This window comes from Mycobacterium sp. 134, assembly GCF_048282715.1.
Classification (GTDB): Bacteria; Actinomycetota; Actinomycetes; order Mycobacteriales; family Mycobacteriaceae; genus Mycobacterium; species Mycobacterium septicum.
Genome location: NZ_JBLVUN010000008.1, coordinates 6,527,856 through 6,641,099, shown reverse-complemented (window position 1 = coordinate 6,641,099; position 113,244 = coordinate 6,527,856). Strand labels below are relative to the sequence as shown.

The window sequence follows — 113,244 nt, the reverse complement described above, 5'->3', positions numbered from 1 at the left end:
AGAAATGACACGCATCAACGATTTCCCCCACGACACGGCCAAAATTCTGCCAGTCCACGTCGGTAGCCTGACCACTATGCCCAACGCGGCGGACAGGGCCGACGTCTTCGTCAAGCGCAATACGTCGGCGCCGCCCGGGTTCTTCGAGGCGGAGGCGGCCGGACTCAGATGGCTGGCCGTAGCCGGTGGCGTGCCGTGCGTCACCGTAATCGATTACAACACAACGTCATTGACCTTGCGGCGGCTGCGGCCGACGGGGCCTACGGCCGATGCCGCGTGGATGTTCGGCCAGCGATTGGCCCATACTCACGATGCCGGGGCCCCGGCGTTCGGTTCCGGGCCAGACGGCCACGACGGGGACGGGTTCTTCGGACCGATGTCGCAGCCATTGTCAATGTCGTTGGCTCGCAACGGTTCGTGGGGAGTTTTCTACGCCGATGACCGCTTGGTTCCGATGACGCGGCTGGCTGCACCCAGGCTCACCGCCGCGGGGCAGGACGCGATCGCGGAGGTGACCGATCTCTGCCGCGACGGTGCGTTCGATGACGACGACGTGCCGGCCAGGCTGCACGGTGACCTCTGGAGCGGCAACGTGATGTGGACCGGTGACGGTGCCGTGCTGATCGACCCCGCCGCGCACGGCGGCCATCGTGAAACGGATCTTGCGATGTTGGCGCTGTTCGGTTTCCCGTTCCTGGATGAGGTGCTGGCCGGATACCAGACGGTGCGGCGATTGCGCGATGGATGGCGGGATCGGATCGACCTGCATCAGCTCTATCCGTTGCTCGCGCATGTGGTGCTGTTCGGCGGGGGGTATGCGGGTCAGGTCGAGTCGGCGGCGCGACGCGTCCTGGAGAACAGGAGAAAACTGGGTTGAAGCTGTGTCCCTGCCGGATCGTATCGGTTGACACATCCGCCGCTCACTGACAACGGCAAGCAGGCTCGCAATGCCGCACAGCAACTCCGTGTCGACGGGGATTCCGATGAGGCTGCGGTAACTGGCGGACGCGTCAATATGTCGAAGCCCAGTACAGCTCCGATAAAGGTACTCCTTCAAAGTTTGCGGCGGATGCAAAATTGAAGACGAAAATTCTTTCCAGCAATTAGGTGAGGAAGGTCACATTAGTGTTAAGTTGCCTGAGATCAACCTGAGAAGGCGGCCGAAAGGACTGGTCAGATGGCAGTCAAACACCGTAGGCAGCGGCGGCGCGTCAAGAGGGTTGCGACCCTCGGTGCGGCAACCGCAACAGTCACCGCGCTTACGGTTGGTATTGCTCCACCGCCGGCCCAGGCCGCCGCGGTCCAGCGCGACCTCCGGCTGCAATCCGGGGTCCAGATCTTCCCGCCGCCCGACCAGATCCCGGACCTCACCGGCGGCTTCGGGACCCAGGTCTACAACCAGTTCCAGACGGTCGGCGCGCAGCTCGAAACGGCGTTCGTCAACAAATTCAACCTCCTCGCGCTCCTGCAGGCGGCCGGAATCGATCCGACCGCCGCTGTCGAGGGTCCGCTCAATGACGCGCTGGGTGGCGCGCTCGGCGGTGCACTGGGCGGGCTACCGATTGGCGACCTGGCCGATGCCCTCGGAATCGACCTCGACGACCCGCTGTCGTCGGCCGGTATCAACCTGATCACCACCGGTGGGCCGTTCACGCTGCTGCGACTGCTCGGTGTCGACCTCGGGTGGGTGCCCTCTTTCCCGAACTCGGTGGCCGACGAGATCAACGGCACCGACTACCTCGACATCAGTCTCGAGTCTCTCTTCACAGCAATCGGCCTGCCCACGAGTGGCATCGCCTTCGACACCTTGAAAGCCACCTTCAAGCTCCTCACCGGCGTGGATCTGCCGGCCCTCAGCTCGAATGTCGCCGATGTGCGGATCCCCATCGTGGCGGGCTGGGGATTCGGTGCGTTCGCGGCAGGCGCGGCGTATCAGCAGGTGGTCGACGACCTGCCGAATCAGCCGGGCGGGGCCAACTACACCGGCACCAACCCGCTTCTGGGTAGTTTCACGATCATGCCGATGCTCCTGATCGACAACCCCGGCCGGGCCAACGGCGGCATCCTGGCCCGTGCCTACCCGTTGTTCAGGCTGTTGGGCATCGACACCGTGACCCCCGATACCCAGGTGCAGAGCAGCGGGACCAGCATCATCGGCGGCGTGCCCGTGCTCGGTGACGTGCCGTTGTTCGGGCTGACTCTGGGTGGTGCCAACCTGATCCCGATCAAGATCGATGCGACGGCCGAGTATCTCCCGCTCTCGGACTTCGCCGCCTGGCCCAACCCGTTCACCATGGCGAACAACGTTGCGGCAGGACTGTTCCCGACCTACATCCTGCGAAACCAGTCGCTGGACACGCTCGGCACGGTGCTGGTCGACCAGATCGTGACGCAGCTCGGTGCGGACATCACCGACTACCTGGCCGATCCCGGGGACGATCCTCAGCTGGGCCCCAAGCTCAACATCTACGTCACCATCCCGGCCCAGAGCCTGCCGCTGCTCGAGCCGACGTACCTCGCCGTTGATGTCGTCAATCTGCTGACCGGGGCCAATCTCAACAACCCGATCGGCACAGCGCTCAGCCCCGTGCTCACCAGCCTGGTGAACCTCGGCTACACCGATGTGTACTACAACGAGCAGACCGGTGTGTACGACCGCACACTCGACGAGGCCGATATCCCAACGGCTTTCGGCACACTTCCGGCCGATGTCGACTGGGCGCAGGTCCCGGGGCATCTGGTCAACAACCTCGTGACGGGCATTCAGAAGGCGATCAGTGACGGCCTGATCAACCAGAACCCCGTGCCGAGTCCGATACAGCAGCTGCTCGGCCTGCTCGGGGTGGGTAATTCGCTGACGACCGGCGGAACGGGACTGAACCTCAACAACGTTGGGCCACAGGGTCTTGCGAAGACGAGCTTCGAGCCGCAGGGCATCACGCAAACCGACGTCGGTTCGGACACTGTCAATCTGAAATCTGTCGTGGACGAACCTGCTGTGGGCGAGATCAAGGTGAACCTGGACAACAACACCAAGAAGCTCACGACCGCGGCCGACGATGCCCGCCAGGAGGTCGAGAAGTCGGTCAAGGAGTCCGGCGCGCGTGCGAAGGACTCGGCCGAGAAGGCGCGTGAGCGGACGGCGAAGGCGGTCAAGGACGCACAGGAGAGGGTGAACAAGGTCGCCGAAGACGGTCGCAAGCAGATCAAGTCCGCGGCCGAGGGTATCCAGAAGGGCGCCGAGAAGGCGGTCAACGAGGTGAAGGACAACGTCAAGAAGGCCGGCGACTCGGTGAAGCCCGCCAAGAAGACCGAGAAGAAGGACGCCGCCTGAGCAACCGGCCGGTCGCCGGAATCTACGATTGACCGGTGACTTCGGCAAGGCGTGGGCGCGGCAGGCCCGCCGGACCTGGCGTCGACGCCGAGCAGCGGCGCTCGGATCTGCTCGACGCCGCCGAACGTGCGATCCGCACCAACGGGCCCGATGTCGGGATCGCCGAGGTGGCCAAAGAGGCCGGCTTCGTGCGCTCGGCGGTCTATGCGGTGTTCCCGAATCGGGCCGCCATCCTGTCCGCGCTCGGCGAACGTCAGGCCCGTCGGCTACTGATCGAGATCACCAGGCGTGCCGCCGGTTCGGCCGACCTGCGCCAGCGTATGTCGCTGTTCTTCGACGTCATCTGCGGCTGGATGCAGGACGATCCGAACCTGTACCGGGCCCTGAGCATGCATGCCGCCGGCGGCCACGAGATGCCGGGAATCTTCGACGAACTCGCCGCCGCGGTCGAGGCGATGCTCACCGCGTCGATGGCGGCCGGCGGTGCCGATACCGCCGCCGCGGCGCCGTGGGCCCGGGCCATCGTCGGGTCGGCCATGGTCAGCGCGCAATGGTGGCTACGAGACTCGTCGATGCCCCGGGCCGAGCTCGTCGAGCACCTGACCACGTTGTGCTGGGACGGCGGTTCGGCCCTGCCGTTCAGTCCCTTCGACGTCTCGGCTATTGACAGCGGCCAGCCATAAAAGACACGATGTCTTTTATGGCTGCTCCCGCCTCGCCCCAGATTGACGGTCCCTCGCGCTATTGGGAGGACGTCACCGGCGAATACGACCTGACGCTGACCGAGATCACCGGCACGATCCCGCAGGGACTGACCGGAACGCTCTACCGCAACGGGTCGGGCCGCTGGAACATCGGCGCGTCACGGGTGGACAGCCTGTTCGACGCCGACGGCATGGTGGTGGCCTTCGCGATCGACGGCAACGGAGTGCGGTTCAAGAACCGGTTCGTCCGCACCGAGCACTACCTGACCACCACGGCGGCGGGCCGGATGGTGAAACGCGGATTCGCCTACCAACGTCCGGGAGGCATGCGGGCCAACGCACTTCGGCTGCCCGCCAACACCGCCAATACCAACGTGATGATCGGCCAGGACCAATTGCTCGCACTGTGGGAGGGCGGGCGTCCACACGGCATGGACCTCGACACCCTCAACACCATCGGGATGTGCAGCCTCGACGGCGTACTCAAGGGTCCGGTCGGTGCGTACTCGGCGCACCACACCTACGACGCGACGACGGACTCGCGCGTGAACTTCGGGTTCGAGCCCTACTTTCCCCGTCTCGATCTGCGTCACATCCGCAGTGCGCCGAGTCGAGACGAAAAGATCAGGCGCTTGCGGGAACTCGCCGGTGAGGCGATTCCCCGGGTCCGGTTGCGCCTGTACGAAACCGATAGCCGGGGCGCCACCCGGTATCTGCGGGCAGTACCGCTGCCTGGCATGGGGCTCCTCCATGACATGGCATTGACCCCGCGCTATGCCGTCTTCATGATGTCCCCGCTACGGATCAACCCGTGGGCGCTGCTGGGGCGGCAGAGCTATTGGGACGCCATGCAGTTCAAGCAGAACGAACCCTCGTACTTCATCCTCGCCCCGCGCGACGGCGGAAGAGTCCGGGTCATCGAGACCGACCCGTTCTATATGTGGCACTACGCCAACGCCTACGAGGACGGCTCCGACGTGGTGGTGGAATTGCCGCGCTTCGCGCCCGAAACCTTCGGTGGGATGCAGGCCTGGGCGTCCGACAGCCGGTCGGACATGGCCCGGATGTATGCCGACCTGGCCCCCGAGAAGGCGCCGGATGCGGTTCGGCTCACCCGGTTCCGCATCACGGCCGACGACCGGGTCCTGGTTGAACCACTGGCCCAGATGGGTTGTGAATTCCCGCAGATAGACCAGCGCCGGTCGACTCAGCCGCACACGGTGACCTACGTGACCGCACCCGGTGACGGGGAGGGCGGCGGGGAGGGGATCGGTCGCTTCGACCATGCCGACGGCAGCGTGCAGAACTACTGCCCGCCCGGCCACAAACTGGTCGAACCGATCTTCGTGCCGCGTCCGGGCAGCGACGCCGAGGACGACGGATGGGTGCTGACGGTGGGCTACGACGAGACCCAACACCGCAGCCGGCTGATGGTGTTCGATGCTCCGCGTGTGGATGCCGGGCCGATCGCCGAGGCGTGGCTACCGTTCCATCTGCCGATGAGCTACCACGGTGCCTTCACCGACCGGGTGGCCAGGTTCTAGAACGGCTAGTTGGGTGCCAATGCGCTTTCGGCCAGGTGGGCCATCACCGGTGACAGCAGTTGCGCGTACTCGGCGGTGATGTGGTTGTCGTCGCGGAAGACCAGGGTGTTGCCGATGATCACCGGGCAGCGTTGATCGGTGCAGAAGTACTGGTCCAGGCGCGCGTACTGCCCACCGCCGGCCTGCACCGCTGCAGTCTCGGCGGCAATCCCCTTGTCGTTCACGGCGATCGCACGGTCGGGCGCGCACGCTGAGGCGTCGTCCATGTGTGCCGACAGGCACGTCGGGACCGTCGTGTGCGGGTCGGGTACGGGGCCGAGCACAAGGACCCGCGCTCCGGTCCCGCGCAACTGCGACACCAGTCGGGTCAACCCGTCCAGCCAGGCCTGGTCGTAGCTGACGAACCCGAAATCGGCGCCGTAGCGGCGGACCATGTCGAGCACGATCAGCGCGGGACGCTCCTTGGCGACCCGGGTCAGCACGTCGGCCCGCCACTGCTTGCATTCGGTGAACTCGCGTCCGAGATAGGGGCTGAGGATCGGGAGCTTCATCGGTGGGCAGGTGACTTTCGCGAAGGTATCCAACCGCCAATGCGATTGCTGTGCGGCGGTTTCCAGGGCCGGCTGCCACATCCCCGCATGGGAATCGCCGATCAGGGCGACTTTGGTGGCCGAGTTGATGTCCCCGGACGTGCAGTCGGGCACGGCGACCGCCATCCAGGACAGGACACAGCCGTTGACGAACGCCTCGGGTTTGGTGATGTTGCCCAGTGGCGGTGACAGATTCGACGGAACCGCCCCAAGGTCAGCCGAGGCGGCGACCGCCGCCTCCACCTGCTGCTCGGGAGTCAACGACGGAGCAGCTACGCGGGCAGGTCCGATCGCGGCGACGGGAACCGCTGCCGGACCAGATGCCGTCGGCACCGGGCGTACCGCCAGCAGCACCAGCCCCGCACAGACGGCCACTCCGGTGGCTGTCGCGCCGACGGCAAGGCTGCGCCACGACGATCCGCGCAGGGCCGCGGCGAACCGGGCCGGGTTCTCGACGAGGTGCAGCGTGAGGATCGCCAGGCCCAGCGACAGCACCATCATCGCCAGCCGGCCGGCCAACCCCAGGCCGTGGCCGAACAGCGCGGGCGCCAACAGCAGCACCGGCCAGTGCCACAGGTACCACGAATACGACAACCGGCCGATGCCACGCATCACCGGCTTCGACAGCAGCCGTCCCACACCCAGATCGGGTATCGCACAACCCGCCCCGATCACCAGCGCGGTGCCCATCACCGGGAGCACTGCTGCCGACCCGGGGTACGGCGTGGCCGTGCCGAGCTGCGTGCAGGTCGCCAGGATCAGTGCCAGACCACCCCAGCCGACCAGCGCCGCACAGACCGGCGGCAGGCTGCGCCAGTGCGCCGCGGTCAACGCGACCAGACCGCCGGCGGCCAGCTCCCAGGCACGGGTCGGCAGAGAGAAGAACGCCCAGGGCGGCATCGTCTGGGTCCACCAGAGCGACACCATCAGCGAGGCGGCCGCCACCACCGCCAACACGCATGCGTACGGGACGGCCGAACGGGTGCCTCGGCCGCTGCGGGTCAGCAGCCAGGCAGTGCCTAGGATCAGCGCCGGCCACAACAGATAGAACTGTTCCTCGACGCCGAGCGACCAGTAGTGCTGCAGCGGAGACGCCGCCGTCTCGGCTGCGAGATAGTCGGTTCCCTCCGCCGCGAAGCGGTAGTTCCCGACGTACAGCGCACTGGCGATCGCGTCGGCCAGCACCGAGCGGGCCTGCAGCGGGGGGAGCAGGAGAGTGGCCGCCATCGATGTCGCGACCAGGACCAGAGCGGCGGCCGGGAGCAGGCGCCGGGCGCGTCCGGCATAGAACCGCGCCATCCGCACCGTCCCGGTGCCCGAGGCCTCGCGCCACAGCAGCCCGGTGATCAGGAATCCCGACACGACGAAGAACACGTCGACGCCGATGAACCCGCCGCCGAATCCGGGCACCCCGGCGTGAAACAGCACCACGGCGAGTACCGCGACTGCCCGCAGCCCTTCGATGTCGGGGCGAAACTGCTTGTTCGGCAGGGCTTTCCGCCCGCTCGCGGTGCTGCCGCGGCGGGCTGTGGGCTCCGCAAGGGTGGTCACTCTGTTCACTCGAGTAACGATCGTCGCACGGCTGGCGGCGTTGACCCCGGATTTGCGGCGCCTGTTGCTAGCCTCATGCCGATGGGACGATCGCGCATTGCGGCACTGGCAGTGCTGTGCGGCCTGCTTTCGGGCTGCTGCGCTCCGACTCAAACCACGTCAGCTCCCGCGGTGTCGCAGGCACCGGCATCGCAAACGACGTCGGCGGCAGCGGACGGCACGTGCGACCTGGGTGGCCTTCCGCCGGAGGCGGACAAGACCGTAGGGCTGATCCAGTCCGGTGGGCCGTTTCCGTACCCGCGCAACGACGGCGTCGTCTTCGGAAATTACGAAGGCCGGTTACCCAAGCATGAGCGCGGCTACTACCACGAGTACACAGTGCCGACGCCCGGCAACAAACACCGCGGCAAGCGGCGCATCGTCACCGGCGGAGCACCGCAGAACGACCCGCCCGAGTACTACTACACCGGTGACCACTACGAGTCCTTCTGCCTGATCGGAGGCATGTGAAGACGTATCGGATCGATGGGGCCAAGGTGGCATCCAAGGCGGACTTCTTCACCGAGATCGGCCGTGCGGTCAACGGCGACGGCGGTTACTTCGGCTCGAATCTGGATGCGCTGGCCGATTGCCTGCGCGGTGGCTTCGGCACGCCGGACAACCGCAAGTTCCGGTTCGTCATGACGTCCTACCGAAAAATCAAAGAGGCGCTTGGGCAAGACACCTGGAGCACCGTGCTGTCGATCTTCGCCACCGAAGGCGTCGACCTATGGCTGGAGAACTGACGGTGAAGCGGGCCAGCAAACTCGACGTATAGCGGCTTACGCGCGTCCCACGGGGGCAACACCGCCTTGGCCGCGGGTTGGCAACAACGTTCTGCGGCAACGGTGTTGACCATGGAGACGCAACCTGCGGAAAGTGGTTACGCTGGCGTTCTGTGTGCCATCTGGCGCGGGATATCAGGCGAGAACTGGCAGGAGCAACGCGCGCGTGACCGAGGAGCTGTCGACCGGGAAGGCATGGCTGATGGCCCGCACCGAGGGATCCGCACGCTTGTGGCAAACGCAAACCGCGGACATGGCGGCCGCGCTTCCGTACTTTCGAGCGACGATGACCCACTTTGTCGCGCTCCACGGCGGGATCTTCTCGACGAGGCAACCCGCCTGCGACGGTTTCACGGCCACCTTCGATCGCGCCTCTGACGCGGTGTCCTGTGCGCTGTACCTGCAGTTGACGCCGTTGGATCCGTTTGACCTGTGTATCGGCGTGCACACCGCACGCACCGGTACGAAGCGTTTGCGCGACATCGCCCACGGGGGACAGACGTTGATCTCGGGCACCACGGCGTCAGCGGTTGCCGGTGATCTCCCCGCGGGTGCGACACTGAAATACCTTGGCCGGCAACGCATGGGCGACACCGAACCCCAGGAACGACTTCTGCAGCTGTGTCACCCGGGATTGCGTAAATACCTGCAGCCCTTGCGGATGCCGAATGCTGTTCTCGCCGAGATCCTGGTGAACTAGCGGCCGCTCAGTTGAAGGCGAGCCAACTGGGCAGTGCCCGCTCGCGCGAATCGCACAGCACCTGACGGGTATCGCAGTTCCCGCGGGGCGACCCCGCGCCGCTCCACATGCCGCCGGAATCGCGGCGCAACACGATCGCCGACGAGCCGCCGCCGTCGAGCAGCAGGGCGTTGTCCGCGCCCAGGCCGCGGAACAGGTCCTGGATGTTGTCCGGTGTGTAGCTGCCGCCCTGGAACACGAACAGCTGATCGGCGGCCCGGTTGTAGCCCACAGCGGTGCGCGCCGCGCTGGGGCCCGGGTCGTTGAGCTGACCGGTGTCACCTGGGGCGAGCAACCCGATTCCGGCCACCGCCACGAACCGCGCGTTCTGATCCAGCAGCCGCTGGATCACCGGGGAGGCCGAGTCGTAGTCGTCGGGTCCCTTGGGCATCACCACATACGGGGCGCCGCCCATCGGCAGGATCATGGTGGCCAGCGCCGCCCAGCGTTCGTCGCCGCCGGACAGGCCCTGCTTGCCGGCATACGCCAGCGTGCCGGTGACCGCGGTGTTGGCCCGGCCCTGCCCGCGGGTGTTGTCCACGTACGCGCCCAGCGGGGACGAGCACTTGGTGTCGCGCCACGATCCGCCCTGCTGCCCGCGCACGTCGAAGAAGTTGGCATTGACGGCAATGGTCGGCTGCCCCAGCACCTGCCACGCGGCGAGGGGCGCATAGGTTTCCGACGCCTGCCAGAGCCCTTCGCTGGTTCTTGCGCCGGGGGTGCGCTCGCAACGGGACTGATAGCCCTGATGGCTGTCGACCAGCAGGCGCGGGTTGAGCCGGCTGGAGGCGTTCTTCATGGCCATCAGGTGGCCGCCGTTGTTCAGCGTGTAGGCGCGGCCGTCGGCGGACAGGAACGGCGCGGCGAACTGGCCGCCGAAGTTGTAGACGAGGTAGGCGCCCTTGGTGTTGGCGATCGCGCCGAGCAGCAGTGCCCGGGCGTCCTCGGCGCGCGCGACGGGGGAGCCGGTGGTGGCTAGGGCCGCACAGACGGCAACGGCGGACGCAGTGGCGACCGCACGCTTGAGGAGTTTTGCCAGGCCTGGCACGAAGTACACAATAACCACACAGGAAACTCTGTCAACATGCGTAACAGCCTGGTCACGGTTGGGTCAAGGGGCTATCGCGTCTGGTTGATCGGAGTTAGCTGGTTCGGCGGCCTGAGGCTTGCGCATCACCGCCGGCCGCAAATGCGCGGGCAGCGCACGCAGGCCTGCCGCGCACAGCGCGGTCACGGCAATCGCACCCGCGGTGGTCGCCAATGCCGGGGCCGTCGGGAATGCACCCTCCAGCAGCATCGCCAGGCCGAAGACCACGAACAGCGCCGCCGCACCCAGCTGGATCACGCGCTCGGGCAGGTGCTTGCCGGCGATCGCCCCCACCACGATGGCGAGTGCGTCCGCGGCCACCATGCCGATGGTGGAACCGATCCACACACCCACCCAGTCGTTGTCGGCGGCGAGCGTGATGGTGGCGAGCATCGTCTTGTCGCCGAGTTCGGCGAGCAGGAAGGCCGAGGTGACGGTGAAGAACGCCGGGGCGGTCGAACGCTGGGCACGAGTCGCCTCATCGTCGGACAGCTTGTCGCCACGAAGGGTCCACAGCCCGAAGAACACGAACGCCACCCCGGCCAGGATGCCGAGCAGGTGCGTCGGCAGCGCTGCGCCCAGGTAGTGGCCGACCGCGACGGAGATCAGGTGAACTGCGGTGGTGGCAGCGGTGATACCGACGAGCACCACCCACCAGCGGTAGCGCAGCGCAAAGGTCATCGCCATCAGCTGCGACTTGTCGCCGAGCTCGGCGACGAAGATGACAGCGAAGCTCAAGAGCAGAGCAGCGAGCACTCAACAACTCCTCGGTCGTTGGCTGCCGTTGGGGGCCGAATCAAATGCCTCCGGCCGGCAACCCAATGGTCTACGGCCGAAGGTCTCGCCCACCGGCCGTGACCGGTTCGGATAACCGGGCCGTTTCTGCATCGCTGCGCGGCCAGTATGTCGAATATCCGATTGGGGGCTACTCCCCTTCGCTGTCACCACCATACGCACCCCGGACGGGACGGCGCAAACCGTCCCGTCCGAAAGTGCTTATTCGACAATAAGTTTGGGGATCAACACGAGAAAGTTCGGGTGCCCTGACAATGTCGGTTCAGTTACCCGCATATTCGGCGAGGTGTTGCCCCGTCAGCGTGGTGCGCTCGGCGACCAGATCTGCCGGGGTGCCCTCGAAGACGACGCGACCGCCGTCGTGCCCGGCGCCCGGTCCCAGGTCGATGATCCAGTCGGCGTGCGCCATCACCGCCTGGTGATGCTCGATCACGATCACCGACTTGCCCGAATCCACCAGCCGGTCCAGCAGTCCGAGCAACTGCTCGACGTCGGCCAGGTGCAGGCCTGTGGTCGGCTCGTCGAGGATCAACGTATCGGCCTTGTCAGCCCCGGTGTCGCCGAGGCGCGCGGCGAGCTTGAGTCGTTGCCGCTCGCCACCGGACAGCGTGGTCAGCGGCTGCCCGAGCGTCAGGTAACCCAGGCCGACATCGGCCATCCGCGACAGGATTTTCTGTGCGGCAGGTACTTTCGCTTCGACTTCGCCGAAGTACCGCTCGGCTTCACTGACGGGCATGGCCAGGACCTCGGCGATGTTGCGTCCGCCGAGGGTGTACTGCAGCACCGATGCGCCGAACCGCTTGCCCTCACACTCCTCGCACGTGGTCTCGACGGTGGCCATCACCCCGAGGTCGGTGTAGATCACCCCGGCCCCGTTGCACGCAGGACAGGCGCCCTCCGAGTTCGAGCTGAACAGTGCCGGTTTGACGTCGTTGGCCTTCGCGAATGCCTTACGGATCGGGTCGAGCAGCCCGGTGTAGGTGGCCGGGTTGCTGCGGCGTGAGCCGCGGATCGGGCTCTGGTCGACCACCACCACGCCGTCCCGGCCGGCCACCGAGCCGTCGATCAACGAACTCTTGCCCGAGCCCGCGACACCGGTGATCACCACCAGCGCGCCCAATGGGATGTCGACGTCCACATCGCGCAGATTGTGGGTGTCGGCCCCGCGGATCTCCATGGCGCCGTTGGTTTTCCGCACCGAATCCTTCAGCCCGGCGCGGTAACCCAGGTGATGGCCTGTGACGGTGTCGCTGGCCCGCAGGTCCGCAACGCTGCCCTGGAAGACCACCTCGCCCCCCGCTGATCCCGCGCCCGGACCCAGGTCCACGACATGGTCGGCGATCGAGATCGTCTCGGGCTTGTGCTCGACCACCAGCACCGTGTTGCCCTTGTCCCGCAGGGCCAGCAGCAGGTCGTTCATCCGGGCGATGTCGTGCGGGTGCAGGCCGATGGTCGGCTCGTCGAACACGTAGGTGACATCGGTGAGGGACGACCCCAGATGGCGGATCATCTTGACGCGCTGGGCCTCTCCGCCGGACAGGGTGCCCGCCGGGCGGTCCAGTGACAGATAGCCCAACCCGATCTCGACGAACGAATCCAGCGTGTGCTGCAACGCCGTCAGCAGCGGAGTCACGGACTTGGCCGCGGACTTCTTCGCGAGGCTGCCCAGCCAGGTGGCCAGATCGGTGATCTGCATCGCGCACAGCTCGGCGATGTTGACGCCCTCGATCTTCACCGAGCGTGCGATCTCCGACAGCCGGGTGCCGTCGCACTCCGGGCAGGTGGTGAACGTGACCGCACGTTCGACGAACGCCCGGATGTGCGGCTGCATGGCCTCGACGTCCTTGGACAGGAACGACTTCTGGATCTGCGGGATCAGCCCGAGGTAGGTCAGGTTGACCCCGTCGACCTTGAGCTTGGTCGCCTCCTTGTGCAGCAGCGCGTCGAGTTCCTTCTTGGTGAACTTGTTGATCGGCTTGTCCGGATCGAAGAAGCCGCAACCCCGGAAGATCCGGCCGTACCAGCCGTCCATACTGTAGCCGGGGATGGTGAGCGCACCCTCGTTGAGCGATTTGGTGTCGTCGTACAGCGCGCTCAGGTCGATGTCGTTGACCGCGCCACGTCCCTCACAGCGCGGGCACATGCCGCCGACGATGTTGAAGTCGCGACGCTCCTTGACGGTGCGCCCACCCTTCTCCAGCGTCACCGCACCCGCCCCGCTGATCGAGGCCACGTTGAACGAAAAGGCTTGCGGCGAACCGATATGTGGAGTGCCGAGCCGGCTGAACAGGATGCGCAGCATCGCGCCGGTATCGGTGGCGGTGCCGACCGTGGAGCGCGGGTCGGCACCCATCCGCTGCTGGTCGACGATGATCGCGGTGGTCAGCCCGTCGAGTACGTCGACCTCGGGGCGCGCCAGGTTCGGCATGAAACCCTGGACGAAGGCGCTGTAGGTCTCGTTGATCAGCCGCTGGGACTCCGCGGCGATCGTGTCGAACACCAGCGAGCTCTTGCCCGACCCCGAGACGCCCGTGAACACCGTCAACCGGCGCTTGGGCAACTCGATGTCGACGTCCTTGAGGTTGTTCTCCCGGGCGCCGGTGACCCGGATCAGATCGTGGCTGTCGGCGGGGTGGGCCGTGGCGGTGCTCATCGGTTAGGGCAACTCCTGGATTCGGATCATGGTTCCGGCGGGGTCACGGACGGCGCAGTCGCGCACGCCGTAGGGCTGGTCGGTCGGTTCCTGGACGATCTCGGTGTCGGTGGCCTGCAGTTTCTCGAACGTGGCGTCCAGATCCTTGGTGGCCAGCACGATGATCGAGTACGTGCCCTTGGCCATCATCTCGGCGATCAGGCGGCGCTCGTCGTCGGTGATCCCCGGATCGGCGGCCGGCGGATGCAACACGATGGAGGTGTCGGGCTGGCCGACCGGCCCGACGGTGATCCAGCGCATCGTGCCGCCGCCGACGTCGAGGCGGACCTCGAAGCCGAGGACGTCGCGGTAGAAGGCCAGGGAGGCTTCCGGGTCCTCGTGCGGCAGGAAGGTGTTGTGAATTCGGATGTCTGAGATGCTCATGACTTAGACGCTAGGTGGAGGTCCACCGCGGCCGCTTCTCGATTCCTGATCGGTTTGGTGACGTGCTTCTCCATGCACGACGGCAGGCCGTCGGTCACCTCGGCGGTCTGCTCGCGGTACCGACTGGGCGGGATGCCGACGAGTTCGGTGAACCGGGTGCTGAACGTGCCTAGAGACGAGCAGCCGACGGCGAAGCAGACCTCCGTGACGGACATGTCGCCGCGGCGCAGCAGCGCCATCGCGCGCTCGATCCGACGGGTCATCAGATACGAATACGGTGACTCGCCATAAGCGATCTTGAACTGCCTGCTGAGGTGTCCGGCGGACATGTTGACCCCGCGGGCAAGTGCCTCGACGTTCAGCGGCTGCGCGTACTCGCGGTCGATACGGTCCCGGACCCGGCGCAGCAGCTTGAGATCGCCTAGCTGTCGGTCGGCCACAACGGCGATCGTACGTCTAAGGCGCCAGCCGATACACCGCGCCGGCGTAGTCATCGGTGATGTACACGGCGCCGTCCGGGCCGGCGACCGCGGCCACCGGACGGCCCCAACGAGTGCCGTCATCGGCCTGGAAACCGGAGACCAAGGTCTGCTGCGGTCCCAATGTTCCGTTGTGCCAACCGAAGAGCGACACCTCGGGGGCCTGCGGCGACTCCCGGTTCCACGAGCCGTGCACCCCGACCAGTGCGCCGGGACCATGGCCGGCAAGCTCGGCGAAGCTCATCCCCAGCGGAGCCGAATGCGCGCCCAATGTCTGCTCGACCGGTGCCAGCGCCGCACAATCCATCTTGTCGCCGTCGGCGTTGGTCTCCATGTCCCGGATGAACCCGGTCGGTGGTGCGCCGTCGGGATTGCAGTACGGCCAACCCAATTCGCGCCCCGGAGTCAGCTTGGCCACCGTCTCCGGCGGGTGGTCGTCCACATAGTCCTGGCGCACCCGGCCCTGCGGATCGGGCACGTTGTCGCGGTTGTTCACCGCCGTCCACAGCGCGCCGTCCGGCGCGAGGGCCAGGCCCGTGCCGTTGCGCACCCCGGTGGCGAACGGCGCCGCCGGCCCACCACCGGGCGGCACCCGCATGATGGTGGCTCGAGGCGGGGTGGCGGTGCGGTCCTCGGCCGAGGTATTGCCGGTCGACCCGATCGAAAAGTACACCGCACCATCGGATCCCACGACAACACTCTTGAGTGCGTGGGAATAGGCGCCCCGCAGTTCGGGGCTCTTGGCGTCGGGCAGGTCACCCGCGATGGTGCGGCGATTGACGGCCCGGCCGTCGACGTAGTCGTAGGCGTCGATGCGGTTGCTCTCGGCGACATACAGGGTCGGCCCGGCGAAGAAGAGTCCGTGTGGCTGTTCCAGTCCGTCGAGCAGGGTGCGCTGGTCAGGGCGCACTGTGAGCACCTGCCCGGTGGCCGGCACCGACACCAGCAACGCGCCATCAGGGGCGAAGGCGGCCATCCTGGCCTTGGGTACGCGGGCAATCACCTCGATGGTCCAGCCGGCGGGGATCAGTGCCTGGCGCGGTTCGTCGAGTGGCGCCTGGGCGAGTTCCGCGGGGACGTGCAGGGGCGCAGAGGCCAGCCCGGCGGGCGGTTGCCCGGCGCTCGACGGCGACGGCGTGGGTTCGGGGTTCGTCCCACACGCGGCCAGCGCGGCCGCGGTGATCAGTGCGATCGCGCTACGCGCCGCCCAAACCCGCATTCATCTCCCAGACCAGGATCTCGGCTTCGGTGTCGGCTGTGACCCGTCCGCCCGAATCGGTGAGCCGGGCGGCGTCACCCTCGGCCAGCGGCCCGGATCCCTCCAGCGTGACCGACCCGCGTGCGACGAACACGTGGACGTAGCGCGCCTGCGGGAGCTCGACCGAGTCGCCTGGCTGCAGGCGGGCGCCGTACAGCGTGGCATCGCGGTTGTGCAGGGTGACGGCCGCGTCGACGGCACCGGAGGCGATCGGCGTCAACGTAGTGGCCAGCTCTATCTCCTGCTGCTGATAGCCCGGCGTCACCCCGGCGGTGTCGGGGAGCACCCACATCTGCACGAAATGCACGGGCTCACTGGAAGACCCGTTCTTCTCGGAATGCTGCACACCCGTGCCGGCCGACATCCGCTGGGCCAGGCCCGGGTAGATCACCCCGGAGTTGCCCATCGAATCCTTGTGCGCCAACTGGCCCGACAGCACCCACGTGACGATCTCCATGTCCCGGTGCGGGTGGGTGTCAAAGCCGGCGCCGGGCGCGACGATGTCGTCGTTGTTCACCAGCAGCAGCCCGTGGTGGGTGTTGGCCGGGTCGTAGTAGTCGGCGAATGAGAACGAGTGCCGCGACTGCAGCCAATCGGTCGTGCTCGCACCGCGGTCGTCCGCGCGTCGGATGTCGACTCTGGACGTCCCGGAAGCCATGCCGTCAGCCTACCGACGGCCTCAGCTGACCAACCGGTGGATCGGGTAGGGCAGGGGCTTAGTGTGTTGGGCGTGGAACTCAACGGAGCAAGCGCCATCGTCACCGGTGGCGCATCAGGTATCGGCGCGGCGACTGCCCGCCAGTTGGCTGCCAAGGGAGCCCGCGTCGTCGTGGCTGACCTGCAGGCGGATAAGGGCGAGGCCCTCGCCCACGAGATCGGCGGTGTGTTCGTCACCGTCGACGTCACCAACACCGACCAGATCCTCGACGCGGTCAACACCGCCGTCGACCTCGGTCCGCTGCGGGCCCTGGTGAACTCGGCCGGTATCGGCTGGGCCCAGCGCACCATCGGCAAGGACGGCGAGTTCGAGTCGGCGCACAACCTGGACGTCTACAAGAAGGTCCTGGCGATCAACCTGGTCGGCACCTTCGACTGCATCCGGCTGGCCGCCACCGCGATGAGCCGCAACGAATTCACCGACACCGGTGAGCGCGGCGCGATCGTCAACATGACCAGCGTCGCGGCCTTCGACGGCCAGATCGGCCAGGCGGCCTACTCGTCGTCCAAGGGCGGCGTGGTCGGCCTGACCCTGCCCGTCGCCCGCGACCTGTCCGCCGCGGGCATCCGGGTGAACACCGTGGCCCCCGGCCTGATCGACACCCCGATCTACGGCGAGGGCGAGGCCTCCGAGGCCTTCAAGGCCAAGCTGGGTGAATCGGTGCTGTTCCCGCACCGCCTCGGCAAGCCGGACGAGCTGGCCTCCATGGTCGTCGAGCTGCTGACCAACTCGTACATGAACGCCGAGGTGGTCCGCGTCGACGGCGGTATCCGGATGCCACCCAAGTAACTCTCGCGAACAGACTCGAAAGTCCCCCGGAGCGCACGTTCCGGGGGACTTTTGCGTCTGCCCGGCGTGGCTGGCGATGATCGTCAGGTGGTCGACACCTGGTGGGGCAACACGCTGCTGGGCCTCGGCGCCGCCCTGGTGCTGAGCTGGCTCGTGCTCGTCGTCGCCCTGCTCGTCGTGCGGCCGCGCGGAAACCTGCTCAGTGAGGCGCTGCGGATACTTCCGGACCTGTTGCGGCTGATCCCACGGCTGGCCGCGGACAAATCGTTGCCCGTCGGCGTGCGCATCCGGCTGGCGCTGCTGGTGGTCTATCTGGCGCTGCCCATCGATCTGATCCCCGATTTCATCCCTGTGCTCGGCTACGCCGACGACGCCATCATCGTCACCGTGGTGCTCCGCAGCGTCGTCCACCACGCCGGCCTGGACGCAGTCCGGGCGCACTGGCCGGGCACCGACGACGGGTTCGATGCCCTGGCGCGGCTGACCGGGCTCAACCACTGAACAGACGCAAAACCCCCTTTCGACGCTGAAAGGGGGTTTTGGGTCTGGTGCGGAGACTGTTACCAGTCCGACTCGTCGAACTTGATGACGCCGCGAATGTTGTTGCCGTCCAGCATGTCCTGGTAGCCCTGGTTGATGTCCTCGAGCTTGTAGGTCCGCGTGATCATGTCGTCGATGTTCAGCAGGCCCGACTTGTACAGCGCAGTCAGCCGGGGCGTCTCGACGTGCGAGTTGCCGCCGCCGAAGATGTTGCCCTTCAACGTCTTCTGCAACATGGTGAACAGGAACAGGTTGAGCTTGACGTCGGCGTCCATCATGGAGCCCATGCCCGTCACCACGCAGGTGCCGGTCTTGGCGGTGAGGATCATCGCCTCTTCGATGTACTCGCCCTTCATCTCGCCCACGGCGATGATGACCTTGTCCGCCATCAGACCCCAGGTGGTGTCGATGACCGGCGCGATGGCCTCGGCCATCGAGGCGTAGACGTGCGTGGCGCCGAACTTGATGGCCTGCTCGCGCTTCCATTCGTTCGGGTCGATCGCGATGACGTGCTTGGCGCCTGAGATGACCGCGCCCTGCAGGGCGCTCATGCCGATACCGCCGACGCCGACGACGATGACGGTCTCGCCGGGCTTGACGTCGGCGACGTTGGTGGCCGAACCGAAGCCGGTCGGCACCGCGCAGCCCATGATGGCCGCGGTCTCGAACGGGATGTCCTTGTCGATCTTGACGACGGAATCCTTGTGGACGGTCATGTACGGCGCGAAGGTGCCGAGCAGGTTCATCGGCGACACCTCGCGACCGCCGGCGGTGATGCGGTTGGTGCCATCGGCGATGGCCTTACCGCCGAGCAGAACCGCGCCGCGGTCGCACAGCGAGCGGAAGCCCTTCAGACACGGCGGGCATGCACCACAGGCCGGGATGAAGGCGAGGATGACATGGTCGCCCTCCTCGATCCCGGTGACGTTCTTGCCGACCTTGGTGACGACGCCGGCGCCCTCATGGCCGCCGAGTGCGGGCAGCGCCATCGGAGTGGCACCGGTGGTCAGGTGGTAGTCCGAGTGGCACATACCCGCGGCGTGCATCTGGATCTGTACTTCGTCGGCGACGGGGTCGCCGAGGTCGATCTCGTCGACCTGGAATGGCGAGTTGAGTTCCCACAGCAGGGCGCCTTTGGTCTTCATGAGAGGCGATAATAGAACAGGTTGCAATACTGTTTAGTAACTGGCCGTTGACCTGCTGATATTCAAGCTTGATTTCGTCGTCATCTGACGTCTTGGCGGTGTTTGCGATGATTCGCCGCCCCGCCGGCTGTCTACCTCGACATGACCCAAATCAACGCAAGCATCGTCCCGAATCTGTGGTTCGACCGGGAGGCCGAGCAGGCCGCCCAGCACTACATCGCCGCGTTCGGCGGCAACGGCCGCATCGTCAACACCGTCGCCTCGCATCCCGATTCGCCGTCCCCGCAGGACGTGCCGGTGGTGGTCGAGTTCGAACTGTCCGGACAGCGCTTCGTCGGCATCAACGGCGGCCCGCAGTTCACCTTCACCGAGGCCGTCTCCCTGGAAGTGCGCGTCACCGGCCAGGAGCAGCTCGACCAGATCTGGGCCGCGCTGGTCGAGGGTGGCGAGGAATTGCCCTGCGGCTGGCTCAAGGACAAGTACGGGCTGGCCTGGCAGATCACCCCGACCGAGTACTACGACCTGCTGGCAAAGGGGGATTCCGAGGCCGATGCCCGGTTGATGTCCGCGGTGCTGAGCACTGTCGGCAAGTTCGACATCGCCAAACTCGAAGCGGCGTACAAATCGGCTTAGCGCCAGTCGCGCAGCAAAGTGTATGGCGCCATATATTGCGATGTGGTAGTTGTATGTCGCATGTGTAGCAAACCATGCTGCCGCATCGACCGGGTTGGCCGCCCATGAAGCTGTCGGAACTCTACGCGTTGCGTCCCGGGGTGGCCCCGCTCAACGAGCGGACCTGCCTGCTCACGGTGCGCGACGCCGGGCTGCTCACCGTGACCTCCGGGCAGATGGAGATCGCCGATCCGATCAACTTCGGGTCGGGGTTTGTCACCTCTGTCGGCGCCGGGGCGCATCCAGTGCGGTTGACGCTGGCCGATGTGTCCGAACGACTCGACGGCAGCCACCTGCGGGTCGCATATCTGAGCGTATGTGTGCGCGACGAGCCACCCGTCAGTGTCGAAAGCGTGGTGCCCGACGGAAAACCCGCCCCGGAGCCAGGCAAGTCGTATGTGGTCCCGGTGGACTGCGCGAGTGTGGGGGTGGCCGACGCCGCAGAGGCCAGGCGGATCAACGACCTGCCGTACGAGGAAACCTCAGGCTGGTTCGACAGCGAGGTCTGGGCTGACCGGCGCTACGAAACGACTGAGGATCACGTTGTGTCCCACACTGTTCCGTTGTTCGGTGTCGGCGCGGGCCAGAATTACCTGATCTGTCCATCCGGCTGGGGCGATGGAACCTACACCGTGTTCGCCACCCGCGACGCCGGCGGTCAACTGTGCGGTATTCACGTCGACTTCGAGGTGGTCTACGACCGCACCGCCGACTATGACGCCGTGTAGCTGCCCGGGGTCAGAGTGCGGCGGGCAGCCCGAACTTCTCGAACAGGGACAGCTCCATGAACGCCACCACATGCGAGATGCCTTCGGGGCCTACCTCGAGGACATGCAACTGGAACGCCTCGTGCCGGCCCGTCTCGCGGTTGAGCATGTACATCGCCGCCGCGGGCTGGCCGTTGGCGCTCGTCGCGATGAACCGCATGTCCCCGGGTTCCTCGGCCGGGCACTTGTACCGGGACAGGTCGCCGATGGCCTGCGGCCCTTGGTACCAGCTGTCGAACGGCGGCATCTCCCAGACGGCCTCGGCCGTGAACAGCTCGACCAGCTTGTCGATGTCGTAGGCCTCGAAGGCCGCCATGTAGTTGCGCAGCAGGTTCTGGGCGTGCGGGGAGTCCGGCGGGTCGATCGCATCGTCCTGGCTGGGGCCCACCGCGTCGAGTTGAGCCCTGGCCCGCTGCAACAGGCTGTTGACGGCCGCCGTGGAAGTGCCGATTGCCCCGGCGACTTCCGCGGCCTTCCACTGCAGCACCTCGCGCATCACCAGCACCGCGCGTTGCCGCGGTGACAGATGCTGCAGCGCTGCCACGAACGCGAGCCGCACCGAATCGCGGGTCCCGACGATGGTGCTGGGATCCGCCGGGTCGTCGGTGGAATCCGGCAGGGGCTGCAGCCAGGGGATCTCGTGGTGCTCGGAGATCTCGTCGGTGGGCGACGAACTCGGGTTGCCCAACCCCGACGGCAGCGGACGGCGTTGCCTGCCCTCGAGCGCCGTCAGGCAGGTGTTGGTGGCGATGCGGTACAACCAGGTGCGCACCGAGGATTTGCCCTCGAAACCCCCGTAGGCCTTCCAGGCGCGCAGGTAGGTTTCCTGCACCAGATCCTCGGCATCGTGCAGCGAGCCCGTCATCCGGTAGCAGTGCGCCAGCAGCTCACGCCGGTAGCGCTGGGCGTCGGCCAGGAACGCATCGGCCGGGCTGTCATCGTCAAGGCGGTGAGCGAGGACCGTCACATTCGCGAGCTTACGCAGCACCCCCGACAACTTCGATCGAATACGCTCGCCAGGGTGACCAGCACCCGCAGTGAACAGACCTTCGACGGCGTCGGCGGGGTCCGCATCGTCTACGACGTATGGACGCCCGACGTCGCGCCGCGAGGCGTCATCGTCCTCTCCCACGGCCTGGGCGAACACGCCGGGCGGTACCACCACGTCGCGCAGCGGTTCGGGCAGGCGGGTCTGGTCGTCTACGCCCTGGACCACCGCGGTCACGGCCGCTCCGGCGGCAAGCGGGTGTACCTGCGCGACATGTCCGAGTACGTCGGCGACTTCCACACGCTGGTCGGCATCGCGACCGCCGAGTACCCGCAGCTCCCGCGCCTCGTGCTGGGGCACAGCATGGGCGGCGGGATCGTGTTCAGCTACGGCGTCGAATACCCCGACGAATACACCGCGATGGTGCTGTCCGGGCCGGCCGTGGCAGCGCAGGCATCGGTGTCGTCGGCGCTGGCGGCCGTGGCCAAGGTGCTCGGCAAGATCGCCCCCGGGCTGCCCGTGGAGAATCTCGACGCCGACGCGGTGTCCCGCGACCCCGAGGTGGTGGCGGCCTACAAGGCCGACCCGTTGGTGTGGCACGGCAAGGTCCCCGCGGGCATTGCCCGGGCGCTGATCATCGTGGGCGAGACCATGCCGCAGCGGGCTTCGGCCCTCACCGCGCCGCTGCTGGTGGTGCACGGCGAGAAGGACCGCCTGGTGCCCGTCGAGGGCAGTCACCGCCTCGTCGAATGTGTGGCCTCCCAGGACGTCCACCTCAAGGTGTACCCGGGTCTGTTCCACGAGGTGTTCAACGAGCCCGAGAAGGAGCTTGTCCTCGACGACGTGACGACCTGGATCGAGACGCACCTGTGAGAAAGCTTGCGGTGGCACTGCTTTCGGTGCTGCTGGTGACCGGCTGCGGTTCGGGGACCTCGACGGAGGCTCGGCAACCGGCATGGACCGACACCGACGTCACGTTCGACGCCGACGGTCTCACCATCCACGGCACCTATCGGCACCGGGACACCGCGGGCCCGGCCGCGCTGCTGATCTCCGAGAGCGGACCCACCGACCGCAACGGTGACAACAAGGTCGTCGGCCCGATAGGCAACATGCGTCAGCTCGCGGAAACGTTGTCGGACAAGGGCGTCGCAAGCCTGCGCTACGACAAGGTCGGTACCGGCGCCACCAAGCTCGGCCCGTACGAGAAGAAGCCCACCGAGGTGGTCAGCGGTGTCTACACCAGCGGGGCGGCCGCCGCACTGCGCTTCCTGGCAGGCCGGCCCGACACCGATACCGCCGAGCTGTCGATCTACGCGGTGGGCGAAGGCGCCATCCACGCGATGACCCTGGCCGGTGCCGGTGATCCGAAGGTTCACTCGCTGGCGCTGTTTCAGCCGCTGTCCGGCCGGTACCTGGACATCATCACCAACCGGGTGCGCTCCGGCGCCACGCCCGAGGTGCTGACCGCCTGGCTGGGCGCCGTCGACGAGATCCGCACCAAGGGCACCGTGCCCGCCAACCTTCCCGAGGGCCTGAGCGCGATCGTCAACAAGGACAACCTCAACGCCATCATCGAGGCCGACAAGATCGACCCGCTGCAGCTGGCAGCCGCGCTGCCCGACGGCATGCCGGTGCTGCTCACCTGCTCGGACTCGGATTCCCAGGCCAGCTGTGAGATCGAGCGTCCGCTTATCGACGCGCTCAAGCACACCGCGCTCACGCTCGTCGAGCTCAAGGGCGTCAACCACGTGCTGCGCGACGATCCCACCGACAGCATCGCCAACTACGGCAAGCCCGGACCGTTGTCACCGCAGGTGGTGGACGCGGTGGGAGGCTTCGTCGGCAAGTGATGTCACAGTGGGTTTCTAGGATCGCGCCATGACCGACGACAAGATGCTGGCGCGGATCGCCGCACTGCTGCGTCAGGCCGAGGGCACCGACAATCTGCACGAGGCCGAGGCGTTCATGGCCGCCGCCCAGCGGCTGGCCACCGCCACCGCCATCGACCTGGCGCTGGCCCGCGCGCATTCGGCCGAGCGGACCAAGGCGCAGATGCCGGTGCAGCGCACCATCACCATCGGCGAGGCCGGCACCAAGGGGCTGCGCACCTACGTGCAGCTGTTCGTGGTGATCGGCATGGCCAACGATGTGAAATGCGATGTCGCGTCCAACTCGACGTTCGTCTACGCGTACGGGTTCGCCGAGGACATCGACGCCACCCATGCGCTCTACACCAGCCTGGTGCTACAGATGGTGAAGGCGTCGGAGAGCTACATCGCCTCGGGCGCGCACCGCCCGACCCCGACCATCACCGCCCGGCTCAACTTCCAGCTGGCCTTCGGAGCCCGGATCGGGCAACGGCTCTCGGAAGCCAAAGAGGAGGCCCAGCGCGAGGCCGATGAGGCCGACCGGCCCGGCACCGCTATCGCTTTGCGAGACAAGGATATCGAGCTGCGCAGCTTCTACCGGGAAACCTCGCAGGCCCGTGGCACCTGGCGTGCTGCCAGCGCGTCGGCCGGGTATTCGTCGGCCGCGCGCCGGGCCGGGGACCGCGCCGGCCGCCGTGCCCGACTCGGGGCGAACCAGGAGATATCCGGCGCACGCGGCGCCCTGGAGCAGTGAGCGCGCGCGACGGCCAGCGGGCCCGCGTCTATGCCGCGGAGCAGTTCGTGCGGACCATGTTCGACCGTGCGGCACAACATAGTTCGCGGGCGATCGACTTCTTCGGCACCTCCCTCACCTTGCCGCCCGAGGCGAAATTCGGCTCGGTGGACTCGGTGCAGCGCTACGTCGACGACGTGGTCGCCCGGGTCGGTGCCGATCCGGTCGCCGTGCGTCGCCGCCGGGGCGTGGCCGCGGCGCACTACGAGCTGATCGACGGCACGGCAGTCATCGCCGTGCCCGAGCGCGACACCTGGGCCCTGCGAGAGTTGGTGGTATTGCACGAACTTGCCCACCACCTGAGCCATGCGGATCCGCCGCACGGCCCGGATTTCGTCGCCGCCCATATCGAGCTGTGCACGGCGATCATGGGGCCGGAGGTCGGCCTGGTCCTGCGCATGGTCTACGCCAAAGAAGGTGTGGTCTGAGCCCGAGTACGCGATCATTGCCATATTGACGGGCTAGAAGGATTGGCGAATGGCCGGCCAGGTCTCTGAGATGGCCGACCGGTGTCAATCGTGCGCCAGCGACCTGCGGCCGCGGGCGCGATTCTGCGACATGTGCGGGACGCCGGTCGGCGCGCGCCCGGAGGCCAGCGAATACAAACAGGTCACCGTGCTCTTCGCTGACGTCGTCGGGTCGATGAGACTCGCCGCCGCAGTCGATACCGAGCGCCTTCGCGAAATCATGAACGATCTGTTCAACCGGGCCGCGGCCGTGGTGCAGCGCTATGGCGGGACCGTGGACAAATTCACCGGCGACGGCCTGATGGCACTGTTCGGTGCGCCGGCCGCGCTGGAGGATCACGCCCTACGGGCCTGCATCGCGGCCCTGGAGATCCAGGCGGCAACCACGGCGCTCGCCGCCGACGTCGCCCGCCGCGACGGGGTCGCCCTGAATCTGCGGGTGGGGCTGAACTCCGGTGACGTCATCGCCGGGGCGATCGGCTCGGGCGGGTACACCGCCGTCGGTCACCCCGTCGGCCTGGCCCAGCGCATGGAATCGGCCGCCCCCGCAGGCGGGGTCATGTGTTCACTGTCCACCGCGCGACTGGTCGAGTCCGCCGCGCGGCTCGGACCCACCGACTACGTCACGGTCAAGGGCTTCGACGAGCCGGTGGCGGCGCGGCAGCTGTATTCGGTGGAAACCGGCAGCGGCGTGCTGGGCCGAGGCGACGGCGTCCTGCTGGGCCGTGCGGCGGAACTGAATCGCCTGCAGGAGGCCTTTGACTCCGGGGATGGCGAGTTCGTCGGTCTGATCGGTGAGCCGGGCCTGGGTAAGAGCCGGCTGGTCAGCGATTTCGCCGCGGCCGCTGAACGGCAGGGTGTCCGGGTCGTGGTGGCCAGGGGCGAGGCGCACGCCGCCGTGCTGGCCTTCCGGATGCTGTCGCTGTTGCTGCACGGCATGTTCGGGGTGGACGGGTTGGGCCCTGCCGCCGCACGCGAGCGCGTCATCGCCCAATTCGGCGGACGCCTGCCGGCGGAGTCGCCGGATGCGAGCGTGCTGTTCGAGGCCATGGGTCTCAGTGACGCGCAGGCGCCCGATCTGCATGTCGCCATCGAGGGTCGACGACGCCGACTGGTCGAACTCATGGCCACCGCGGTTCGAGTCGCCGCAGTCCCGACGGTCTTCGTCCTCGAGGATGTGCACTGGATCGACGCGCCCAGCGACGAGGTCCTCGCAGATTTCGTTGTCGCGATCGGCGATGTGGCGACGGCGACGGTCGTCGCCACCTATCGGCCGGAGTATCACGGAGCGCTGCACCGGGATCCGTCCGCGACCATCAGGCTGCAGCCGCTGACGGCGTCCGTCACAGCCTGTCTGGTCGGCAACCTTCTCGGCGACGATCCGTCACTGACCGGGCTGGCCGCCCGCATCGCCGGTGTGGCCGTCGGGAACCCGTACTTCGTCGAAGAGATCGTCCGCGATCTCGCTGGGCGGGGTGTGTTGGCCGGTAGTCGCGGGAACTATCGGATGACCAGCAATCTCGACCGCATCTTCGTCCCGGCGACGGTTCAGGCCGCCCTGGCGGCACGTATCGACCGGTTGTCGGCACACGCCAAGCAGGCCCTCAACGCGGCTGCGGTGATCGGCGCGGACTTCGACACCGACACCCTGAGTGTGCTGCGGCCGGACCTCGAGGCGGACGGACTGCCCGAGCTGGTCTCCGCGGAACTGATCGATCAGACGGAATTCTTTCCCCGACAACGGTATTGCTTTCATCATCCGCTGGTTCGCACGGTGGCCTACGAGTCGCAGCTCAACCGCGACCGGGCGCACGCCCACGGTCGTCTCGCGGCTGCCATCGAGCGGCGTGATCCCGCGGCCGCCGATGAGAATGCCGCGTTGATCGCCGCCCACTTCGAGGCGGCCGGTGAACTCACCGCCGCCTACCGGTGGCATATGCGTGCGGGGCAGTGGATCCGGCTGCGGGACATTTCCGCGGCGCGTGAGCAGTGGGAACATGCCCAGCGCATCGCCGACGAGCTGCCCCCGGAGCAGGCCGGGGTGGCCGACATGCAGGTGGCATCTCGTGCACTGCTGGTGTCGACCTCGCTGTACGTGGGCAACGACGTCGACACGGCGTCGCGGTACCGCGAATTCCGTGATCTCGCGACGCGAACCGACAACGCGAGATCGCTCGCCATCGGAACCGCCGGGCAGCTGTGGTCGATCACGGTCAACGAGGAGAACCTCCGTGAGGCCGCAGTGCTCGCCTCGGAGCTGCACCGGATGGCCGAGGACGCCCAGTGGGATGCCGAGGCCACCGGCATCGTGGTGAACGCGGTCGCCTTCGCAAAGCTGGCCAACTGTGAACTCGACTCGGGACTGCAGGCCATCGACCTGCTCCACGTGGACCGGACGCCACCCACCGAACTCGCTCCCGCGCAGGCGCTGCGCGGTGTCATGGAGTTGTGCCTGGGCCGGCCGGAACAGGGACGACGCCATCTGCGCGAAGGTATCGAGCTGGCTCGGGCGGATCGGCCGATGACGTTCACCCACACTGTGCTGTACGCGGGAGCTGCGGTGGCGCTCGGTCTGTGCCACGCGGACGAGTTCACGGACGCTCTCGACGGGGCGGCACGCGCCGCTGACGCGCTCGGCGACAGCAGCGGCGTCGTCTGCACCCTGTGGGCTCGCGGCACCGCCATGCTTCGCGCGGGGCGCGAGCCGAGTACCGAGGCGATTGATGCGCTGCGGCAAGCGCTTTCGTATATCGACGAGCACAGATCGATGACGTTCATCAGGCCCACCATCATCGCCGACCTCGCCGTCGACGCGGCCCGCAAGGGAGACCGGGAACAAGCGCTCACCGATCTGCGTGCGGGTTTCGCGAGGTATGCCGACAACGGCTCCAGGTTCCTCCTGGGATGCCTGGGGGAGACCCTCGTCGAGATCCTGGTTGCATCCGGATCCGAGAGCGAGCGGGCCGAGGCCCGGCGAGTTGTCGAGCGATGGCAAGAGCTGCGGCCCGGTATCCCGGCGCTCGACCTGTGGTGGTTGCACTCACGGGCCTTGCTGGCCCGGGCTGAAGGGGACGGGCCGGGTTATGCCGAATCGTCCGCGCAGTACCTGACATCGTGCGAAAAGCTCGACGCCCGTGGCAGACTCGACGCCGCCCAGAGGATGACGTAACGGTGGCGACGATCCTGGCCTACACCTCGCCGGCGCTCGGTCACCTGCTGCCGATGAGTGCGTTGCTGGTCGAACTGGCACGTCGAGGGCACACCGTGCACGTGCGCACCCTCTCCGCCGGAGTGGAAACGGCGCGGCGCCTCGGATTCGTCGCCGAATCGATAGACCCGCGGATCGAGACGATCGAGATCGACGACTGGCAGGCCACCAATCCGCGGGAAGCGCTGAAGATCGGGGTTGCCGCATTCGGTCAGCGCGCCGAGTACGAGATCAACGATCTCGCCGGCGCGGTGCGGCAGGCGGAACCGGACGCACTGCTCATCGACGTGAACTGTTGGGGCGCTCAATCGTTGGCCGATTCGGCGACCGTCCCGTGGGCGAGTTTCGCGCCCTACACCGTGCCGTTGCGGGCCGACGGGGTGCCGCCGTTCGGGTTGGGTTTGCCGCCCCGAACCGGGCCGTTGGGCTGGATCCGCGACGCCGCCGTCCGCGCTGCCGTGGTCGGTCCTCTCGAGAAGATCATGCTGCCGCCGATCAACCGGGTCCGCGCGAAGGTGGGTGTTTCGCAGGTGGATTCGATGGACCAGTTCCTGCGCCGGGCACCACTGATACTGCTGGCGAGCGGCAAGCCGTTCCAATATCCCGCCACCGAATGGGGCGATGCCGTCCAGATGATCGGGCCCTGTGTGCTCGACCGGGATGGCGACGTCGCGCCGGACTGGCTGGGCGCGATCGATCGGCCGGTCGTCCTGGTGACGACGTCGTCGGAGAAACAGGCCGATGCCGATCTGGTGGCAGTCGCCGTGCAGGCATTGGCTCACGAGCCGGTACACGTGGTGGCGACGATGCCGGCCGGGCGGCCGCCGGGCATCGAGTCGACGGCCGATGCGACCGTGTGCGAATTCGTTCCACATGCGCTCGTGCTGGACCGTGCGATATGTGCCGTGACGCACGGGGGGATGGGCGCGACCCAGAAGGCATTGGCCCGTGGCATCCCGGTCTGCGTGGTGCCCTACGGGCGGGACCAGCTGGAGGTGGCCCGGAGGGTGCAGGTGGCGCGGTGCGGGACCAGGCTTCCCGCCCGGCGGCTCACGCCGGACAGACTGCGCGACAAGGTGCGCGAGGCGATGCGGATGACAGAGGGGGCGCGTCGGGTGGCCGCCGGATTCGCCGCGACCGGCGGGGTGTCGCACGGCGCCGACCTCGTGGAGCGGCGGCTGCTCGGCCGGACCCGATGACGCTAGCCTGGCGCACATGACCGAACCCCGCGATGTCGACCTCATGTTCAACGAGGTGCTGCGCACCGAGGACGAGGCGCTGGCCGCGGCGCGCCAATCCGCGCACGACGCCGACATGCCCGCCATCGAGGTGTCAGCCCAACACGGCAAGCTGTTGTCGCTGCTGGCCACGATCTCCGGGGCGCGACGCGTGCTCGAGATCGGCACGCTCGCCGGATACAGCACCATCAACCTGGCCCGCGGCGTCGGTCCCGAGGGCAGCGTCGTCACGCTCGAATACGAGCCCCGTCACGCCGAGGTCGCTCAGGCCAATCTGGAGCGGGCCGGTGTCGCCGACCGTGTCGAGGTGATCGTCGGTGCCGCACTCGACACGCTGCCCCGGTTGGCCGAGCGCGGTGACGTGTTCGACCTCGCCTTCATCGATGCCGACAAGGAGAACAACGTCGGTTACGTCGAGTGGGCGATCAAACTGGGCCGGCCGGGATCGATCATCGTGGTGGACAACATCACCCGGTCCGGGCGGGTGCTCGAACCGGCGGCCGACGACCATCAGGCCCGTGCCGTGCGCGACATGCTGGAGATGATGGGCAGCCATCCGCGACTGGACACGGCGGCCATTCAAACCGTGGGCACCAAGGGCTGGGACGGTTTCGCCGTCGCGCTCGTCAGGTAGGCGGGCCGGCCAAGCATCGCGAGCGACCGCAAAGGTACGCAATTCACGGCGTGTCTACGTACAGACACGGTCGCTCGCGGGGCTCAGGTAATTCGCTAGGCGAGACTGTCCTGCGGCTCGCGCTGGACCGGCTTGGGCCAGGGCTCCGGCTTGGGCCGCTGACGCACCATCTGCGGCCACCAGAACCACTTGCCGAGCAGCGCGGCGATCGAGGGCGTCATGAAGGCGCGGATCACCAGGGTGTCGAACAGCAGACCCAGGCCGATCGTCGTGCCGACCTGACCGATCACGGCGAGCTCGCTGACCGCCATCGACATCATGGTGAACGCGAACACCAGACCCGCGGCCGTCACCACCGAACCACTGCCGCCCATCGCGCGGATGATGCCGGTGTTCAGGCCCGCGTGTATCTCCTCTTTGAGCCGGGAGACCAGCAGCAGGTTGTAGTCCGCACCCACCGCCAACAGAATGATGACCGACATGGCCAGCACCATCCAGTGCAGTTCCAGCCCGATCAGGTGCTGCCAGATGAGCACCGACAGGCCGAATGCGCTGCCCAGTGAGATCACCACGGTGCCGACGATGACCGCGGCGGCCACCATGCTGCGCGTGATGATCAACATGATGATGAAAATCAGGCAGAGCGAGGCGATTCCGGCGATCAGCAGGTCGTAGTTGGCGCCTTCCTGCATGTCCTTGAAGGTGGCCGCGGTACCGCCGAGGTAGATCTTGGAACCCTCCAGCGGGGTGCCCTTGATCGCTTCCTTGGCGGCCAGCTTGATGGCGTCGATGTGCTTGACGCCCTCGGGGCTCATCGGATCGCCTTCGTGGCTGATGATGAACCGCACCGCGTGCCCGTCCGGGGACAGGAACATCTTCATGCCGCGCTTGAAGTCCGGATTCTCGAAGGTCTCCGGCGGCAGATAGAACGAGTCGTCGTTCTTGGCGGCGTCGAAGGCCTGACCCATGGCGGTGGAGTTGTCCTGCATGGCCGCCATCTGATCCTGCAAGCCGCCGTTGGTGGCCTGCATGGTCAGCATCATGGTCTTCATCGTCTTCATGGTCGTGATCATCGGCTGCATGTTCGCGATCATCACCGGTATGAGGGCGTTCATCTTGTCCATGTCGGGGACGATCTGCTCGAAATCGGCTGTCATGGTGTCGACGCCGTCAAGGGTGTCGAACACCGAGCGCATCGCCCAGCACATCGGGATGTCGTAGCAGTGCGGTTCCCAATAGAGGTAGTTGCGGATCGGCCGGAAGAAATCGTCGAAATCCGAGATGTGGTCGCGGAGTTCCTTGATGTCGGCGACCATGCCGTGCATCTTGCCGACCATGCTGTTCATGACCGTCTTCATCTGCTCCATGAGCGCGATCATCTTGGTCATCGTGTCGACCGTGACCTGCATTTCATCGGCCTGCTTGAGCATGTCGTCCATGCGGTCCTGCATGTACTTCTGATTCATGGTCTGGGTCGTGCCCTGCATGCTGATGTTGAACGGGATCGAGGTGTGCTCGATCGGCGTTCCCTGCGGCCGCGTGATCGCCTGGACCCGAGAAATGCCGGGCACCTGGAAGATTCGCTTGGCGACCCGCTCGATCACCAGGAAGTCCGCCGAGTTGCGCAGATCGTGGTCGCTCTCGATCAGCAGCAGTTCGGGGTTCATCCGGGCCGGGGAGAAGTGCCGGTCGGCCGCGGCGTACCCGCTGTTGGCCGGCAGATCCGCGGGCATGTAGTCGCGGTCGTTGTAGTTGGTCCGGTAGCCGGGCAGGGTCAGCAGGCCGACCATCGAGATCGCGATGGTGGCGATCAGGATCGGTCCGGGCCAACGCACCACGGCCGCACCGATTTTGCGCCAGCCGCGGGTCCGTGAGGCCCGCTTGGGCTCCAGCGTCTTGCCGAACTTGGTGGCCACCGTGATGATGGCCGGACCCACGGTCAGTGAGGTGAGCACCACCACGGTCATGCCGATGGCCAGCGGGATACCCAGTGTCTGGAAGTAGGGCAGGTTGGTGAAGTGCAGGCACAGCGTGGCGCCGGCGATGGTCAGGCCCGAGCCCAGCACCACGTGCGCGGTGCTGTGGAACATCGTGTAGTAGGACTGTTCCCGGTCCTCGCCGACGCTTCGGGCCTCTTGATATCGGCCTATCAGGAAGATCGCGTAGTCGGTGGACGCGGCGATGGCCAGGGTCACCAACAGGTTGGTGGCGAAGGTCGAGAGCCCGATGATGTTGTAGTAGCCCAGGAACGCGATCACGCCTCGGGCCGCGGTCAGTGACAGCACCACCATGACCAGGGTGAGGATCACCGTGACGATGGACCGGTAGACCATCAGCAGCATGATGATGATGACGGTGAAGGTCAGCGCTTCGATCATCCGCATGCTGCGGTCACCGGCGATGTTCTGATCCGCCGACAGTGCGGCCGGGCCGGTCACATAGGCCTTGACCCCGTCGGGCGCCTTCACGCTGTCGACGATCTGCTGAGTTGCTTCCACCGACTCGTTGGCCAGCGCCTCGCCCTGGTTACCGGCGGTGTAGACCTGCACGTAGGCCGACTTGCCGTCGGAGCTCTGGGCGCCGGAGGCGGTCAGCGGATCGCCCCAGAAGTCCTGGACGTGCTCGATGTGCTTGGTGTCGGCCTTGAGCTTGGCGACGATCTGGTCGTAGTACTTGTGAGATTCCTCGCCGAGGGGCTGCTCGCCCTCGAGCACGACCATCACCGAGCTGTTGGACTTGAACTCCTGGAACACCTCGCCGACGCGCTTCATGGCGATCATCGACTGCGCATCGTCCGGTGTCATCGACACCGAGCGCATCTTGCCGACCTCTTCGAGCTGAGGAACGACCACGTTGAGCAGGGCGATTACGGCGATCCAGCCGATGATGAGCGGCACCGACAGTCGGCGGATCCACTTGGCGATCCCGCCGTGGTTGTTGTGCTTCGGTGCGGAGGCGACCGGGATCGAGTCGGTCGGGGTGTCGTAATTGCTCATGCAGATTTCACCAAGCAGAAGGTCTGGGCGTTCACGCCGTTGGAGGTTCTCTCGTCCTTGAGTTCGTCATCGACGGTGATGCGGCAGCTGATCGAGCTGCCGTCGCCCTGGGCCACGATGTTGGGGAACACCGACGGGGCGGTGGACTCCAGCCGCAGCGTCCACGGCAGGGAGACCCCGTCGATGCGCTGGGGCTGGGCGTCGAGATCGAGGTAGTTCACGTCGGCGGTCGCACCGGGCTCGCCGTAGATCTCGTAGACCACGACCTTGGGATCGAAGGGCTTGGTGTCATCGACCTTGGCGCTGGAGATACCGGAGCCGTCGCCCGAGCCGAAGAACGTGCGGACCCGCATCACCGTGAATCCGCCGACCAACACCACCGCGGCGATGATCAACGGGATCCAGAACCGTCTCAACAGCTTCATTTTCGCTGGTCGGCCTTTCGGAGGTCAGGTACGCGGTGACGTACCGGCTAGCTGCGCAGCTCCATTGCCACTTCGTGATCATGTCGGCGTCGGCGGATTCCCGCCAACACCTTTCTACGTCGACATCCCCACCCGAATCGTCCCGGAAGGGACTGACCGACATCTCCGAGATCAGCCGGCTGCCCGGCCCGCTCATGACGGTGATGTCGGCGACGAGCCGACGCTGCTCATCCAATGGGATGAAGGGTAATACGCCCTCCACACTCCACAGGGTGGCCCGGTCGGCGTCGAACCCGGCCTGGGTGAGCGCCGCGGGCCAGTTTCCGCTGATGTCAGCGGGGACGCCCCGTACGGCCGCCGTGGGGGTGGTGTCGGCCAGAGCCTCGGTCTTGACCTCGAGGATCGCCGGGTTGTCGACCACGTACACGGAGGTGCCGACGGGCCAGGGCAGCTGATAGGGACGCGGGTCCAGATCGGAGGCCAGGAAAACCACCTGCTCGACGCCGGATTCGGCGGCTGTCATGAGATAGGTGTCGAGGAGATCTGCCAGCGGCGCCACGCATGAGCTCGGCATCAGTACTCCTCCCCGCAGCTTTCCTTGCCGGATGTAAAGTGAAACCTATACAGTCGGCTAACTTCAATCAAGTTAGTTCGTTTAATTGACGGTGTGATCTAGCACCCTTGGGTACGCTCAGCGCGACGAAGGGACAGGTGTGGCGAAGGCTGTGGCGCCGCGTGGTTTTGCGCGCGAGCGGGTGCTGGAAGCGGCGCTGAGCCTGTTCGCGGAGCACGGCGTCAACGGCACGTCGCTGCAGATGATCGCCGACCGCCTCGGCGTCAGCAAGGCTGCCGTCTACTACCAGTTCCACTCGAAGGACGAGATCGTGCTGGCGGTCATCCAGCCGGTCTTCGACGACATGATGCGGCTGGTCCGGATCGCCGAGGCGATGTCCACGCCGGAGGCCCGGCGGGAGGCCGCCGTCAGTGGGATGGTGGAGATGGCCGTGCGGCACCGCCGGGTGACCGCGGTGTTCCACGGCGACCCGGTCATCGACGGCCTGGTGCACAGTCGCGACGAACTCCAGGACACGATCGAGCGGCTCACCGGGATCCTGCTGGGCCCCGACCCTGACGCCGCCGACCGGATCTGCATGTCGGTGCTCGCCGCCGGTGTCTACGGCAGTGCCACCGACCCCGCGCTCAACGACGTCACCGACGAGGAACTGCACCGCGTGCTGCTGGACTGCGCGCAGCGGCTGCTGCGCGCGCCGGCCACGCCCGTCGTCTCCGGCTGAGCCCGCGACTAACCCCGCAGCGCCGACGCGAAGATCGCCGGCAGCTTGCCCCAGCCCGGTGCCGCCGCGAAGTCCAGCAGCAGTCGGCCCGTCGTCGCCGCGGTGCGGTTGTTGACGAACCACGGCGGCTTCGGCGACAACGACCACTCGCCGCCGAACACCGATCGCGGCGCGGGCCGGAACGGGCCGCGGACCACGGTGCGTTCCGGTCGGTCGAGCAGAAAAGCGTTGTGCACCACGCCGGTTCCGCTCTGGATGTCGTTGCGCTTGTGGCCGGGGAAGGCTCCCCAGGTGGCGGTCGGGGTCAGATACCCCACGCCGGTCCAGGCGTTGATCGCGATGGTGCCGTAGCGCAGCCGCTCGATGAGGTGGTCGAACTTCTCGCCGAGGCCCGCGATGGTGCTCGGGTGGGCGATGATGTTCACCCCGAGGGTGCCGACGAACTCGTCGTTGGCGATGCGCACGGCCTCTTCGGCGAACTGGTCGTCCGGGACGTCGAGGTCGATCACACCGAGCACCGGTCCGAAGTATTCGGTGCGCAACAACGCTTCCCGGTCATCCGGGTCGACCACCAGGACCCGGGCACCCCTCGAGCCCAAGTGCTGTGCGTCCGGATACGACGTGTCCGCGCCGGCCACCCTGACGTCGGAGCCGGGGTAGTAGGCGGCCCGCGCCGGAGCGTCGTTGACGGCCTTGCGGATGGCGGCGACGAACTCGTCGCGCTGCGCCCAGCGCTTGGGCAGCACCACCACCTGCGCTGCCACGCAGTTGTAGCCGTTGTTGTGCAGTCGTTGCGTGGCAACGTGATTGGCCTGGAACTCGATGTCGGCCTTGTTCCAGGTGCCGGGCAGCACGAGCGTCGGCGACACCCCGCCGAGCTCGGCGGTCATCTCCTTGTCGAGAACCGGCTCGTCGGCGGCCTTGCGCCGGGCACCCTCGTCGCCGGTACCGAACACGATGGCGTCGTAGGTCAGCGCGCTACCGGTCATGTGCACGTGGTCGACGAGCTTGTGGCGCACCAGATATGTGCCTGCCTCGGCTCCACCGGTCAGGATGCGCACCGCGCCGATGGCGATGAACGGGGCCAAAACCTTGGTCAGCACCGGCAACAGGGGATCGGTGATCGGATTGAGCTTGAGGGCCACGACGCGGTTGTTGGCGTACAGCTCGTAGATGGTGTCCAGCGGGGCGATCGAGAAGATGTTGCCCGCGCCCAGGACCGCGCCGACGCCGTTGGTGCGGGACGGGTCGCGTTGGGCCAGACCGGCCGACCGAATCGCCTCGGCCTTCTCGATGCCGGGCTGCAGCCACACCTCGGCGCTGAACCCGGACAGCAGCAGCTGGTCGAAGGTGTTGAGCGGCAGGGCCTTTACCGTGGTCCGGCCACCCGGGGCGTAGCCGAATCCGGCGCCGTCGAGCGGGCTGCGGCCCGCCTCGAGCTTGGTCAGGCTCTCCGACAGTGCGGCCAGCCCGGCTGCCAGTGAGTACGGACCGGATATCCATTCCTCGCCGACCAGCGGTGAGGCGGGGTCGAGTTGTTTGATCCCGACGGCAGCGTCCACCCACTCGGCGCCGTGTCGCGCGGTGAGCGCGCGTACCTCGTCGAGTAAGCCGCGCCGGGCCGCCAATGACAGGGAAGCCCAGGTCTTTTCACCCTCGACGAGTTCCTCGAGGGCCTCGTCGATCTGCGTTTCGGTCATGTCAGCTCGCGCTCTTGTCGAATTGCACCAATGCGTCGTGGTGATTGTGGGCATACGGTGCGGGGCCGTCACCCACCTCCCGTTTGGCCACGATGGCAGCGTACTGCTCGAACGGAGTGGTCCGGTCCCATTTCGCCCTGGCCTCGGCGGGGGTGTAGGTGACGGTGTTCTTGGCCGGGACGCCCAGCAGGGTGGGGCCGACGATCGCCGTGGTGTGCGGCGTGGTGAGGTCCAGGATCGCCAGTTCCAGACGCGGATTGGCGGCGATCAGCCGCAGCGCCGGGCGCACCACCGCGCGTGCCGCGACGTCGGCGAACCGGCGCTGCGGGATACCGCCCAGCAGGCGCATCCACCGGGGCATGGTGGCGATGATGGCAGCGCGCATCGGGACGTTGATCGCCTTGCGCAGCCAGCGCGGCATCCGCTCGGGCAGGATGTGATAGCCCAGGTCGACGAGGTAATCCATCATGCGCTGGGCCACCTCGGAGCCGACCAGATCCGGCCGGAAGCTCTCGAAGTACGCGCGGATGCCCTCGCGGGTGCGCGGCACGTCGTCGGGGTTGATGGTCTGGAACTCCGCGGCCCGCGCGCATTCCTCCCAGTACCGGCTCTCCTCGGCCGGCGACAGTTTGCCGGGGCCGAACATCTCGTAGCTGTAGAGGATCGAGTGCCAGGCGGTCAGGTGGATCCACAGCTGCGAGTGCGGATCGTTGGCGTCGAACGGGCGCTTGGTGATCGGTTCGGTGCCGACGGCCTTGGAGTGGATCTTGACCAGGATCTCGGACGCATCGAGCACCGCTTCGGCGTCGCCGAAGGCCACCAGGGCGAAGTACTGCATGGTCCGGTCGTAACGCAGCCGAGTGCGGGCATAGACCTGCCCGGTGGCGTCGACGGCGGCAGCCAGGAACGGGTCGAGGTGCTCGATGGTCACCGCCCGGGAGAAGCCGATCAGCAGCGAGGTGGGGTAGCTCCACACCTTCCAGGTGACCGAACCCGGACCGAAGAAGCCGTAGTCCTCGGCGGGTGCCAAAGGCTCGGCGACTGCCGGTAGACCTGCCGCTTTGCGAACTGCGATCAGCGCGTCCATCTGCGTCGTTCCCTTCGAAATCTAGTGGTACATGACGTACCAGTTGAGGGAATGGTACGTCACGTACCACTAAATTGGCTAGGGTGTGTTCGTGGACAGCGGCACAACCGGGCGATGGGCGGGTCAGCGGGAACGCCGGCGGGTCGAGTTCGTCGACGCCGCCCTGGCCGCGATCGCCGAACACGGTCCGCAGACCTCGACCGAGCAGATCGCCGCGCACGTCGGGGTCACCCGCACCAAGCTCTACCGGCACTTCGCCGGCGCCGCCGACCTGCAGCGGGCGATCGCGCAGCGCGCCGCCGAGATGCTCAACACCGAACTCGCGCCGCTGTGGACACCGCACGGTTCGATGGCCCAGATCATCGAGGCCAGCGTCGGCGCCCACGTGGGGTTCCTCGTCGAGCACCGCAACCTGTACCGCTACCTGGCCCGGTGCTCGCTCGGTGAGGACGGCTCGGCGCCCGACGCCATCGCCGACATCAGGCTGACCATCGGTACCCAGCTCGGCGCGCTGTTCACGGTGTACCTCAACGCTTTTGGTGTGGACACCGATCCGCAGCCGCTGGCGTTCGCCATCGTCGGGCTGGTCGAATCGACGACCGGCCGGTGGCTGGATCAGCCCGGCTCGACCGGGCAGGACCGGCTGGTGGCCGATCTGGTCCGGTGGATCTGGCTGCTGGTCGACGACACCCTGCGGGCCGGCGGGGTGTACGTGGACAGCGCGGAGCCGCTACCCACACCCGATGTGATCGCCGCGCAGGCCGAGATCTACCGGAACCCGGATCGCGTCGGCGCCGCCTGACTAGGGCGCGAGATCGGCGACAGCTTGTGCGGCCGACGTGACGCGGTCCAATCGCAACGCGGTCTCGCCGGCGTACAGCGCGGCCCGGTCCGCCCAGTGCGCAGGCATGTCTGCGGTGAGTGTGATCGGGGTGAGGAACGGCAGCGCCTGGTGTTGAAGGTGCAGCAGCGCGCCGTCGCCGCGGTCGGGAATCCGGGAAAGCGGCGCGCTGAACTCGTTGATCGCCGCCGGCAGCCGGCGTGCGCTCCCGTCGGGGCGGCACCAGCGCCGCGTCATGGCGTTCGGGAGAACCCGATGCCGTGCCGGCCAGGACAGGCCGAACACCGTCGTCTCGATCGTGTAGTCCGCGTCGATGATTCGCTGCCGGTACACGGGATGGGCACCGGACTCGTGGGTGAGCAGGAACCGCGTGCCCGCCACCGCACCCGCGGCGCCGGCATCGAGAGCTGCGCGGGTATCGGCTGCCGTGGCGATGCCACCCGCGGCGAAGACCGGACGGGAACCCGCCAGTGCCAATGCCTTCGGCAAGAAATCGGACTGCGCCACGGTGCCGACCAGATGTCCTCCGGCCTCACGGCCCTGTGCGATCAATCCGTCGGCTCCGTAGGCCAGCGCCTCGGCGGCCTGCTCTTCGGTGCCGACCATGACCATGACGAATATGCCCTCGCCTGAGAGTCGCTGGATCAACTCCCGATCGATCGCGAACGCCATCACCGCGAAGTCGATGCCCGATTCCAGGCAGATCTCGACATGACGGCGACGGATGAACGGCATCAACAGGTTGACCGCGACCGCACGGCCGGGCGCCCGGTCGCGCACTGTCGCGATGGCCGACTTGAGCTGACCGGGCGGCAGGAGCCCCAACGTGCCCAGTCCGCCCGCCGCTGACACCGCTGCGGCCAGCGGCGCTCCCGCGATGCCGCCGCCCATGCCCGCCTGGACCACCGGTACATCGAGTTTCAGCCGATCTGCGATGTCCATTCCGTGATTCTGCGTCACCAGCGACAGATCTCGGCGCCCGAACCGGAGTCGACGGCGCGGAACGCGAGCAGATGCCGCTGCCACCACGGCAGCGGCGCTGCGAGGACGGGATCCTTCGTCGCGTCGTTGACCACATGCGGCGGTCCGCCGTGCAGGTAGGCGATACGGACGCCGGTGATCCCCGCGTCCTTCCACAGCAGCACGGTGCGCCGCAGCTCGAGCCAGGGGATGCGCACCGGAGGATCCTCGTTCATCCAGCGGGTCTGCCGGCTCAGGGCTGTCATGTCGCCCGGCTGCTCGGGCAACTCCAGGCCGACCACGGTGACGGTGTCGCGCTGGTAGTCGGCCAGCTCGAGGGCGGTGACGCCCGGCAGCAGATGGTTGGTGGTGCCCTCCTCGGTGTGCAGGTTGCTGAACATCGAGAAGTTCGCGACGGTCTTGAGCCCCACATACGTCGTCACCCCGTTGGCGAGTGCCAGCAGCGGGGCGACGAGCAGCACCAGGGGACGTAGCTGCCAGTTCGGGGTGCGCACGCCGTCCGACTCCGCAGCGCGATAGCCACGCAGCAGCGCGACCATGAACGGGATCACGGCGACGGCCCACGTGAGTACGAGCAGGGTGTGCCACGGCAGGCCGATCGGGCCGGCCGGCGAATCGGCCGAACTCGACACCGCGCTCAGCAGCACGTGAGCCGCGAAGCCCGCGAGCGCGACTCGGCGCAGCACGGTGGTTCGGGGTGCCAGGGTCGTGAACACCTCGGTCGGGACCAACAGCACGTACACCGCGAAGACGACGGTGGCGAAGTCGTAGAACGAGGCCGACGCCAGGATCGAATGGAACCCCACACCGAGAAGCAGGCCCCAGAAGCGCAGCCGCGGCACTGCCAGCAATGTGAGAATGGCGGCCTCGATCACCACCGCGACGACGGCGACGAACTGTCCGACGGCCGGACCCGGTACCACCCCATCGAAGCCGTTGAGCCAGATGAGCTGGCCGAACAAGTCGCTGCCGCAGGAGGTTTCCGGGGCGAAGTAGGCGGTGTTCAACTTGTCGAACACCGTGAACAGGTAGACCGCCAGCAACACGAAGCCGACCGGGCTGCGCGCGGCATCCAGCCAGCGCTGGACGAAACTGTCCGGCGCACCCGGCCGGTTCCGGACGGCCGGCGCCCACCCGGCGGCGGTGCCGAGCGCGACGGCGACCAGCAGGCTCAGCACCAGATGGTTCGACGCCGCGGGCAGGTTCAGAACGGCCACCGTGGCGCCGGCCGCGACGGCCAGGGCGGCGGCGGCCACCGAGCCGGGAAGCAGCAGGGCGGGCAGGCCGGCCAGCAACACCGGCACCACCGCAAGCGGCTGGCTGTCGGAGTAGTGGAAGACCAACGCCATCGCGAACAGCGTTGCGAACCAGCCGAGTTGCTGCCGCGCGCCGGTGGGGTCGTCCGTTCGGGCGTTGCTGCGCCGGCGCATTGAGAAGACTGTACTTGCCGGCCGTCCGGGGCGGTCGGCAGCCGCCGCCACCAGGCCGGATGCGGCGTAACCTGAAAAGTGATGGATGGGTGCGGTAGGGCCCAAACGCCTTGCCGTGTAACGGAAAGGACAAGAAAATGAGTACAGTCCATTCATCAATCGACCTACACCCGGACATCATGGCCCTGAGGGCGGGCTATGACCGTGTCGCAGAGTCGATGGCCGCGCAGGTCACCTTCGGCCTGACGTTGCTGACGGCGATGTATGTCGCGCTGTCTCCCTGGATCGTCGGCTTCGACGCCTTCAACAGGCTGACGGTCAACGATCTGATCGTCGGAGGGGCGATCGCGTTCCTGTCAATGTGTTTCAGCTTCGCGCTGGACCGCGCGCACGGCATGACCTGGACACTGCCGATCTTCGGTGTGTGGCTGATCGTCTCGCCGTGGGTGTTCGTCAGTGGACCGACCGCCGGCATGATCTGGTCGCACGTGATCAGCGGTGCGCTCGTGATGGTGCTCGGCTTCAACGCGATGTACTTCGGAATGCGGGTGCGCAATTCTGAAGCGCGGCACGCCTAACCGGCCGACGGGCCGCTAGGCGCAGCTGGTAGGCCAGCCGGACCCCGGCTGGGAGGGGAGCCTGCGCGCCAGGGCCGACCCGCGTATCGAAGGATGCGTCAATTTGCGCCCCGGTGCGGGTTTTGCACCATATCCTGGGCAATCGCAGGACTTCCATGACGGCGATGGCGGGTACGAACTGCTGAGATGAAGCTGGCGGGGCGGGAAGACGAACTGGCGGTGATCCGTCGCTCCCTTGGTGGGCCGGGAACCCATCACGGTGTGGTGATCGTCGGCAGTGCCGGCGTCGGCAAGACCCGGTTGGCGCGGGAGGCCCTCAGCCATGCCGCGGCGTCCGGGCACCGGACGAATTGGTTCGTCGGAACCGAATCCGCACGCGCCATTCCCCTCGGAGCATTCACCGGGTCGATCAGCCAGGGCATGTGTGATCCGCTGCCGGACGTGCGGCGCGTGATCGATTCCTTCGTCGCCCAGCAGCGCATGGGCAAGGTCGTCATCGGCATCGACGACGCCCACCTGCTCGACCCGCTGTCCGCACACGTCGTACACCAGTTGGCGCAAACGCAGGGGGTGCGTCTCGTCGTCACGGCGCGTTCCGGCGGCCCGGAGCCCGACGCGGTGACCGCCCTGTGGAAGGACAGCCTGCTCGACCGGATCGACCTGGAGCCGCTGTCCGCCGCCGCGGCCGCCACCCTGATCGAATCGGCGGTCGCCGGCCCGGTCGACAGCCGCAGCACGCGCCGGTTCTGGAAACTCACCGGGGGCAACGCGCTGTACCTGTTGCAGTTGGTGAAGGACCAGATCGCCGCCGGGCGGATGCGCAAATCCGCCGGGGTGTGGATGTGGGACGGCGATGTGGCCGTATCCCAGAGCATCACCGATATGGTCGGGCGCCGGTTGGGCGAACTCGAACCCGGTATGGCGCTGGTGCTCGACACGCTCTCCCAGTGCGAACCGCTGAGCGTCGACGTCCTGGGCGACCTTGTCGACCAGGCCGATCTGGAGGCCGCCGAGCAGATGCATCTGGTCAGGGTCGAACGGGCCGGACGTGGTCTGGTAGCCACCCTTGCGCATCCGCTGTACGGCGAATTGCGAAGGGCCACCGCCGGTGAGATGCACCTGTCGAGAATCCGGGGAAGGCTCGCGCGGCGGCTGGAGTCCGAGCCAGACGGGGATATGCGCGCGACGGTGCGCCGGGCACTGCTTGCGCTGCACTCCGACCTGCCCCCGGATCCGGAGCTTTATCTGACTGCCGCGCGGTGCGCCGCGGTCCTGCTCGATCCCGATGCCGCGAACCGATTCGCCGCTGCCGCAGGGGAATGCGGTGCACCAGAGGCTGCACCGATGCGGGCCATGACCCTGCTCCTGCTGAGCCGGGGTGACGAGGCCGAGGCCGTCTTGCGGGAGATCAGCGCCGACGGCGCGCCGAACAGCCACCATTGGGCGACGGTGCGGGCGGCCAACCTGGCCTGGATGCTCAGCAGGCCGCTCGACGCCCGCACGATCTTGGAAAAGCTCTCCGGCGCAGCGGAATCCGATGAACAGCGGATGGAGCGCCTGGCCATCCAGGCCTGTGTCGACGCGGTGCTCGGCCACTGCTCGAGTGCCGAGGAAAATGCCAGGACCGCCCTGGATTCCGGTGGGCTGCCCGATTTTCACGCGATGATGGCCTCGATCGCTTTGGTGATGGCCTTCGGTGCACTGGGACATGTCGACGACATCAACACCGTCGCCGAGCAGGCCATCGAAAGGGCCAACACCTCTTTCGAATCCTCGCCCATGAGATTCTGGTTCGGCGCCGTCCACGGTCGCGCCTGCCGGCTGACCGGCCGCATCGACGACGTGACGGCGATGGCGGCCCGGCTGGACGATTCGGCGCGCGACGTCCCCGGTCTGGTTTACGCCAACCTCGCTCATATGCTCGGCCACGCCGAACTGGTCCGGGCGGATCTGTCCACCGCCGTAAAACATTTGCACGAGGCCTATGCCGGTGCCCAAACCCATGAAATAACAACCGGTTTGCGTATGGCCAGCTGTTTCGCGCTGGCCGAGGCGTACGCCAAGCTCGGCCATGCGGCGGAGGCAACCGAAGCTCTGGCGGGGGTCGGGCAGCCGGTGCCCGAGGACTACGTGTTCATGGGTACCGCGATGTCGGTGGCCACCGGGTGGACGCTGGCTGCCGGTGGCTCGCTGACCGATGCCATCGATGTGGTGCGCGAAGCGCGCCGGGATGCGGCGCGGCGTGACCAGCCGACACACGAACTGCTGTGCCTGCAGACGGCCGCACAGTGGGGCGACACCGCCGGCTCGGCGCGCGCACGGGAACTCGCGGACACGCTGAAACTGCCGCTGGCCGAGACGGTCGCCCGCCACACCGAGGCGCTGGCGGCCGACGACGGAGCGGGATTGCTCGCCGCCGCAGACGGTTACCGTGCCATCGGTGACCGGGCCACCGCCACCGACGCCACCGCGCAGGCCGCGGTCGCGTTCGGTCGCCATGGTCAGGGCAAGCGCAGTGCCTACGCGGCTGCCGTCGCACAGGAGAGCGCCGACGAATGCGGCGGGCTGTGCACCCCGGCGCTGCGTAATCCTGCCGGTCAGCCGCTGACCGGCAGGCAGCGTGAGATCGTCGAACTGGTCGTCGCCGGTCTGAGCAACAAGCAGATCGCCGAGCGTCTGGTGATGTCGGTGCGCAGCGTCGAAGGGCACCTCTACCGGGCCTGTCAGCGGGTGGGCGCGAGCTCACGCGAGCAGCTCGCCGCCATCATCCGTCGCGGCCCGAAGGGGGTCGGATGACGTGCCGGCGCAGCACGTCGGCAGCCTCCGTCTGGTAGGCGTGCTCGGCCCAGGCCAGCGCAGTCGAGCCGAACCGCCGGTCGATGAGGGTCGTGTCGGCCCCGGCATCGAGGAGACGCTGGATCAGCTCGAGGTCACCGGCCCAGGCTGCCTGGTGCAGGGCTGTGGCGCCCTCGGCGTCCAACGCGTTCGGGTCGTCCGGGAACACCGGAGTGACCACATCCACTCCGGATACGTCGATTCCGTGCCGGCCGAGCAGATCGAGCCGGCCGGTGAACCCGTGCTCGGCAGCCCAGCCGACCTGGCGCCGCCACATCTCGTCGCGGGATTCCATCGCCTCACCGAGGCGCAGCTCCCACGGGCTCGGCCCGGCGTCGGCCAGGCCGTGTGCGAACAGCAGTTCCAGGTGTGAATCGTCTGCGCGAAACATCCGGTTGTACAGCGTCTGCTGGTCGGCCGGATGCGCGCCTCTCGTCAACAGCAACGAGGCCAGTTCGGGTGCGAACGGATGCCGGGGCTGACGCCGCGGGCCCTGCTCACCCTCGCCGAAGACTCCGGTCAGCACCGTGAAGGGCGTCGACAGCCCGCACCAGAGGTAGCCGGCATTCGGGTCGGCGCCGGCGTCGAGCAGCAGGTTCGCGGCCGCGGTGACCTCGTCGGCGGTGCGGCCCAACGGAACTCGCGAATAGCACAGGTACATCAGCGGAACCCAGCCGAACGGCCCGCCAGCCGCGTTCGCCAGTGCCGGCCTGCTCGTCAGCTGACGGGCCAGCGCCGCGGGATCCGCGGCCGACGCGGCGGCCCAGATGTGGCGGTCGACCACGTCGGGTTCGGCGCCGAGCAGAGTTGCTGCGGCGTCCCAGCGCGGCGGTGCATCGGTTTCGTTGTAGCGCAACGATGCCCAGGAGCAGAACCGGTCCGCGGCATCCAGGGCGTCCTCGTCGAGGGCGCCGGGATCGACGCTGAGTTCGGCCGCGTCGCGGAGGTAGTGCACGAGCCTGGGCCAGCTGCTGAAACCGTAGTCGCGTGCGACGGCGAACTGGGCCTGATGCAGTGGGGTGCGATCGGCGCGCTGCAGCTTACGGGCTTCCGCGCGCAGATGGTCGATCGAAGGGTTGCTCGGCAGACGGCTGGCCATGACGGCCTCCTCTCACACGCCCGCGTCCGCAATCGGGCTGAGAAGAGGTCGGTCACAAGGCAACTCAGTGTGCAGGGAGGCTTGGCCCCTTCGAGCGGACGTCGGGCGTTCCTGCACGCCCGACGTCACGCTACCACTGGTTTTAGTTGCAGACAGCGCCGACGGCGGCGGACTGGACCAGCTTGGTGTACTTGGCCAGCACGCCGGTCTTGTAGCGCGGGGGCAGTGGTTCGAAACCGACCTTCCGGGCCTCGAACTCGGCCTCGTCGACGAGGACGTCCAGCGTTCCGTTCGCCACGTCGAGGCGGATCCGGTCACCGTCGTTCACGAACGCGATCGGCCCGCCGTCCACGGCCTCCGGGGCGATGTGCCCGACGCACAGACCTGTCGTCCCGCCCGAGAACCGGCCGTCCGTCATCAGCAGGACGTCCTTGCCCAGTCCGGCACCCTTGATGGCGCCGGTGATGGCCAGCATCTCGCGCATGCCCGGGCCGCCCTTGGGGCCCTCGTAGCGGATGACCACGACGTCGCCGTGGGTGATGGTGCCGTCCTCCAGCGCATCCAGGGCGGCCCGTTCGCGCTCGAAAACCCTTGCGGTGCCCTCGAACACGTCGGATTCGAAGCCTGCCGACTTCACCACGGCACCCTCGGGAGCCAACGTGCCGTGCAGGATCGTGATCCCGCCGGTCGGGTGGATCGGGTTGTTCATCGCCCGCAGCACCTTGCCGTCCGGGTCGGGTGGCGCGATGTGAGCGAGGTTCTCGGCCATGGTCTTGCCGGTGACGGTAAGGCAATCACCGTGCAGCAGACCGGCGTCCAGCAGGGCACGCATCACCACCGGCACGCCGCCGATCTCGTCGACGTCCTTCATCACGTGGCGACCGAAAGGCTTCACGTCGGCCAGGTGCGGGACCTTGGCCCCGATGCGGGTGAAGTCGGCCAGCGTCAGCTCGACCTCGGCCTCGCGCGCGATCGCCAGCAGGTGCAGCACCGCGTTGGTGGACCCGCCGAACGCCATCACGACGGCGATGGCGTTCTCGAAGGCTTCCTTGGTGAGGATGTCGCGCGCGGTGATGCCGCGGCGCAGCATCTCGACGACCGCCTCGCCGGACTTGCGGGCGTACTCGCCGCGCCGCTTGTCCACGGCCACCGGCGACGCGCTGCCCGGCAGCGACATGCCCAGTGCCTCGGCGGCCGACGCCATGGTGTTGGCGGTGTACATGCCGCCGCAGGCGCCCTCACCCGGACAGATCGCGCGCTCGATGATGTCGACGTCCTCCCGCGACATCAGCCCGCGCACGCACGCCCCGACCGCCTCGAAGGCGTCGATGATGGTGACTTCCTTCTCGGTGCCGTCGGTCAGCTTGGCGACGCCCGGCATGATCGAACCGTTGTAGAAGAAGACGCTCGCCAGGTCCAGCCGGGCCGCCGCCATCAGCATGCCCGGGATCGACTTGTCGCAACCGGCAAGCAGCACGGTGCCGTCCAGGCGCTCGGCCTGCACCACGGTCTCGACGCTGTCGGCGATCACCTCGCGGGAGACCAGCGAGAAGTGCATACCTTCATGGCCCATCGAGATGCCGTCGGACACCGAGATGGTGCCGAACTCCAGCGGGTAGCCGCCGGCCTCGTGCACACCGCTCTTGACGTCCTGGGCGAGCCGCTGCAGCGACATGTTGCACGGCGTGATCTCGTTCCACGACGACCCGACGCCGATCTGCGGCTTGACCCAGTCGTCGTCACCCATCCCTACCGCGCGGAGCATTCCGCGGGCTGCGGTCTTCTCCAGGCCGTCGGTGACGTCGCGGCTGCGGGGCTTGATATCGGGCTGGTCGGCAGACATGCAGGTAAGTATGCCCCTCGGTTAGTTAGCCGCCCAAATTCTTTCTCATACCCAAGGGGGGTATCGGTCAGCCGGTCCACTCCGTGGCCTTCGTCGTGAGGTCGAGCCCCATCAGGAACCCCACGACGGTGCACACGATCGACAGCACGGGCCACACCCACAGCCAGCGGCGGGTGAAGAACACCATGACGATGCTTCCGATCAGCCCGGCGGCCAGCCCGCCGCCGATCCACCCGAATGTCGTCGGATAGACCCGGTCGTCATAGGGGGTCGGGCCGCAGGTCGCGTGGCAGGTGTCGGTCGACATCGCGAAGAACAGCGACAGCCACGCTGCTGCGGCGGCGCCGAGCACCGCCGCGATCCACAGCGCGATCGTGAGGACGACGCTGATCACCGTGGCCGTGGTGCCGACGGTCGACCGCGGGGGATAGGCCGTCGGCACGCCATACGGACCAGGCCAGGGAGGCTGTGACATCGCGTCGAGCGTATCGGCCCCCGTGGCGGCCCGGTCGCACCATTTCGCCCGGCCAAATTAGATATGCATACCCCGGTGGGGTACCCGTATACTGGAGCCATGGACGCGGCTGACAACTCGGGTGCACATGGCTACTCGGCGCAGAAGGAGAACTACGCCAAACGGCTGCGCCGGATCGAGGGCCAGGTCCGGGGTATCGCCAAGATGATCGACGAGGACAAGTACTGCATCGACGTCCTCACCCAGATCAGTGCCGTCAACAGTGCGCTGCAGTCCGTTGCGCTCGGCCTGCTCGACGAGCACCTGGGCCATTGCGTGACGCAGGCCGTCTCCGAAGGCGGGGATCAGGCCGAGGCCAAGCTGGCCGAGGCGTCAGCCGCCATCGCCCGCCTGGTCCGCTCCTAGTCGCCCAGCGCCTGCTCGATCCGCTCGACCTTCGCGGTGAGCTGCCCGGTGTAGCCGGGACGGATGTCGGCCTTCAGCACCAGGCTGACCCTGGGGGAGACCGCCGCCACAACGTCCACCGCCTGCTTCACCACCGCCATCACCTCGTCCCATTCACCCTCGATGTTGGTGAACATGGCGTTGGTCTCGTTGGGCAGGCCCGAAGCCCGCACCACCCGCACCGCTTCGGCCACCGCGGCGCCGACACTTCCGGTTTCATCCCCGCCCGTCGGGCTGATGCTGAACGCGACAATCACGGAATCAATTGTGCGCCAGGGCCGGGGCAACTAGTGCTTGCTGAACACCGTCGGGCGCACCGCCAGGATCACCCGGTCGGGGGCGTCCGGCGGTACCTCGCTGAGTGACCCGCTGTACCGGTCGTTGAGCGACAGGAAGAACGCAGCGGTGGGGTCCGGCACGATCTCATCCACCACGCCGCGCACCTCCAGGTAGCGGTACGGGTTGTCCGGATCGTGGATCGACATCGCCACCTCGGGATGCGCCGTCACGTTGCGGTACTTCTGGCGTTTGGTGGTGTGGGTGAACCGCAGATGCGTGCCATCCCACTCGAACCACATCGGATTCACCTGCACGGTGCCGTCGGGTCGGGTGGTGGCCAGGTGGCCGAACAACGGCCGCGTCAACAGATCCTCGTAGCCATCGGGCACTGCAACCATTACGCATCCTCTCGGGTCGGCAACCACGCACGGCAACGTTATGGCATTACCGTGGCATTCCAGCATGACCTCCAGCGTCACCGGCGAATCGCTCTCCGCCCACGTCAACCCGTGGACACCGCGCGTTGCCACGCAACTCGCCGTGCTCGCGGCGGCGGCGTTCGTCTACGTCACCGCCGAGATCCTCCCGGTCGGTGCATTGCCGGCGATCGCCACGGATCTTCGGGTCAGTGAGGGCCTGGTCGCCACCCTGATGGCCAGCTACGCCCTGGTCGCCGCGCTCACCACGGTCGCGCTGGTGCGGCTGACGGCACGCTGGCCGCGACGCCGGACCCTGGTGGCGACGCTGGTGTGCCTGACGGTCTCCCAGGTGATCTCGGCGCTCGCGCCGAACTTCGCGGTGCTGGCCGGCGGCCGGGTGCTGTGCGCGCTGGCCCACGGGCTGATGTGGTCGGTGATCGCGCCCATCGGAGCCCGGCTGGTCCCGGCCAGCCACGCCGGCAGGGCCACCGCCGCGGTCTATGTGGGCACGGGCCTGGCCCTGGTGGTGGGCAATCCGCTCGCCGCGGCACTCAGTGAGGTGTGGGGCTGGCGGCCTGCCGTTGCGGTCATCGCCGTGGCCGCGGCCGTGGTGGCGCTGGCCGCCTGGACGATGCTGCCGCCGCTCGTGCCGGCGTCCGGTGCCGCCCCGGCCGCCGGGGTGCCGCGCGGGCACCGGCACAATCGCCGCCTGTTCACCCTGTCGGCGCTGACGCTGATCGGTGTCACCGGGCACTTCATCGCCTACACCTTCATCGTGGTGATCATCCGGGACGTGGTCGGGATACACGGCCCCCACCTGGCCTGGCTGCTGGCCGCGTACGGGATCGCCGGTCTGGGCGGGATGGCCGCAATGGCCCGTCCGCTGGACCTCTGGCCCAAGGCCTCCGTGCTGGGTTGCCTGGCGGTTCTGGCGGCGGCGCTGCTGGTCCTGTCGGTGCTGGCCGTCGAATCGTGGTCCGGACGGGCTGCGGTGGCGCTCGGCGCGGTGGCGGTGGTGCTCTGGGGCGCGGCGTCCACCGCGTTGCCGCCGATGCTGCAGGCCTCGGCGATGCGTACCTCCCCGGAAGACCCCGACGGCGCCTCCGGCCGGTACGTCGCGGCCTTCCAGGTCGGGATCATGGGCGGTGCGTTGATCGGTGGCGCCATCTACGACCACGGTGGTGCCGCCCCCACCGTCGGCACCGCCGCGGCGCTGATCATTGTCGCGATGGGCGGTGTCGCGCTGTCCCGGGGCGTATTCACGGTTTCCTGCGCCTCCGCCGAGAAGTAACGCGAGCACGCTCACAGTCGATAAACACCGCAGTTCAGCGCCGTGGAATCGGTCGCTGTCGGGGAACAACGGCTTCTCACGGCAGTAGCTGGTCACTGCGTTGTGAGACACTGGATCGAGTTGTGCTGTCTGGAGGTTACTCATGCCGAAATCGGCAAAACGTGCACTGATCACCGCATTCATCGCCGCCGGAGTGGTCGGTGGAATGGTGCTCAGCCCATCCGCCTACGCAGACCCCGAGGCGCCGCCGGCACCCGTCGATCCTGCGGTCCCGGGCCCCCCGCCGGGCGCGTACATCCCCCCGCTGCCGGCCGACCCGGCGGCTCCGGCCGCCGCTGCGGTCCCGGGCGCTCCTACCGCACCGGCGCCCATCATCAACTACGGCTCCCCGACCATCCCGTTCACGGAGGGCGACGCGCCCGGGCAGAGCTCTCAGCCGTTCACCGGTGAGGCGCCGTTCCTGCCGCCGTCGTTCAACCCGGTCAACGGGTCGATGGTCGGTGTCGCCAAGCCCATCTACATCAACTTCCAGCGGCCGATCGCCAACCGGCAGATGGCCCAGGACGCCATCCGGATCACCTCGAACCCGCCGGTGGCGGGCCGCTTCTACTGGGTCACCGACACGCAGCTGCGTTGGCGCCCGCAGGACTTCTGGCCGTCCAACACCGTGGTGAACATCGACGCGGCCGGCACCAAGTCGAGCTTCCGGGTCGGCGACTACCTCGTGGCGACGGTCGACGACAAGTCCCACCAGATGGAGATCCTGCGCAACGGGAAGCTGGAGAAGACCTTCCCGGTGTCGATGGGCAAGCCCGACGGCAAGCATGAGACCAAGAACGGCACCTACTACGTGCTGGAGAAGTTCCCCGACATCATCATGGATTCCTCCACCTACGGCGTGCCGGTGGACTCCAAGGAGGGCTACAAGCTCAAGGTGCAGGACGCCGTCCGCATCGACAACAGCGGTGTCTTCGTCCACAGCGCCCCGTGGTCGGTCGCGCAGCAGGGCAGGAGCAACAGCAGTCACGGCTGCATCAACCTGAGCCCGGAGAACGCCAAGTGGTTCTACGACAACTTCGGCAGCGGCGACCCGGTGGTCATCAAGAACACCGGTGGCGGCTGGTACAACACGCCTGACGGCGCGTCCGACTGGCAGATGTTCTAGACGAACGTCGATACAACAAGACCCCTGCCCTCGGGCAGGGGTCTTGTTGTATGTGCGGCTAGTTCCAGATCCGGACCCGCTGGGCCGGCTCCAGATACAGCTCATCGGAATCAGCCACCTCGAACTCCTCGTAGAACGAGTCGATGTTGCGGATGACGCCGTTGCAGCGGAACTCCGGCGGCGAGTGAGGATCCACCGCCAGGCGCCGGATCGCCTCGGCGTCACGGGATTTGGTCCGCCACACCTGTGCCCAGCCGAAGTAGACACGCTGCACGCCGGTCAGCCCGTCGATCACCGGGGCTTCCTGGCCCTTCAGTGACAGCTGATAGGCCAGCAGCGCGATGGACAGCCCGCCGAGGTCGCCGATGTTCTCCCCGACGGTGAACGCGCCGTTCACGTGGTGCGAGCCGTCCAGCCCGCGCGGGCTGAACTGTTCGTACTGATCGATCAAAGCCTTTGTGCGGACCCCGAATTCAGCCCTGTCGGCATCGGTCCACCAGTCGACCAGGTTGCCGTCACCGTCGTACTTGGCGCCCTGGTCGTCGAAACCGTGGCCGATCTCGTGCCCGATCACCGCGCCGATACCGCCATAGTTGGCCGCGTCGTCGGCATCGGCGTCGAAGAACGGCGGCTGCAGAATGGCTGCGGGGAAGACGATTTCGTTCATGCCCGGGTTGTAGTAGGCATTGACCGTCTGCGGTGTCATGAACCATTCGTCGCGGTCCACCGGCCCGCCCAGCTTGGCCAGCTCGCGGTCGGAGTTCACGACGTGGCCCCGGCGGTAGTTGCCGTACAGGTCGTCACGCTCGACCACCAACGCCGAGTAGTCCCGCCAGCGGGCCGGATAGCCGATCTTCGGGGTGAACTTGTCGAGCTTCACCAGCGCCTTGGCCCGGGTCTCCGGCGTCATCCAGTCCAGCTCGTTGATGCTGACCCGGTACGCCTCGCGCAGGTTGGCCACCAACTCGTCCATCCGGGCCTTGGCCTCGGGTGGGAAGTACTGCTGGACGTAGAGCTTGCCGAGGGCATCACCCATCAGGCCCTCGACCAGGGAGACGCCGCGCTTCCAGCGGTCGCGGTTCTGCTCGGTGCCGCTGAGGGTGCGGCCGTAGAAGTCGAAGTTCTCGGCCACCAGCTCTTCGGTCAGCAGCCCGGCGCGCGAATGGATGACGCGCCAGCGGGTCCAGGCCTTCCAGTCCTCCAGGTCTTCGCTCGCCCACAGCGCGGCGAACGCCGTCACGAAGTCGGGCTGACGCAGCACCAACTCGGAGACCTTCTCCGGGGTGGTGCCGAGCGCGCCGAGCCAGCCGGTCCAGTCGAATCCGGGGGCATCGCCGGACAGGTCGGCGAACTTGCGCAGGTTGTAGGTCAGGTCGGCGTCGCGGCGCTTGACCACGTCCCAGTGCGCGGCGGCCAACTTGGATTCCAGCGCCACGATGCGGGCCGCCGTCTGGCTCTGCTCTCCGCCGTAGACCAGCGTGAACATGCGGGCGATGTGCGCCGGGTAAGCGGCCAGGATCTCGGCGTGCTGCTCGTCGCGATAGTAGGACTCGTCGGGCAGCCCGAGGCCGGACTGGCTCATGTGCAACAGGTAGCGCGTCGAATCCTTGGAATCGGTGTCCACGTACACACCGGCCCCGCCGGATACCCCGGTGCGCTCCAGGCCACCCAGCACCGAGGCCAGCGCATCGCTGTCGGCAGCGCCGTCGATCAGGGCGAGCTCGGCCAGCAGCGGGGCCAGGCCACGCGAGGCGATGGTCTGCTCGTCCATGAAGCTGGCGTACAGATCGCCGATGCGCTGCTCATCGGTGCCGGCCGCGGAATCAGAGGAGGCCGCTGCTCCATCCGATGTCGCCGCCGAAGCTGCTCCGACGATCAGATCGCGGATCTGCTCCTCGGCACGGTCGTGCAGCAGCCGGAAGGCGCCGTCGGTGGCGCGGTCGGCGGGAATCTCGTAGTCGGTCAACCATCGGCCATTGACGTGGCCGAAGAGGTCGTCTTGCGGGCGGGCCTGCGGGTCGACATGGCTCAGGTCGATACCCGACTTGATCGCTTCTACCGTCACCCCGACATTCTTCCAGAAGGCCGCGGGTGCGCTGGGTGAGTTTCGCTGCCGGTACCCTCACGGCCATGCCCGAGGCGCCAAGCAAGGACAGCACCGACGACCACTCCGGCGGTGTCATCACCGGCTTCGGCTTCGCATCGGCGGTCGCGGGCCTGATCGCGGTCGTCGCTGTGGTCCTGGCCACCATGGTGTGGTCCGCCCACCGCAGCGAGTCCGACGAGCGCGCGTACCAGACCCGGGTGCTGCGGACCGCCGCCGACTGGGCCAATGTCCTGATCAACATCAACAAGGACTCGGTCGAGGCCGGTATGCAGAAGCTGCGCGAGGGCACCGTGGGCCAGCTCAATTCGGACTTCGACGCCGCCGTGGCGCCCTACCGCGATCTGGTGCAGCGGCTGCAGGCCCGAACCTCCGGCCAGATCGACTCGGTGGCCATCGAATCGCTGTACCACCCGCCGCCAGGCCCGGACGGCCGCCCGGTGCCCGCACCGAAGACGGACCTGGCCGGAATGGTCTCGCGCACCGACACAGTGCTGGTGGTGGCCACCTCGGTCAGCGAGAACGCGGGCAGCGACAAGCCCCAGACCGTGCGCTGGACGCTTCGGTTGGACGTCTCCGACGTCGACGGCACCCTGATGGTCTCGCGGTTGGAGCCGATCCGATGAGAAACCGGTTGCGCGTCCTGGCTTTCGACATCGCCGCCCCACTGGCCGCGATCGCGGCGGTGCTGTACATCGGCCTGGCGCTGTCCTGGCCGCTGTGGTGGGTCTCGCTGTCCTCGGTGCTGTGCCTGCTGATCGTGCAGGCCGTCATCGTCAACATCGTGCTGGCCCGTCGCGACGGCGTCACGCTGGGCACCGACGACGATGCGCCCGGGCTGCGGCTCGCGGTGGCCGCCGTGGCCGCTGCCGCCCTGGTGGCCGCGGTGACGGTGGGTTACCTGCGGTGGACCGTGCCCGACCGGACCTTCAACAACGACCGTGACGAGGTGGTGCGGATCGCCAGCAGCGTCTCGGAGGCCACCGCCACGTTCAGTCCGCAGAGCCCGACCGCCTCGATCGACCGCGCCACCGGGATGATGTCGCCGAAGCAGGCCGAGCAGTTCAAGAACGAATTCGCCAACGTGGCAAAGGAATTGGCCAGTAAGAACGTCTCGGCCACCGCCGCCACCATCTCGGCCGGGGTGGAGGCGCTTGGCCCGCAGGTGGCCAGCGTGGCCGTGGTCCTGCGCGGAACTCAGAGTGCGCCGGGCAAACCGACGGACAATGCGGTGATGGCTCTGCGGGTGGCCCTCAGCAAGACCGACGGCCGCTGGCTCGTCGACAACGTCACCCCGCTGCACTCGCGCTAGGCGAAGCGGACGCCGTCAGGCGAAGCGGGCGTACTCGACCTTCAGGCAGAGGTCCTGGATGACCGTGAGGCCGGCCGCCGCGCCGTCGCGCGCGACCTGCTCGTCGCGCAACCCCAGTTGCAGCCACAACGTCTTGGCTCCGACCGCGATGGTGTCGGCGAGCACGTGCGGCAGTTCTTCGTGGCGACGGAACACGTCGACGAGATCCGGTACCTCTGGAAGCGCGGCCAGGCTGGGGTAGACGGGGGTGCCGTCGACCTCGGTGATGGTCGGGTTCACCAGGTACAGCGTGTAGCCGGTGGCCGCCTTCAGATACGTCCAGACCTCGTGGCTGGCCCGCGCCGGGTTGGCCGAGGCGCCGACGATGGCGACCGACCGGGTCTCCCGCAGGACGCGTTGCACCGTCGCGGCCGACTGAGACGTCATGGAGGACCGGGAGAATCCGGGCTACTTGGCGGAACGCTGTGCGGAGAGCTTGGCGAACCGGTCCGAGAGCCGTTGCATGCGCAGCAGCAGTGAGGCCGGCGGGCTGGTGGTGCCCTCCAGGTAGTCGGCGAAGGACTCGTTGGACACCCCGACGCGCGAAGCGAATTCGGGCGCCTGCAGCTCGGACCGGCGCAGCATGGCCTGGATCTGGCGAGCCACCTCCGCGCGCTCGGTGGCCTCCAGGTGCTCACGGGTGCGCACCAGGACCTCCGACAACGCCTTGGACACCCCGTAGGGGCGGGCGGTCTGCAGGACTTCCTCGACCTGGCGGGCGGTGCGGCCGTAGGGATCACGCTTGATCGCAGCGACGATGCGCTGCCAGACCGCCATGTCGTCGGTCTCCAATGCCGCGCGAATGGCGGCGGTCGGCCAGTACTCGACCGGCCGGTCGTCGAATGCGGGTTGGCGCTGCGGCGGTGCGGCCTTCGCCGGACGTGATTGTCGCGGCTGCGCCGGCTGCTGCGTGCGCTGTACCGGTGTGCGTGGTGTTTGCGTGCCCTGCCCCTGTGTGCGCTGTGCCTTGGTGTCCTGCACGGGAGCGCGTTGCTCCTGTTTCCGTTGTACCTGGGCGGGCGCGTTCTGGGGGCGTTGTGCGGAACTGCGTTCCGCGGAAGTGCGCGGCGTCGTGGTCCGCGGGGTGGCGGCGCGCGGTGCGGCAGCCGTACGTTGCGCGGTGGTGGCGCGCTGGGTCGCGGTCCGTTGGGCCGAGGTGCGTTGCGCCTGGGGCGCTTGGGTGCGCTGACTCGGAGGACGTCGCGGAGACGATTGAACCGGCTGAACCTCGTCGCGGCGCGCCATCCGCGCATCCCTCGATTCCCGGACGTCGGGGGCCAACGTCACTTCGCCTCCTCCAGCATTGCTACCGCAACTGACAGGCAGCGCTGCCTGACCTTCTCCCATTCGGCAGCTGCATCCGGGTCCGACATCACGAAGTCGTGTTCATCGGAGGGCTGCGGGTCGGCCAGCCGCCGCACCAGCTGCGTGGCCACCCATCTGCTCTTCGGGTTCTGCCCACAGTAATACCGGTCCATGCCCGACAACACCAGAGCTGCAGTCTCGGTTTCTACCGACTCGACAAGATCAGCAAACTCTTCATAGTCCTTGGTGCTGTTCCGGCACATGATCAGATAACTTTTGAGCCGAAGAGTTTCGGCGCCGGTCGGGATCTGCAGCCGATCACCGGTCGGCAGTTGAACATTCGTGGTCTCCACCGGACCCAGGCGTTCCATGGGAGTGCGCTGTGTGTCGGCCTCGGTCTCCAGGGCGTCCACGGCTACCGAGAGTCTGCCGCGCCACATCGTCACCGGGTGCACTCCCGGGCAGCGCTTCGGGCCACCGGGCCGCCGCGCCGCCAACAGGGAGGAAGGCTTGCTGCAGCCACTGAAAGCCAGTGGGTCGGTGACGATGATCGTTTGCGGGGCAAGGGTTTTCATTCGTGCGGCAGTGCGCACCATCATGCGCAGGTCAGATCCGCTCGGACCCATTGCGGAGATGTCGTCGGGGATGATCACCAGATCGTTGACTTCGACCTTCGGCAAAGGCTTTTCGAAATCGACCTCGGGCAGCAGCCGGTCCAGCCAGTGCGGCAACCACCAGTTCCACTCGTCGAACATGGCCATCAGGGCGGGCACCAGGATCAGCCGGACCACGGTCGCGTCGACCGCGATGGCCACCGCGCACGCCACACCGAGCTGGGCCACCAGCGGCATGCCGGCAAAAGCGAACCCGATGAACACCGCGATCATGATCAGCGCGGCGCTGGTGATGGTGCGCGCGCTCGTACTGACGCCGTAGGCGACCGCGTCGCGGGTGCTGTTGGTCTGCAGGAACCGCTCCCGAATCCGGGTGAGCAAAAAGATCTCGTAGTCCATCGACAGGCCGAAGGTCATCGCCAGGACGAGCGGCGGAACGGTGCTGTCGAGCGAGCTGATCTTCTCGAATCCCAGCCCCTCGAACCAGCCCCACTGGAAGACCACCACCAGGCTGCCGTATGCCGCAGCCACCGACAGCACGGTCATCAGGACACCCTTGAGTGCCAGGAACACCGATCGGATCGACACCAGCAGCATCACGAAGGCGATCAACGCGACGAACAGGAACACCAGCGGCTGGGTGCTGGACACCCGATCGTCGAAGTCCTTGATCAGCGCGGTCGGGCCACCCACGTCGACCCGTGCGTTCGATCCCGCGGCCTGGGGCAGTTTGTCCCGCATCCAGTCGATGGACTCGCGCGCGGCAAGGTCCTCGGGGTCCACCGACAGCACGGCCGACAGCAGCGCGCTGGTGTTGTTGTCGGCGAACACCGGCGGCTGCACGGTCTGCACGTTGGGTGCCCGGGTTATCTCCTGGCGTACCGCGTCGATCGTGGCGGTGCCCTTGGCGCCGTCGGCGTTGCCGTCGGGGAAGGTCACCAGCACTCGCACCGGGCCCAGCGCTCCGGGGCCCAGCGCGTCGGCGGCGGCGTTGACCCCGCCGCGGATTTCATGGGTGGGCTCGAACTGGCGCTGCATGCTGTTGCCGAGCACCATGCCGAACGCCGGTGCCGCCAGGATCAGCAACAGGATCGTCGCGGCGACGGCCGAGGCCCACGGCCGTCGCATCACCGCGCCGGTCCACCGGGTCCAGAACCGCGACTGGGTCGCCTCGGCGCGGCGGGACCAGTGCAGGTACGACGAGCGTTTGGCCGCCGCCTTGCCGAACGTCGCCAGCACGGCCGGGGTCATCGTGGTGGAGGTCAGCACGGCGACCGCGACGGCCAGGATCGCGCCCGTGGCCATCGACACCAGCACCGGGGTGTTGATGATGTAGATGCCGGTGACCGATGCGATGACGGTGAGGCCCGACAGCGCCACCGCCAGGCCGGAGGTGGCCATCGCGGCGTCGACCGCATCGGCCGGGTCACGGCCGGCGCGCAGCTCCTCGCGGTAGCGCATCAGGATGAACAGGGAGTAGTCGATGGCCAGGGCGATACCGAACATCGACACCGTCGACGTCACGAACACGCTCATCTGCGTGTACATCGACAGCAGATAGACCAGGCCCATGGTCACCACGACCGTGCAGATGCCGAGCACCAGCGGCAGCGCCGCGGCGGCCAGCGATCCGAACACCGCCAGCAGCACGATCAACACGATCGGCAGGTTCCACTTCTCGGCCGCGGCGATGTCGTGCTTGGTGGCCTGGGTCGCGGCCGCACCGAGTGCGCCCTGACCGATGACGTAGAACTTGACCTTGCCGTTCTCGCTCTCGCCGGGCTCTTCGCCGTGTACACCGACCTTCTGGCGCAGCTGTTTGGCCACATCGACCGCGCCGGTGTTGTTGAAGTCCAGTTGCAGCGTGATGACGTACGGCCGGTCAGGCTGCGGGGCCGGCTGTTGGGGATTCGGCACGATCTTGACGCTGGGCACCTCGCCCGCGATCTTCTCCAGCCACACCACCGCGGCGTTCATGTCCTGGAACGAGGCGTCGGCGCGGGGCGCCGCGATGAGGGCAAGCGGGGACGCGCCCTGGTCCGGGAAATGTTCCTCGAGTTGCCGCTGGACGTGGAGCGACTGCGAACCTTCGACGTCGAACCCGCCGCCGGTCAGATTGGACGACTGGTTGATCGCGAGGTAGATCGAGGGCACCAGAAGCAGCAACCAAGTCGCGAACACCGCCCAGCGGAATCTGCGCAGATAGCTGCTCAAGCGCATCATGAACTGCTGGATGCGACTTCCCCGCTTTCTCCCCCCAACCTGGCTGGGCGTGTCCTGGCTCGTACCAGCGAGAGCGTACCTCTACCGGTGTAATGTGGCCCGCTCTCTTCCGGTTCTGAGATCGCCCTGAGACTTCTCACAGCTGATATCCGTAGCGTTGTGCGCACGCCGCTGACCCGTTGGTGCTAACAGAAGCGCCCGGTCCGGCGACATAGCCAAGGACGACCCCGGCTGACGTGTGCGCCGGGGCCCACGCTGAAGGAGTACTCCATGCAACCGACCAACGGTGGATTGCGCCGCAGTCTGGCTGCCGCCCTCGCGGTGACCGGCGCCGGCGGCGCCATGGTGGCCGCGCTCATGGTCCCGTCCGCTACGGCTGCGACCGATCCGTGCGCCGCGAGCGAGGTCGCCCGCACCGCGGGCGGCGTTGCCACCAATATCGGCAACTATCTGGACACGCATCCACAGACCAACCAGGCCCTGACCACGATCAGTCAGCAGCAGGGCGGAGCGCAGTCGATCGCGGCCCTCAAGACCTACTTCGATGCCAACCCTCAGGCCGCCAAGGACATCCAGCAGTTGCAGCAGCCCCTGGCCAGCCTGGGCACGCGCTGCAAGTTGCCGGTCACCCTGCCGCAGCTGATGGGGCTGGTGCAGGCCACCCAATCACAGGGCGGGACTGCTGCCAGTGGTTTGCCGGCCGGGGTGCCCTCGGCACAGAACGTCGGGGTGCCCAGTGTCGCGGTGCCCGGGCAATCCTCGCGCCCGTCGTCGGTGACAGCGGGCTCCGGTCCGCTTCCTGGCCCCGCCACGGCTTCGACGCGCTAGGTCTGGCGCCGTCGCGTCGCTGTGGGCGGCGCCGCTGAACTGCAGGTTCACCGACCGGCGAGCCGGTTTGCGCGCAAGGCAGGAAAGTCCTCAAGGATTCTGCTTAGCTTTCTTGAGCCGATAACCGATTGGGGTTACGGCCTACCCCATCCGATGAAGGAGCTTGACCATGTTGCTCTCGGCCCGAAATGCGCGGCGCGTGGTAGCTGGCGTGGCCGGCACCGGCGCTGTAGCCGGTGCGATGCTGTTCGGCGCCATCCCGTCGGCGCTTGCCGACGACCCGGCGAACAACCCCCCCAACTGCAGCGCAGCCGATCTGGCCGGCGTGGCTTCGGGCGTCTCGGCATCGACCTCGGCGTACCTGTTCACCCATCCCGATGTGAACAACTTCTTCACCAGCCTGGAAGGTCTGCCGCGTGAAGAGGTCCGCACCAAGGTGCACGACTACCTGGAAGCGAACCCGCAGACGAAGGCGGAGCTGACCGGTATCCGCCAGCCGCTGGTAGACCTGAAGAACCGCTGCGGCGAAGCTCCGGCTCCTTCCATCCCCTAACCGAGTGCGGGTGGAAGCAACCCCCGCCAGCGGCGAAGGACACGTGACGCCCGAGAGCGTGAACCGCACGGTGCTGATGGTCGACGACGACCCGGATGTGCGTACTTCGGTTGCCCGCGGATTGCGGCATTCGGGGTTCGACGTCCGGGTCGCGGCGTCCGGCAAGGAAGCACTGCGCCTGTTGTCGAACGAGTCGCACGACGCGCTCGTTCTCGACGTTCAGATGCCGGAACTCGACGGCGTCGCAGTGGTCACCGCCTTGCGGGCTTTGGGAAATGAGATCCCGATCTGCGTGCTCTCGGCCCGCGACACGGTCAACGACCGCATCGCGGGACTGGAAGCCGGCGCGGACGATTACCTGACGAAACCGTTCGACCTCGGCGAGCTCGTGGCACGGCTCAACGCGTTGTTGCGCCGGGCCAGCCATGCCGACCGGCCGTCGGACACCATGACCGTCGGGGCGCTGACCATCGACACCGCCCGCCGGCTGGTGTTCGTCGGCGGCGACCGGGTCGACCTGACCAAGCGGGAATTCGACCTGCTGGCCGTGTTGGCCGAGAACACCGGCGTGGTGTTGTCCCGGCAGCGGCTGCTCGAGCTGGTCTGGGGATATGACTTCGACGTGGACACCAACGTGGCCGACGTCTTCATCTCGTATCTGCGGCGCAAGCTCGAGCGGCCCGATGTGCCGCGCGTCATCCACACCGTCCGGGGCATCGGGTACGTGCTGCGGGAAGATGCGTGAGGGCCGCGTGACGGATGCCGTGAGGAACAGGCAGTAGGTGCGGATCTTCGGCTTCATCCGCTCCGCGTCATTGCGCACCAGGGTCGCCGTGGCCTCGGCACTGGCGGCGGCCGCGGTGGTCGCGGTGTTCACGATCCTCACCTCGGTGGCGCTGGCCAACAACGACTCCGCTCAGCTGGACCGCAGGCTCGACTCGATCGTCGACGCCAGCATCAGCCCCGAGCATCTGCAGGATCCCACTCGCGGGGTGCTGACCACCGGCCGGTCGCGGTCGACCGGGCAGGTGGTGTTCCAGCGGGGCTTCCAGTTGCCGGCGCTGCCGCCGGGCACCGAGACCGTCGAGGTCAACGGGGTCGACTACCGGGTGCGCACCGTCCACGTGGACCAGCACGGCGGGGTGCTGATGTCGATCGGCATCCGAGCGGACAGTATTTTGTTGAGTCCCAACAGAATTCCGCTCTACACCGGATTCGGTGTGGCCACCGTTCTGGTGGCCGGGGGACTGGGCTGGCTGTTGGCCGGGCCGGCCATCCGGCCGCTGCGCAAGCTCACCGAGCAGACCTCGAAACTGGACAGCGGCACCGAGGCGATGCCGAAGGTGCGCGGAGTGCGGGAGGCCGAGGACCTGTCGGAGGCCATGGCGGGCATGCTCACCCGCTTGGCCGCCGCACAGCGCGCCACCACCAATTCCCTTCAGGCCGCACAGGATTTCGCCGCCAATGCCGCGCACGAACTGCGCACCCCGCTGACCGCGATGCGCGCCGATCTGGACACGTTGCGGATCCACAACCTGCCGGAATCAGAACGCGACGAAGTGGTCGCCGACCTGTCCCGGGCCCAGCGCCGGGTGGAGGCCATCATCACCGCCCTGGGCCAACTGGCCTCGGGAGAACTGGCCCAGGCCGAGGACCGCGAACTGATCGACATCGCCGATCTGCTCGACCGGGTGGTCAGGGAGAACGCCCGGGGCAGCGAGCATGTCCGGATCGACGTGCAGGTCGCCGACGACGTCGGCCCGGTGCTGGGCTGGCCGGGTGGGCTGCGCATCGCCGTGGACAACCTGGTGCGCAACGCCATCGTCCACGGTGAGGCCACCCGGATCGTGGTGACCGCCCACCGCAGCGATGAGCACCTGGTCATCACCGTCGACGACAACGGGCGCGGACTACCGGTGGAGGAGCACCAGACCGTTCTTGGCCGGTTCCGCCGGGGCAGCACCGCGCTGGCGGGTGGCTCCGGACTGGGCCTGGCCCTGGTGGCACAGCAGGCTGTGTTGCACGGTGGCGAGATCACGTTGTCCGACGGGCCGCTCGGCGGTCTGCGCGCCGTTTTGACGCTTGCGGCGCCGGTATCGCCCTCCGGTGAAGGGGCTCAGGCGGATTGACGATGCCGCACGGCCGCCAGCACCCCGCGCCAGCCCAACAGCAGCAGCGCGGTCACCAGCGAGGCGACGACGATGAAGCTGACCGCGACGCCTGCCGAGGTGAATTTGCGCAGCACCATGCCGATCACGACGGTGCTGACCCACACCACGAGGCCGGTGGGCGCCAACGATGTCGGGCGCTGCCAGCCGCGCGAGAGCAACCAGCCCACCACCGTCCCGGTCAGAAACGGCCACGCGGTCTCGGCGACCCCGGCCACCGTCAGACCCTCGGCGTGGCTGCGCCGTCCGATGGTGCAGAACACGACCACGCAGATCAGGTCGGCCAGGAACGCCGCGCCGCTAGCTCGTCGCATATGTCATCACATCCAGTACCAGTGGGCTGACGTCGGTTTGGTCGCGCTCGGCGAAGCCCGGTTGCCGTGCGGCCGGCTTGCCGTCGAAGAGCGCATCGGCGGCGGCCAGCGAGGTGAGCCGCGAATCGAGCCGGAACGATTTGAAGGTAAATGGTAAGCCATTGGACGCCAAAGGATCCGGCCCGTCCATCACATGGAAGTGCAGGTGCGGTGCATCGGAGTTGCCGGAGTTGCCCAAGGCGCCGATGACCTGCCCGGCGCTGAGCTTGTCTCCGGGTTTGACCTTGAGGCTGTTCGGTTGCAGGTGCGCGTAGAAGGCGTAGTTGCCGTCGCCGATGTCCTGCACGATGTGGTTGCCGCCGTACTGCGCAAGGGTGAGGCCGTTCGGCGTGACACCCGGGACCTGCTCGTTCAGTCCATCGAGCACCGCCACCACCGGGCCGTCGGCCACCGCGTGGATCTCAGAGCCGAAGTAGGGGTAGCTCGCGACCTTGGCCCGGTCCCCGGAGAACAGCCGCCCGTCGGCGCCCAGCTGCACGTAGTCGATGGCGAATCGTTCTGCGGCCCAGACCTTTCCGTTGATCGGATTCAGTGCCATGCGGTGCGGCGTCATATCGCAGCAGCTGTTGGCGTCCACCCAGTTGTCCCCGGTCAGCGGCGGGGTGATGGACACCGGCTTGCGGGTCTGCACCGCCACCGGCGCCACCGGCTCGGTCAAGGTGGGCGGGACCAATGGCGGCATCGGTTTGGCCACGGTGATCCCGAGTTCGTGGGTGAGCTCGGTGGGCACCTGCGTCGGATCGTCGGCGACGACGTCCAGCCACACGTACGCGCTCTGCCCGGGGCCGAGCGTGTTGGTCGGCACAGCGGAATTGCCCACGGCCCTGGTCCAGTACTTGAGGCTGTCCCCGGACAAGGTGAGCAACTTGCGGTCGGCCGTCGTGGCGCTCAGCGAGTTGAGCGTGACGGCGCTGGGCGAGGTGTTGGTCAGCATCAGCTCGTAGGCCAGGTGGGTGCGGCCATCGGTGGCAGCCACCGGGACCGGTTCTGCCAGAACCGATCCCACCACCGGCGTGACCACCGGCGGCGGGGTGGTGGTCGTGGGGGACTCGGACTGCGGACTCTGCGCCGACGAACACCCGGCCAAGGTCAGCGCGAGCACTGCGATCGGGTACCGGATTCGCATCGACGTCTCCTAGGGCTTTCGGGATTCAGGATTCAGGATTCGGGGAGGCAGGACCGTCTGTGTCCGCCGTGCCGGCTGCGTGTTCGTCCGGGTCGAGGTCCTTCTCGGTGCGGAACATGAAGAAGAACACCACCCACCCGATCGAGGAGATGAAGATCCAGCTGACCAGGCGGTAGATGAGCATGGCCGAGATCGCCGATGCCAGCGTCATTCCGGAGGAGACCAGCCCGGGTACCAGCACGGCCTCCACCACCAGCAGACCGCCCGGCATCAACGGGATCGACCCCACCGCGCGGGCCGCGGCGTAGGCGACGGTGACCCCGGCCAGCGACGGGTGACCGCCGGCGGCGTAGCAGGCGAACGCCAGGCAGGCCACGTCGGCGACCCAGTTGAACATCGACCAGCTGAACGCCACCGCGAGGTCCCGCCGGCCCAGACTGACCGACTCCAGCTGCCGCAGGATCTCGCGCCACTTGGCCAGCCCGGCGTCTGTGGGCTTGCCGCGCAACGAGTTGACCCACGCCAGCACCTTGGCCCCGATGCCGTCGATCAGCTCCGGTCTGGTGGCGACGGCCTGCGCCAGCAGGATGATCGCCAGGAACGCGCCGAGGGAGAAGATCAGTGACAGCGGGTTCTTGCTGGCCCCGAGCAGAAGGGCGCCGCCGAGACCCAGCAGCGCCAGGCCCACGATCTGCAGCACCCCCGACATCACCAGCTGCCACGAGGCCACCAGCGGGGACGCACCCCAGATGCGTTGTTGGCGGTACACGAACGTCGCCGAGAGCACGGGGCCACCGGGCATGGTGGTCGACAGTGCGTTGCCGGCGTAGAACGCGGCCTCCGAACGCCACTGTCTGACAGGCACTCCCGCCGAGCGCAGCAGTGTCCGTTGGATCTGGGCGAAACTGTGCATCGAGGCCATCGCGGCGCCCACCGCGGCCAGCACCCACCATCCGTTCGCGGTCAGCAGGCTGCGCCACGCCTTGGCCAATTGATCCCAGACCAGCGTCACCTCGACGGCCAGCACCGTCACCGCGAGTGCGATGACCGCCCACCGCACCCACCAGTACCTGCCGCGCGTGGAGCCGACCCTGTCCCGGGTTGTGTCGGCCGGCGCGTCCTGTGACACGCCCTACAGGGTAACCGCGCAGGTCGTGTCGACATCGCCGGTTGCTGGGCGCGCCGCATTACGCTACCGAGATGGCACTGGATCCTGTTGCTGATGAGGCCGTCACGCCGTTCGTCCGCAAGGTTGCGGCCTGGTCGTGGCGGCTCTTGGTCATTCTGGCGGCCGTGGTGGCACTGCTGTGGCTGATCAAGCACCTTGAGGTGATCGTGGTGCCGGTGGCCCTGGCCACCATGGTCGCGGCGTTGCTGCTGCCCGCCGTCGATTTCATGGACCGCCGCGGCGCCCCGCGTGGCGCCGCCGTGGCCCTGGTGTTGCTCGCCAGTTTCGCGGTGGTGGGCGGCATCTTGAGTTTCGTCATCTCCCAATTCATCGAGGGTGCGCCGCAACTCGTGGAGCAGGTGACCCGAAGCATCGACGGGCTGCGCAACTGGCTGATCAACGGGCCGCTGCAGCTGAGCAAGGAGCAGATCGACCAGGCCGGCAACACCGCGATCGAGGCGCTGCAACGAAATCAGGAGAAGCTCACCACCGGGGCGTTGTCCACCGCGGGCACCCTCACCGAACTGCTCACCGGCGCGCTTCTGGTGCTGTTCACGCTGATCTTCCTGCTACAGGGTGGGCGCAGCATCTTCGGGTTCGTCACCAAGGTGTTCCCGACGCACGTGCGTGACCGGGTCCGCGACGCCGGGCGAGCCGGCTTCCACTCGCTGGGTGGCTACATGCGGGCGACGTTCCTGGTCGCCCTGGTCGATGCCGTGGGCATCGGTACCGGCTTGGCGATCATGGGTATCCCGTTGGCGCTGCCGCTGGCCTCGCTGGTGTTCATGGGCGCCTTCATCCCGCTGGTCGGTGCGGTCGTCGCCGGATTCCTGGCGGTGGTGGTGGCGCTGCTGGCCAAGGGGTTCGTCTACGCCCTGATCACGCTCGGGCTGATCATCGCGGTGCAGCAACTGGAGGGGCACGTGCTGCAGCCGCTGGTGATGGGCCGCGCGGTGTCGATTCACCCGCTGGCGGTCGTGCTGGCCATCGCGGGCGGCGGTGTCCTGGCCGGGATCGTCGGCGCTCTGCTCGCCGTTCCCACAGTGGCGTTCATCAACAGCGCGACCCGGGTCCTGCTGGCCGACGATCCCGCGGCCGAGGAGGCCCGGCAGGAGGAATCGGACGACGTGCTCATCCAAGCCCCTGCCGACGATCTGTCGTCGGACGATCCCGACCGCTAGCCCAGGATCAGAGCCGGCCTTCGCGGCGCAGTAGATCCTGCGCACTCACCCCGCCGCCCCGACGAGGAGGCTCGTCGTCGCGGGGGTTGAACTTCTGGGTCGACGGGTCCTGATCACGCTGGCGCGGATTCGGCGCCTGCCCCGGCCCCTGGTTCGGCCGTTGCGCGCTGAACGCGGTCGTCGGCGCACTCTCGCCACCACCGGCGGGCGGACGCTGCTGCGGTTGCGGCATGGCGCGGGTGGCATCGGCCGACGGACGCGGCGGCGGTGCCGCGGGCGGGGGCGGGGTGCCGTTGGCGGGGCCGCCCTGGGCCGGGCCGCCGCGCAGAGCACCCAGCCACGACTCGATCTCACGATCTTCACGCTGCGGGGGTGATGCCGGGCCGCCCGCGGGCCGCCCGGTGGGCTGCGGCGCGCGTTCCGTGCCGGCGTTGGTGTTGCCGGTCGCGGTGTTGACCGTGTTGACCGCCGTGTTCACCGCGTTGCGCACGGCGTTACGGGCCATGGCGAACCGCGTGGTGGCCGGCTCTTGCTGGGCACTCGGAAGCTGCTGCTGGGCCGGTGGCTGCGGCGGCGTGATCCGCGCGGTGCCGGCAGCCGAGGGCGCATTGGTCCGCGGCATCTGCGGGCGTCTGGGCTCGGCCGCAGGATGCGTCGGATCGTGCGGGCGCGGCGCGGGCAGGGCGCCGACGCCTGCCAGGGCGCGGGGGTCCTCTGCGGACTCCTGGCCCATCGGGCGCTTGCGCTCGTCGGGCAGTTCGGTCTCACCGAGGCCCAGCTTCTCCTGGATGCGTTTCATCCAGTGCGGAGCCCACCAGCAATCGTCGCCGAGCAGTTTCATGATGGCCGGCACCAGGAACATGCGGATCACCGTGGCGTCGAGCAGCAGGGCGATGAGCAGACCGAACGCCAGGTACTTCATCATCACCAGGTCGGAGAAGGCGAACGCGCCTGCCACCACCGCCAGGACCAGGGCGGCACCGGTGATGAGGCGACCGGTGGTCGCGGTACCGATGCGGATGGCCTCGGCGGTCGACATCCCGCGTTCTCGGGCCTCCACCATGCGCGAGACCAGGAACACCTCGTAGTCGGTGGACAGACCCCAGATCACCGCGATGATCAGCCCGATCATCGGTGCCATCAGCGGCTGTGGTGTGTAGTTCAACAGTCCTGAGCCGTGGCCGTCGACAAACATCCAGGTCAGGATGCCCATCGTCGAGCCGAGGGTCAGGGCGCTCATCAACGCGGCCTTGACCGGCAGCACGATCGAGCCGAAGGCCAGGAACATCAGCACCGTGGTGGTGATGACCAGGATCGTCACCATCAGCGGGAGCCGGGAGAACAGACTGTGGATCGAGTCCTGCTCCAGGGCCGGGGTGCCGCCGACGAACACCTCGATGCCGTGCGGGGGCTGCAGGGCCCGTAGGTCCGCTATGTTCTGCGCCGCGTCGCCGCGGTTGACCAGCCCGTTCTGGATGACCCGGACCGACTTGTCCTTGGACCCGCTGTCGGTGGCCGCGCGCTCCTTCCACATGGCGTCCGGGTTGTTGTCCGGATCGGTGAAGCCCTTCACGTTCAGCGCCTTGGCGCGCATATCAGCGATCTGGGCATCGGTGATCGGCTCACCGTCTTCGCGCTTCATCACCAGGGTGATCTGCTCGGTGCGGAATCCGGGGAAGAGCTTGTCGAACTGCTCCTGGGACTGGCGCACGGCGTTGTCCGGCGGCAGGTACTTCTCGCTGATACCTGCGAGTGTGAGCGAGCCGATCGGGAGGACCAGCAGCGTCATGATGACCAGGATCGGTGTGGCGAAGGCGATGGGTCGCTTCATCACGATGTTGACCAGCCGGCCCCAGAAGCCCTGCTCGACTTCTTCGCGGGTCTTGGTCTTCTGGGTCTTTTCGGCGAACCAGTCGATGATCCGCCGCGAGAACGGCCAGTTGGCCAGGAACGGCACCTTCAGCAGTGTGGTGACGCCGAGCGCGTCCACCCGGGGTCCCAGGATGGCCAAGACGGCGGGCAGCACCGTGATGGACAGGAAGGCCGCCAACATGACCGAGGCGATGATCGCGTAGGTGATCGACTTCAGGAACCCGAGCGGGATCAGCAGCAGCGGCAACGAGGACGCCACGATGATCACCGCGGAGAATGCCACGGTCCGCCCCGAGGTCATCACCGATCTTCGTACCGCGGCCTCGGTGTCATAGCCTTCGGCGAGTTCCTCTCGGAACCGGCTCACGATGAACAGGCCGTAGTCGATCGCGATACCGAAACCCATCATCGTCACGACCGGCTGGGCGAAGAAGTGCACAGGCCCGAACTCGGCGGTGAACCGCAGAATGCCCAACGCTCCGCCGATGGTCAGGCCACCGATGATCGCGGGCAGCGCGGCGGCGACCGCACCGCCGAACACGAAGAACAGCACGACGGCCACCAGCGGCACGATCGCGAGCTCGGCGCGTTTCTGGTCGGTGCCGATGGTCCCGGTCAGCTCACTGGCCAGCGGGTTGAGGCCGGCCAGCTTGATGTCGCCACCGTTGACCTGCTGCAGATCGGGCTCGACGGCCTGGTAGTTCTTGAGGATCGCGTCGTCGTCATCACCCTTGAGGGGAACGCTGATGAACGTGTGACGCTGGTCCTCGGTCTTCATCGCGGCGAGCGAGGCGACGTCAGGCGCCTTCAGCCAGCCGACCCAGGCCTGAACCTGATCCGGGTGGTCCTTGACCACCTGGTCGAGTTCCCCGGTGACCTTCTTCTGCCACGCCTTGTCGGTGACCAACTTGTCATCCGGCGGCGTCAGGATGGCGACGACATGGCTGGTGCGGTCGCGGCCGTAGACCTCGTCGCCCAACAGGGACGCCTGGACCGACTGGCTGCCCTCGTCGTAGAAACCACTCTGCGTGACGTGCTCTCCGAGACTGGCGCCGTAGACGCCGCCACCTAGGCACAGCGCCACCATGACACCGATGACGATGTACCTGAACTGGTACACCGTTCGACCCCACCAGGCGAACACTTAGGCTCCTAACGCTTTGTTACTTCGCTCTAAAACTTTTGGTGACCCGCGCTTGTACTGGACGAAGGTCTTCAGTTGTCACACACGTGCGGTCAGTAGCGATGACAGCGGCCGGAACGGCTGCAGCCATGCTCCCTGCTCGGGCAGCGAGTCCAGTCCGATCCGTGGCAGCGGTTCCCGGAACACACCAGGAATGTCCTCCAGATCGACAAACTCCAAGGTATCCGACGCTAACGCCCAGCTCGCATGTTCGCGAAATCCGAGCACCTGCACCGGGGTGCCCTCACGGGCGATTTCTTCCAGCGGCTGGCGGAACGCTTGTCCGTCGGCCGAGGCCACGAGGACCGCTGCCAGCCCTTCCCTGCGACGCAGCGCGATGTGCTCGAGCATGTCGCTGTCGACATCGCTGTCATCGTCGATCTTCGGCTTGGCGAAGACGGCGAAACCCACGTTACGCAACGCTTCCACCCACGGCCGTACTACATCGGCACTACCTGGGGCGATGTTGGTGAACACCGTGGCCTCGGGCTCCAGGGAAACGTCCGCATCGTCACCGGATTCGGCGGCCAGATCGGAGGTGTATCCCAGCAGCCAGCGGCCCAGCGCGTCGAACCGTGGACGGTGCGCGGCGGTCGGGCGGCCGCCGAGGATCGCACCCAGTCCCATGTCCAGGTTGGGGGCGTCCCAGACGAGCAGCACCCGCCGGGAGGGAGCAGTGACCGAGGTCTCCGACTCCGCCTCGGATCGGGCCTCTGCCTGCGCGGTCTCGTCTCGCATGTCTTCGGTCACACTCATGGCTGTTTCTCCCAGACCAACTCGGTGACGTCGGGGCCGGCCAGCGCTTTGCGCTCGTACTTGGTGACCGGGCGCTCGACCGATATGGGCAATCCCCCGCAAGCGGGAGGGGCCCCCAGCTCCGTGATGTCGACCCGGCGCAACCGCGGCTCGGTGTCTCCGACCTCGGCGATGTGCTCGGCATACCCGGTGTGGTCGGTGGCCGCATGCAGAATTCCGCCGGGCCGCAGCCGGTCGGCGATCAGGGCAACCGTGGCCGGCTGCAGCAGGCGGCGCTTGTGGTGGCGGGCCTTGGGCCAGGGATCCGGGAAGAACACCCGTACGCCGGTCAGGGTCTCGCTCCCGAACATGTGCTCCAGCACGTCGACGCCGTCGCCGCGGATCATGCGGATGTTGGTGACGGGGGATCCGGTCTGTGTGGTGCGGTCGATCGCGCTGAGCAGTTGGGCCAGGCCCTTGCGGTAGACCTCGACCGCGATGACGTCGAGGTCGGGTTCGGCCTGGGCCATGGCCAGTGTGGAGGTGCCGGTGCCCGAGCCGATCTCCAGGATCAGCGGGGCCGAGCGGCCGAACCAGACGTCGGTGTCGAGGTCGACGACGGGTGTCGAGACCTCGTCACGGGCCTGCATTCCGAGCTCGGGCCACAGCCGGTCCCAGGTCTGTTGCTGGGCCGGCGACAGCGTCGAGCGCCGGGTGCGAAAGCTGGTCACCCGGGGAAAACGGTGCGGCTGGGCGGGCGGCACGTCGGCCGCCTCGTCTGCCGGCGCCTGCCCATCGATGTCGGACCTGGACGGGTGCATCCGTCCATGGTCTCTTATCTCCGGCGATGTGCCCGCATCGTGGTAGAGATTGATACCCAACAGTTGCCTCCTACTGTTAAGGCTTAAACCTCTGTTCGCACGTGCCCGCGGGCCGTGTCACGATTTTTCGTGGGCGCAGGGGTAGGCCCGTCACCACGCAGGGAAGGCTGCCAGATTTTCGCAGACGAGCTCACACGCTTTGCCGACCGTGACGGCGATGCGCGGTTGGCGGAGATCAGTGCACGGGTGTCGGCTCCCGTCAGTGTCCGTGTGTGTGGGCGTCGCGGCGTCGGCGTGAGCACGGTGGCCTCCGCCTTGGAAAGCTCGGGCATCGAGATCACCGAGTCAGGTGATGTCACGGTGCTGGTGATCGCCGAGGTGCTCAAACCCGAGGACGAGGCACTGCTCGCCGAGCTGGCGCGGGAAGGCACGCCGGCGATCGTGGTGCTCAACAAGGCCGATCTGGCCGGGTCCGGGCCCGGTGGACCGGTCGCCACCGCGCACCGCAGGGCCTTGCGCCTGCAGAAGCCGGCCGGAGTGCAGGTGGTGCCGATGGTGGCGCTGCTGGCTTTGGCGTCCACCCGGGCACTTCCTCCGCACCTGGTCGACGCGCTGTGGTTGCTTGCCGGTGAGCCCGCCGACCTGACCTCGGCCGATGCTTTCGTCGCCGGTTCACATCGAGTGCAGCGCGCGGTGCGCACGGAGCTGCTGGAACGTCTGGACCGGTTCGGGATCGCCCACACCACCTTGGCGATGAGCCGTGGCGTGCAGCTCGAGGCGGTGCCGGGGTTGTTGCGTCGGCTCAGTGAGGTCGACCGGGTGGTGGCGGCGATCGGTGCGGCGGCTGCCCCGGTCCGGTACCGGCGGGTGCGGTGGGCCCTGGCCGAGCTACGTGCGGTGGGCGGCCCGGCGGTGGGACGTTTCCTTTCCGCCGATGACACGGTGATCGCGGTGATGGCCGCGGCGGTCGACGTGGTCGAGGCCGAAGGACTGACCGTCGATCCCGGCGACGATCGCAACGCCCATCTCTGCCGCGCCCGGCGCTGGCGGCATTACCGCGACGGCCCGGTCAATGCCCTGCATCGCAGTTGCGGTGACGCGATCGTGCGGGGGTCGCTGCGACTGCTGGGCGCGGCGGGCAGCCGAGGATGACCGACGTGGATACGGCCCGAGACCCGGTAGCGGCGCACACGCGCGAAGCGAGAATCGCCGACGCCGATGCCGTGGTGGCCGCGATCGACCCGGGCCTGAACTCGCCGGGGGTGGAAACCCGCGACGCGGTGCTGGTCGCCGGGCCGTGGCTGGCCGGATCGACGAGTGTGATGGCGGCGTTGCGGGAGCGGATGCCCCAGACCACCTTTGTGGAATCCACCGAATTGGTGGCGGGCGAGGCGCCGGCAGCCGTGGTGTTCGTGGTTTCGGCGGCCGCCCCGTTGACTGAATCAGATTGTGCCCTGGTCGATTTGGCGTCGCGGTACACCGACCTGGTGATCGGTGTGGTGTCCAAGATCGATGCTCACCGCGACTGGCGCGACGTGCGCGACGCCGATGCGGAGATTCTGAGCGAGCGCGACGCGCGCTACGCGCGCATGCCCTGGGTGGGGGTGGCGGCCGCGCCCGATCTCGGCGAGCCGCAGCTCGACGAGCTTGTCGAACTGCTCACCGGTCAGCTGGCCGATCCCGACGTCGACCGACGGAACAGGTTGCGCGCCTGGGAAACTCGACTGGAAGCGGTCATCCTCCGATATGAGGCCGACGGGTCCGGCGCCGACCGTCAGGCCCGGGTGGACGTGTTGCGGGAGCGTCGCGCCGAGGTGGCCCGGGCCCGCAGGCTGACCCGCACCGAGCGCAGCATCGCATTGCGTAGTCAGCTGCAGCAGGCCCGGGTCCAACTGGGCTATTTCGCCCGCAACCGGTGCAATTCGGTGCGCACCGAACTGCAGGAGGACGTCGCGGGCATGAGCCGGCGCCGGATCGAGACGTTCGAGGAGTACGCCCGGCAGCGCGCCCACGAGGTCGTCGGCGACGTCGACGAAGGCGTCACCGCACACCTGCGCGGCGTCGCGGCAGAACTTGAGCTGCCCGCGCTCGAGTTGTCGGCTCCGCCGCGAGTGCCCGATCTGCCGTCACCGTCACTGAAATCCCGGACCCTGGAGACCCGGCTGATGCTGGTTCTGGGGGCGGGCTTCGGGCTGGGTGTCGCGGTGGCGGTCAGCAGGGTGCTGGCGGGTGCGGCGCCGCGACTGGCCGTGGCCGGATTGGTCGTCGGCGCGGTGGTGGGACTGCTGCTGGCGGTCTGGGTGGTCGGCACCCGGGGGCTGCTGCACGACCGGGCGGTGCTGGATCGCTGGGTCGGTGACATCACCACCACGCTGCGTTCGGCGGTCGAGGAGCTCGTCGCGACGCGGGTGCTGGCCGCGGAGTCCGTGCTCACCGCGGAGCTGGCGGCCCGTGAGGAAACCGAGGCGGCCGCGGCGGCCGAGAAGACCGCCGCGATGGATGCCGAACTGCGTGAACATGCCGTCGCGACCGCGCGGGCGGCGGCCCAGAGGGACCGGCGGATCCCGCCGTTACAGCGGGCGTTGGACGCCGTTCGGGCCGATCTGTACGGCAACAGCGATGCTACTGACGAGTAACCAGCTGATAACGTTGATCTGAATCGTTCCTGTGAGTGATCGGACATACCACTGGTTCACCGTGGGTATGTCACCCGCGTTAACCTCTACCCAAGGGGTAGCCGTGACCGCGTCGTGACGTGGCTTGGGTTCCACAAACCTACGCAGGAGAATTTTGATGACCTCAGCGACCATTCCGGGTCTGGACACCGCACCGACGAAACATCAGGGTCTGCTGGCCTGGGTCCAGGAGGTCGCAGAGCTGACTCAACCCGATCGGGTGGTTTTCGCCGACGGGTCTGCCGAGGAGTACGACCGCTTGGCCGCTCACCTGGTCGAGGCGGGCACCTTCCAGAAGCTCAACGAAGAGAAGCAGCCGAACTCGTACCTGGCCCTGTCGGACCCCTCGGACGTCGCGCGGGTGGAATCGCGCACCTACATCTGCTCCGAGCGCGAGATCGACGCCGGCCCCACGAACAACTGGATGGAACCCGCCAAGATGCGCGGGATCATGACCGATCTGTACCGCGGCTCGATGCGCGGCCGCACCATGTGGGTGGTGCCGTTCTGCATGGGTCCGCTCGACGCCGAGGATCCCAAGCTCGGTGTGGAGATCACCGACTCCGAGTACGTCGTGGTCTCGATGCGCACCATGACCCGGATGGGTCAGGCCGCGCTCGACAAGATCGGCGACGACGGATTCTTCGTCAAGGCGCTGCACTCGATCGGTGCACCGCTGGAGCCCGGCCAGAAGGATGTGCCGTGGCCGTGCAACGACACCAAGTACATCACCCACTTCCCGGAGACCCGCGAGATCTGGAGCTTCGGCTCGGGCTACGGCGGTAACGCGCTGCTGGGTAAGAAGTGCTACTCGCTGCGCATCGCCTCGGCGATGGCCCACGACGAGGGCTGGCTCGCCGAGCACATGCTGATCGTCAAGCTGATCTCCCCGGAGAACAAGGCTTACTTCGTCGCCGCGGCGTTCCCGTCGGCCTGTGGCAAGACCAACCTCGCGATGCTGCAGCCCACCATCCCCGGCTGGCGGGCCGAAACCGTCGGTGACGACATCGCATGGATGCGGTTCGGCAAGGACGGTCGCCTCTACGCCGTCAACCCCGAGTTCGGATTCTTCGGCGTCGCGCCCGGCACCAACTGGGATTCGAATCCCAACGCGATGAAGACCATTGCCGCAGGCAACACCGTCTTCACCAACGTGGCCAAGACCGACGACAACGACGTGTGGTGGGAAGGCCTGGAGGGCGAGCCCGACCACCTGATCGACTGGAAGGGCAACGACTGGTTCCTGCGCGAGACGGAATCCAAGGCCGCGCACCCGAACTCGCGTTACTGCACCCCGATCTCGCAGTGCCCGACACTGGCGCCGGAGTGGGACGACCCGCAGGGTGTGCCGATCTCGGCGATCCTGTTCGGCGGCCGTCGCAAGACCACGGTCCCGCTGGTGACCCAGGCCCGCGACTGGCAGCACGGTGTATTCATCGGCGCCACCCTGGGTTCCGAGCAGACCGCCGCCGCCGAGGGCAAGGTCGGCACCGTGCGCCGCGACCCGATGGCCATGCTGCCGTTCCTGGGCTACAACGTCGGTGACTACTTCCAGCACTGGATCGACATCGGCAAGAACGCGGACGAGTCGAAGCTGCCCGCGGTGTTCTTCGTCAACTGGTTCCGCCGCGGCGATGACGGCCGCTTCCTGTGGCCGGGCTTCGGCGAGAACAGCCGCGTGCTGAAGTGGGCCATCGAGCGCATCGAGCACAAGGCCGACGGCAAGAGCACCCCCATCGGCATCGTCCCGACCGCCGCCGACCTGGACCTGTCCGGGCTCGATGTCGACGCCGCCGACGTGGACGAGGCCCTGGCCGTCAACGCCGAGGAGTGGCGGGCCGAGCTCCCGCTGATCGAGGAGTGGTTCGAGTTCGTCGGTGAGAAGCTGCCCACCGGCATCAAGGACGAGTTCGACGCCCTCAAACACCGCCTGGCCGAAGAGTCCTGACTTCCCTCTCACGAGCAGACACAGAACCGCCCCTTTTCACGTGAAAAGGGGCGGTTCTGCGTCTGCTGGGCATCAGAGGGTTGCGCTCAACCGCACTTGAGCCGCAACGCTGCGTGCCATGGAGATCAGCATCGCACTGCCCACCTTCAGTGAACCTGGCGCCGACGTCTGCGACGTCACGTCGATAGCGCGCCATGCCGAAGCGCTCGGCTTCGACGCGGTGTGGGCCGGCGACCACTTGAGTACGGGTGCACCGTTCTTGGAGAGCGTCGTGGCGCTCAGTGCCACTGCCGCCGTGACCGATCGGTTGCGGCTGGGCTTCGGCGTCCTGCTGCCCGGGCTCCGCCCGCAGGCCTGGGTGGCCAAGCAGATCGGCTCCCTGCAGTTGTTGTCAGGGGGCCGGGTGTTGCTCGGTGTCGGGGTGGGCGGCGCGCCCGCCGCTGAGTGGGCCGCAGCGGGAGTGTCGCACCGAGAGCGTGGTCACCGGACCGACCTGATGTTGCAGGCGTTGCCAGACCTGTTGTCCGGCAAAGAGACCGAATTGGGTACGGAGGTGGGTGCGCCGACGATCACGCTGGACCCGGCAGTGCCGATGCCGCCGGTGTGGATCGGTGGAGCGTCGGACGCCGCGTTGCGGCGAGCAGTCCGATACGGAACAGGCTGGCTCGCTTCGTTGTTGAGCCCCGAGCAGGTCGACCAGCGAAGGGCGCGATTGGCCGAAATGGCTGATGCCCACGCCGTCGCGCCGCCGCGGATCGGTACCACGTTGTTCACGGCACTCGGTGGTGCCGACCGCGAACGGGCCGTGCGATGGTTGGAGAGCCTGCTCGTTCCGCGAGAGGTTGCCGAGCGGATGATGATCAGCTCAAGACGCGAACTCGTGGACAAGATCGGCCGCTACATCGAAGCCGGCGTGTCTCACATCGTCGTCAATGCCGGGACTCAGAAGCTGCCGGCGCAGTACGACGTGATCGGTGAGGTCGCTGCAACGACGCTGGGACGGTGACCCGGCCGCGAAAAAGCGGGCACCGCACCAGTTCGGGGCCGTGTGCGCACTCGAGTAGTCGGCCCAGGTAGTCGCGGGCCCGGGTCAGCTCGTCGATACGGCTGTCGATATCGCTGACCCGGCGGGTGACCGTGTTCTGCCAGTTGTCTTGCGAACCCAGCAGGTCGGCGATGTCCTCGATCGACAGGTGCCCTTCGTGCCGCCACACATCTATCAGTGCGACGCGGTATACCTGCTCGGCGTCATAGACCCGCCCGCCGGCCCGGCGGGCGGGAGCCACGAGACCGCATCGCTCCCAGTAGTGCAGGGTCGAGACGGGCAGGTGGAAATGGTCGGCCACCTCGCGGATCGTCACGTAGTCGGTCATGGCTCCATTGGACCCCAACCTCAGCCGCCGATGGGGTGTCCCTCCGCCCGGAACGCCCCGCGGTCCGGCCACCACATGCGATCGCCCAGCAGGCTCATCGCGGCGGGAACCAGGTAGGTCCGCACCACGGTGATGTCGAGCAGTAGCCCGATGCCGATCGTGGACCCGATCTGCACCAGGTTGAGCACCGTCCCACTGGTCAACGCGAACATGGTGATCGCGAAAACCACTCCGGCGGTGGTGATCACGCTGCCGGTGCTACCGAATCCCCGGATGATGCCGCTGATCACCCCACTGTGGGATTCTTCGCGGATACGGGCGGCGAACAGCATGCTGTAGTCCGCGCCGACCGCGACCAGTGCCATGAACGACACCGGGAACACCGACCAGTCCAGGCTGATGCCGATCAGATGCTGCCAGATCAGGGTGGACATCCCCGCCGCTGCCCCGAAGGACAGCACCACCGCGGCGATCATCAGGACCGGGGCCACCAGGCTGCGCAGCATCACGATCAGCACCAGGAGCACGGCCGCCACCGCGACGACACCGAAAAGTGTGAAATCACGCCAGGTTTGGTCGACATGGCGCTGGGACAGCGAGGCCAGGCCGGTTGACTCGATCTGGGCGTGCTCCAGCACGGTTCCCGTGGCGGCGTTGTTCGCCGCGGCGATGACGTCGGGTACCGCGCCCATCGCCTCGGCGCCGTACGGGTTCACCGCCCAGACCACCATCATGCGGGCGCTGCGACCGTCCGGGGAGATCAGCAATTGCTCTCCGGCGGTGAGGCGGCGGTCGGAGCGCCCCTCCTCGGGCAGGTAGAAGCCCCGGCCTGCGCCGGTGCTGGTGTCGGCGGACATCCGGTGCAGGAAGTCCGATGCTCGTGAGAGCCCCGCGCTGAGTTCGGTGGTCAGCGTGACCATGGTGTCGGTACCGGTCTTGACCTGACCCAGCCCCGAGGTGAGACGGCCCAGACCTGTTGTGAGTTCATTGATTCCGGACAGCAGCCGGCTCAGTTCCTGACGGGTCTGTTCGGGGGTGCGGGTACCGAGCTGATCGAGCATGGCCCGCAGTTTCTTGATGGCCGCGCGCAGGTCGGGCAGCGTGTCCAGCGCCGTGGTCACGGGTCCTTCGGGGACCAGTGGCGCGGCGAGCGCCAATCCGTCGATTGCCAGCTGTGCGCGCCCGCCGGTGGCCGCGTTGAGGTCGGCGAAGGCCTGTCTGGCGCGCAGGCACGAGCTGTCCGCCGCGCAGGCGGCCGACGGCTCCGGAACGGTGAGCGGATCGAACACGGCGTGTAAGGCGGCGGTGGGGGCCGCCAATCGCTGCCGGGCGGAATCGATGTCGTCGACCACCCGGTCCAGGGAATCGGTGGCGTTGGAGATGCTGCGTACCGCGGTCACAACGTCCAGGGATCCGCCGGAGAGGTTGCCGACCACCCGATCGGCGGATTCCAGTGTGCCGAGCAGGTTGCGCGCCAAGTCGACGAGGGACCGGGCGCCGTCGGTGAGTTCAGGGAGCCTGGCGGCCGCGTCCGCCGATCCGTCGTGCAGTTGGGTCACGCCGGAGGCGAGGCGCTTCAGCTGCGGGATGGCCTCTTCGACGCGGTCGTGGGCGTCGGCCAGCCCGGCGCCGACTTGCGCGGTCTGTGAGCCGATGGCCGTCTCGGGCAGGGGTTTTCCCTCGGGCCGGGTGATCGACCGGACGTAGGCCACCTCGGGAAGGTTGCCGATCGACATCGCGATCAGGTCGAGGGCGGCAAGGTCGTTGGTGTTGCGCATGTCGTGGTCGGTCCGGATGGTGATGAACTCAGGAGCCGCCTCGTTGACACCCCAATGGCGGTACACAGCCTCGTATCCGCGCTTGCTGTCGGTGGCGCGCAGTTGCATCGCGTTCTCGTCGATGTTCGGTTCGAAGGTGAACAGCACTGAGCTCATGGCGATGAGAAACGCCAAGGACGCTGCGACCAGAGCCGGTGCACGACGGATGATGGCGGCGCCGCGCTTGCGCCAGCGTCGTTCGTCGAGGGGGCGGGGCTCGGCGTATCCGCGCCGCCCCCACAGCGCCATGATCGCGGGAGTCAGCGTCAGGCTGACCGCCATGGTTATCGCGATCGACAGCGCGATCGGAGGTCCCGCGGTGCGGAACATGCCGATCTTGGTGAACACCATGGCCATTCCGGCACCGGCGATGGTCAGCGCCGAGGCGATGACGATACCCGCGGTGTGCGCACCGGAGCGGGCAACCGCGTCGTCGACGGTCAGCCCGCGGCGTCTGCCCTCGTGATAGTTGGCCAGTAGGAAGATGCCGTAGTCGGTCCCCGCACCCAGCACCATCGCGGTGACCAGGGCGATGGTGAAGTTCGAGACGGTCAGCAGATCATGACCGCCGAGCAGGGATATCACCGGGCGCGCGACGGCCAGCGAAATACCCACGGTGAGAAGGGGAATCATCGAGGTGACCAGCGACCGGTAGACCGCGAGCAGCAGCAGCGTGATCAGCACCACCGAGACCACGGTGATGATGGCCAGCGAGGTGTCGATGGCGGAGAACAGATCCGACAGGGTCGGCGCGGCCCCGGTGAAATGCACGTCGAGCCCGGACGGGCGGGGGAGCGCCTCGACCGCGGCGCGGACGTTCTCGGTGGACCGGTGCGCACGGGTGGAGCCGACGTCGCCGGTGGTGGCGACAATCAGGTGGATGGCCTTGCCGTCGGGGCTCAGGCCGATTCCCTCGAGCCCCGGGGTGCCGTACGTGTCGAGCACGTAGGCGACGTCGTCCTTGTCTGCCGTCAATCGCGCCACCAGGTCGCGGTAGTACGCGGTGTCGGCCGGGTTGAGGACCCGGTCGCTGGACACCACGATGCTGCCGACAGCGGTGGTGTCGGGGACGCCGAAGTCGCGCGACATCTGCCGCAGGGTCTCGGTGGTCGGGCTTTCCGGAGTGAACGGTGCAGAGTGCTCGGCCACCGTGCGTTCCAGCTGGGGGATGGCCAGGTTGAGTACACCGGCCAGGGCCAGCCACGCCCCGAGAATCAACCACGCATGCTTCGCGCAGACTCTGGAGAGTTTGCCGAAGACCGCCAGATTGTGCATTCGGGCATCGTAGACCAATCGGTCTAGGAGTGGTCGACTAGGATGGACCAACTGGTCTATTTCGGTGATGGAGAGGGTGGCGGCGGTGGCAGGCCCGCGTGAGCGTCTCATTCAGAGCGCCATCGAACTGATGCGTGAGTACGGTGTGCACGCCACGGGTCTCAGCGATCTGCTGGAACGCAGCAATGCCGCTCGGGGGTCGATCTACCAGCACTTTCCCGGAGGGAAGACCGAACTGATGGAGCAGGCGACGCTCGCAGCCGGGCGAATCATCACCGCCAGGATTCAAGAGCTGACGCAGACCTTGCCCGCCGAGGACGTCATCGGCGCCTTTGTCGCCGGGTGGAAGCAGAACCTCACCGACAGCTCGTTCACCGCGGGATGTCCCATCATGGCGGCCGCCCAAGCTGGGCCGGATGCGCTCACGGTGCGGGAGGCCTCGGCCACGGTATTTGCTGATTGGTCCAGGGTGATCGCGGAATCGATCGAATCGAAGGGTATCGACGCCGCCACCGCGGCCTCACTCGGCAGCTTCATCGTCAGCTCACTGGAAGGTGCCATCATCCAGTGCCGCAGCGCGAGGTCGCTGCAGCCCCTCGACGACGCCTGCACCGGCCTGATGTTGCTGCTGCGTGGGATCGGTGCGGACTGACTGGTGGTTACCCCGCGGTGCCCAATTCGGACCGGGCCCGGGCGATCTGTTCGAATGCGTAGTCGGCAATCTCGGTGGTGGTCATGCTTGCGCCGGTCTGCGCGAGCGATCGGTAGCGGTCGTCGCCGAGAACATCGCGCAGATGGGTGATCGCGGCGACGATCTCGGGAAAACTCGGGTGCCCGATGGCGGCTGCGGTGAATCCCATGACGGTCGCGGCCGGCTCGTGGATACCCAGTCGGGCAAGCAATGCCGCGAGCAGTCCCAGAGTGACGCGCATGAGCTCCGTGGTGCCGGAATCGTAGTAGTGCCGGACGGTTTGGGTGATGTAGTCGAGGGCTTCGGTAAATTCGCCGCGGTCGGCCGCCAGTCCGGTCAGGAGCCCCGCGATGATGGATGTCTGCTGCCGGTCGCCGCTTTCGTCAGCGATTCTCAATGCCCGGCGAAGGGTTTCGTAGGCCGCGGTGGGATCGGTCTCCCGCCGGGCCCAGCCATATCCGAGCAGCGCGGCTCCGGCCAGGCTGGGATTGTTGGTGGCGAGTGCGGCCGCGAGCAGATTCTCCGACACCTCGATGGCTTCGGTCATGGCTCCGCAGACGGCTAGGGACACCACCATCACCGACTCGCTCGCCGTGTGGCGGCTCGGACTGCGTGCGATGCCGGCGCGGCACCACTCAACAGCCCGTTCGGGCCGACCTGTCGTGCTGTATCCGGCGGCCACCACACACGAGAGCTCGTCGCCGACGTCGTCGAATTCGGCGCTCTCGATCGCCGCCCGGGCCGCGTCTGCGTACTCGTCGAAGTCATGGAGCCGGCCCAGTGCGGCACAGTTGGCGGCGCCGACGTAGAGCTGCGCCAGCCGTGGATGGTGTGTGGCTTTCGCGATCGGGATGATCTCCTTCGACCCAGGCCAGTGGTTCCCACTGCTCGAGGAAGTACCCGAAGAAGATGGAAGTCGCTGCGATCGTGGCCGCGGTATCGAGGTCGTCGTGGTCGGCAGCCCACCGGAATGCCGCACGCAGGTTCGGTAGTTCGCCGGAGAACCATGCGTAGGCCTCCCGCAGACGCGGGCTGTCCCACAGTGCAAGCGCTTCGGGCTCCAAGCTCGCGAAGTAGCGTGCGTGCGCGGTGCGCACACTTTCGCAGTCACCGGCGCGGACGAGTTGTTCCTCTGCGAATTGACGGATCGTTTCGAGCATCGAAAAGCGAGTCTTCGCCGAAGTCCGGTCGGCTACCAGCAGCGACTTGCGGACCAGGGCATCGAGGAGATCCACAGCGACGATTTCGTCATCGGAGTCGGCGATCGCACAAACTCCGGCCAGGCTGAACCCGCCTGCGAACACTGAACACCTTGCCAGCAATGTCTTTTCATCTTTGTCCAAGAGGTCATAGGACCATTGCACAGCGTGGTGCAACGTTTGGTGGCGCTCCAACCCGCGACGTGCTCCTATGAGTAATCGAAAGCGATCATCGAGCCGATCCCGAACCTCGGTAGCTGTCATCGACCCGGTGCGGGAGGCCGCAAGCTCGATCGCCAGCGGAATCCCGTCGAGTCTGTGACAGATCTCGACCACAGCGGCGGCCTCAGCCGGTGCGGTGAACGTGACATTGGGTGATACTGCTTGCGCCCGGTCGATGAACAATGCGGCGGCGGCAGAGTCGTTGCCTGCTCGGATGTCCAATGACGGTACCGGCCAGAGCTGTTCGTCGTTGAGTCGGAGCCCTTCCCGGCTCGTGGCCAGGACTGCGACTGTGCCGGAATGGGCGAAGATCCGTTCGACCAGATCGGCCGCGGCATCCAGAACGTGTTCGCAGTTGTCGAGCACCAGCAGACGTGTTCGGCCTTCCAACGCGATCGCGACACTGTCGGAGACGCTCAACCCCGGCTGTTGGGTGATGCCGAGAACGGCCGCGACCTCATCGGGTACGGCGGCGGGGTCACCGACCGCGGCGAGTTCGATCACGAATACCCCATCGGGATACCTGCCGGCGGACCGTGAGGCCAACTCCAGTGCGAGGCGGGTCTTGCCGACACCGCCGACACCGGTCAGTGTCACCAGGCGGTGTGATTTCAGAGTCGTGTCCAGCTCATCGAGTTCGGTCTCACGCCCGATGAGGCTGGTGGTGGGGATCCGCAGATTGCCGCGCGCGGCATCGGCGGTTGCCAGCGGCGGGAAGTCGGTGCGGAGGCCTTCCGCGTTGACCTGAAAGATCTCAACGGGTCTGACTATGTCCCGTAACTTGTTGGGCCCCAGCGGTATCAAATCGATCTCCATCAGCAGACCGCTGGTGATGCCGTCAACCAGAATCTGCCCGCCGTGACCGGCCGCCATCACTCGAGCGGCGCGGTTGAGGACGGCGCCGAAGTAGTCGTCGTCGCGGCGTTCGGCTTCGCCGGTGGCGATGCCCATTCGTACGGGCAATTCCAGGCCACGTTGCGCGGTGATGGCGGCGGCGACGGCGGCCGCTGGTGAGGTGAACACGGCACACATGCCGTCACCGGTGTGTTTGAACACCTGACCGTCGTGGGCCTCGATCGCTGATCGCAGCACCTCGTCGTGGGACTCCAACGCTGCTCGCATGGCTTCGGGATCGGCTTCCCACCGTCGGGTGGAGCCTTCGATGTCGGTGAACACGAACGTGACGACCCCCGACGGCATGTCGATGCCGTCCTCAGCGCGCTTCGATCAATCGCATCGGCGCTCCCCACGCTCGATCCGCTGGGCGTTTGGACATCGTAGGTCCGGCGGGCGCGGCCGGACTGGGGATTGGCAGTGCGGGTGGCGGTGGTGGTTCTGTAGTCAAACACCTGCTCACGCCGATTCCGAGGCGTGTAACCCAGCCTGACTTGACACCTGTCAAGTGGCGCCGGTTACAGTGCCCTCATGCAGATCCGCGAGCATGCCGAGGCCAGCCCCGAGAAGCCGGCGATCATCCTCCACCCGTCGGGCACCGTCGTCACCTTCGGTGAGCTCGAAGCTCGCGCGAATCGCCTGGCCCATCACTTCCGCCGACACGGGCTGGAAGAGGGCGACGTGGTCGCGATCCTCATGGAGAACAACGAGCACATCCACACCGTGATGTGGGCGGCGCGCCGCAGCGGCCTGTACTACGTGCCGATCAACACGCATCTGACCGCGGCCGAGGCGGCGTACATCATCGACAACAGCGGGGCCAAGGCCATCGTCGGCTCCGCCGTCCTCAAGGACATCCTGAGCGGTCTGGACAAGGAACTCCCCGACGGCCTGCCGGAGGTCTTGCTGATTGCCGACGGTGAGCTCGACGGCTGGCAGCGTTACCCGGAAGCCGTCGCGGACCTGCCCGTCACCCCGATCGACGACGAGCTGGACGGGGATCTGCTGCAGTACTCGTCGGGCACGACCGGCCGGCCCAAGGGCATCAAGCGGGAACTGCCGCACGTGCCGCCGTCGGAGACCCCCGGCATGATGTCGGCGCTGGTGGGTTTCTGGATGCAGCCGGATTCGGTGTATCTCAGCCCCGCGCCGCTGTATCACACCGCGCCCTCGGTGTGGTCCATGCAGACCCACGCCGCCGGTATCACCACCGTGGTGCTGGAGAAGTTCGACGCCGAAGGCGCACTCGACGCGATCCAGAAGTACGGCGTCACCCAGGGCCAGTTCGTTCCGGTGATGTTCACCCGGATGCTGAAACTCCCTGAGGACGTGCGGAATTCGTACGATATGTCCAGCCTGCGGCGCGTGATGCACGCCGCCGCCCCGTGTCCGGTCGAGATCAAGAAGCAGATGATCGACTGGTGGGGGCCGATCGTCGACGAGTACTACGCGTCCTCGGAGGCCATCGGGGCGACGGTGATCTTCGCCGAGGACTGGCTGACCCACCCGGGTTCGGTCGGCAAGCCCATGAACGGTCTCGTCCACATCCTCGACGAGGACGGCAACGAAGTCCCACCCGGTCAGGCCGGCGAGATCTTCTTCGAGGGCGGTGCCGATTTCGAGTACCTCAACGACGCCGAGAAGACCGCATCCTCGCGCGACTCGCACGGTTGGAAGACGGTGGGGGACATCGGGTATGTCGACGAGGACGGCTACCTGTACCTCACCGACCGGCGCCACCACATGATCATCTCGGGCGGGGTGAACATCTACCCGCAGGAAGCCGAGAACATGCTCGTCGTTCACCCGAAGGTGATGGATGCCGCGGTGTTCGGCATCCCGGACGACGAGATGGGGCAGAGCGTCAAGGGTGTTGTGCAGACCGTGGACCCGGCCGACGCCACCCCGGAGTTCGCCGAAGAGCTCCTCGGCTGGCTGCGGGAGCGCCTGACGCACTACAAGTGCCCGCGGACGATCTCGTTCGAGGCCGAGTTGCCCCGCACCGACACCGGCAAGCTGTACAAGCAGGGGCTGATAAACAAGTACTCGTGACCGTTCTGGAGCTGCCCGCGGGAATCCGCGTCGGGGTCGACATCCCGACGGATACCGCGACGTTCACGCTGACCGAACATCCCGCCGAGGACCGGCGGGTGGTCACCGTGGATTCGGTCGAACAGGCTCTGGGCGAGCTCACGGAGCGGTGTCGGACGTGGCCGCAGGCCGCGGCGGTCTGTGACGATGTGCTGCGTTCCCTCGATCCGGCCGGGTCGACCCGGGCCGGGCTGATCACCGAGTCGCTGGCGTATTCGACGTTGCAGTCGGGACCCGAGTTCGGCCGGTGGCTGGCCGAACGGGGCCCGGCGACCGTGCCGCTGCTACCTGAGCCGGTGCAGGCGCATCGCGAGGGCAACACCCTGCACGTCCGGTTCAATCGGCCGCAGCGGCACAACGCGTTCTCCACCGATGCCCGGGGCGCGCTGCTGGAGGCACTTGAGGTGGCCCGGCTGGATCCGTCGGTCGAGGAGGTCGTGCTCGGCGGGAACGGCCGATCATTCTGCAGCGGTGGCGATCTGGCCGAATTCGGTTCGTTCGCCGACCCTGCGAGCGCCCATCTGGCGCGTACCAGGCACAGCCCGGCCCTGGTGCTCGACGAGATCACCGAAAGGTTGGGGCGACGCTGCCGCGCCGAGGTGCACGGCCAGGTGCTGGGCAGCGGTCTGGAGATGGCCTGTTACTGCGGGTGGGTCAGCTGCCATCCAGACGCCACGATCGGCCTGCCGGAGTTGGCGCTGGGGTTGATTCCCGGGGCGGGCGGCACGGTGAGCATCACGCGTCGCATCGGCCGGTGGCGTACCGCGTATCTCGTGCTCTCCGGGCGCACCATCGACGCGGCCACCGCACTGGCATGGGGCTTGATAGACGAGGTCGGCGTCAGTCGCTGAAGTTGATGCGCACCGAGACCGGCGTGGTCTCCAGGGCCTTGACGACGCGCGCACCGATCACCCCGAACTTGCGGCCCCGCGCGACGACGTCGTCATCGGGCCGGAACTGTGCGATGCCGGTGCGCCACCGATTCCCTTGCCGTAGACGGACGTTCGGGTTCGCGGCGATGTTGCTGCCCCAGCCCGACCGGGTTCCGTGCTGGCAGATCACCCAGGCCCCGGTGGCGTCGAATTGGGCGGAGACGGGCACCCTCCGCAACTGGCCGGTCTTGCGGCCGGTGGTCTCCAACTCGGAAGCCAGGGCGGTGCGCACGCCCAGCTTCCCCAACACGGTGATCGTGGGGTTCAGCAGATAGCGTCCGAGCGCCCGCTCCCTGCGGAACTTGCTCAGTGTCTTGTCGGGTTGCGTGCCGGTCATGAGCTCCTCCTTGCACGGAAGGCGTCGAGTCCATTGCTCTTCAGCAGGCGCAGTGCGGTGATCAGCGGGCCGATCGTCGGGTCGGGATCGTGGCCCGCGCCCAGCCGGTGCAACTGAGTGGCATGCCACTGCAGTTCCAGCGCACTGAGAAAAGTCTTGGCACGGGCGGTGTTCGCGAGCCGGGCGGGCAGCGGAGGCGAGATGTCCGGAACTCGGAGGCGCTCCTGTCGTGCCACCAGGAGGCTGTCGGCGGCCGCCGGGTTGACGGTGGTCGGTCTGCCCAGCCCGATCACGTCGGTGGCTCCCGACCGGACGGCCTCACTCATCGCCCCCTCCGTGCGGAAACCACCGGTCACGGCCAGCGGAACGTCCCCGGCGACCTCCCGGGCGGCCAGCGCGTACTCGATGAAGTACGCCTCACGCGCCTTGGTGGAGGCCGATTGCACCGCGGGCCTGCCTTCCATCGCGGGGGATTCGTAGGTGCCACCGCTGATTTCGATCAGGTCGATGTCTTCGGCACTCAGCGCGGCGATGACGGCGCGGGATTCTTCCTCGGTGAAACCTCCGCGCTGGAAGTCCGCGGAATTGAGTTTGATGGCAACGGCGAACCCGGGGCTGACGGCCGCCCGCGTCCGCCGCACCACCTCGAGCACGAAGCGCATCCGGCGCTCTGCGTCGCCGCCCCAGCGGTCGGTCCGCTGATTGGTCCGCGGCGATAGGAACTGGGCGACGAGATACCCGTGCGCACCGTGTATCTGGACTCCGTCGAAGCCGGCCGCGTCGGCGATCGCCGCTGTCCGCGCGTACCTGTCGACGGTGGCCTCGATCTCGTCGTCGGTGAGGGCGCGCGGTGCCTGCCATCCGGGAACGCTCATTCGGACCGGAGACGGTGCCACGGGCTGAGACCGGGTGGCCAGCGGATTGGCTTGTCGTCCCGGATGGTTCACCTGCATCCAGATGAGGCCTCCGCCGTCCTTCGTGGCCTTGGCCCATCGCGACAGTCCGTCGAGGTGCCGGTCGTCCTCGATGACGACGTTGCCCGGTTCGCCCAGATGGTCGTGGTCGACCATCACGTTTCCGGTGATCACGAGCCCGTACCCGCCCGTTCCCCAGCGCCGGTAGAGCTCGATCAGCCGATGGTCCGGCCCGTGGCCGGCATCGCCAAGACCTTCGCTGAGCGCCGACTTCATCAGCCGGTTGCGCAGGACCTGGCCACTGGCAAGCGGCAGCGGGTCGTGGATGTCTGGCATGGCGGTCTCCTCGAAATGGCGCCGGGGGATGCTTTTCGCGACGGTAGTACACCGATCGGTATAGTGCAATGAAGCGGTCAGCGCTGGACGGCGCGGGTAGACTGATTGGTTTAGTACGTGGTGGGGGTGCTGAAGACTACGGAGGCGGCGAGCGCGATGTCGGCACGAGACACCTTGATCACGAGCGTGACCGGGTTGCTGCGGCGCCGCGGTGTCGCCGGCACCGGGGTGAACGCACTGCTCGAGGACAGCGGCGTCTCCCGGCGGACCATCTACCTGAACTTCCCGGGCGGCAAGGAGGAACTCGTCGCGGAGGCGACCCGGGTAGCCGGGCAGACGCTGACGACGTTGATCCGCGCGACCGACGACGGGCGCGACCCCGCCGAAGCGGTGCAGGAATTCATCGACCAGTGGAAACTGCAACTGGCGGAGACGGAGTTGCAGGCCGGTTGTCCGATCGTCGCGGCCGTTTTCGGTCGCTGTGAGGCACCCAAGGCCGCTGAGGTCGCCGCCGAAACGATCCAGGACTGGCACGCGATCCTGGCCGAGCGGCTGGTTCGCTCCGGTGCGGATGCGGAGACAGCCCGTTCTCTGGCGACCATGTCGATAGCGGCTGTCGAAGGTGCGGTCATCATGGCGATCGCGGCTCAGAAGACCGATGCCCTCGACGACGTCGGCCGGCATCTCGTCGAACTCACCAGGCTGCACCTGCCAGGCGCTTGATCTACTGCTTTAGCTCGCAACGGCTTCTGGTGGCTGGTCTACAGTGCCAGTTGTGACTGGTGGCCCGTACTTCGATGATCTGCAGGTCGGTCAGGTATTCGACACCGCGCCGTCGATGACCTTGACCGCCGGTGCGGCCTCGACGCACCAGGCGATCCTCGGTGACCGGCTGCGGCTGGCGCTCGACGCCGAACTGGCCGCCGCGGTGACCGGCGAGCCGGGTCCGCTGGCGCACCCCGCGCTGGTGTGCGACGTCGCGATCGGGCAGAGCACATTGGTCACCCAGCGCGTCAAGGCCAACCTGTTCTACCGGGGTCTGGCGTTCCACCGCTGCCCGGTGATCGGGGACAGCTTGTACACCCGCACCGAAGTGGTTGGTCTCAAACAGAATTCGACGAAGCCGGGACGGGCGGCCACCGGCCTGGCAGCGCTGCGGATGACGACTGTCGACCATTTGGATCGCAAGGTTCTCGACTTCTACCGCTGCGCGATGCTGCCGTTGTCCGCCGACGACGTCGACACCGGGCATACCGACGATCTGTCGACGATCGGGGCCGGCGCCACCGCGCCGAACCCCACCGCCGGCTGGGATGCGGACGCTTTCCGGACCCGGGTGCCCGGACCACATTTCGACCCGGCGCTGGCCGGCGCGGTGCTGCACAGCACCGCCGATGTGGTCAGCAGCGCCCCGGAACTGGCCCGGCTGACCCTGAACATCGCTGCCACCCATCATGATTGGCGCGCCGGCGGCAAGCGCCTGGTGTACGGCGGGCACACCATCGGACTGGCCCTGGCCCAGGCCAGTCGGTTGCTTCCGAACCTGGTCACCGTGCTGGGCTGGGAGTCCTGCGATCACACCGGTCCCGTGCACGAGGGCGACACCCTCTTCAGTGAGCTGCATGTGGAATCGGCCGACGCCGGAGTGCTCAAACTGCGCTCGCTGGTGTACGCGGCCGGCGGACCCGACGGTGGCGACGACCGCCAGGTGCTGGACTGGCGGTTCAGCGCGTTGCAGTTCTGATGACACCGCTGGCGATTCCGAGGGCACTGCTGCGGCAGGCTCAGAAGGTCGCCGACGACTTCACGGCACTGACCGGCGTGCGGGTCGACGCCGACGAACTGCTGACCGGCCGCGCCGCCCTGTTGGACATCGCACCCCGGAGGCAGGTCTCGGCGGGCGGGGCGACGCGGCTGCTGGCCACCGATGACGGATGGTGTGCGCTGACGTTGTCGCGCCCCGACGATGTGGCCGCTGTTCCCGCACTGTTGCAGGACGATTCGGCGGAACCCGATCCCTGGCCGGCCATCCGGGCCTGGGCGGAGGTGACCTCCGCCGCGGAGGTGGCCGGCCGGGCTCGGCTGCTGGGGTTGCCGGTCGCTGTGCTGGGTGAAACCGCACCCGCACCGCCGGTGGTGAGCCCTCTCGGACCTGCCCGGAGCGGTTCCATGGCCGGCGTGCTGGTGGCCGACCTGTCCTCGATGTGGGCCGGGCCCCTGTGCGGACAGCTGCTGGCCCGGGCCGGGGCCACCGTGGTCAAGGTGGAGAGCCGGAGTCGTCCGGACGGGACCCGGGCCGGACCGCCGGAGTTCTTCGACTGGATGAACGGCGGAAAGCTCTCGTACGCGGTCGATTTCGATGATCCCCGGGACCTGGCCGCGCTGATCGAGGTGGCTGATGTGGTCATCGAAGCCTCACGACCCGCCGCGCTGAGCCGACGCGGGCTGGGTCCCGATACCGGCCCGGCCTGGCCGGATCTGGCTGCGCATCACCGGGCACGGCACCGCGGGGGAGAAGGCCGGCTGGGTGGCGTTCGGCGACGACGCCGCGGTGTCAGGCGGCCTCGTCGGATACCGCGAGGGTGCACCGGTATTCAGTGGCGATGCCATCGCCGACCCGCTCACCGGGCTTGATGCCGCGGCTGCCGTGGCGGCATCGCGGGTACGCGGTGGCGGAGAGCTGATCGAATTCTCGATGGCCGCCGTGGCAGCCGGATACAGCTCCCGCGACGGCGGAGATACCGAGGTGACCCCGGTACGGCCCGCCGCCGGGCCGCCCGGCCCGGAACTCGGATCCGGCAACGACGCGGTACTCCGATTGGTGGCGGAACGGACCGATGCCCCATGCTGATTCGTCGTGCGACCCTGCTGGACGGCGTGGTGGCAGACATCCGCGTCGGCGACACCATCGAAGCGGTCGCCGAATCACTGCCTGCCGAGCCCGGTGAACAGGTGCTCGACGCCGCGTTCGGCACCGTGATTCCCGGACTGCACGATCATCATCTGCACGTGTACTCGGCTGCGGCCGAGTGGGATTCGGTCCGCGTCGGGCCCGGTGAGGCGGCCGATGAGAACGCGCTGGCCAGGGCATTGCGCTTCGCGGTGGCTGGCAGTGACGGCTGGGTCCGTGCCGTCGGTTACCACGAGGCGGTGGCCGGACCGCTGGACCGGGACACCCTGGACCGGTTGGCCCCCGATGTCCCGGTGCGCGTGCAACACCGCAGTGGCGTGTTGTGGACGCTGAATTCCGCGGGCCTCGCGGCGCTGGGTCTGGACGATCATCCCGACGGGCGTCTGCGCAGTGCGGACCGCACCTGGTCGGAGGCGCTGGAACGCAGACCCGCGGCGGTCGCGGATTTGAGCGCCCGGCTGGCGGGCTACGGCGTCACCGGCTTCACCGATGCGACGCCCGACCTGCAGCCCGGTGATCGCCCGACGGGCATGTGCCAACGTGCGCACTACCTGGCTCCGGGCAAGCGCATCCTGCACGATGACGGGCTCGATCTGGATGCGTTGACGCACTGGATCTCCCAGCGGCACCAGGCCGCTGAACCGGTGGCGGTGCATTGCGTGACCTCGGCCCAACTCGTCGTCACGATCGCCGCGCTGCGTGCTGCGGGTAGCCATCCCGCCGACCGGATCGAACACGCCGCGATGGTGCCGCAAGACTGTATCGCCGACCTCGTAGCCCTGGGGATCACCGTGGTGACCCAGCCCAACTTCGTGGCCGAGCGGGGCGATCAGTACCGCACGGATGTGCCTGCCGCCGAACAGGATCAGCTCTGGCGGCTGGCAACTCTGCTGTCGGCGGGCGTGCCGGTCGCATTGTCCACCGATGCGCCGTTCGGTGCCCCCGACCCGTGGGCCGCGATGCGCGCGGCCGTGCACCGTCGCACCCCGCACGGTGTGGTCCTCAACCCGGTCGAACGGATATCGGGGCGGCGCGCGCTCACGTTGTTTCTGGGCAGCGCGGAGAATCCGGCCCGGCCACGGCGTATCGCGACCGGCGAGCCCGGTGACCTGTGCCTGCTGGCGGGCTCCCCGCATCGGGTGGTCGACGCGCTCGATGCCGATCTGGTGGCCGCGACCGTCGTCGGCGGTGAGTTGGTGTTCGAGCGGTGAGTGTGTGGCGGGTAGCGGGCATGCCCGCGTTGTTGGCATGTGCCGCATTGGGGTTCGCAGGGTTTTCCCTGCTGCTGCCGGTCGCCCCCATGTGGGCCGTACACATCGGTGCCGACAGCCTGGGGGCCGGTGCGGTCAACAGCGTGCTGATGCTGTTCACCGTCATCGCGCAACTGTTGGTCGGCCGGCTGTTGCGCAGGGTCGGCTGGGGCGTCACGCAGGCGCTGGGGCTCGTGCTGCTGGGGATACCGGCCGTGCTGCACTCGCTGACCGGTTCCCTGTGGCAGGTACTGCTTCTGGCGGCGTTGCGGGGGTTGGGCTTCGGCATCCTGACGGTATGCAGCGTCAGGGGCATCGCCGCACTGATCCCGCAGGAACGCCGCGGCCGGGCGATCGGCGCGTACGGATTGTCCATTGCGGCGCCGCAGTTCGTGTTGACCCCGCTGGCACCGTGGCTGGCCGAGCACGTCGGGTTCCAGCTCGTTTTCGTGCTGGCCGCGATTCCTCTGCTGGCGGTGCCGCTGGCGTTCGCCCGCCCGGCACCGACCCTGGTGGACGAACCGCATTCGGACCGGCTCGACGGCATCGGGCCGCTGGTCGGCCCGATCGCCGCGCTCGTGGTGATCACAGCTGCAGGCGGGGCGATCCTCACGTTCGCGCCGCTGTTGGGCGGTGCGACGACCGCGCTCGGGGCATTGCTGGCGATGACCGGTATGGCGGCGTTGGCCCGGTGGCTGATCGGCGGGGTCGCCGACCAGCACGGCGCAGCGAGGTTCATCGCTCCCATGCTGGGAGTCGGTGCGGTCGGTCTGGCGGTGATCGCCGTGGGTATCGGTGTCGGCGGAGGGTTGGTGATTCTCGGTTGCGCGCTGCTCGGCACCGCCTACGGCGGGCTGCAGAATCTCACCCTGGTGCAGGCCTTCGCCGCGACGGGCGAGCATGCCCGCGGCGCGGTCAGCGTCGCCTGGAACGTGGGCTTCGACGCGGGCACGGGGCTGGGGTCACTGGCTGTCGGTGCGCTGGCCACGTCGTTCTCGTTCCCGACGGCGTTCGCCGTGATGACGGCCGCGTGTGCGGGGGTCGGGCTGATATGGCTCAGCCGGCCTGGCGCTGCAAAGTGACCGAGGCGGTGTTGGCATCGGCGTGGGTGGCGATACCGCTGCCCTTCGCCGTGACGGCCAGTGCCGTGCGGTCTCCGCGGAACAGGTCGCGGGAGAACTCGCACGGAGAACCGTTCTGGTCGTAGGTGACCCGGGTGATCAACAGCAGTGCCGCCTTGGGCTTGATCCCCAGGAGGGTGGCTTCGCTGCTGGTCGCGCTGACCGCCTCGATCCGCTCATCGGCCCGGCCGGTGACCAAACCGTATTGGGATTCGAGGATTTCGTAGAGTGATCCGCCCAGCTGCTGATCGAGCAGACCCGGGAAGGCGTCGGCGGGGAACTGCGCGTGTTCGAGCGAGATGGGGGAGCCGTCGGCCAGACGGACTCGCTGGATCTCGATGACGTAGTCGCCGGGTCCCAGTCGAAGGGCGGTCTTGGTGGCGTCGTCAGGGGTGGTGATGCGCGTCGAGAGCACTCGGGTGCCCGCGACGTACCCCTGATTGGCCAGGAAGGCGGGCACGCCGACCACATCGGAGAGGTGTCGCTCGACCTGGCCGTGGCTGATGAAGATGCCGCCGGCCCGGCCGATCACCCGGTGCACCAGCCCGGCTTCCTCCAATGCGGCCAGTACCTGGCGCAGGCTGGAGCGGCTGGTGCCGTACTGCTCGGCCAGCTCACGCTCACTGCCCAGTTTCGCGCCGGGGGTGCCCGCGTTGATATCGCCGACGATGCGCCTGCGCAACTCCTCGCTGTGAACTGCCACCCCGGCCCCCTGCCCGTGTATTGGTACAGCCAATTCTATCCAGGTTGAACTAGAGTTCAGCGATCGCCATGTGAGATTCGGGCAGAATCTGTCCGCCGTCCACGACCAGCGACTGTCCGGTGATGTACGCGGCTTCGTCGGTGGCGAAGAAGAGCGCCGCGTTGCCGATGTCGGCGACCGATCCGAGTCGGCCGGCAGGCACGGCCGAGGCCATTTGGTCCATGTAGTCCTGGCCCATTTCGACAAGGCCCTCGGTGATGATGTTGCCGGGCAGCACGGCGTTGATGGTGATCTTCTTCGGGGCCAGCTCCATCGCGGCGGTGCGCAGGAAGCCCAGCTGGGCGGCCTTGGACGCCCCGTAGTGCGACCAGCCGGGGTAGCCGGTGATGGGGCCTGTGATCGACGACGTGATGACGACGCGTCCGTGGCCGCTCGCGGTCAGGGCGGCGAGGGCAGCCTGCACGATGTAGACGGTGCCCTTGAAGTTCACGGAAAGCACCTGGTCGATGTCGTCCGGGGTGAGGTCTTCCAGACGTCCGGACGGGAAGATGCCGGCATTGGCGCAGACGATGTCCAGCCCGCCGTGCCGCTCGACGGCGGCACCGACCACCTGGCGGGCGTCTTCGGGGCTCGTCACGTCCGCGCGCAGGGCACTGACCCGACCCGGGGCGTCGGCGAGCGCCGCGACCGCCTCATCGAGGTCGGCCTGGTTGCGGCCGGTGACGAGGACGTCCACGCCGGCGTTGGCGAACGTCTGGGCGATGCCGCGGCCGATGCCCTTGCTGCCGCCGGTGACGATGGCCGAACGGCCCTGAAGCGATGCGAACATGTTTGGGTTCCTTTGAGAGTCAGGTCAGGGTGAGGCCGTTGGAGCGCAGGTAGCGCTCGGCGAGTTCGCAGCTACCCGCGGCGTAGCTGATGGCCTTGGTCGCCGATTCCCTGGAGTGGCTGTGGCTGCCCATCCAGGCCAGCAGCAGCAGCCTGCGCAGCAGCACGAACGACGCCAGCATGTCCTCGTCCGAGGTAGGCAGGTCGCGACGCGTGCGGTATCCGCTCACCCAGGCGTCCTGCCATTCCGGCAGTGCCGGGTCGTCTTCTATGAACGACACCGCGGTGCCGAAATCATAGAAATACCAACCGAATCCGCAGTCATCGAAGTCGATGACGGTGATCTTGGGAGTTCCCGCGGGGTCAGGGTCGACCAGCAGATTGGCCAACCGCAGGTCAGCGTGGATCAGGCCGTAGACGTCGGGCCCGGTGCCGTAGGCGTGCAGCCGATCGTGCAGCAGCGCCTGGGCGCGCTCCAGCACCTGCTGCTCGGCCGTGCCGACACCTTCGGCATCGTGCCAGCGGCCCCAACGGGGAGCCGCCCCCAGGCTGTGTTCCCAGTCCCAGGAGAACCGGCCGAACCCGGGCGGGCGCTCCCACCGCTGCGAATGGTCGTGCAGCGCAGCGGTGATCCGGCCCAGCGTGTGGAAATCGTCGAGGGTCAACGTGCCCTCGTCGGGCTCGGCCCCGGCGACCATGCCGAAGTGCACGGCGTGGCGGTCGGTTCCGTCGGCGTTGACGGTGACCAGCCGCCGGCCGTCGCGGGCCGGTAGCACGGTGGGCACCGTGACGTCGCTGTCGGCCCGCAAGGCCTGCAGCCAGTCGAGTTCCGACTCGATCTCGTGCGGCTGGTGATAGTCCTGCCGGTGCACCCGCAGGATCGACTGGGCGCCGGCATCTTCGACGAGATAGGTGGCATTCTCGGACAGGTTCAGCAACCGCAGCGTCGCGTCCGTCCCGATGTCGTACTGGCGTAACGCCAGGTGGGCGACATCGATCTCGTCGGTGATGACCATCAGCGCCTTCTCCTCTTCGCGCAAGCGCTCATCAGTGCAATCTCTTCTTCGCGCAAGCGCTCATCAGTGATCCCGTCCTTCAATACCATCGAGCACCGCCGTGATCCGGTCCCTCGCCACGGTCACGTCAGCGGTGCTGCCGCCGATGTAGAGCCTTCCAGCGGCGCCGATCATCTGCACGTCGACCACAGTAAGCCCAGGTGCGGCCCGCTCCGCCTCATTGGCCGCCACCGCTGCGAACAACGCCGGGGTCATTTCGTACACCAGCAATGACTGCCCGGGCAGGATCATCGAGGCCTGCCGGTTGCGGTTCAGGATCACCGCATGCTGATCGGTGATGTTCTCGATGATGTCGTGGTAGAGCACCTGCGGCCGCAGCTGGTCGGACGCCTTGTTGCCGGTGCCGGCCAGTATCGCCTCGCCGGCCCGCTGCACATCCTCCAGATTGGCCGAGTGGATCTCGAGAACACCGAATTGGCGCTCCACGTAGAGGATTCCGGGCTGGATGCCGGGGACCTCACGCAGTGCCAGGTCGATCACCCGCTCGATCGCCAAGGCGGGGGACACCTCGACGATCAGCGCGTGCTCACCCTCGTACGGTGGATAACCCCGGGCCCGGGTCGGCGTTCCGAGGTAGGCGGCGAACTGGCGCTGCAGGTCCTCCACCAACAGGTAGACGCGGATCTGGGTGCGAATCCGCGTGCTCTCCTCTGCTTTGGTCGGCATGGCTACTTGCTGGCGACCGCGAAGTGCGCGCCGAGTTCGTTGTGCGGACGCGGGATGACGTGCACGCTCACCAGTTCGCCCACCTGCGAGGCGGTCTCGGCGCCGGCCTCGGTGGCAGCCTTGACGGCACCCACCTCACCGGTGACGATCACGGCAACCAGGCCGTCGCCGACCTGCTGACGATCGGTGATGGTGACGTTGGCGGCCTTCACCATGGCGTCGGCAGCGGCCAGCGCAGCCACGTAGCCCTTGGTCTCGATCAGTCCGATTGCGTTGCTGGACATTGGTGTTTCTCCTTATTTCTTGGGGTTGGAATCAGGTTTACTGTCGATGGATCCGATGATGAGTGCGTCGACCGGAGGCGGGGTGCCGGTGAACCAGCCCGAGGCCACGGAGCCCTGGGCGACGAGAACCCGCTCGCCCACACCGCTGCCGAGGACGTCGAAGGCGATCAGCTTCGACCCGGTGCCGTCGATCTCGACCTCGAGGAACGCGCCGGGCGGGATGCCGTCGATCCGACGGGTCGACCACACGTTGCCGGTGACAACCGCTGAGATCATTTGCGCTCCTTCTCGATCGTGATCCCCAGAGTGCGGGCTTTTTCTCGGGCCAGCGGGGTGAGCACCGCCTTGCGGCCGAGCACGAGCGTGCCGCCGGCCATGTCGGCGATCTGCCGTTCGGTTACCGCGCCGGTTTCGATGCGCCTGCTGGCTCCTCCGCCGGATGGCCGGGTCGATCCCGCCAGCCGGAAGCTGAGCCGGCCTGCCTTGAGGTCCGCCCGGGTCTTCGGGCTTTCGAAGAGCCGCAACAGCTTCCGGACGAAGCTGTCGAGGTCCCGGTCATTGGTCAGCTGCACTGTCTCGGTGCGGTTCTTGCCGTCGACGGCACGGGGCCCGGTGGGTTCCACGCCGAACTGGTCCGCGACCGTCGGCGGGGCGGGTGGAGCCGGAGCCGGTGGTGGGGGGACAGCCACCGGCCCCGGAGTCTTCGTGGCAGCACCGACATCGCGGACGGCATCCCGCACCACCTCACGCACGAGGGCGCGCAGTTCGTCCCGGTTGATACTCACGCGGTGGCCCTCGCCAGTGCGTCCCGGGCCGCCTCGGCTGCCGTGCGAACATCGGCTTCGGTCCCGGACAGGTACACGCGGCCCGTGGCGCCGATCATCCGGAAGTCGACCACCTTGATATCCGCGGCCTTCTCGGCCTCGTTGGTGGCCAGGATGGCGTAGGACGCGGGTGCCACCTCGAGTACGAACAGTGACTCCCCGGGGAGCACCATCGAGCCGATCTTGTTGCGGTTGATCAGGAAGGCATGCTGGTGGTCGACGCTGGAGATGATCCGTGAGGCCAGCACGTTCGGCTGCACCGCGCTTCCGGTGTTGCCGCCCAGCTCGTCCAGTGCGGCGTCCGCGGCAGCTTTGACCGCGCCGGTCTCGCCGTGGAACTCCAGATAGCCGAATTGCCGCTCTACCACCAGGATTCCGGCCTTGACCTCGGCGTGCTTGAGAGCGACGTCGGTGACGCCCTCGATGTCCAGTCCGGGTGCCACCTCGATGATCTGGGCGGCCTGATCGGCACGGGGAAGAGCACCCTTGATCCAGGTGCCGAGATACGACATGGTCTGCGGTTGCAGCCGGTCGATGAAGATGAAGGAACGAAGTTCAGCCACAGCCCTACCTCTTGATCAGTTGTGCGAGTTCTTCGGCGACCAGCGCGCGCAGTTCGGCCCGCAGCACGTCCAGTCCGGGATCCGACGACCGGTTGGCAGTCGGGTATGGCCGGCGGGGCGTGACAGGCGCACCGTGACGGTCATTGGAGGCGCGCGGATACTCCGGCACCGGTCCGGCCGGTGAGTGCCACGGATTGATACCCGCGAAATTGCCCATGGGTACGGCGGAATCGCTGTTGTAGGCGATGCGGGCCCAGTTGATCAGGTTCTGCGGTTGCAGGTTCTCCCCGATCGAGCTGCGCCCGACGAACCCGGTGCCGATCGTCATCGACGGCGCCAGGTTGGTCTCCAGCCCGGAGCTGCCGGTGCTGTTGCCCACGTTGACCGACACCCGCAGCACCGGCACCTGGGCGGCGAAATCGGCGATCACCGAGGGATTTTCGCTGTGGATCGCCGCCGAGTGACCGGCGCCGCCGATCCGCACCACTGCCCGGGCGGCGCGGATCCCACGTGCGGCGTCGGCCGCGGTGGTCATGCCGAGCACCGGGGACAGCTTCTCGTGGGCCAGCATCTCCTCGGAGATCACGTCGTTGAACGGCGCGATCAGCACCCGGGTCTTGGGGGTGACCCGCAGGCCGGCCTGCCCTGCGATCCAGGCGGCATCGCGGCCCACCACGTCGGTGTTCAGGTGGCCGTCGGCGAACATGTAGGCCCGCAGGCGCCGTGCGCCGTCCTCGTCGAGGATGTGCGCTCCGGCACGGGTCAGTGCGCCGTTGAGCTTGCTCGCGATCGCGTCCTCGGCGATGAGGACGGATTCGTTGGTGCACAGCACCGAGTTGTCGAAAGCCTTGCTGTCCACGATGCGCTTGGCCGCGGCGTTGATGTCCGCGCTGGCCTCGACGAACACCGGGACATTGCCGGGACCGACACCGAGTGCGGGGTTACCGGAGGAGTACGCCGCACGCACGACGCCGGTGCCCCCGGTCGCCACGATGACGTCGGTGCGCTCGTCGGCCATCAGCGCCTGCACCAGCGGGATGGACGGTTCCTCGACCACCTGGACGATGCCGTCCGGTGCCCCGGCGGCCACCGCGGCCTCGGCGAGCAGCCGGGCGGCGTCGGCCGAGCACTGTTTGGCCCGCGGGTGCGGAGCGACGACCACGGCGTTGCGGGTCATCAGCGCCAGGATCACCTTGAAGTACACCGTGGCAACGGGATTGGTGGTCGGCGTCAATGCCAGCACCACGCCCGCCGGCCGGGGCAGCTCGACGATCTTGCGGGCCTCGTCGACGCGCGGCGACACAAAGTCTCCCGCGGCCTCACCCCGAGCGTAGTAGTCGACGATCCCGCGCGAGCAGGCCCGGTTCTTGGTGACCTTGTCGGCCACCACACCCATCCCGGTCTCGGCCACCGCCTCGGCGGCGAACCGTTCGGCTGCGCCATGGGCGGCGTCGGCCACCGCGTTGACGATCACCGACACCGCGGCTTGGTCATAGTCGGCGTACGCCCCAGCGGCCCAACGGGCCCGCTCCAGCATGTGGCCGGCCTGTGCGGTACTGGTCATGATGCTTTACGTCCTCTCACGACGGTCTCGGCCCTGGCCACCGCGACGGCGAGGCGGTCCAGGACGTCCTCGCAGAGTTCGCGCGAGAGCAGGAGACCCGGTTTGAACTGCAGGACACGGGGATCCAGTGTCGAGAAGATCGCCCACACTCCGTTCTCGTAGAGTTCCCGCATCACGAACTTGGCGCCTTCGGGGTGGTCGAACTCCAGGCCGATCACCACACCGTTCTGCCGGATACCGACGAACCAGTCCGGGTGGTCGGCCTGGATGCGCTGCAGTCCGTGGTCGAAGATGTCGGCGATGTAGTGGACCATCGAGCGCACTTCGGGGCGGGTGGAGATCTCGAGCGTCTTCAGCGCGGCGACACAGCCCAGCTCGGCGCCGCCGAAGGTGGAGATGTGGCCGAAGCCGTCCTCGTCGAGCCACTTCGCGGCGCGATCGCTGAGCAGGGCCGCGGTGATCGGGTACATGCCACCGGACAGACCCTTGCCGGTCACCAGGATGTCGGGCTCGATGCCGTGTTTGGTGATGCACCACAGCTCACCGGTGCGCATCAGGCCGGTCTGCACCTCGTCGGCGATGTACAGGGTGCCGTGTTTCTCGGTGATGGCCTTGACGGCTTCCAGGTAACCCGGTGCGGGAAGCGGGAATCCGTAGGTGGCCGGGATGGTCTCCATGATCACCGCGGCGACATCGCCGGGCGCCAGCACCCGTTCCATCGCCTCGATGTCGTTGAACGGAACCTGGAGGAACTCGTCGGGCTGGTCGGCCAGGAAGAACTTGGCGAACCGGTCGTCGCCGGTGGCCACGGCCAGGCCCGTGTGGCCGTGGTAGGCCTTGACGATCGAGACGATCTTGCGGCGTTTGGTCGCGTGCCGGGCGCTCTTGAGCGCGATGTCGATCGCCTCACCGCCTCCGGACCCGTACGCCACCTTCGTGATCGACGCCGGCGCGGTCTCGACGAGGCGCTGCGCCAGGGCGGTGCGGGCCACCGACGGAAAATGGTGATTACCGACGTCGAAATGCTCCATGCCCTCGGTGATCGCCTGCATCACTTCGGGATTGCGGTGACCGAGGTTGTAGGTGCCACCGTTGAGGTGCAGATCGATCAGGCGGCGGCCGCCCATATCCCACAGGAAATATCCCTCGCGGCGGTCGATCACCAGATCGACACCGGTGTCAGTCCAGAACTGTGTCTTGTCTGGATTCCAGAACGTCTTCGCCTTATCCAGCACTTCGGCTTTGGATTCGAACGTGAACGTGCCGTAGTCGTACATGCGGCTCCCTCTCCAGCTATCCGGTAGCTGTGATGGGCCTCACCGTAAACGGTCGCAACCATTTGTGTCAATGGTTGCAGAAAGTGCTTGCCAATCGATTTTGGTAGTGCCAATATACGTAGGTCCCGGCTGTGGCCCAGGCCACATCGGGTATCCCACTGTTACCTGGAAGGTACCCCGATAGATGACCGATCAAGCTGTCGCCGGGAGTGAAGACACAGCTCACGACGTCCAGAGACTGAAACGCAACGCCGTCGGCACCGTCGGCGTCATCTTCATGGCGGTGGCGACCGCCGCTCCGATCACGGCAATGGTCGGCAATGTGCCGATCGCCGTTGGCTTCGGAAATGGTTCACATGCGCCGGCCGGCTACATCGTCGCAACCGTTGTCCTCGGTCTCTTCGCCGTCGGCTACGCGACCATGGCCAAGCACATCACCACCACCGGCGCGTTCTACGGCTACATCTCCCACGGCTTGGGCCGCATCGTCGGGATGGCCAGCGGCGGACTGATCACCATGGCCTATGTGGTGTTCGAGGCCTCGTTGATCGGGATCTTCTCGTTCTTCTTCCAGAACTTCATGCAATCCCAACTGGGTGTCCACATCCACTGGATCATCCCGGCGCTGCTGATGCTGACGGTCAACGCGATCCTGACCTACTTCGACGTCAACCTGACCGCCAAGGTGCTCGGGGTATTCCTGGTGACCGAGATCGTCATGCTCGCACTCGGCGCGGTGGCGGTGCTGTTCAAGGGCGGCGGCCCGCAGGGTTTCGCCGTCGCCGAGACCATCAACCCCATCGGTGCGTTCTCCCCGGCTGCCGGAATCGCCGGTGCCAGTGCCGGTTTGGGCCTGTTCTTCGCCTTCTGGTCGTGGGTCGGCTTCGAATCGACCGCGATGTACGGCGAGGAGTCGCGTAACCCCAAGAAGATCATTCCCCGGGCCACCATGCTCAGCGTCCTGGGTGTCGGACTGTTCTACGTGTTCGTCTCCTGGATGGCGATCGCAGGCACCGGGCCGCAGCACGCGGTGGAACTCGCGCAGGATTCCGCGACCTCGTCGGAGATCTTCTTCGGCCCGGTGCGTAGCGCCTACGGCGAGTGGGCGATCACGGTGTTCAACATCCTCCTTGTCACCGGGTCGTTCGCCTGCGGCATGGCGTTCCACAACTGCGCGTCGCGCTACCTGTACGCGCTGGGCCGCGAGGGCCTGTCCAAGAGTCTGCAGAAGACCATCGGCGCAACGCATCCCACGCACGGTTCTCCGCACATCGCCTCATTCGTGCAGAGCGGGATCACCCTGGTGATCATCCTGGCCTTCCTGCTCGCCGGGATGGACCCCTATGTGCACATGTACACGCTGCTCGCGATCCTGGGCACCATGGCGATCCTGATCGTGCAGTCGCTGTGCGCGTTCTCGGTGATCAGCTACTTCCACATCCGCAAGAACCACCCGGTGTCCAAGCACTGGTTCAAGACCTTGATCGCCCCCGGTCTCGGTGGGCTCGGCATGCTCTACGTCGTGTACCTGCTGTGGGAGCACAAGGACGCAGCGGCGGGCACCGCTTCCGGCACCCTGCTGTTCAAGCTGACGCCGTGGATCGTGGTGGGCATCTTCGTCCTTGGCGCGGGCATGGCCACCTACTTCAAGCTGCGCGATCCGCGCCGCTACGAGTTGATCGGCCGGATCGTGTTCGAGGACAACGTTGTTCGAGACTAGAGTCGACCAGGCCGGTAGATGGATTCCTTCGAACGTCTCCTGCTGAAATTCGTCCTCGCGTGGGCTCCCTATGGGGGTCCGCGCGAGGACGACGTCTGGCTCGAGTTCGGCATGACCGCTGAACAGCTGTGCGTTCGGTTCGCCGGGGTCGTCGCGGGTCACGTGCCCAGGGCCAAGGCCTTGTCGGCTGCCGACCGCGGCTTGTTGGAACGCGCCTGCCGCTACCTGCGGCACCAGCGGGAATCAGGCAAACGCCGCGCGTAGATTCGTGACCTGGCTGGCCATGAACTCTTGAGCCACCGGTGTCTTCGCGGCGATCTGATCGAATCCGTGGAACGCCCCGTACACCTCTTCGACCTGGCATTCGACCCCGGCGGCGCGCAGGCGCTCGGCGTAGGCCATGTCCTCGTCGTGGAACAGGTCCAGGGTGCCCACACCGATCCATGCCGGCGGCAGCCCGGCCAGATCTTCACGGCGGCCGGGTACCGCGGTGGCGGGATCGGCACCTCCGAGATAGGCCGACCACCCGAACTGGTTGCTGCCCTGTGTCCACAACCGGTGACCGGGGTTCTCCAGCTCCGGGCCCACCGAGCGGTCGTCGAGCATCGGATACACGAGTATCTGTGCGGCAAGGGGTATCTCACCGCGATCACGGGCAAGTAGAGCAAGGGCAGCGGCCAGTCCGCCGCCGGCGCTGGCGCCTGCGACCGCGACCCGCGAGGGATCGACTGCGGGAAGTGCCGCGAGCCATTTCAGCGCGTCGTAGCAGTCCTCCAGCCCGGCCGGGTAGGGGTTCTGCGGAGCGAGCCGGTACTTGACGGCTGCCACCGTGATGCCGAGTTCCCTGGCGAACCGTCGGCACAGGGCGTCATCCTGCGCCGGGCTGCCCAGCACATAGCCGCCGCCGTGGATCCACAGCAGGGCCGGTGCGGGTTCGGTGACCCCGGCCGGCCGGAACAGTCGGACCCCGACACCCGAGCTGAGCGTCAGGACCTCGACATCCTCGGGTGTCTGCCGGTTCTGCAGCACCGTCAGCCGCTGCAGCAGCGGCAGCGTGCGCCTGGACACCAGCCGACGTGGGATGAAGCGGGCGATGCGTTCGAGGTCCGGATGGAAGCTGGGCCGGCCGTCTGTGGTCGCAGTCACAATGTCCGTTCTACCGCGCGTCCGGTGCCGGCCGGCATCCAGCCCCGCGATTTCCGTGGGCGTCGAGCGCACGACCGGGGGGAGACGCAGGTCAGGCGGGGCTCGCTCGCTGATCTAGTTGCCGACGCCGCCGGCTTTCGTGACGGCTGCCAGGTAGGTGTCGCCGCGATCGACGGACACGTCGTGCCACGACCCGGAGGTGTAGAGGTCCTCGGTCGGACCGATGCCATCGGTGGGCAGCGCTGCCGCGGCAACCGCATGTGCCTTGAAGGCGCGGGCCAGGCCGGTGAGTCGATACTGGAACCGCCGAACGCGACCGTCGATCTCGCCGGGGACCGATCCCCAGGTGGTGACCTCGGCGGTGTTGCCCTCCAGAACACGCAGCACCTCGGTGCGGAGTGTTTCGTCGTGGTCGAAGGCCGTGGACGGGAAGGCGACGGTCGCGACGTCTCCGGGCTGGCTGATGGCGTCGAGCGGCTGGCCGATCACCACCGTCGTGACGCCGAGGATCTGCAGCGGGCGCACATCGCACGGTGCGTCGACTGACACGGTGACGTCCCAGCCGGCGTGGATCCGATCGCAGATCCAACCGCCCGCCGAGGTGACGAGCTCACCGACATCGGAGGCGGTGACGTGCAGGCGGTAGCGGGTGAAGCGATCGGCGGAGCGCCGAATGCGCTGATGTCCCATGGTTCTTCAGCTCCTGTCGTACCGGATCATGGATGCCTTCTCGATTCAGAGCGCCGTAGCGTTACGGCAATATGGCGGTATATCGGTTGTAGTGCAAGGGATCACATGCTGTGGCTCGTCAGAGCTTGACCAGTATCATAAAGCTAGTGATGAAAAACACAAGAGTGGTCAACCCATGGCTGTGCGCTCACGCCAACTTACGATGAGACGATGACGGCACCCCAGAGCCCTCTTCGGGCAGGTCGACGTCCCAACCGACGTGGCGAGTCGTCGCGCAAACACGTCCTCGACGTCGCGCTGCAACAGTTGGCGAGCGGCGGGCCCGACGCGGTCAGCGTCAAGATGATCGCCAAGGAAGCAAAGGTCACGTGGGGGACCGTTCAGTACCAGTTCGGCGACGCCGACGGGTTTTGGGCCGCGACGATTCTGCACATTCTCGATACCGCCGGCCCAGACGTCTGGGCGCACCCGTCTGCCGGGTCGGTGGAGGAGCGGGTCGCCGAGATCATCGACCTCTTGTGGAATGCCTACGCCTCTCCGTACAACGCCGCCCTGTCGAATCTGCGTGCGGCGCTGGCCAAGGACCGCGCCGAACTCGAGCGGAACTATCCGCGCACCGCAAGCGCGTTGGATGTTCTCGAGGATGCCTTGATCAAGCAGTTCGGCGAGTTCTTCGACGGCGTCACCGTCGACCCTCGTCGTGCCCGCCAAGTGAGCGCATTGCTGCCGGCGGCATTGCGCGGCCTGCACGCCGAGCGTGCGTTCGGCCCCCGCGCCGACATCGACGACGCGCTGGCGGGCCTCCGCGCGGCGATCACGCTCTACATGGCCCCGGCCCCGCCGCAACGCCCGGGGGCGCGTCGTAAGACGTAGGGAAGGCCTACTTCAGCAGCGGATCGCGGGGCAGGCCCAGGATGCGCTCGGCAATGGTGTTGCGGGTGATCTCGGATGTTCCACCGGCGATCGTCATGGCCCGGTTGCCGAGATAGGCGCGAGTCAGCTTCTGCGTCTCTCCGGTCACCCCGGCCGTGCCGACCAGGTCCATGCCCAGTTCGGTCAGATGCTGAGAATGCTCGGCGACCAGCAGCTTGGTGACGTTGCCCTCGGGCCCGGGCTCGGTGCCCGCGATGGCGCGGCTGACCCGGCGCAGGTTCAGCAGCCTCAGGGTGTGTCCCACGGCGATCACCTCGCCGGCGCGGCGCACGTAGCGGGCCCCGTCGGGATCCGCGTCGATCAGGGCCACCAGCTCGTCGGCGTCGAACCCCGTCGGCGCGGCCGAACCGCCGCCGATGGAGATGCGCTCATTGCCCAGGGTGGCGCGAGCGACCAGCCAGCCCTTGTTCACATCGCCGACCACATCGGCGTCCGGGACGAACACGTCGTCGAAGAACACCTCGTTGAAGTGGGCGTCGCCGGTCAGCCCGCGCAACGGATTCACCGTCACCCCAGGGGCTTTCATGTCGATCGCCATCATGGTGACGCCGGCGTGCTTGGGGGCGTCGGGGTCGGTGCGCACCGTGGCCAGGCCCCACTGGCAGTGCTGGGCCAGGCTGGTCCACACCTTCTGGCCGGTGACCCGCCAGCCGCCGTCGACCTTCTTGGCCGCGGTGCGCACCGCGGCCGCATCCGAACCCGCGCCCGGCTCGGAGAACAGCTGGCACCACATGACCTGCCCGCGCAGCACGGGCTCCACCCAGCGCTCGCGCTGATCTTCGGTACCGGCCTGGGCGATGGTCAGGGTCACCCAACCGGTGATGCCCATGTCTGCCCGCTCGACGTCGGTGAACTCCTCCTCGATCACCAACTGCTCCAACACATTTGCGGCCCGGCCCCACGGCTTGGGCCAGTGCGGCACCAGATAGCCGGAATCCACCAGGTAGTCGCGGCGCTTGTCCTCGGACAGTGCGTGCACCGCGGCCGCCGCATCTCTGGCGTCCTGGCGGTACTGCTCGGCCTCTTCCGGTAGCGCGAACGACGCGCCGTGCGCCTGCCCGCTGCGTTGCCCGTCGACGACGTCGATCAGGGGATCGGCACCGTCGCCGAGCACCGCGGTCAGGGTCCGGGCGCGGCGCAGGTACAGGTGCGCGTCGTGTTCCCAGGTGAAGGCGATGCCGCCGTGGAGTTGAACGTTGGTCTGCGCGCAGAAGATCTGGGCCCGGATGGCGTGGGCGGCGGCCACCGCGGCAGCGAACCGGGCGCCCTCGAGGTTGTCGGCACGGGCGGCGTCCCATACCGCGGCGGTGGTCTGTTCGGCATCGACGAGCATGTTGGCCGCGTGGTGCTTGACGGCCTGGAAGGTGCCGATGGTGCGGCCGAACTGTTCGCGCACCTTCGCGTACTCGACGGCCATGTCGAGCGCGGCCCAGGACACGCCCACCGCCTCCGCCGAGCCGAGGATGCGGAAGACCGTGCGCGCCTCCCGCGCTGCGCCGCGCAGGATCCGGCTCTCGTCGACCGCCACCGCGCGCAGGTCGACCGCGCCGATGCTGCGGGTGGTGTCCAGGGAATCCTGTGCGGTGACGGTGATCCCGTCGGCGCTGGCATCCAGCACGACCAGGTCGTCGCCGGCGGCGAGTACGAGCACCTGGGCGTCGGGTGCACCAAGCACCGCGCGTGTCTGCCCGCCGAGGAGGCCGTCGGCGCCGATGCTCACCGAACCGGCCAGCCCGAGTGCCGCGACCGTCGTACCATCGGCGAGACCCGGGAGTAGTTCGGCCCGAACGGCGTCCGGGGCGTAGCGGTCGATGACCACCGAAGCCGACACGGTCGGCAGGAACGGCCCCGGGACCAGCTCCCGGCCAGCGATCTCGGCGACCACCGCCAGTTCGGGTAGCCCGAATCCGGAGCCGCCGTGTTCCTCGGAGATGGCCAGTCCATTCCAGCCGAGTTCGGCGCCGGCCGACCAGATCTCACTGCCGTAGGTGCCGGCCTTCTCCAGCGTGGCGCGGGCGGCTGCGCGGCTGTCGAGGCGCTTCAGCTGCCCGAACGTCGCGTCGGCGAGGTCCTGGTGCTCTTCGGTGATGGCCAGCGCAGACTTAGTCATGCTTAGCGAAGCTAACGGGGGTTTCGCGACACGTCGACGTGATGCAGGTCACATTTTGACGCCAGGTGAACAAGTCGGCGAAGTTGTCCCGTCCGTCAATCCCCTGCGGGGTACGCTCGCGCAATGACGGCACGACCGGATAACCGGTACCCCGCACCGACGCTCGCTGATCGAGCAAGATGGTTGCTGCATGCCAAGCCTGCCGACCACATGCTGGCGCTTAGCGTGGCGACGGCTTCGCTGCCAGTGGTGGGCAAGCACCTGGAACCGCTCGGTGCGCTTACCGCCATGAGCGTGTGGGGATTTCGTCACCTGCCCGACTTCTTCACCTCCTCGGCGAAATCCTGGCTGGCGCCGGACAACGGCGAGATTCGCAAGGCGGAGCGCGAGCAGACCAACGCGGTCGCCCAGGAGGCACTGCGCGGCGTGGTCTCGGCCGCTGAACTGGCCGTCGACTGGCCGGCCCCCGACAGCTTGCCGCCGTTGTGGCACACCTTGGAGTACCGCCGCGACGTGTACCGGACCTCGGTGCGCTACGGCGACGACCCGGCCCAGCTGCTCGATGTGTGGCGACCCAAAGACCTACCCGCCGAGCCCGCTCCCGTGCTGCTGTTCGTGCCGGGCGGCGCCTGGGTGCACGGCGGCCGGATCCTGCAGGGTTACGCGCTGTTGTCGCATCTGGCCCAGCAGGGCTGGGTATGTCTGTCGATCGACTACCGGGTGGCCCCGCATCACCGATGGCCGCGGCATATCGACGACGTGAAGGCCGCGATCGCGTGGGCGCGGGCCAACGTCGACAAGTTCGGCGGCGACCGCAATTTCGTTGCCATCGCGGGCTGCTCGGCCGGCGGACACCTGGCCGCACTGGCCGGGCTCACCCCGAACGACCCGGATCTGCAGGGGGATCTGCCGGAGGGGTCCGACACCAGCGTCGACGCCGTGGTGGGAATCTACGGGCGCTACGACTGGGAGGACCGCTCGACCGAGGAGCGGGTCCGGTTCGTCGACTTCCTGGAGCGGATCGTGGTGGGCCGCAAGCTCGACCGCCATCCGGAGATCTACCGGCAGGCCTCACCGATCGCACAGATCCATCCCGACGCTCCGCCGTTCCTGGTCATCCACGGCACCGGTGACAGCGTGATTCCGGTGGCGCAGGCCCGCAGCTTCGTCGACAAGCTCAAGGCCGTGTCGCGAGCGGTGGTCGGCTACATTGAGCTGCCCGGCGCCGGGCACGCGTTCGACATGACCGACGGGGCCAGAACCGGGGCGATGGCCACCGCAATCGGCTTGTTCCTCAACCAGATTCACCGAAACCGGGCGATGGACGAGGCTAAAGCAGTCATATAGACGTTTCCACACCTGGGGAGGACACCGTGAAGCGGTTGAGTGGGTGGGACGCGTTCCTGCTTTATACAGAGACACCCAACGTGCACATGCACACGTTGAAGATCGCGGTCATCGCGTTCGATGACATGGGGGACCGGACTTTCGGGATCGACGAGTTCCGGGAGGTGATCCGCGGACGGCTGCACAAGCTCGACCCGTTCCGCTACCAGCTCGTCGACATCCCCTTCAAGTTCCACCACCCGATGTGGCGGGAGAACTGCGACGTCGACCTGGAGTACCACGTCCGGCCGTGGCGGGTCCGTGCTCCGGGTGGGCGCCGTGAACTCGACGAGGCCATCGGCGAGATCGGCAGCACCCAGTTGGACCGCAGCCGGCCCCTGTGGGAGATGTACTTCGTCGAGGGCCTGGCCGATGGTCGAATCGCAGTGGTCGGCAAGATCCACCACGCCCTGGCGGACGGGGTCGCGTCGGCGAATCTGTTGGCCAGGGGGATGGACCTGCGCGATGGCCCGCAGCGTGATGACGAGTCCTACGTCCCCGATCCTGCGCCCAGCAGCACCGAGTTGGTGCGCTCGGCGTTCGCCGATCACATGCGCCAGCTCGGCAGGTTGCCCGGGACCGTCCGCTACACGACACAAGGGGTCGGACGGGTGCGACGCAGCAGCCGCAAGTTGTCGCCCGAGCTGACCCGCCCCTTCACCCCGCCGCCCAGCTTCATGAACCACATACTGGACGAGAAACGCCTGTTCGCCACGGCCACACTGGCATTGGCCGATGTCAAGGAGACCAGCAAGGCCCTCGGCGTCACGATCAACGACCTGGTGCTGGCCATGTCGTCGGGGGTGCTGCGCAAGTTGTCCCTCAAGTACGACGGCAAGGCCGATCATCCTTTGCTCGCCTCCGTGCCGATGAGCTTCGACTTCTCGCCGGACCGGATCTCGGGCAACCGGTTCAGCGGCGTGCTGGTGGCATTGCCGGTGGACGTCGCCGACACCGCCGAGCGGGTGCAGCGCGCACACGACGCCGCCGCGCTGGCCAAGGAAAGCCATCAACTCATCGGTCCGGAACTGATCGCGCGCTGGGCCGCGTACATGCCGCCGGCTCCGGTCGAGGCGGCGTTCAAATGGCTGTCCCACAAGGATGGCCAGAACAAGGTGCTCAACCTCAACATCTCCAACGTGCCGGGGCCGCGGGAACGCGGCAAGGTCGGCGGGGCCACGGTCACCGAGATCTACTCGGTCGGTCCGATCACCACCGGCAGCGGGCTCAACATCACGGTGTGGAGCTATGTGGACCAGCTCAACATCTCGGTGCTCTCCGATGACGCCACGGTCGACGATCCCCACGAGGTCACCGACGGCATGGTCGAGGAGTTCCGCGAGATCCGCAGGGTGGCAGGGCTTTCGGAGAAACTGACGGTCGTGGAGTCCGCGATGCCGCAGTAGCGGCCGAACAGGACTCAGCGTGACGTTGTGCGCTGACCGGGCTGGGCCGAGGCGAGGAGGAACTCCGCCAGCTTCGCGCTGGCGGGTCCGAGCCGCGACTGCTCGGCCGAAGCCAGGTAGATCTGCCACACGATCGCCGGCCGTATCTCGATGGTGCGCAGGTCCGGATAATGGGCCGCTTCACTGGCCGGCATGACGATGGTGCCCAGCCCGTGTCGGACCAGGCGCCCGGCGATCGAATACTCGAGGGCCACCTCATGGGACACCCGCGGCGCAACGCCTGCGGCGGTGAACGCGGCGTCGACGAGACGTCTGAGCCCGAACTCGGGCGGGAAGCCGATCAGGTCCTCATCGCAGAGCTCGGTGACCCTGACGGCGTCGCGGTCGGCAAGGGGATGATCGGAGCGGCAGACGAACACCATCGGCTCCTGGCACAGCAACCGCATCTCGACCCGGGCGGGGAACCGGTCGGGGGCCGATATCAGGGCCAGGTCGAGCGATCCGTCGGTGATCGCCGAAAGATAGGCCAGAGAACCAATTTGGCTCTGCCGCAACCTGATGCGGACGAATGGATACTCGCGGTGAAAGTCGCCGAGCACCTTCGGTACGTCGAGTGTGCCGAACGAGATCAGTGACCCGAGGTCGACTGTTCCCGTCAGCTCCCCGTGGTACGCGCTCACCGCGTCCTTGGCCAGCCGGGCGGTCTGGACCACTTGCCGGGCGTGCTCACGGAACAACTCTCCCGCGGGCGTGATTCTGATCTGGTGTTTGGAGCGGTCGAACAGCTCCACTCCGAGCTCCTTCTCCAATTTCGCCACCGCCGTGGACAGCGCCGACTGGACGACGTGCGTCTGGTTCGCGGCGCGGGAGAAGCTCATCTCACTCGCTACGGCGATGAAGTACTCGAGCTGCCGAAGTTCCATGACCGCAGTATCGCGTTTCGCGATAGAGATAATCAATATTGTTCGTTGGACTTGATAGAGCCGCATTGGTCTGATGGAAGGGCGAAGGTTCGAACGAAGGAAATGAACAATGCTGGCTGCAGGCAACGTCACGGTCACCGATCTGCTGTGCGTCACCCCGCCGTGGATTCCCGATGGTGCGCATGCGATGACGCAGATCGTCGAGATCCCGCCCGCCGACGAGGGGGTGCAACCACACCGCCACTCCGGGCCCGTGTTCGGCTACGTCCTGGAGGGTTCGATCCTGTTCGAGCTGGAGGGTGAGGCGCCCAGGAAAATTGTTGCGGGCGAGGCATTTTGGGAGCCGGGAGGGGATGTGGTCCACTACCAGGTCGCGAATCTGGAGCAGCACAGCCCCAGCGTGTTCCTGGCGGTCTGCCTCTGTGCGCCGGGCGTCGACATGATCACCATGCTGGATCCCGACGAGATCGTGGCCCGCGACCATCTTCGTCACCCGAGCGCGCGTCAAACCAAGAGCCATTGACCGAGAAACGAGGAGACAACCGTGCAAGCAGTGATCACCAGCGACCGTGCGGCGGGTTTCGCCGGGCTGTCGCTGTCCGAGGTGCCATATCCGCACGCGGCTGAGAATGACGTCATCGTCCGGGTGCACGCAGCGGCGTTCACCCCCGGCGAGCTCGACTGGCCGGGAACGTGGACGGATCGCGCCGGCCGTGACCGGACTCCGACCGTACCGGGTCACGAAGTGTCTGGAACGGTCGTCGAACTTGGCTACGGCACAACGGGTCTGACGATAGGTCAGCGGGTTTTCGGCATCACCGACTGGGCTCGTAACGGCACGCTCGCCGAGTATGTCGCGGTCGAGGCGCGCAATCTGGCGCCACTGTCGGCCGATGTCGACCACACCGTCGCGGCGGCACTCCCGATCTCGGGCCTGACGGCCTGGCAGGGATTGTTCGACCACGGCCACCTCGAGACCGGGCAGACTGTGCTGATCCACGGCGTGGCCGGTGCGGTCGGATCGATCGCGGCGCAGTTGGCTCACGCACGCGGGGCCCGGGTGATCGGTACCGGGCGAGCCGCGCACCGGGACGCCGCGCACGAACTGGGTGTCGACGTGTTCGTCGATCTCGAACCGGGGTGGCCCGAGGACGTCGGCCAGGTCGACCTGGTCTTCGATGTTCTCGGCGGTGAGATCCTCGATCACTCAGCGCAGTTGGTTCGGGCCGGCGGCACCCTGGTCACCATCGCGGAACCACCGCGGATCCAGCCGGCCGACGCTCGAGCGGTCTTCTTCGTCGTCGAGCCTGACCGGACGCAACTCGCCGGGTTGGAGCGCAAACTCCGCAGGGGCCGACTGCGGCCGTCCGTCGGCGCGGTGCTTCCGCTCGCGGATGCGGTGTCGGCATTCGACCCGGCACAACGCGTCGCGGGCAAGACGATCATCAGGGTCGTCGAAAGCAGTTGAAGCGGTTCAGGTGGGCTACCGGATCGGTTCGTCGCCGAGCACCGTGGTGCGCAGCATGTGCCTGGGCGAGTTGGGCTCATATGGCGCAGCCCGGTGCAGGACGCCCTGGTTGTCCCAGATGACGGTGTCGCCGACAGACCACCTGTGGCTGTACACCTTGTCCGCCGTGGTGGCGTGGGTGAGGAGTTCGGCGAGCAGCGCCCGACCTTCGTCGTGGTCCATACCGACGATGTAGTCCGCCGATGCTCCCAGTACCAACGACTTTCGCCCGTTGCGGTGCGTCCACACCAGCGGGTTCTCGTGAGTCGGCCGGGCCCGCCAACGGCTCAGCTGATCGGGCGTCGGATCAGGGTAGACACGTCGCTGTGAGGCTTCCAGGGAGTGCACCACCCGCAGCGTGCCGTAGTGGTCCTTCTCGGTCTCGTCGAGCGAGTCGTAGGCCGCGTAGGTGTTGGCGAACTCGGTCTCGCCGCCCCGCGCGGCGACTTCCAGGGCCGACAGCACTGTGGCTTTCTGTGGGCATTCGTCGTGCATGGGGGTGCAACCGTCGATATGCCAGTCGAAGGTGGCCTTGAGGTATTCGGCTGCTTTGTTCTTCGTCTTGTCCAGCGTGATCGGGTAGATGCCCGAGACCGGGTGATGGCCATCGGCCGAGCGGTCGATCTCACCCAGGCGCTGCGAGAAGGCCACTTGCGCTTCGGGATCCAGGTTGAGGCCATGGAACACCAGCACTCCGTTGTCCTCCAGGGCGTCGAGCACCGCGGCTCCGAGGCTGTCGTCGGTACCCAGGCGCTCGGGGTCGACGCCGACAACCTCGGCGCCCACCGAAGCGGTCAGCTTGTTGATGGTCAACACACTCATCGGTGCGTCCTTTCGTTGTTCGGTGACGGTGTCCGGTGTCGGTTACGGCCGTGGTTCGCCGGTGCGGATCATCACGGCATCGGCGGAGTCGGTCGGCGCCGGTTGGTGCATGATCTCCACCGACATGGCGACCATGATCAGCGAATAGATCAGGTGCAGCAGGTTGAGCGCATCGTCGGGAACGTCGTCGAGCGGAAACTTGTCGCAGTACTCGATCGCCTCCTCGACGC

The 113,244-nt window shown here is 67.3% G+C and carries 105 protein-coding genes and 1 pseudogene (2 of these 106 running past the window's edge); 51 read left to right on the top strand and 55 right to left on the bottom strand.

Translation table 11 applies throughout. The annotated features are described in order from the left end of the window. Nucleotides 1-36: the 5' end (the start) of a PQQ-binding-like beta-propeller repeat protein gene (locus ACNQVK_RS36485; protein ID WP_418033700.1), read on the bottom strand. It extends 1,707 nt beyond the left edge of the window; the window shows 36 of its 1,743 coding nt (coding positions 1-36); it begins with the start codon at nt 34-36; its stop codon lies off the left edge, out of view. Between the two features lie 40 nt (nt 37-76). Here ACNQVK_RS36485 and ACNQVK_RS36480 point away from each other — a divergent pair, with 40 nt between their 5' ends. The 4 genes from ACNQVK_RS36480 to ACNQVK_RS36465 all read left to right on the top strand — a co-directional run bounded on the left by ACNQVK_RS36480 (nt 77) and on the right by ACNQVK_RS36465 (nt 5,582). Beyond that, nucleotides 77-877 carry a fructosamine kinase family protein gene (locus ACNQVK_RS36480; RefSeq protein ID WP_418033698.1) on the top strand — a complete coding sequence of 267 codons (801 nt, stop codon included), beginning with the start codon at nt 77-79 and terminating at the stop codon, nt 875-877. 300 nt (nt 878-1,177) lie between these two features. Then, nucleotides 1,178-3,334: an AAA family ATPase gene (locus ACNQVK_RS36475; RefSeq protein ID WP_418033696.1), complete on the top strand. Its 2,157-nt coding sequence runs from the start codon at nt 1,178-1,180 to the stop codon at nt 3,332-3,334. A 35-nt stretch (nt 3,335-3,369) separates the two neighbouring features. Beyond that, complete coding sequence (locus ACNQVK_RS36470; RefSeq protein ID WP_418033694.1) at nt 3,370-4,017, top strand: TetR family transcriptional regulator; 648 nt, start codon at nt 3,370-3,372, stop codon at nt 4,015-4,017. A gap of 17 nt (nt 4,018-4,034) precedes the next feature. Further along, nucleotides 4,035-5,582 (top strand): carotenoid oxygenase family protein, encoded by a 1,548-nt coding sequence (locus tag ACNQVK_RS36465; RefSeq protein WP_418033692.1) that lies wholly within the window; start codon nt 4,035-4,037, stop codon nt 5,580-5,582. A gap of 5 nt (nt 5,583-5,587) precedes the next feature. Here the strand turns inward: ACNQVK_RS36465 and ACNQVK_RS36460 are convergent, their stop codons facing one another. Continuing rightward, entirely contained in the window at nt 5,588-7,723 is a 2,136-nt protein-coding gene (locus tag ACNQVK_RS36460) for an acyltransferase family protein (protein ID WP_418033690.1), read from the bottom strand. 75 nt (nt 7,724-7,798) lie between these two features. Here ACNQVK_RS36460 and ACNQVK_RS36455 point away from each other — a divergent pair, with 75 nt between their 5' ends. The 3 genes from ACNQVK_RS36455 to ACNQVK_RS36445 all read left to right on the top strand — a co-directional run bounded on the left by ACNQVK_RS36455 (nt 7,799) and on the right by ACNQVK_RS36445 (nt 9,247). Then, a complete protein-coding gene (locus ACNQVK_RS36455; protein ID WP_418033688.1) occupies nt 7,799-8,233 on the top strand; it encodes a ribonuclease domain-containing protein in 435 nt (144 codons plus the stop codon). Next, nucleotides 8,230-8,508: a barstar family protein gene (locus ACNQVK_RS36450; protein WP_044514521.1), complete on the top strand. Its 279-nt coding sequence runs from the start codon at nt 8,230-8,232 to the stop codon at nt 8,506-8,508. The genes ACNQVK_RS36455 and ACNQVK_RS36450 overlap by 4 nt, the downstream gene beginning before the upstream one ends. A 205-nt stretch (nt 8,509-8,713) precedes the next feature. After that, complete coding sequence (locus ACNQVK_RS36445) at nt 8,714-9,247, top strand: LuxR family transcriptional regulator (protein ID WP_418033686.1); 534 nt, start codon at nt 8,714-8,716, stop codon at nt 9,245-9,247. A gap of 7 nt (nt 9,248-9,254) precedes the next feature. Here ACNQVK_RS36445 and ACNQVK_RS36440 read toward each other — a convergent pair whose 3' ends face one another. The 7 genes from ACNQVK_RS36440 to ACNQVK_RS36410 all read right to left on the bottom strand — a co-directional run bounded on the left by ACNQVK_RS36440 (nt 9,255) and on the right by ACNQVK_RS36410 (nt 16,639). Next, nucleotides 9,255-10,343: a phosphodiester glycosidase family protein gene (locus tag ACNQVK_RS36440; RefSeq protein WP_418034568.1), complete on the bottom strand. Its 1,089-nt coding sequence runs from the start codon at nt 10,341-10,343 to the stop codon at nt 9,255-9,257. Nucleotides 10,344-10,397: 54 nt separating this feature from the next. Continuing rightward, nucleotides 10,398-11,129, bottom strand: coding sequence for a TMEM165/GDT1 family protein (locus ACNQVK_RS36435; RefSeq protein ID WP_418033684.1), 732 nt, complete (start codon nt 11,127-11,129; stop codon nt 10,398-10,400). 301 nt (nt 11,130-11,430) lie between these two features. Then, nucleotides 11,431-13,821: an ATP-binding cassette domain-containing protein gene (locus ACNQVK_RS36430; protein WP_418033682.1), complete on the bottom strand. Its 2,391-nt coding sequence runs from the start codon at nt 13,819-13,821 to the stop codon at nt 11,431-11,433. 3 nt (nt 13,822-13,824) lie between these two features. Beyond that, complete coding sequence (locus ACNQVK_RS36425; protein WP_418033680.1) at nt 13,825-14,244, bottom strand: VOC family protein; 420 nt, start codon at nt 14,242-14,244, stop codon at nt 13,825-13,827. Next, nucleotides 14,241-14,684: a helix-turn-helix transcriptional regulator gene (locus tag ACNQVK_RS36420; protein ID WP_418033678.1), complete on the bottom strand. Its 444-nt coding sequence runs from the start codon at nt 14,682-14,684 to the stop codon at nt 14,241-14,243. The genes ACNQVK_RS36425 and ACNQVK_RS36420 overlap by 4 nt, the downstream gene beginning before the upstream one ends. A 16-nt stretch (nt 14,685-14,700) precedes the next feature. Continuing rightward, on the bottom strand, nt 14,701-15,942 hold the full coding sequence (locus ACNQVK_RS36415) for a PQQ-dependent sugar dehydrogenase (RefSeq protein ID WP_418033676.1): 1,242 nt from the start codon (nt 15,940-15,942) through the stop codon (nt 14,701-14,703). Continuing rightward, nucleotides 15,920-16,639, bottom strand: a complete 720-nt coding sequence (locus ACNQVK_RS36410; protein ID WP_418033674.1) for a pirin family protein — start codon at nt 16,637-16,639, stop codon at nt 15,920-15,922. The genes ACNQVK_RS36415 and ACNQVK_RS36410 overlap by 23 nt, the downstream gene beginning before the upstream one ends. A gap of 72 nt (nt 16,640-16,711) precedes the next feature. Between ACNQVK_RS36410 and ACNQVK_RS36405 the strand changes: the two genes are divergently transcribed. Together ACNQVK_RS36405 and ACNQVK_RS36400 are read left to right on the top strand one after the other, a co-directional pair. Continuing rightward, complete coding sequence (locus ACNQVK_RS36405) at nt 16,712-17,488, top strand: SDR family NAD(P)-dependent oxidoreductase (protein ID WP_418033672.1); 777 nt, start codon at nt 16,712-16,714, stop codon at nt 17,486-17,488. An 87-nt stretch (nt 17,489-17,575) separates the two neighbouring features. After that, nucleotides 17,576-17,989 carry a YkvA family protein gene (locus ACNQVK_RS36400; protein ID WP_418033670.1) on the top strand — a complete coding sequence of 138 codons (414 nt, stop codon included), beginning with the start codon at nt 17,576-17,578 and terminating at the stop codon, nt 17,987-17,989. 59 nt (nt 17,990-18,048) lie between these two features. On the opposite strand, the gene ACNQVK_RS36395 is transcribed toward ACNQVK_RS36400, so the two are convergent. Beyond that, nucleotides 18,049-19,173 (bottom strand): NDMA-dependent alcohol dehydrogenase, encoded by a 1,125-nt coding sequence (locus ACNQVK_RS36395; protein WP_418033668.1) that lies wholly within the window; start codon nt 19,171-19,173, stop codon nt 18,049-18,051. Nucleotides 19,174-19,314: 141 nt separating this feature from the next. Between ACNQVK_RS36395 and ACNQVK_RS36390 the strand changes: the two genes are divergently transcribed. Continuing rightward, complete coding sequence (locus ACNQVK_RS36390; protein ID WP_418033666.1) at nt 19,315-19,806, top strand: VOC family protein; 492 nt, start codon at nt 19,315-19,317, stop codon at nt 19,804-19,806. Nucleotides 19,807-19,910: 104 nt separating this feature from the next. Next, nucleotides 19,911-20,573 carry a DUF4241 domain-containing protein gene (locus tag ACNQVK_RS36385; protein ID WP_418033664.1) on the top strand — a complete coding sequence of 221 codons (663 nt, stop codon included), beginning with the start codon at nt 19,911-19,913 and terminating at the stop codon, nt 20,571-20,573. A gap of 10 nt (nt 20,574-20,583) precedes the next feature. Here ACNQVK_RS36385 and ACNQVK_RS36380 read toward each other — a convergent pair whose 3' ends face one another. After that, the gene (locus tag ACNQVK_RS36380) at nt 20,584-21,609 is read right to left on the bottom strand and encodes a sigma-70 family RNA polymerase sigma factor (protein ID WP_418033662.1); all 1,026 of its coding nucleotides are present in this window, start codon (nt 21,607-21,609) and stop codon (nt 20,584-20,586) included. A 24-nt stretch (nt 21,610-21,633) separates the two neighbouring features. Between ACNQVK_RS36380 and ACNQVK_RS36375 the strand changes: the two genes are divergently transcribed. From ACNQVK_RS36375 to ACNQVK_RS36345, 7 genes are read left to right on the top strand one after another with little or no spacing between them, the layout of a single operon-like run. Then, the gene (locus ACNQVK_RS36375; protein WP_044514544.1) at nt 21,634-22,473 is read left to right on the top strand and encodes an alpha/beta hydrolase; all 840 of its coding nucleotides are present in this window, start codon (nt 21,634-21,636) and stop codon (nt 22,471-22,473) included. Next, nucleotides 22,470-23,453, top strand: coding sequence for a hypothetical protein (locus ACNQVK_RS36370; protein ID WP_418033660.1), 984 nt, complete (start codon nt 22,470-22,472; stop codon nt 23,451-23,453). Before ACNQVK_RS36375 ends, ACNQVK_RS36370 begins: the two co-directional genes overlap by 4 nt. Before the next feature lie 28 nt (nt 23,454-23,481). Beyond that, nucleotides 23,482-24,225 (top strand): DUF2786 domain-containing protein, encoded by a 744-nt coding sequence (locus ACNQVK_RS36365; protein ID WP_418033658.1) that lies wholly within the window; start codon nt 23,482-23,484, stop codon nt 24,223-24,225. After that, the gene (locus tag ACNQVK_RS36360) at nt 24,222-24,692 is read left to right on the top strand and encodes a TIGR04338 family metallohydrolase (RefSeq protein ID WP_409553337.1); all 471 of its coding nucleotides are present in this window, start codon (nt 24,222-24,224) and stop codon (nt 24,690-24,692) included. Before ACNQVK_RS36365 ends, ACNQVK_RS36360 begins: the two co-directional genes overlap by 4 nt. 49 nt (nt 24,693-24,741) lie before the next feature. Next, on the top strand, nt 24,742-27,900 hold the full coding sequence (locus tag ACNQVK_RS36355) for an ATP-binding protein (RefSeq protein WP_418033656.1): 3,159 nt from the start codon (nt 24,742-24,744) through the stop codon (nt 27,898-27,900). Nucleotides 27,901-27,902: 2 nt separating this feature from the next. Next, nucleotides 27,903-29,138: a glycosyltransferase gene (locus ACNQVK_RS36350; RefSeq protein WP_418033654.1), complete on the top strand. Its 1,236-nt coding sequence runs from the start codon at nt 27,903-27,905 to the stop codon at nt 29,136-29,138. 16 nt (nt 29,139-29,154) lie between these two features. After that, a complete protein-coding gene (locus ACNQVK_RS36345; RefSeq protein ID WP_418033652.1) occupies nt 29,155-29,811 on the top strand; it encodes an O-methyltransferase in 657 nt (218 codons plus the stop codon). Between the two features lie 95 nt (nt 29,812-29,906). Here ACNQVK_RS36345 and ACNQVK_RS36340 read toward each other — a convergent pair whose 3' ends face one another. Genes ACNQVK_RS36340 through ACNQVK_RS36330 form a run of 3 tightly spaced genes read right to left on the bottom strand, consistent with a single transcriptional unit; the run spans nt 29,907 to nt 33,806 of the window. Further along, complete coding sequence (locus ACNQVK_RS36340) at nt 29,907-32,807, bottom strand: RND family transporter (RefSeq protein WP_418033650.1); 2,901 nt, start codon at nt 32,805-32,807, stop codon at nt 29,907-29,909. Next, nucleotides 32,804-33,184: an MmpS family transport accessory protein gene (locus ACNQVK_RS36335; RefSeq protein WP_410341837.1), complete on the bottom strand. Its 381-nt coding sequence runs from the start codon at nt 33,182-33,184 to the stop codon at nt 32,804-32,806. The genes ACNQVK_RS36340 and ACNQVK_RS36335 overlap by 4 nt, the downstream gene beginning before the upstream one ends. After that, a complete protein-coding gene (locus tag ACNQVK_RS36330) occupies nt 33,096-33,806 on the bottom strand; it encodes an SAM-dependent methyltransferase (RefSeq protein ID WP_418033649.1) in 711 nt (236 codons plus the stop codon). Before ACNQVK_RS36330 ends, ACNQVK_RS36335 begins: the two co-directional genes overlap by 89 nt. Before the next feature lie 139 nt (nt 33,807-33,945). On the opposite strand from ACNQVK_RS36330, the gene ACNQVK_RS36325 reads away from it, so the two are divergent. Then, nucleotides 33,946-34,527 carry a TetR/AcrR family transcriptional regulator gene (locus ACNQVK_RS36325; RefSeq protein WP_044514555.1) on the top strand — a complete coding sequence of 194 codons (582 nt, stop codon included), beginning with the start codon at nt 33,946-33,948 and terminating at the stop codon, nt 34,525-34,527. 8 nt (nt 34,528-34,535) lie between these two features. On the opposite strand, the gene ACNQVK_RS36320 is transcribed toward ACNQVK_RS36325, so the two are convergent. Both ACNQVK_RS36320 and ACNQVK_RS36315 read right to left on the bottom strand, forming a co-directional pair. Then, the gene (locus ACNQVK_RS36320) at nt 34,536-36,227 is read right to left on the bottom strand and encodes an aldehyde dehydrogenase family protein (protein ID WP_418033648.1); all 1,692 of its coding nucleotides are present in this window, start codon (nt 36,225-36,227) and stop codon (nt 34,536-34,538) included. A gap of 1 nt (nt 36,228) precedes the next feature. Next, entirely contained in the window at nt 36,229-37,314 is a 1,086-nt protein-coding gene (locus tag ACNQVK_RS36315; RefSeq protein ID WP_418033647.1) for an oxygenase MpaB family protein, read from the bottom strand. Between the two features lie 91 nt (nt 37,315-37,405). Between ACNQVK_RS36315 and ACNQVK_RS36310 the strand changes: the two genes are divergently transcribed. After that, a complete protein-coding gene (locus ACNQVK_RS36310) occupies nt 37,406-38,116 on the top strand; it encodes a TetR/AcrR family transcriptional regulator (RefSeq protein WP_418033646.1) in 711 nt (236 codons plus the stop codon). Here ACNQVK_RS36310 and ACNQVK_RS36305 read toward each other — a convergent pair whose 3' ends face one another. Both ACNQVK_RS36305 and ACNQVK_RS36300 read right to left on the bottom strand, forming a co-directional pair. Next, on the bottom strand, nt 38,117-39,097 hold the full coding sequence (locus tag ACNQVK_RS36305) for an NAD(P)H-dependent flavin oxidoreductase (RefSeq protein WP_418033645.1): 981 nt from the start codon (nt 39,095-39,097) through the stop codon (nt 38,117-38,119). A gap of 14 nt (nt 39,098-39,111) precedes the next feature. Then, entirely contained in the window at nt 39,112-40,566 is a 1,455-nt protein-coding gene (locus tag ACNQVK_RS36300) for a hypothetical protein (protein WP_418033644.1), read from the bottom strand. A 137-nt stretch (nt 40,567-40,703) separates the two neighbouring features. Between ACNQVK_RS36300 and ACNQVK_RS36295 the strand changes: the two genes are divergently transcribed. Together ACNQVK_RS36295 and ACNQVK_RS36290 are read left to right on the top strand one after the other, a co-directional pair. After that, nucleotides 40,704-41,144 (top strand): SPW repeat protein, encoded by a 441-nt coding sequence (locus tag ACNQVK_RS36295; RefSeq protein ID WP_036446388.1) that lies wholly within the window; start codon nt 40,704-40,706, stop codon nt 41,142-41,144. A 186-nt stretch (nt 41,145-41,330) separates the two neighbouring features. Further along, on the top strand, nt 41,331-43,940 hold the full coding sequence (locus ACNQVK_RS36290) for a LuxR C-terminal-related transcriptional regulator (protein WP_418033643.1): 2,610 nt from the start codon (nt 41,331-41,333) through the stop codon (nt 43,938-43,940). Here the strand turns inward: ACNQVK_RS36290 and ACNQVK_RS36285 are convergent. The 3 genes from ACNQVK_RS36285 to ACNQVK_RS36275 form a co-directional block, all read right to left on the bottom strand. Next, on the bottom strand, nt 43,909-45,078 hold the full coding sequence (locus ACNQVK_RS36285; protein ID WP_418033642.1) for an ankyrin repeat domain-containing protein: 1,170 nt from the start codon (nt 45,076-45,078) through the stop codon (nt 43,909-43,911). The genes ACNQVK_RS36290 and ACNQVK_RS36285 overlap by 32 nt on opposite strands. Before the next feature lie 142 nt (nt 45,079-45,220). After that, a complete protein-coding gene (gene ilvD / locus ACNQVK_RS36280) occupies nt 45,221-46,921 on the bottom strand; it encodes a dihydroxy-acid dehydratase (RefSeq protein WP_418033641.1) in 1,701 nt (566 codons plus the stop codon). Between the two features lie 67 nt (nt 46,922-46,988). Continuing rightward, nucleotides 46,989-47,396 carry a hypothetical protein gene (locus ACNQVK_RS36275; RefSeq protein WP_418033640.1) on the bottom strand — a complete coding sequence of 136 codons (408 nt, stop codon included), beginning with the start codon at nt 47,394-47,396 and terminating at the stop codon, nt 46,989-46,991. 99 nt (nt 47,397-47,495) lie between these two features. On the opposite strand from ACNQVK_RS36275, the gene ACNQVK_RS36270 reads away from it, so the two are divergent. Continuing rightward, entirely contained in the window at nt 47,496-47,801 is a 306-nt protein-coding gene (locus ACNQVK_RS36270; RefSeq protein ID WP_044514570.1) for a metal-sensitive transcriptional regulator, read from the top strand. Here the strand turns inward: ACNQVK_RS36270 and ACNQVK_RS36265 are convergent. Together ACNQVK_RS36265 and ACNQVK_RS36260 are read right to left on the bottom strand one after the other, a co-directional pair. Continuing rightward, nucleotides 47,798-48,097: a thiamine-binding protein gene (locus ACNQVK_RS36265; protein ID WP_418033639.1), complete on the bottom strand. Its 300-nt coding sequence runs from the start codon at nt 48,095-48,097 to the stop codon at nt 47,798-47,800. The two genes, ACNQVK_RS36270 and ACNQVK_RS36265, sit on opposite strands and share 4 nt — an antisense overlap. Before the next feature lie 30 nt (nt 48,098-48,127). Next, nucleotides 48,128-48,517, bottom strand: coding sequence for a PPOX class F420-dependent oxidoreductase (locus tag ACNQVK_RS36260; protein WP_418033638.1), 390 nt, complete (start codon nt 48,515-48,517; stop codon nt 48,128-48,130). Between the two features lie 64 nt (nt 48,518-48,581). Between ACNQVK_RS36260 and ACNQVK_RS36255 the strand changes: the two genes are divergently transcribed. Both ACNQVK_RS36255 and ACNQVK_RS36250 read left to right on the top strand, forming a co-directional pair. Then, a complete protein-coding gene (locus tag ACNQVK_RS36255; RefSeq protein WP_418033637.1) occupies nt 48,582-49,829 on the top strand; it encodes an MFS transporter in 1,248 nt (415 codons plus the stop codon). Nucleotides 49,830-49,971: 142 nt separating this feature from the next. Then, nucleotides 49,972-50,994, top strand: coding sequence for a L,D-transpeptidase (locus ACNQVK_RS36250; RefSeq protein WP_235732681.1), 1,023 nt, complete (start codon nt 49,972-49,974; stop codon nt 50,992-50,994). A 58-nt stretch (nt 50,995-51,052) separates the two neighbouring features. Here the strand turns inward: ACNQVK_RS36250 and ACNQVK_RS36245 are convergent, their stop codons facing one another. Further along, nucleotides 51,053-53,059 carry a M13 family metallopeptidase gene (locus ACNQVK_RS36245; protein WP_418033636.1) on the bottom strand — a complete coding sequence of 669 codons (2,007 nt, stop codon included), beginning with the start codon at nt 53,057-53,059 and terminating at the stop codon, nt 51,053-51,055. 65 nt (nt 53,060-53,124) lie between these two features. Between ACNQVK_RS36245 and ACNQVK_RS36240 the strand changes: the two genes are divergently transcribed. Then, on the top strand, nt 53,125-53,724 hold the full coding sequence (locus ACNQVK_RS36240; protein WP_418033635.1) for a hypothetical protein: 600 nt from the start codon (nt 53,125-53,127) through the stop codon (nt 53,722-53,724). Next, complete coding sequence (locus ACNQVK_RS36235) at nt 53,721-54,410, top strand: hypothetical protein (RefSeq protein ID WP_418033634.1); 690 nt, start codon at nt 53,721-53,723, stop codon at nt 54,408-54,410. The genes ACNQVK_RS36240 and ACNQVK_RS36235 overlap by 4 nt, the downstream gene beginning before the upstream one ends. Nucleotides 54,411-54,425: 15 nt before the next feature. Here the strand turns inward: ACNQVK_RS36235 and ACNQVK_RS36230 are convergent, their stop codons facing one another. The 3 genes from ACNQVK_RS36230 to ACNQVK_RS36220 all read right to left on the bottom strand — a co-directional run bounded on the left by ACNQVK_RS36230 (nt 54,426) and on the right by ACNQVK_RS36220 (nt 58,591). Further along, nucleotides 54,426-54,836, bottom strand: coding sequence for a CoA-binding protein (locus ACNQVK_RS36230; RefSeq protein ID WP_418033633.1), 411 nt, complete (start codon nt 54,834-54,836; stop codon nt 54,426-54,428). A gap of 21 nt (nt 54,837-54,857) precedes the next feature. Then, nucleotides 54,858-55,430 (bottom strand): XRE family transcriptional regulator, encoded by a 573-nt coding sequence (locus ACNQVK_RS36225; protein ID WP_418034566.1) that lies wholly within the window; start codon nt 55,428-55,430, stop codon nt 54,858-54,860. A 302-nt stretch (nt 55,431-55,732) separates the two neighbouring features. Next, nucleotides 55,733-58,591, bottom strand: a complete 2,859-nt coding sequence (locus tag ACNQVK_RS36220; protein WP_418033632.1) for an MMPL family transporter — start codon at nt 58,589-58,591, stop codon at nt 55,733-55,735. A 270-nt stretch (nt 58,592-58,861) separates the two neighbouring features. On the opposite strand from ACNQVK_RS36220, the gene ACNQVK_RS36215 reads away from it, so the two are divergent. The 4 genes from ACNQVK_RS36215 to ACNQVK_RS36200 all read left to right on the top strand — a co-directional run bounded on the left by ACNQVK_RS36215 (nt 58,862) and on the right by ACNQVK_RS36200 (nt 62,101). Continuing rightward, nucleotides 58,862-59,419: a hemophore gene (locus ACNQVK_RS36215; protein WP_418033631.1), complete on the top strand. Its 558-nt coding sequence runs from the start codon at nt 58,862-58,864 to the stop codon at nt 59,417-59,419. A 169-nt stretch (nt 59,420-59,588) separates the two neighbouring features. Next, entirely contained in the window at nt 59,589-59,972 is a 384-nt protein-coding gene (locus ACNQVK_RS36210) for a heme-binding protein (RefSeq protein ID WP_044514587.1), read from the top strand. A 76-nt stretch (nt 59,973-60,048) separates the two neighbouring features. After that, entirely contained in the window at nt 60,049-60,717 is a 669-nt protein-coding gene (locus ACNQVK_RS36205) for a response regulator transcription factor (RefSeq protein ID WP_162563172.1), read from the top strand. A gap of 37 nt (nt 60,718-60,754) precedes the next feature. Continuing rightward, nucleotides 60,755-62,101, top strand: a complete 1,347-nt coding sequence (locus tag ACNQVK_RS36200) for a sensor histidine kinase (protein WP_418033630.1) — start codon at nt 60,755-60,757, stop codon at nt 62,099-62,101. Here ACNQVK_RS36200 and ACNQVK_RS36195 read toward each other — a convergent pair. The 3 genes from ACNQVK_RS36195 to ACNQVK_RS36185 are packed head-to-tail and all read right to left on the bottom strand — an operon-like array spanning nt 62,089 to nt 64,769. Then, the gene (locus ACNQVK_RS36195) at nt 62,089-62,454 is read right to left on the bottom strand and encodes a DUF3054 domain-containing protein (RefSeq protein WP_418033629.1); all 366 of its coding nucleotides are present in this window, start codon (nt 62,452-62,454) and stop codon (nt 62,089-62,091) included. The genes ACNQVK_RS36200 and ACNQVK_RS36195 overlap by 13 nt on opposite strands. After that, nucleotides 62,441-63,640, bottom strand: coding sequence for a M23 family metallopeptidase (locus ACNQVK_RS36190; protein WP_418033628.1), 1,200 nt, complete (start codon nt 63,638-63,640; stop codon nt 62,441-62,443). Before ACNQVK_RS36190 ends, ACNQVK_RS36195 begins: the two co-directional genes overlap by 14 nt. A gap of 25 nt (nt 63,641-63,665) precedes the next feature. Continuing rightward, nucleotides 63,666-64,769, bottom strand: coding sequence for a lysylphosphatidylglycerol synthase transmembrane domain-containing protein (locus tag ACNQVK_RS36185; protein ID WP_418033627.1), 1,104 nt, complete (start codon nt 64,767-64,769; stop codon nt 63,666-63,668). 71 nt (nt 64,770-64,840) lie between these two features. Between ACNQVK_RS36185 and ACNQVK_RS36180 the strand changes: the two genes are divergently transcribed. After that, complete coding sequence (locus tag ACNQVK_RS36180; protein WP_418033626.1) at nt 64,841-65,989, top strand: AI-2E family transporter; 1,149 nt, start codon at nt 64,841-64,843, stop codon at nt 65,987-65,989. 7 nt (nt 65,990-65,996) lie between these two features. Here the strand turns inward: ACNQVK_RS36180 and ACNQVK_RS36175 are convergent, their stop codons facing one another. The 3 genes from ACNQVK_RS36175 to trmB all read right to left on the bottom strand — a co-directional run bounded on the left by ACNQVK_RS36175 (nt 65,997) and on the right by trmB (nt 70,618). After that, complete coding sequence (locus tag ACNQVK_RS36175) at nt 65,997-69,005, bottom strand: MMPL family transporter (protein ID WP_418033625.1); 3,009 nt, start codon at nt 69,003-69,005, stop codon at nt 65,997-65,999. 78 nt (nt 69,006-69,083) lie between these two features. Then, a complete protein-coding gene (locus ACNQVK_RS36170) occupies nt 69,084-69,800 on the bottom strand; it encodes an NYN domain-containing protein (RefSeq protein ID WP_418033624.1) in 717 nt (238 codons plus the stop codon). Continuing rightward, nucleotides 69,797-70,618 (bottom strand): tRNA (guanosine(46)-N7)-methyltransferase TrmB, encoded by an 822-nt coding sequence (gene trmB / locus ACNQVK_RS36165; protein WP_418034564.1) that lies wholly within the window; start codon nt 70,616-70,618, stop codon nt 69,797-69,799. The genes ACNQVK_RS36170 and trmB overlap by 4 nt, the downstream gene beginning before the upstream one ends. A 276-nt stretch (nt 70,619-70,894) precedes the next feature. Between trmB and ACNQVK_RS36160 the strand changes: the two genes are divergently transcribed. From ACNQVK_RS36160 to ACNQVK_RS36145, 4 genes are all read left to right on the top strand, one after another. Continuing rightward, nucleotides 70,895-71,752, top strand: coding sequence for a hypothetical protein (locus ACNQVK_RS36160; protein ID WP_418033623.1), 858 nt, complete (start codon nt 70,895-70,897; stop codon nt 71,750-71,752). A 5-nt stretch (nt 71,753-71,757) separates the two neighbouring features. Continuing rightward, a complete protein-coding gene (locus ACNQVK_RS36155) occupies nt 71,758-73,236 on the top strand; it encodes a hypothetical protein (RefSeq protein WP_418033622.1) in 1,479 nt (492 codons plus the stop codon). Between the two features lie 157 nt (nt 73,237-73,393). Next, nucleotides 73,394-75,223: a phosphoenolpyruvate carboxykinase (GTP) gene (locus ACNQVK_RS36150; RefSeq protein WP_044514601.1), complete on the top strand. Its 1,830-nt coding sequence runs from the start codon at nt 73,394-73,396 to the stop codon at nt 75,221-75,223. A 118-nt stretch (nt 75,224-75,341) separates the two neighbouring features. Further along, nucleotides 75,342-76,229 (top strand): LLM class flavin-dependent oxidoreductase, encoded by an 888-nt coding sequence (locus ACNQVK_RS36145; protein ID WP_418033621.1) that lies wholly within the window; start codon nt 75,342-75,344, stop codon nt 76,227-76,229. Here ACNQVK_RS36145 and ACNQVK_RS36140 read toward each other — a convergent pair. Next, nucleotides 76,153-76,596 (bottom strand): MerR family transcriptional regulator, encoded by a 444-nt coding sequence (locus ACNQVK_RS36140; RefSeq protein WP_418033620.1) that lies wholly within the window; start codon nt 76,594-76,596, stop codon nt 76,153-76,155. The genes ACNQVK_RS36145 and ACNQVK_RS36140 overlap by 77 nt on opposite strands. A 20-nt stretch (nt 76,597-76,616) precedes the next feature. Continuing rightward, nucleotides 76,617-79,688, bottom strand: coding sequence for an MMPL family transporter (locus ACNQVK_RS36135; RefSeq protein WP_418033619.1), 3,072 nt, complete (start codon nt 79,686-79,688; stop codon nt 76,617-76,619). Between the two features lie 85 nt (nt 79,689-79,773). Between ACNQVK_RS36135 and ACNQVK_RS36130 the strand changes: the two genes are divergently transcribed. After that, a complete protein-coding gene (locus ACNQVK_RS36130) occupies nt 79,774-80,340 on the top strand; it encodes a TetR/AcrR family transcriptional regulator (RefSeq protein ID WP_418033618.1) in 567 nt (188 codons plus the stop codon). Between the two features lie 7 nt (nt 80,341-80,347). Here ACNQVK_RS36130 and ACNQVK_RS36125 read toward each other — a convergent pair whose 3' ends face one another. Next, on the bottom strand, nt 80,348-80,926 hold the full coding sequence (locus ACNQVK_RS36125) for a hypothetical protein (protein WP_418033617.1): 579 nt from the start codon (nt 80,924-80,926) through the stop codon (nt 80,348-80,350). Between the two features lie 217 nt (nt 80,927-81,143). Continuing rightward, nucleotides 81,144-83,000, bottom strand: a complete 1,857-nt coding sequence (locus ACNQVK_RS36120; protein WP_418033616.1) for an adenylate/guanylate cyclase domain-containing protein — start codon at nt 82,998-83,000, stop codon at nt 81,144-81,146. Nucleotides 83,001-83,225: 225 nt separating this feature from the next. Here ACNQVK_RS36120 and fadD4 point away from each other — a divergent pair, with 225 nt between their 5' ends. Together fadD4 and ACNQVK_RS36110 are read left to right on the top strand one after the other, a co-directional pair. Further along, nucleotides 83,226-84,746 carry a fatty-acid--CoA ligase FadD4 gene (gene fadD4, locus ACNQVK_RS36115; protein ID WP_418033615.1) on the top strand — a complete coding sequence of 507 codons (1,521 nt, stop codon included), beginning with the start codon at nt 83,226-83,228 and terminating at the stop codon, nt 84,744-84,746. A gap of 5 nt (nt 84,747-84,751) precedes the next feature. Beyond that, the gene (locus ACNQVK_RS36110) at nt 84,752-85,636 is read left to right on the top strand and encodes an enoyl-CoA hydratase/isomerase family protein (protein ID WP_418034562.1); all 885 of its coding nucleotides are present in this window, start codon (nt 84,752-84,754) and stop codon (nt 85,634-85,636) included. Here the strand turns inward: ACNQVK_RS36110 and ACNQVK_RS36105 are convergent. Next, nucleotides 85,626-86,054: a nitroreductase/quinone reductase family protein gene (locus ACNQVK_RS36105; protein ID WP_418033614.1), complete on the bottom strand. Its 429-nt coding sequence runs from the start codon at nt 86,052-86,054 to the stop codon at nt 85,626-85,628. The genes ACNQVK_RS36110 and ACNQVK_RS36105 overlap by 11 nt on opposite strands. Then, entirely contained in the window at nt 86,051-87,304 is a 1,254-nt protein-coding gene (locus tag ACNQVK_RS36100) for an NADH:flavin oxidoreductase/NADH oxidase family protein (protein WP_418033613.1), read from the bottom strand. The genes ACNQVK_RS36105 and ACNQVK_RS36100 overlap by 4 nt, the downstream gene beginning before the upstream one ends. A 156-nt stretch (nt 87,305-87,460) precedes the next feature. Here ACNQVK_RS36100 and ACNQVK_RS36095 point away from each other — a divergent pair, with 156 nt between their 5' ends. The 5 genes and pseudogenes from ACNQVK_RS36095 (at nt 87,461) to ACNQVK_RS36075 (ending at nt 92,547) form a co-directional block, all read left to right on the top strand. Continuing rightward, nucleotides 87,461-88,027, top strand: a complete 567-nt coding sequence (locus ACNQVK_RS36095) for a TetR/AcrR family transcriptional regulator (protein WP_418034560.1) — start codon at nt 87,461-87,463, stop codon at nt 88,025-88,027. Nucleotides 88,028-88,142: 115 nt separating this feature from the next. Next, nucleotides 88,143-89,048, top strand: coding sequence for an acyl dehydratase (locus ACNQVK_RS36090; RefSeq protein ID WP_418034558.1), 906 nt, complete (start codon nt 88,143-88,145; stop codon nt 89,046-89,048). Then, nucleotides 89,048-90,155, top strand: a pseudogene (locus tag ACNQVK_RS36085) (CoA transferase). The gene ACNQVK_RS36090 and the pseudogene ACNQVK_RS36085 overlap by 1 nt, the downstream one beginning before the upstream one ends. Then, nucleotides 90,149-91,426, top strand: coding sequence for an amidohydrolase family protein (locus tag ACNQVK_RS36080; protein WP_418033612.1), 1,278 nt, complete (start codon nt 90,149-90,151; stop codon nt 91,424-91,426). Before ACNQVK_RS36085 ends, ACNQVK_RS36080 begins: the two are co-directional and overlap by 7 nt. Further along, a complete protein-coding gene (locus ACNQVK_RS36075) occupies nt 91,423-92,547 on the top strand; it encodes an MFS transporter (RefSeq protein WP_418033611.1) in 1,125 nt (374 codons plus the stop codon). Before ACNQVK_RS36080 ends, ACNQVK_RS36075 begins: the two co-directional genes overlap by 4 nt. Here the strand turns inward: ACNQVK_RS36075 and ACNQVK_RS36070 are convergent. The 10 genes from ACNQVK_RS36070 to ACNQVK_RS36025 form a co-directional block, all read right to left on the bottom strand. Next, entirely contained in the window at nt 92,522-93,289 is a 768-nt protein-coding gene (locus ACNQVK_RS36070; RefSeq protein WP_418033610.1) for a GntR family transcriptional regulator, read from the bottom strand. The two genes, ACNQVK_RS36075 and ACNQVK_RS36070, sit on opposite strands and share 26 nt — an antisense overlap. Before the next feature lie 49 nt (nt 93,290-93,338). Continuing rightward, nucleotides 93,339-94,118, bottom strand: a complete 780-nt coding sequence (gene fabG / locus ACNQVK_RS36065; RefSeq protein ID WP_418033609.1) for a 3-oxoacyl-ACP reductase FabG — start codon at nt 94,116-94,118, stop codon at nt 93,339-93,341. Nucleotides 94,119-94,137: 19 nt separating this feature from the next. Beyond that, on the bottom strand, nt 94,138-95,133 hold the full coding sequence (locus ACNQVK_RS36060; protein WP_418034556.1) for a phosphotransferase enzyme family protein: 996 nt from the start codon (nt 95,131-95,133) through the stop codon (nt 94,138-94,140). 63 nt (nt 95,134-95,196) lie between these two features. Beyond that, nucleotides 95,197-95,859: a microcompartment protein gene (locus tag ACNQVK_RS36055; RefSeq protein ID WP_090433533.1), complete on the bottom strand. Its 663-nt coding sequence runs from the start codon at nt 95,857-95,859 to the stop codon at nt 95,197-95,199. Between the two features lie 2 nt (nt 95,860-95,861). Further along, entirely contained in the window at nt 95,862-96,143 is a 282-nt protein-coding gene (locus ACNQVK_RS36050; protein ID WP_044514625.1) for a BMC domain-containing protein, read from the bottom strand. A gap of 12 nt (nt 96,144-96,155) precedes the next feature. Continuing rightward, nucleotides 96,156-96,419: a EutN/CcmL family microcompartment protein gene (locus ACNQVK_RS36045; RefSeq protein ID WP_409552571.1), complete on the bottom strand. Its 264-nt coding sequence runs from the start codon at nt 96,417-96,419 to the stop codon at nt 96,156-96,158. Continuing rightward, a complete protein-coding gene (locus tag ACNQVK_RS36040) occupies nt 96,416-96,928 on the bottom strand; it encodes a hypothetical protein (protein WP_418033608.1) in 513 nt (170 codons plus the stop codon). The genes ACNQVK_RS36045 and ACNQVK_RS36040 overlap by 4 nt, the downstream gene beginning before the upstream one ends. Continuing rightward, nucleotides 96,925-97,530: a BMC domain-containing protein gene (locus tag ACNQVK_RS36035; RefSeq protein WP_276129495.1), complete on the bottom strand. Its 606-nt coding sequence runs from the start codon at nt 97,528-97,530 to the stop codon at nt 96,925-96,927. The genes ACNQVK_RS36040 and ACNQVK_RS36035 overlap by 4 nt, the downstream gene beginning before the upstream one ends. A 4-nt stretch (nt 97,531-97,534) precedes the next feature. Then, on the bottom strand, nt 97,535-99,094 hold the full coding sequence (locus tag ACNQVK_RS36030) for an aldehyde dehydrogenase family protein (protein ID WP_418033607.1): 1,560 nt from the start codon (nt 99,092-99,094) through the stop codon (nt 97,535-97,537). Then, the gene (locus ACNQVK_RS36025; protein WP_065505053.1) at nt 99,091-100,371 is read right to left on the bottom strand and encodes an aspartate aminotransferase family protein; all 1,281 of its coding nucleotides are present in this window, start codon (nt 100,369-100,371) and stop codon (nt 99,091-99,093) included. Before ACNQVK_RS36025 ends, ACNQVK_RS36030 begins: the two co-directional genes overlap by 4 nt. 184 nt (nt 100,372-100,555) lie before the next feature. Here ACNQVK_RS36025 and ACNQVK_RS36020 point away from each other — a divergent pair, with 184 nt between their 5' ends. Both ACNQVK_RS36020 and ACNQVK_RS36015 read left to right on the top strand, forming a co-directional pair. After that, the gene (locus tag ACNQVK_RS36020; protein ID WP_418033606.1) at nt 100,556-102,091 is read left to right on the top strand and encodes an APC family permease; all 1,536 of its coding nucleotides are present in this window, start codon (nt 100,556-100,558) and stop codon (nt 102,089-102,091) included. 18 nt (nt 102,092-102,109) lie between these two features. Continuing rightward, complete coding sequence (locus tag ACNQVK_RS36015) at nt 102,110-102,355, top strand: hypothetical protein (RefSeq protein WP_418033605.1); 246 nt, start codon at nt 102,110-102,112, stop codon at nt 102,353-102,355. On the opposite strand, the gene ACNQVK_RS36010 is transcribed toward ACNQVK_RS36015, so the two are convergent. After that, on the bottom strand, nt 102,335-103,237 hold the full coding sequence (locus ACNQVK_RS36010) for an alpha/beta hydrolase (RefSeq protein WP_418033604.1): 903 nt from the start codon (nt 103,235-103,237) through the stop codon (nt 102,335-102,337). The genes ACNQVK_RS36015 and ACNQVK_RS36010 overlap by 21 nt on opposite strands. A gap of 114 nt (nt 103,238-103,351) precedes the next feature. Beyond that, nucleotides 103,352-103,927, bottom strand: coding sequence for a hypothetical protein (locus ACNQVK_RS36005; RefSeq protein WP_418033603.1), 576 nt, complete (start codon nt 103,925-103,927; stop codon nt 103,352-103,354). A gap of 210 nt (nt 103,928-104,137) precedes the next feature. On the opposite strand from ACNQVK_RS36005, the gene ACNQVK_RS36000 reads away from it, so the two are divergent. Beyond that, a complete protein-coding gene (locus ACNQVK_RS36000) occupies nt 104,138-104,800 on the top strand; it encodes a TetR/AcrR family transcriptional regulator (protein WP_418033602.1) in 663 nt (220 codons plus the stop codon). 7 nt (nt 104,801-104,807) lie between these two features. On the opposite strand, the gene ACNQVK_RS35995 is transcribed toward ACNQVK_RS36000, so the two are convergent. After that, on the bottom strand, nt 104,808-106,970 hold the full coding sequence (locus ACNQVK_RS35995) for an acyl-CoA dehydrogenase (RefSeq protein ID WP_418033601.1): 2,163 nt from the start codon (nt 106,968-106,970) through the stop codon (nt 104,808-104,810). 123 nt (nt 106,971-107,093) lie between these two features. On the opposite strand from ACNQVK_RS35995, the gene ACNQVK_RS35990 reads away from it, so the two are divergent. Both ACNQVK_RS35990 and ACNQVK_RS35985 read left to right on the top strand, forming a co-directional pair. Further along, a complete protein-coding gene (locus ACNQVK_RS35990) occupies nt 107,094-108,317 on the top strand; it encodes an alpha/beta hydrolase fold domain-containing protein (RefSeq protein WP_418033600.1) in 1,224 nt (407 codons plus the stop codon). A 26-nt stretch (nt 108,318-108,343) separates the two neighbouring features. Beyond that, a complete protein-coding gene (locus ACNQVK_RS35985) occupies nt 108,344-109,762 on the top strand; it encodes a WS/DGAT/MGAT family O-acyltransferase (RefSeq protein ID WP_211156922.1) in 1,419 nt (472 codons plus the stop codon). Nucleotides 109,763-109,776: 14 nt separating this feature from the next. On the opposite strand, the gene ACNQVK_RS35980 is transcribed toward ACNQVK_RS35985, so the two are convergent. Then, a complete protein-coding gene (locus ACNQVK_RS35980; RefSeq protein ID WP_418033599.1) occupies nt 109,777-110,685 on the bottom strand; it encodes a LysR family transcriptional regulator in 909 nt (302 codons plus the stop codon). 109 nt (nt 110,686-110,794) lie between these two features. Here ACNQVK_RS35980 and ACNQVK_RS35975 point away from each other — a divergent pair, with 109 nt between their 5' ends. Both ACNQVK_RS35975 and ACNQVK_RS35970 read left to right on the top strand, forming a co-directional pair. Then, on the top strand, nt 110,795-111,208 hold the full coding sequence (locus tag ACNQVK_RS35975) for a cupin domain-containing protein (RefSeq protein ID WP_418033598.1): 414 nt from the start codon (nt 110,795-110,797) through the stop codon (nt 111,206-111,208). Between the two features lie 21 nt (nt 111,209-111,229). After that, nucleotides 111,230-112,153: an NADP-dependent oxidoreductase gene (locus tag ACNQVK_RS35970; protein ID WP_418033597.1), complete on the top strand. Its 924-nt coding sequence runs from the start codon at nt 111,230-111,232 to the stop codon at nt 112,151-112,153. A gap of 15 nt (nt 112,154-112,168) precedes the next feature. On the opposite strand, the gene ACNQVK_RS35965 is transcribed toward ACNQVK_RS35970, so the two are convergent. Together ACNQVK_RS35965 and ACNQVK_RS35960 are read right to left on the bottom strand one after the other, a co-directional pair. Next, nucleotides 112,169-113,014 (bottom strand): TauD/TfdA dioxygenase family protein, encoded by an 846-nt coding sequence (locus ACNQVK_RS35965; protein ID WP_418033596.1) that lies wholly within the window; start codon nt 113,012-113,014, stop codon nt 112,169-112,171. Between the two features lie 42 nt (nt 113,015-113,056). Further along, nucleotides 113,057-113,244: the 3' portion of a hypothetical protein gene (locus ACNQVK_RS35960; protein WP_418033595.1), read on the bottom strand. Its footprint extends 148 nt past the window's final position; 188 of the gene's 336 nt are visible here — the last part of the coding sequence; its start codon lies beyond the right edge, outside the window — the gene reads right to left on this strand; its stop codon occupies nt 113,057-113,059.

What these genes read in the sequence shown, in the direction of transcription:
- ACNQVK_RS36480 (WP_418033698.1), top strand. Translation starts at nt 77, where the DNA reads ATGCCCAACGCGGCGGACAGGGCCGACGTCTTCGTCAAGCGCAATACG.
- ACNQVK_RS36475 (WP_418033696.1), top strand. Translation starts at nt 1,178, where the DNA reads ATGGCAGTCAAACACCGTAGGCAGCGGCGGCGCGTCAAGAGGGTTGCG.
- ACNQVK_RS36465 (WP_418033692.1), top strand. Translation starts at nt 4,035, where the DNA reads ATGGCTGCTCCCGCCTCGCCCCAGATTGACGGTCCCTCGCGCTATTGG.
- ACNQVK_RS36455 (WP_418033688.1), top strand. Translation starts at nt 7,799, where the DNA reads ATGCCGATGGGACGATCGCGCATTGCGGCACTGGCAGTGCTGTGCGGC.
- ACNQVK_RS36430 (WP_418033682.1), bottom strand. Translation starts at nt 13,821, where the DNA reads ATGAGCACCGCCACGGCCCACCCCGCCGACAGCCACGATCTGATCCGG.
- ACNQVK_RS36425 (WP_418033680.1), bottom strand. Translation starts at nt 14,244, where the DNA reads ATGAGCATCTCAGACATCCGAATTCACAACACCTTCCTGCCGCACGAG.
- ACNQVK_RS36415 (WP_418033676.1), bottom strand. Translation starts at nt 15,942, where the DNA reads ATGCGGGTTTGGGCGGCGCGTAGCGCGATCGCACTGATCACCGCGGCC.
- ACNQVK_RS36410 (WP_418033674.1), bottom strand. Translation starts at nt 16,639, where the DNA reads ATGGCTTCCGGGACGTCCAGAGTCGACATCCGACGCGCGGACGACCGC.
- ACNQVK_RS36395 (WP_418033668.1), bottom strand. Translation starts at nt 19,173, where the DNA reads ATGAAGACCAAAGGCGCCCTGCTGTGGGAACTCAACTCGCCATTCCAG.
- ACNQVK_RS36390 (WP_418033666.1), top strand. Translation starts at nt 19,315, where the DNA reads ATGACCCAAATCAACGCAAGCATCGTCCCGAATCTGTGGTTCGACCGG.
- ACNQVK_RS36385 (WP_418033664.1), top strand. Translation starts at nt 19,911, where the DNA reads ATGAAGCTGTCGGAACTCTACGCGTTGCGTCCCGGGGTGGCCCCGCTC.
- ACNQVK_RS36365 (WP_418033658.1), top strand. Translation starts at nt 23,482, where the DNA reads ATGACCGACGACAAGATGCTGGCGCGGATCGCCGCACTGCTGCGTCAG.
- ACNQVK_RS36355 (WP_418033656.1), top strand. Translation starts at nt 24,742, where the DNA reads ATGGCCGGCCAGGTCTCTGAGATGGCCGACCGGTGTCAATCGTGCGCC.
- ACNQVK_RS36345 (WP_418033652.1), top strand. Translation starts at nt 29,155, where the DNA reads ATGACCGAACCCCGCGATGTCGACCTCATGTTCAACGAGGTGCTGCGC.
- ACNQVK_RS36340 (WP_418033650.1), bottom strand. Translation starts at nt 32,807, where the DNA reads ATGAGCAATTACGACACCCCGACCGACTCGATCCCGGTCGCCTCCGCA.
- ACNQVK_RS36330 (WP_418033649.1), bottom strand. Translation starts at nt 33,806, where the DNA reads ATGCCGAGCTCATGCGTGGCGCCGCTGGCAGATCTCCTCGACACCTAT.
- ACNQVK_RS36320 (WP_418033648.1), bottom strand. Translation starts at nt 36,227, where the DNA reads ATGACCGAAACGCAGATCGACGAGGCCCTCGAGGAACTCGTCGAGGGT.
- ACNQVK_RS36315 (WP_418033647.1), bottom strand. Translation starts at nt 37,314, where the DNA reads ATGGACGCGCTGATCGCAGTTCGCAAAGCGGCAGGTCTACCGGCAGTC.
- ACNQVK_RS36305 (WP_418033645.1), bottom strand. Translation starts at nt 39,097, where the DNA reads ATGGACATCGCAGATCGGCTGAAACTCGATGTACCGGTGGTCCAGGCG.
- ACNQVK_RS36300 (WP_418033644.1), bottom strand. Translation starts at nt 40,566, where the DNA reads ATGCGCCGGCGCAGCAACGCCCGAACGGACGACCCCACCGGCGCGCGG.
- ACNQVK_RS36295 (WP_036446388.1), top strand. Translation starts at nt 40,704, where the DNA reads ATGAGTACAGTCCATTCATCAATCGACCTACACCCGGACATCATGGCC.
- ACNQVK_RS36290 (WP_418033643.1), top strand. Translation starts at nt 41,331, where the DNA reads ATGAAGCTGGCGGGGCGGGAAGACGAACTGGCGGTGATCCGTCGCTCC.
- ACNQVK_RS36285 (WP_418033642.1), bottom strand. Translation starts at nt 45,078, where the DNA reads ATGGCCAGCCGTCTGCCGAGCAACCCTTCGATCGACCATCTGCGCGCG.
- ilvD (WP_418033641.1), bottom strand. Translation starts at nt 46,921, where the DNA reads ATGTCTGCCGACCAGCCCGATATCAAGCCCCGCAGCCGCGACGTCACC.
- ACNQVK_RS36275 (WP_418033640.1), bottom strand. Translation starts at nt 47,396, where the DNA reads ATGTCACAGCCTCCCTGGCCTGGTCCGTATGGCGTGCCGACGGCCTAT.
- ACNQVK_RS36270 (WP_044514570.1), top strand. Translation starts at nt 47,496, where the DNA reads ATGGACGCGGCTGACAACTCGGGTGCACATGGCTACTCGGCGCAGAAG.
- ACNQVK_RS36260 (WP_418033638.1), bottom strand. Translation starts at nt 48,517, where the DNA reads ATGGTTGCAGTGCCCGATGGCTACGAGGATCTGTTGACGCGGCCGTTG.
- ACNQVK_RS36255 (WP_418033637.1), top strand. Translation starts at nt 48,582, where the DNA reads ATGACCTCCAGCGTCACCGGCGAATCGCTCTCCGCCCACGTCAACCCG.
- ACNQVK_RS36250 (WP_235732681.1), top strand. Translation starts at nt 49,972, where the DNA reads ATGCCGAAATCGGCAAAACGTGCACTGATCACCGCATTCATCGCCGCC.
- ACNQVK_RS36240 (WP_418033635.1), top strand. Translation starts at nt 53,125, where the DNA reads ATGCCCGAGGCGCCAAGCAAGGACAGCACCGACGACCACTCCGGCGGT.
- ACNQVK_RS36235 (WP_418033634.1), top strand. Translation starts at nt 53,721, where the DNA reads ATGAGAAACCGGTTGCGCGTCCTGGCTTTCGACATCGCCGCCCCACTG.
- ACNQVK_RS36230 (WP_418033633.1), bottom strand. Translation starts at nt 54,836, where the DNA reads ATGACGTCTCAGTCGGCCGCGACGGTGCAACGCGTCCTGCGGGAGACC.
- ACNQVK_RS36220 (WP_418033632.1), bottom strand. Translation starts at nt 58,591, where the DNA reads ATGATGCGCTTGAGCAGCTATCTGCGCAGATTCCGCTGGGCGGTGTTC.
- ACNQVK_RS36215 (WP_418033631.1), top strand. Translation starts at nt 58,862, where the DNA reads ATGCAACCGACCAACGGTGGATTGCGCCGCAGTCTGGCTGCCGCCCTC.
- ACNQVK_RS36210 (WP_044514587.1), top strand. Translation starts at nt 59,589, where the DNA reads ATGTTGCTCTCGGCCCGAAATGCGCGGCGCGTGGTAGCTGGCGTGGCC.
- ACNQVK_RS36205 (WP_162563172.1), top strand. Translation starts at nt 60,049, where the DNA reads ATGGTCGACGACGACCCGGATGTGCGTACTTCGGTTGCCCGCGGATTG.
- ACNQVK_RS36195 (WP_418033629.1), bottom strand. Translation starts at nt 62,454, where the DNA reads ATGCGACGAGCTAGCGGCGCGGCGTTCCTGGCCGACCTGATCTGCGTG.
- ACNQVK_RS36190 (WP_418033628.1), bottom strand. Translation starts at nt 63,640, where the DNA reads ATGCGAATCCGGTACCCGATCGCAGTGCTCGCGCTGACCTTGGCCGGG.
- ACNQVK_RS36180 (WP_418033626.1), top strand. Translation starts at nt 64,841, where the DNA reads ATGGCACTGGATCCTGTTGCTGATGAGGCCGTCACGCCGTTCGTCCGC.
- ACNQVK_RS36170 (WP_418033624.1), bottom strand. Translation starts at nt 69,800, where the DNA reads ATGAGTGTGACCGAAGACATGCGAGACGAGACCGCGCAGGCAGAGGCC.
- ACNQVK_RS36150 (WP_044514601.1), top strand. Translation starts at nt 73,394, where the DNA reads ATGACCTCAGCGACCATTCCGGGTCTGGACACCGCACCGACGAAACAT.
- ACNQVK_RS36145 (WP_418033621.1), top strand. Translation starts at nt 75,342, where the DNA reads ATGGAGATCAGCATCGCACTGCCCACCTTCAGTGAACCTGGCGCCGAC.
- ACNQVK_RS36140 (WP_418033620.1), bottom strand. Translation starts at nt 76,596, where the DNA reads ATGACCGACTACGTGACGATCCGCGAGGTGGCCGACCATTTCCACCTG.
- ACNQVK_RS36135 (WP_418033619.1), bottom strand. Translation starts at nt 79,688, where the DNA reads ATGCACAATCTGGCGGTCTTCGGCAAACTCTCCAGAGTCTGCGCGAAG.
- ACNQVK_RS36125 (WP_418033617.1), bottom strand. Translation starts at nt 80,926, where the DNA reads ATGACCGAAGCCATCGAGGTGTCGGAGAATCTGCTCGCGGCCGCACTC.
- ACNQVK_RS36120 (WP_418033616.1), bottom strand. Translation starts at nt 83,000, where the DNA reads ATGCCGTCGGGGGTCGTCACGTTCGTGTTCACCGACATCGAAGGCTCC.
- fadD4 (WP_418033615.1), top strand. Translation starts at nt 83,226, where the DNA reads ATGCAGATCCGCGAGCATGCCGAGGCCAGCCCCGAGAAGCCGGCGATC.
- ACNQVK_RS36105 (WP_418033614.1), bottom strand. Translation starts at nt 86,054, where the DNA reads ATGACCGGCACGCAACCCGACAAGACACTGAGCAAGTTCCGCAGGGAG.
- ACNQVK_RS36100 (WP_418033613.1), bottom strand. Translation starts at nt 87,304, where the DNA reads ATGCCAGACATCCACGACCCGCTGCCGCTTGCCAGTGGCCAGGTCCTG.
- ACNQVK_RS36095 (WP_418034560.1), top strand. Translation starts at nt 87,461, where the DNA reads ATGTCGGCACGAGACACCTTGATCACGAGCGTGACCGGGTTGCTGCGG.
- ACNQVK_RS36090 (WP_418034558.1), top strand. Translation starts at nt 88,143, where the DNA reads ATGACCTTGACCGCCGGTGCGGCCTCGACGCACCAGGCGATCCTCGGT.
- ACNQVK_RS36080 (WP_418033612.1), top strand. Translation starts at nt 90,149, where the DNA reads ATGCTGATTCGTCGTGCGACCCTGCTGGACGGCGTGGTGGCAGACATC.
- fabG (WP_418033609.1), bottom strand. Translation starts at nt 94,118, where the DNA reads ATGTTCGCATCGCTTCAGGGCCGTTCGGCCATCGTCACCGGCGGCAGC.
- ACNQVK_RS36060 (WP_418034556.1), bottom strand. Translation starts at nt 95,133, where the DNA reads ATGGTCATCACCGACGAGATCGATGTCGCCCACCTGGCGTTACGCCAG.
- ACNQVK_RS36055 (WP_090433533.1), bottom strand. Translation starts at nt 95,859, where the DNA reads ATGCCGACCAAAGCAGAGGAGAGCACGCGGATTCGCACCCAGATCCGC.
- ACNQVK_RS36050 (WP_044514625.1), bottom strand. Translation starts at nt 96,143, where the DNA reads ATGTCCAGCAACGCAATCGGACTGATCGAGACCAAGGGCTACGTGGCT.
- ACNQVK_RS36045 (WP_409552571.1), bottom strand. Translation starts at nt 96,419, where the DNA reads ATGATCTCAGCGGTTGTCACCGGCAACGTGTGGTCGACCCGTCGGATC.
- ACNQVK_RS36030 (WP_418033607.1), bottom strand. Translation starts at nt 99,094, where the DNA reads ATGACCAGTACCGCACAGGCCGGCCACATGCTGGAGCGGGCCCGTTGG.
- ACNQVK_RS36025 (WP_065505053.1), bottom strand. Translation starts at nt 100,371, where the DNA reads ATGTACGACTACGGCACGTTCACGTTCGAATCCAAAGCCGAAGTGCTG.
- ACNQVK_RS36020 (WP_418033606.1), top strand. Translation starts at nt 100,556, where the DNA reads ATGACCGATCAAGCTGTCGCCGGGAGTGAAGACACAGCTCACGACGTC.
- ACNQVK_RS36015 (WP_418033605.1), top strand. Translation starts at nt 102,110, where the DNA reads ATGGATTCCTTCGAACGTCTCCTGCTGAAATTCGTCCTCGCGTGGGCT.
- ACNQVK_RS36005 (WP_418033603.1), bottom strand. Translation starts at nt 103,927, where the DNA reads ATGGGACATCAGCGCATTCGGCGCTCCGCCGATCGCTTCACCCGCTAC.
- ACNQVK_RS36000 (WP_418033602.1), top strand. Translation starts at nt 104,138, where the DNA reads ATGACGGCACCCCAGAGCCCTCTTCGGGCAGGTCGACGTCCCAACCGA.
- ACNQVK_RS35995 (WP_418033601.1), bottom strand. Translation starts at nt 106,970, where the DNA reads ATGACTAAGTCTGCGCTGGCCATCACCGAAGAGCACCAGGACCTCGCC.
- ACNQVK_RS35990 (WP_418033600.1), top strand. Translation starts at nt 107,094, where the DNA reads ATGACGGCACGACCGGATAACCGGTACCCCGCACCGACGCTCGCTGAT.
- ACNQVK_RS35980 (WP_418033599.1), bottom strand. Translation starts at nt 110,685, where the DNA reads ATGGAACTTCGGCAGCTCGAGTACTTCATCGCCGTAGCGAGTGAGATG.
- ACNQVK_RS35975 (WP_418033598.1), top strand. Translation starts at nt 110,795, where the DNA reads ATGCTGGCTGCAGGCAACGTCACGGTCACCGATCTGCTGTGCGTCACC.
- ACNQVK_RS35965 (WP_418033596.1), bottom strand. Translation starts at nt 113,014, where the DNA reads ATGAGTGTGTTGACCATCAACAAGCTGACCGCTTCGGTGGGCGCCGAG.